This is a genomic window from Actinospineispora eucalypti, from assembly GCF_039543365.1.
Classification (GTDB): Bacteria; Actinomycetota; Actinomycetes; order Mycobacteriales; family Pseudonocardiaceae; genus Pseudonocardia; species Pseudonocardia eucalypti.
Window position 1 is genome coordinate 110,874 of sequence record NZ_BAABJP010000008.1, and the last position, 110,479, is coordinate 221,352.

General features: G+C 71.8%; 110 protein-coding genes and 1 pseudogene (2 of these 111 only partly in view). 45 read left to right on the plus strand and 66 right to left on the minus strand.

The features are described 5' to 3' along the window. Positions 1 to 37: the final stretch of a glutamate synthase small subunit gene (locus tag ABEB12_RS11455; protein ID WP_185061890.1), read on the plus strand. It extends 1,415 nt beyond the left edge of the window; only the last 37 of its 1,452 coding nucleotides appear in the window; its start codon lies beyond the left edge, outside the window; the stop codon is at positions 35 to 37. A gap of 63 nt (positions 38 to 100) precedes the next feature. On the opposite strand, the gene ABEB12_RS11460 is transcribed toward ABEB12_RS11455, so the two are convergent. Then, complete coding sequence (locus ABEB12_RS11460) at positions 101 to 1,000, minus strand: dienelactone hydrolase family protein (RefSeq protein ID WP_185063014.1); 900 nt, start codon at positions 998 to 1,000, stop codon at positions 101 to 103. Between the two features lie 132 nt (positions 1,001 to 1,132). Continuing rightward, the gene (locus tag ABEB12_RS11465) at positions 1,133 to 2,491 is read right to left on the minus strand and encodes a Rieske 2Fe-2S domain-containing protein (RefSeq protein WP_185061888.1); all 1,359 of its coding nucleotides are present in this window, start codon (positions 2,489 to 2,491) and stop codon (positions 1,133 to 1,135) included. Between the two features lie 84 nt (positions 2,492 to 2,575). On the opposite strand from ABEB12_RS11465, the gene ABEB12_RS11470 reads away from it, so the two are divergent. The 4 genes from ABEB12_RS11470 to nagA all read left to right on the plus strand — a co-directional run bounded on the left by ABEB12_RS11470 (position 2,576) and on the right by nagA (position 6,629). Continuing rightward, entirely contained in the window at positions 2,576 to 3,418 is an 843-nt protein-coding gene (locus ABEB12_RS11470; RefSeq protein WP_185061886.1) for a metallophosphoesterase, read from the plus strand. Positions 3,419 to 3,527: 109 nt separating this feature from the next. Continuing rightward, positions 3,528 to 4,487: a BadF/BadG/BcrA/BcrD ATPase family protein gene (locus tag ABEB12_RS11475; protein ID WP_185061885.1), complete on the plus strand. Its 960-nt coding sequence runs from the start codon at positions 3,528 to 3,530 to the stop codon at positions 4,485 to 4,487. Between the two features lie 7 nt (positions 4,488 to 4,494). Further along, complete coding sequence (gene murQ, locus ABEB12_RS11480) at positions 4,495 to 5,499, plus strand: N-acetylmuramic acid 6-phosphate etherase (protein WP_185061884.1); 1,005 nt, start codon at positions 4,495 to 4,497, stop codon at positions 5,497 to 5,499. Then, positions 5,496 to 6,629 (plus strand): N-acetylglucosamine-6-phosphate deacetylase, encoded by a 1,134-nt coding sequence (gene nagA / locus ABEB12_RS11485; protein WP_185061882.1) that lies wholly within the window; start codon positions 5,496 to 5,498, stop codon positions 6,627 to 6,629. The genes murQ and nagA overlap by 4 nt, the downstream gene beginning before the upstream one ends. Here nagA and ABEB12_RS11490 read toward each other — a convergent pair. Next, entirely contained in the window at positions 6,539 to 8,119 is a 1,581-nt protein-coding gene (locus ABEB12_RS11490) for a sodium:solute symporter family transporter (RefSeq protein ID WP_221498170.1), read from the minus strand. The two genes, nagA and ABEB12_RS11490, sit on opposite strands and share 91 nt — an antisense overlap. A 26-nt stretch (positions 8,120 to 8,145) precedes the next feature. Next, positions 8,146 to 8,877 carry a UTRA domain-containing protein gene (locus tag ABEB12_RS11495; RefSeq protein WP_185061880.1) on the minus strand — a complete coding sequence of 244 codons (732 nt, stop codon included), beginning with the start codon at positions 8,875 to 8,877 and terminating at the stop codon, positions 8,146 to 8,148. Between the two features lie 97 nt (positions 8,878 to 8,974). Between ABEB12_RS11495 and ABEB12_RS11500 the strand changes: the two genes are divergently transcribed. Continuing rightward, positions 8,975 to 10,003, plus strand: a complete 1,029-nt coding sequence (locus ABEB12_RS11500; RefSeq protein ID WP_185061878.1) for an SIS domain-containing protein — start codon at positions 8,975 to 8,977, stop codon at positions 10,001 to 10,003. Here the strand turns inward: ABEB12_RS11500 and ABEB12_RS11505 are convergent. Then, positions 9,987 to 11,213, minus strand: coding sequence for a saccharopine dehydrogenase NADP-binding domain-containing protein (locus tag ABEB12_RS11505; protein ID WP_185061876.1), 1,227 nt, complete (start codon positions 11,211 to 11,213; stop codon positions 9,987 to 9,989). The genes ABEB12_RS11500 and ABEB12_RS11505 overlap by 17 nt on opposite strands. 30 nt (positions 11,214 to 11,243) lie before the next feature. Here ABEB12_RS11505 and ABEB12_RS11510 point away from each other — a divergent pair, with 30 nt between their 5' ends. Beyond that, positions 11,244 to 11,834 (plus strand): TetR family transcriptional regulator, encoded by a 591-nt coding sequence (locus ABEB12_RS11510; RefSeq protein WP_185061874.1) that lies wholly within the window; start codon positions 11,244 to 11,246, stop codon positions 11,832 to 11,834. Between the two features lie 21 nt (positions 11,835 to 11,855). Here the strand turns inward: ABEB12_RS11510 and ABEB12_RS11515 are convergent, their stop codons facing one another. From ABEB12_RS11515 to ABEB12_RS11525, 3 genes are all read right to left on the minus strand, one after another. Then, positions 11,856 to 12,986, minus strand: coding sequence for an alcohol dehydrogenase catalytic domain-containing protein (locus tag ABEB12_RS11515; protein WP_221498169.1), 1,131 nt, complete (start codon positions 12,984 to 12,986; stop codon positions 11,856 to 11,858). Between the two features lie 208 nt (positions 12,987 to 13,194). Continuing rightward, positions 13,195 to 13,419 carry a translation initiation factor IF-1 gene (gene infA / locus ABEB12_RS11520; RefSeq protein ID WP_185061872.1) on the minus strand — a complete coding sequence of 75 codons (225 nt, stop codon included), beginning with the start codon at positions 13,417 to 13,419 and terminating at the stop codon, positions 13,195 to 13,197. Beyond that, on the minus strand, positions 13,416 to 14,189 hold the full coding sequence (locus ABEB12_RS11525) for a GNAT family N-acetyltransferase (protein WP_185061870.1): 774 nt from the start codon (positions 14,187 to 14,189) through the stop codon (positions 13,416 to 13,418). The genes infA and ABEB12_RS11525 overlap by 4 nt, the downstream gene beginning before the upstream one ends. A gap of 331 nt (positions 14,190 to 14,520) precedes the next feature. On the opposite strand from ABEB12_RS11525, the gene ABEB12_RS11530 reads away from it, so the two are divergent. Further along, positions 14,521 to 15,960 (plus strand): aldehyde dehydrogenase family protein, encoded by a 1,440-nt coding sequence (locus ABEB12_RS11530; protein ID WP_185061868.1) that lies wholly within the window; start codon positions 14,521 to 14,523, stop codon positions 15,958 to 15,960. Here the strand turns inward: ABEB12_RS11530 and ABEB12_RS11535 are convergent. Then, positions 15,953 to 16,759 carry a hypothetical protein gene (locus ABEB12_RS11535; protein WP_185061866.1) on the minus strand — a complete coding sequence of 269 codons (807 nt, stop codon included), beginning with the start codon at positions 16,757 to 16,759 and terminating at the stop codon, positions 15,953 to 15,955. The genes ABEB12_RS11530 and ABEB12_RS11535 overlap by 8 nt on opposite strands. Further along, positions 16,750 to 18,090: an FAD-dependent oxidoreductase gene (locus tag ABEB12_RS11540; protein WP_185061864.1), complete on the minus strand. Its 1,341-nt coding sequence runs from the start codon at positions 18,088 to 18,090 to the stop codon at positions 16,750 to 16,752. The genes ABEB12_RS11535 and ABEB12_RS11540 overlap by 10 nt, the downstream gene beginning before the upstream one ends. 85 nt (positions 18,091 to 18,175) lie before the next feature. Here ABEB12_RS11540 and ABEB12_RS11545 point away from each other — a divergent pair, with 85 nt between their 5' ends. Continuing rightward, complete coding sequence (locus tag ABEB12_RS11545; protein WP_185061862.1) at positions 18,176 to 19,546, plus strand: FAD-binding protein; 1,371 nt, start codon at positions 18,176 to 18,178, stop codon at positions 19,544 to 19,546. Positions 19,547 to 19,915: 369 nt separating this feature from the next. Here ABEB12_RS11545 and ABEB12_RS11550 read toward each other — a convergent pair whose 3' ends face one another. Further along, positions 19,916 to 21,151, minus strand: coding sequence for a hypothetical protein (locus tag ABEB12_RS11550; protein ID WP_345702751.1), 1,236 nt, complete (start codon positions 21,149 to 21,151; stop codon positions 19,916 to 19,918). 143 nt (positions 21,152 to 21,294) lie between these two features. Beyond that, entirely contained in the window at positions 21,295 to 21,783 is a 489-nt protein-coding gene (locus ABEB12_RS11555) for a hypothetical protein (RefSeq protein ID WP_185061858.1), read from the minus strand. A 2,302-nt stretch (positions 21,784 to 24,085) separates the two neighbouring features. On the opposite strand from ABEB12_RS11555, the gene ABEB12_RS11560 reads away from it, so the two are divergent. Both ABEB12_RS11560 and ABEB12_RS11565 read left to right on the plus strand, forming a co-directional pair. Further along, positions 24,086 to 24,490, plus strand: a complete 405-nt coding sequence (locus ABEB12_RS11560; RefSeq protein ID WP_185061855.1) for a hypothetical protein — start codon at positions 24,086 to 24,088, stop codon at positions 24,488 to 24,490. Between the two features lie 129 nt (positions 24,491 to 24,619). Then, positions 24,620 to 24,748: a hypothetical protein gene (locus ABEB12_RS11565; RefSeq protein ID WP_345702752.1), complete on the plus strand. Its 129-nt coding sequence runs from the start codon at positions 24,620 to 24,622 to the stop codon at positions 24,746 to 24,748. A 1-nt stretch (position 24,749) separates the two neighbouring features. Here ABEB12_RS11565 and ABEB12_RS11570 read toward each other — a convergent pair whose 3' ends face one another. Next, a complete protein-coding gene (locus ABEB12_RS11570) occupies positions 24,750 to 25,907 on the minus strand; it encodes an acyl-CoA dehydrogenase family protein (protein ID WP_185061853.1) in 1,158 nt (385 codons plus the stop codon). A gap of 65 nt (positions 25,908 to 25,972) precedes the next feature. Further along, positions 25,973 to 26,827 carry a 3-hydroxybutyryl-CoA dehydrogenase gene (locus tag ABEB12_RS11575; RefSeq protein ID WP_345702753.1) on the minus strand — a complete coding sequence of 285 codons (855 nt, stop codon included), beginning with the start codon at positions 26,825 to 26,827 and terminating at the stop codon, positions 25,973 to 25,975. A gap of 70 nt (positions 26,828 to 26,897) precedes the next feature. Here ABEB12_RS11575 and ABEB12_RS11580 point away from each other — a divergent pair, with 70 nt between their 5' ends. Beyond that, positions 26,898 to 27,554, plus strand: a complete 657-nt coding sequence (locus ABEB12_RS11580; RefSeq protein ID WP_185061849.1) for a TetR family transcriptional regulator — start codon at positions 26,898 to 26,900, stop codon at positions 27,552 to 27,554. A 4-nt stretch (positions 27,555 to 27,558) separates the two neighbouring features. Here the strand turns inward: ABEB12_RS11580 and ABEB12_RS11585 are convergent, their stop codons facing one another. Further along, entirely contained in the window at positions 27,559 to 27,954 is a 396-nt protein-coding gene (locus ABEB12_RS11585; protein WP_185061847.1) for a nuclear transport factor 2 family protein, read from the minus strand. A gap of 120 nt (positions 27,955 to 28,074) precedes the next feature. On the opposite strand from ABEB12_RS11585, the gene ABEB12_RS11590 reads away from it, so the two are divergent. Both ABEB12_RS11590 and ABEB12_RS11595 read left to right on the plus strand, forming a co-directional pair. After that, positions 28,075 to 28,827 (plus strand): SDR family oxidoreductase, encoded by a 753-nt coding sequence (locus tag ABEB12_RS11590; RefSeq protein ID WP_185061845.1) that lies wholly within the window; start codon positions 28,075 to 28,077, stop codon positions 28,825 to 28,827. A 5-nt stretch (positions 28,828 to 28,832) separates the two neighbouring features. Beyond that, a complete protein-coding gene (locus ABEB12_RS11595; protein WP_345702754.1) occupies positions 28,833 to 29,174 on the plus strand; it encodes an ArsR/SmtB family transcription factor in 342 nt (113 codons plus the stop codon). 4 nt (positions 29,175 to 29,178) lie between these two features. Here ABEB12_RS11595 and ABEB12_RS11600 read toward each other — a convergent pair whose 3' ends face one another. From ABEB12_RS11600 to ABEB12_RS11610, 3 genes are read right to left on the minus strand one after another with little or no spacing between them, the layout of a single operon-like run. Then, positions 29,179 to 29,502, minus strand: coding sequence for an SMR family transporter (locus ABEB12_RS11600; RefSeq protein WP_185061841.1), 324 nt, complete (start codon positions 29,500 to 29,502; stop codon positions 29,179 to 29,181). A gap of 1 nt (position 29,503) precedes the next feature. Beyond that, entirely contained in the window at positions 29,504 to 29,848 is a 345-nt protein-coding gene (locus tag ABEB12_RS11605) for an SMR family transporter (RefSeq protein WP_185061839.1), read from the minus strand. Further along, positions 29,845 to 30,375 carry a TetR family transcriptional regulator gene (locus ABEB12_RS11610; protein WP_185061837.1) on the minus strand — a complete coding sequence of 177 codons (531 nt, stop codon included), beginning with the start codon at positions 30,373 to 30,375 and terminating at the stop codon, positions 29,845 to 29,847. The genes ABEB12_RS11605 and ABEB12_RS11610 overlap by 4 nt, the downstream gene beginning before the upstream one ends. A gap of 57 nt (positions 30,376 to 30,432) precedes the next feature. On the opposite strand from ABEB12_RS11610, the gene ABEB12_RS11615 reads away from it, so the two are divergent. Next, positions 30,433 to 30,969, plus strand: coding sequence for a DUF6578 domain-containing protein (locus ABEB12_RS11615; RefSeq protein WP_185061835.1), 537 nt, complete (start codon positions 30,433 to 30,435; stop codon positions 30,967 to 30,969). Here the strand turns inward: ABEB12_RS11615 and ABEB12_RS11620 are convergent. Continuing rightward, positions 30,922 to 31,419, minus strand: a complete 498-nt coding sequence (locus ABEB12_RS11620) for a carboxymuconolactone decarboxylase family protein (RefSeq protein ID WP_185061833.1) — start codon at positions 31,417 to 31,419, stop codon at positions 30,922 to 30,924. The two genes, ABEB12_RS11615 and ABEB12_RS11620, sit on opposite strands and share 48 nt — an antisense overlap. 46 nt (positions 31,420 to 31,465) lie before the next feature. Here ABEB12_RS11620 and pdxR point away from each other — a divergent pair, with 46 nt between their 5' ends. Beyond that, complete coding sequence (pdxR, locus tag ABEB12_RS11625; RefSeq protein ID WP_185061831.1) at positions 31,466 to 32,863, plus strand: MocR-like pyridoxine biosynthesis transcription factor PdxR; 1,398 nt, start codon at positions 31,466 to 31,468, stop codon at positions 32,861 to 32,863. A 63-nt stretch (positions 32,864 to 32,926) separates the two neighbouring features. Here the strand turns inward: pdxR and ABEB12_RS11630 are convergent, their stop codons facing one another. From ABEB12_RS11630 to ABEB12_RS11640, 3 genes are read right to left on the minus strand one after another with little or no spacing between them, the layout of a single operon-like run. Next, positions 32,927 to 34,138: a carboxylesterase family protein gene (locus tag ABEB12_RS11630; protein ID WP_345702755.1), complete on the minus strand. Its 1,212-nt coding sequence runs from the start codon at positions 34,136 to 34,138 to the stop codon at positions 32,927 to 32,929. Then, positions 34,135 to 35,037 (minus strand): MBL fold metallo-hydrolase, encoded by a 903-nt coding sequence (locus ABEB12_RS11635; RefSeq protein WP_185061829.1) that lies wholly within the window; start codon positions 35,035 to 35,037, stop codon positions 34,135 to 34,137. Before ABEB12_RS11635 ends, ABEB12_RS11630 begins: the two co-directional genes overlap by 4 nt. 12 nt (positions 35,038 to 35,049) lie before the next feature. Next, positions 35,050 to 35,637 carry a helix-turn-helix domain-containing protein gene (locus ABEB12_RS11640; protein WP_185061827.1) on the minus strand — a complete coding sequence of 196 codons (588 nt, stop codon included), beginning with the start codon at positions 35,635 to 35,637 and terminating at the stop codon, positions 35,050 to 35,052. A 38-nt stretch (positions 35,638 to 35,675) separates the two neighbouring features. On the opposite strand from ABEB12_RS11640, the gene ABEB12_RS11645 reads away from it, so the two are divergent. Next, on the plus strand, positions 35,676 to 36,725 hold the full coding sequence (locus ABEB12_RS11645; protein ID WP_185061825.1) for an FAD-dependent oxidoreductase: 1,050 nt from the start codon (positions 35,676 to 35,678) through the stop codon (positions 36,723 to 36,725). Between the two features lie 333 nt (positions 36,726 to 37,058). Here ABEB12_RS11645 and ABEB12_RS11650 read toward each other — a convergent pair whose 3' ends face one another. Both ABEB12_RS11650 and ABEB12_RS11655 read right to left on the minus strand, forming a co-directional pair. Beyond that, complete coding sequence (locus ABEB12_RS11650; protein WP_345702756.1) at positions 37,059 to 37,661, minus strand: maleylpyruvate isomerase family mycothiol-dependent enzyme; 603 nt, start codon at positions 37,659 to 37,661, stop codon at positions 37,059 to 37,061. A gap of 26 nt (positions 37,662 to 37,687) precedes the next feature. Further along, positions 37,688 to 38,317 (minus strand): TetR family transcriptional regulator C-terminal domain-containing protein, encoded by a 630-nt coding sequence (locus ABEB12_RS11655; protein ID WP_185061823.1) that lies wholly within the window; start codon positions 38,315 to 38,317, stop codon positions 37,688 to 37,690. Positions 38,318 to 38,384: 67 nt separating this feature from the next. On the opposite strand from ABEB12_RS11655, the gene ABEB12_RS11660 reads away from it, so the two are divergent. Continuing rightward, positions 38,385 to 39,782, plus strand: coding sequence for a cytosine permease (locus tag ABEB12_RS11660; RefSeq protein ID WP_185061821.1), 1,398 nt, complete (start codon positions 38,385 to 38,387; stop codon positions 39,780 to 39,782). Next, entirely contained in the window at positions 39,779 to 40,540 is a 762-nt protein-coding gene (locus ABEB12_RS11665; RefSeq protein ID WP_221498167.1) for an MBL fold metallo-hydrolase, read from the plus strand. Before ABEB12_RS11660 ends, ABEB12_RS11665 begins: the two co-directional genes overlap by 4 nt. Positions 40,541 to 40,544: 4 nt before the next feature. Here the strand turns inward: ABEB12_RS11665 and ABEB12_RS11670 are convergent, their stop codons facing one another. Next, positions 40,545 to 42,140, minus strand: a complete 1,596-nt coding sequence (locus tag ABEB12_RS11670; RefSeq protein WP_185061820.1) for an NAD(P)-binding domain-containing protein — start codon at positions 42,138 to 42,140, stop codon at positions 40,545 to 40,547. Positions 42,141 to 42,258: 118 nt separating this feature from the next. Between ABEB12_RS11670 and ABEB12_RS11675 the strand changes: the two genes are divergently transcribed. The 4 genes from ABEB12_RS11675 to ABEB12_RS11690 all read left to right on the plus strand — a co-directional run bounded on the left by ABEB12_RS11675 (position 42,259) and on the right by ABEB12_RS11690 (position 46,457). Then, entirely contained in the window at positions 42,259 to 43,569 is a 1,311-nt protein-coding gene (locus ABEB12_RS11675; RefSeq protein WP_185061818.1) for an FAD-dependent oxidoreductase, read from the plus strand. A gap of 21 nt (positions 43,570 to 43,590) precedes the next feature. After that, complete coding sequence (locus ABEB12_RS11680) at positions 43,591 to 44,058, plus strand: TIGR03618 family F420-dependent PPOX class oxidoreductase (RefSeq protein ID WP_185061816.1); 468 nt, start codon at positions 43,591 to 43,593, stop codon at positions 44,056 to 44,058. Between the two features lie 61 nt (positions 44,059 to 44,119). Further along, positions 44,120 to 44,893, plus strand: a complete 774-nt coding sequence (locus tag ABEB12_RS11685) for a DUF6319 family protein (RefSeq protein ID WP_185061815.1) — start codon at positions 44,120 to 44,122, stop codon at positions 44,891 to 44,893. 70 nt (positions 44,894 to 44,963) lie between these two features. After that, a complete protein-coding gene (locus tag ABEB12_RS11690) occupies positions 44,964 to 46,457 on the plus strand; it encodes a CHAD domain-containing protein (RefSeq protein WP_185061814.1) in 1,494 nt (497 codons plus the stop codon). A gap of 78 nt (positions 46,458 to 46,535) precedes the next feature. On the opposite strand, the gene ABEB12_RS11695 is transcribed toward ABEB12_RS11690, so the two are convergent. Then, positions 46,536 to 47,381, minus strand: coding sequence for an enoyl-CoA hydratase-related protein (locus tag ABEB12_RS11695; protein ID WP_185061813.1), 846 nt, complete (start codon positions 47,379 to 47,381; stop codon positions 46,536 to 46,538). A 141-nt stretch (positions 47,382 to 47,522) separates the two neighbouring features. On the opposite strand from ABEB12_RS11695, the gene ABEB12_RS11700 reads away from it, so the two are divergent. Together ABEB12_RS11700 and ABEB12_RS11705 are read left to right on the plus strand one after the other, a co-directional pair. After that, positions 47,523 to 48,302 carry an SDR family NAD(P)-dependent oxidoreductase gene (locus ABEB12_RS11700; protein WP_185061812.1) on the plus strand — a complete coding sequence of 260 codons (780 nt, stop codon included), beginning with the start codon at positions 47,523 to 47,525 and terminating at the stop codon, positions 48,300 to 48,302. A 61-nt stretch (positions 48,303 to 48,363) separates the two neighbouring features. Then, a complete protein-coding gene (locus ABEB12_RS11705) occupies positions 48,364 to 49,128 on the plus strand; it encodes an FCD domain-containing protein (protein ID WP_185061811.1) in 765 nt (254 codons plus the stop codon). A gap of 264 nt (positions 49,129 to 49,392) precedes the next feature. Here ABEB12_RS11705 and ABEB12_RS11710 read toward each other — a convergent pair whose 3' ends face one another. The 13 genes from ABEB12_RS11710 to ABEB12_RS11770 all read right to left on the minus strand — a co-directional run bounded on the left by ABEB12_RS11710 (position 49,393) and on the right by ABEB12_RS11770 (position 65,654). After that, a complete protein-coding gene (locus tag ABEB12_RS11710; RefSeq protein ID WP_185061810.1) occupies positions 49,393 to 50,991 on the minus strand; it encodes an AMP-binding protein in 1,599 nt (532 codons plus the stop codon). Positions 50,992 to 51,029: 38 nt separating this feature from the next. Beyond that, positions 51,030 to 52,634 (minus strand): AMP-binding protein, encoded by a 1,605-nt coding sequence (locus tag ABEB12_RS11715; RefSeq protein ID WP_185061809.1) that lies wholly within the window; start codon positions 52,632 to 52,634, stop codon positions 51,030 to 51,032. Between the two features lie 9 nt (positions 52,635 to 52,643). Then, the gene (locus ABEB12_RS11720; protein WP_221498166.1) at positions 52,644 to 54,134 is read right to left on the minus strand and encodes an aldehyde dehydrogenase family protein; all 1,491 of its coding nucleotides are present in this window, start codon (positions 54,132 to 54,134) and stop codon (positions 52,644 to 52,646) included. Further along, positions 54,131 to 55,399 (minus strand): FAS1-like dehydratase domain-containing protein, encoded by a 1,269-nt coding sequence (locus ABEB12_RS11725; protein ID WP_221498165.1) that lies wholly within the window; start codon positions 55,397 to 55,399, stop codon positions 54,131 to 54,133. Before ABEB12_RS11725 ends, ABEB12_RS11720 begins: the two co-directional genes overlap by 4 nt. A 13-nt stretch (positions 55,400 to 55,412) precedes the next feature. After that, positions 55,413 to 57,065, minus strand: a complete 1,653-nt coding sequence (locus tag ABEB12_RS11730) for a PEP-utilizing enzyme (RefSeq protein WP_185061807.1) — start codon at positions 57,063 to 57,065, stop codon at positions 55,413 to 55,415. A gap of 19 nt (positions 57,066 to 57,084) precedes the next feature. Further along, the gene (locus ABEB12_RS11735; RefSeq protein WP_185061806.1) at positions 57,085 to 57,861 is read right to left on the minus strand and encodes an enoyl-CoA hydratase-related protein; all 777 of its coding nucleotides are present in this window, start codon (positions 57,859 to 57,861) and stop codon (positions 57,085 to 57,087) included. Next, positions 57,858 to 59,024 carry an acyl-CoA dehydrogenase family protein gene (locus ABEB12_RS11740; protein WP_221498164.1) on the minus strand — a complete coding sequence of 389 codons (1,167 nt, stop codon included), beginning with the start codon at positions 59,022 to 59,024 and terminating at the stop codon, positions 57,858 to 57,860. Before ABEB12_RS11740 ends, ABEB12_RS11735 begins: the two co-directional genes overlap by 4 nt. A gap of 47 nt (positions 59,025 to 59,071) precedes the next feature. Continuing rightward, entirely contained in the window at positions 59,072 to 60,553 is a 1,482-nt protein-coding gene (locus tag ABEB12_RS11745) for an aldehyde dehydrogenase family protein (protein ID WP_221498163.1), read from the minus strand. A gap of 14 nt (positions 60,554 to 60,567) precedes the next feature. Then, on the minus strand, positions 60,568 to 61,767 hold the full coding sequence (locus ABEB12_RS11750; protein ID WP_185061804.1) for an acyl-CoA dehydrogenase family protein: 1,200 nt from the start codon (positions 61,765 to 61,767) through the stop codon (positions 60,568 to 60,570). Further along, positions 61,764 to 62,942 (minus strand): acyl-CoA dehydrogenase family protein, encoded by a 1,179-nt coding sequence (locus ABEB12_RS11755; RefSeq protein WP_345702757.1) that lies wholly within the window; start codon positions 62,940 to 62,942, stop codon positions 61,764 to 61,766. Before ABEB12_RS11755 ends, ABEB12_RS11750 begins: the two co-directional genes overlap by 4 nt. Then, a complete protein-coding gene (locus ABEB12_RS11760; protein WP_185061803.1) occupies positions 62,930 to 64,144 on the minus strand; it encodes a cytochrome P450 in 1,215 nt (404 codons plus the stop codon). Before ABEB12_RS11760 ends, ABEB12_RS11755 begins: the two co-directional genes overlap by 13 nt. Positions 64,145 to 64,238: 94 nt before the next feature. Next, positions 64,239 to 64,496, minus strand: coding sequence for a hypothetical protein (locus tag ABEB12_RS11765; protein WP_185061802.1), 258 nt, complete (start codon positions 64,494 to 64,496; stop codon positions 64,239 to 64,241). A gap of 3 nt (positions 64,497 to 64,499) precedes the next feature. Beyond that, positions 64,500 to 65,654: an amidohydrolase family protein gene (locus ABEB12_RS11770; protein ID WP_185061801.1), complete on the minus strand. Its 1,155-nt coding sequence runs from the start codon at positions 65,652 to 65,654 to the stop codon at positions 64,500 to 64,502. Positions 65,655 to 65,729: 75 nt separating this feature from the next. Between ABEB12_RS11770 and ABEB12_RS11775 the strand changes: the two genes are divergently transcribed. Genes ABEB12_RS11775 through ABEB12_RS11790 form a run of 4 tightly spaced genes read left to right on the plus strand, consistent with a single transcriptional unit; the run spans position 65,730 to position 68,625 of the window. Continuing rightward, the gene (locus tag ABEB12_RS11775; protein WP_185061800.1) at positions 65,730 to 66,488 is read left to right on the plus strand and encodes a glucose 1-dehydrogenase; all 759 of its coding nucleotides are present in this window, start codon (positions 65,730 to 65,732) and stop codon (positions 66,486 to 66,488) included. 28 nt (positions 66,489 to 66,516) lie between these two features. Next, positions 66,517 to 67,272 (plus strand): GntR family transcriptional regulator, encoded by a 756-nt coding sequence (locus tag ABEB12_RS11780; protein WP_185061799.1) that lies wholly within the window; start codon positions 66,517 to 66,519, stop codon positions 67,270 to 67,272. Between the two features lie 31 nt (positions 67,273 to 67,303). Then, positions 67,304 to 68,158, plus strand: a complete 855-nt coding sequence (locus tag ABEB12_RS11785) for a mycofactocin-coupled SDR family oxidoreductase (protein WP_185061798.1) — start codon at positions 67,304 to 67,306, stop codon at positions 68,156 to 68,158. Beyond that, complete coding sequence (locus tag ABEB12_RS11790) at positions 68,143 to 68,625, plus strand: pyridoxamine 5'-phosphate oxidase family protein (RefSeq protein ID WP_185061797.1); 483 nt, start codon at positions 68,143 to 68,145, stop codon at positions 68,623 to 68,625. The genes ABEB12_RS11785 and ABEB12_RS11790 overlap by 16 nt, the downstream gene beginning before the upstream one ends. Before the next feature lie 209 nt (positions 68,626 to 68,834). Here the strand turns inward: ABEB12_RS11790 and ABEB12_RS11795 are convergent, their stop codons facing one another. The 3 genes from ABEB12_RS11795 to ABEB12_RS11805 are packed head-to-tail and all read right to left on the minus strand — an operon-like array spanning position 68,835 to position 72,092. Beyond that, the gene (locus tag ABEB12_RS11795; protein ID WP_185061796.1) at positions 68,835 to 69,329 is read right to left on the minus strand and encodes an OB-fold domain-containing protein; all 495 of its coding nucleotides are present in this window, start codon (positions 69,327 to 69,329) and stop codon (positions 68,835 to 68,837) included. Further along, a complete protein-coding gene (locus tag ABEB12_RS11800; protein ID WP_185061795.1) occupies positions 69,307 to 70,881 on the minus strand; it encodes an AMP-binding protein in 1,575 nt (524 codons plus the stop codon). The genes ABEB12_RS11795 and ABEB12_RS11800 overlap by 23 nt, the downstream gene beginning before the upstream one ends. 11 nt (positions 70,882 to 70,892) lie before the next feature. After that, positions 70,893 to 72,092, minus strand: a complete 1,200-nt coding sequence (locus ABEB12_RS11805; protein WP_221498162.1) for a thiolase C-terminal domain-containing protein — start codon at positions 72,090 to 72,092, stop codon at positions 70,893 to 70,895. A gap of 93 nt (positions 72,093 to 72,185) precedes the next feature. On the opposite strand from ABEB12_RS11805, the gene ABEB12_RS11810 reads away from it, so the two are divergent. After that, a complete protein-coding gene (locus tag ABEB12_RS11810) occupies positions 72,186 to 72,797 on the plus strand; it encodes a DUF4232 domain-containing protein (RefSeq protein WP_185061794.1) in 612 nt (203 codons plus the stop codon). Between the two features lie 12 nt (positions 72,798 to 72,809). Here the strand turns inward: ABEB12_RS11810 and ABEB12_RS11815 are convergent, their stop codons facing one another. Next, positions 72,810 to 73,286, minus strand: a complete 477-nt coding sequence (locus ABEB12_RS11815; RefSeq protein WP_185061793.1) for a cupin domain-containing protein — start codon at positions 73,284 to 73,286, stop codon at positions 72,810 to 72,812. 105 nt (positions 73,287 to 73,391) lie between these two features. On the opposite strand from ABEB12_RS11815, the gene ABEB12_RS11820 reads away from it, so the two are divergent. Then, positions 73,392 to 73,733, plus strand: a complete 342-nt coding sequence (locus tag ABEB12_RS11820) for a hypothetical protein (RefSeq protein ID WP_185061792.1) — start codon at positions 73,392 to 73,394, stop codon at positions 73,731 to 73,733. A 56-nt stretch (positions 73,734 to 73,789) separates the two neighbouring features. Then, positions 73,790 to 75,664, plus strand: coding sequence for an AAA family ATPase (locus ABEB12_RS11825; RefSeq protein ID WP_185061791.1), 1,875 nt, complete (start codon positions 73,790 to 73,792; stop codon positions 75,662 to 75,664). Positions 75,665 to 75,925: 261 nt separating this feature from the next. Here ABEB12_RS11825 and ABEB12_RS11830 read toward each other — a convergent pair whose 3' ends face one another. From ABEB12_RS11830 to ABEB12_RS11845, 4 genes are read right to left on the minus strand one after another with little or no spacing between them, the layout of a single operon-like run. Further along, complete coding sequence (locus ABEB12_RS11830; RefSeq protein WP_185061790.1) at positions 75,926 to 77,416, minus strand: tripartite tricarboxylate transporter permease; 1,491 nt, start codon at positions 77,414 to 77,416, stop codon at positions 75,926 to 75,928. A 13-nt stretch (positions 77,417 to 77,429) separates the two neighbouring features. Further along, complete coding sequence (locus ABEB12_RS11835) at positions 77,430 to 77,906, minus strand: tripartite tricarboxylate transporter TctB family protein (protein ID WP_185061789.1); 477 nt, start codon at positions 77,904 to 77,906, stop codon at positions 77,430 to 77,432. Next, the gene (locus ABEB12_RS11840) at positions 77,903 to 78,871 is read right to left on the minus strand and encodes a tripartite tricarboxylate transporter substrate-binding protein (protein WP_185061788.1); all 969 of its coding nucleotides are present in this window, start codon (positions 78,869 to 78,871) and stop codon (positions 77,903 to 77,905) included. The genes ABEB12_RS11835 and ABEB12_RS11840 overlap by 4 nt, the downstream gene beginning before the upstream one ends. A 28-nt stretch (positions 78,872 to 78,899) precedes the next feature. Beyond that, complete coding sequence (locus tag ABEB12_RS11845; protein ID WP_185061787.1) at positions 78,900 to 80,189, minus strand: enolase C-terminal domain-like protein; 1,290 nt, start codon at positions 80,187 to 80,189, stop codon at positions 78,900 to 78,902. 107 nt (positions 80,190 to 80,296) lie between these two features. On the opposite strand from ABEB12_RS11845, the gene ABEB12_RS11850 reads away from it, so the two are divergent. The 3 genes from ABEB12_RS11850 (at position 80,297) to ABEB12_RS11860 (ending at position 83,326) form a co-directional block, all read left to right on the plus strand. After that, positions 80,297 to 81,106, plus strand: a complete 810-nt coding sequence (locus ABEB12_RS11850) for an IclR family transcriptional regulator domain-containing protein (protein ID WP_185061786.1) — start codon at positions 80,297 to 80,299, stop codon at positions 81,104 to 81,106. 436 nt (positions 81,107 to 81,542) lie between these two features. Further along, positions 81,543 to 82,667, plus strand: coding sequence for an L-talarate/galactarate dehydratase (locus ABEB12_RS11855; RefSeq protein ID WP_185061785.1), 1,125 nt, complete (start codon positions 81,543 to 81,545; stop codon positions 82,665 to 82,667). After that, positions 82,664 to 83,326, plus strand: a complete 663-nt coding sequence (locus tag ABEB12_RS11860) for a FadR/GntR family transcriptional regulator (RefSeq protein WP_345702758.1) — start codon at positions 82,664 to 82,666, stop codon at positions 83,324 to 83,326. The genes ABEB12_RS11855 and ABEB12_RS11860 overlap by 4 nt, the downstream gene beginning before the upstream one ends. Here ABEB12_RS11860 and ABEB12_RS11865 read toward each other — a convergent pair. The 7 genes from ABEB12_RS11865 to ABEB12_RS11895 are packed head-to-tail and all read right to left on the minus strand — an operon-like array spanning position 83,312 to position 89,451. Next, on the minus strand, positions 83,312 to 84,043 hold the full coding sequence (locus tag ABEB12_RS11865) for a TSUP family transporter (protein ID WP_185061783.1): 732 nt from the start codon (positions 84,041 to 84,043) through the stop codon (positions 83,312 to 83,314). The genes ABEB12_RS11860 and ABEB12_RS11865 overlap by 15 nt on opposite strands. After that, a complete protein-coding gene (locus ABEB12_RS11870) occupies positions 84,040 to 85,002 on the minus strand; it encodes an oligopeptide/dipeptide ABC transporter ATP-binding protein (RefSeq protein ID WP_185061782.1) in 963 nt (320 codons plus the stop codon). Before ABEB12_RS11870 ends, ABEB12_RS11865 begins: the two co-directional genes overlap by 4 nt. Further along, entirely contained in the window at positions 84,995 to 85,993 is a 999-nt protein-coding gene (locus ABEB12_RS11875) for an oligopeptide/dipeptide ABC transporter ATP-binding protein (protein ID WP_185061781.1), read from the minus strand. The genes ABEB12_RS11870 and ABEB12_RS11875 overlap by 8 nt, the downstream gene beginning before the upstream one ends. Then, positions 85,990 to 86,955 carry an ABC transporter permease subunit gene (locus ABEB12_RS11880; RefSeq protein ID WP_185061780.1) on the minus strand — a complete coding sequence of 322 codons (966 nt, stop codon included), beginning with the start codon at positions 86,953 to 86,955 and terminating at the stop codon, positions 85,990 to 85,992. Before ABEB12_RS11880 ends, ABEB12_RS11875 begins: the two co-directional genes overlap by 4 nt. Before the next feature lie 10 nt (positions 86,956 to 86,965). Further along, a complete protein-coding gene (locus tag ABEB12_RS11885) occupies positions 86,966 to 87,895 on the minus strand; it encodes an ABC transporter permease subunit (RefSeq protein ID WP_185061779.1) in 930 nt (309 codons plus the stop codon). Then, a complete protein-coding gene (locus ABEB12_RS11890) occupies positions 87,889 to 88,209 on the minus strand; it encodes a periplasmic substrate-binding domain-containing protein (protein WP_221498159.1) in 321 nt (106 codons plus the stop codon). The genes ABEB12_RS11885 and ABEB12_RS11890 overlap by 7 nt, the downstream gene beginning before the upstream one ends. Positions 88,210 to 88,245: 36 nt before the next feature. Then, positions 88,246 to 89,451 carry an ABC transporter substrate-binding protein gene (locus ABEB12_RS11895; RefSeq protein ID WP_221498158.1) on the minus strand — a complete coding sequence of 402 codons (1,206 nt, stop codon included), beginning with the start codon at positions 89,449 to 89,451 and terminating at the stop codon, positions 88,246 to 88,248. A 156-nt stretch (positions 89,452 to 89,607) separates the two neighbouring features. Here ABEB12_RS11895 and kdgD point away from each other — a divergent pair, with 156 nt between their 5' ends. Beyond that, positions 89,608 to 90,534 carry a 5-dehydro-4-deoxyglucarate dehydratase gene (kdgD, locus tag ABEB12_RS11900; protein WP_185061778.1) on the plus strand — a complete coding sequence of 309 codons (927 nt, stop codon included), beginning with the start codon at positions 89,608 to 89,610 and terminating at the stop codon, positions 90,532 to 90,534. On the opposite strand, the gene ABEB12_RS11905 is transcribed toward kdgD, so the two are convergent. After that, positions 90,518 to 91,741: a macrolide family glycosyltransferase gene (locus ABEB12_RS11905; RefSeq protein ID WP_345702759.1), complete on the minus strand. Its 1,224-nt coding sequence runs from the start codon at positions 91,739 to 91,741 to the stop codon at positions 90,518 to 90,520. The two genes, kdgD and ABEB12_RS11905, sit on opposite strands and share 17 nt — an antisense overlap. Before the next feature lie 64 nt (positions 91,742 to 91,805). On the opposite strand from ABEB12_RS11905, the gene ABEB12_RS11910 reads away from it, so the two are divergent. Then, complete coding sequence (locus ABEB12_RS11910) at positions 91,806 to 92,414, plus strand: TetR family transcriptional regulator (RefSeq protein WP_185061777.1); 609 nt, start codon at positions 91,806 to 91,808, stop codon at positions 92,412 to 92,414. 53 nt (positions 92,415 to 92,467) lie between these two features. Here the strand turns inward: ABEB12_RS11910 and ABEB12_RS11915 are convergent, their stop codons facing one another. The 5 genes from ABEB12_RS11915 to ABEB12_RS11935 all read right to left on the minus strand — a co-directional run bounded on the left by ABEB12_RS11915 (position 92,468) and on the right by ABEB12_RS11935 (position 96,876). Beyond that, a complete protein-coding gene (locus ABEB12_RS11915; protein ID WP_185061776.1) occupies positions 92,468 to 93,232 on the minus strand; it encodes an aldolase/citrate lyase family protein in 765 nt (254 codons plus the stop codon). A 100-nt stretch (positions 93,233 to 93,332) separates the two neighbouring features. Continuing rightward, on the minus strand, positions 93,333 to 94,511 hold the full coding sequence (locus ABEB12_RS11920) for a DUF3500 domain-containing protein (RefSeq protein WP_345702760.1): 1,179 nt from the start codon (positions 94,509 to 94,511) through the stop codon (positions 93,333 to 93,335). Beyond that, positions 94,501 to 94,728 (minus strand): hypothetical protein, encoded by a 228-nt coding sequence (locus ABEB12_RS11925; protein ID WP_185061775.1) that lies wholly within the window; start codon positions 94,726 to 94,728, stop codon positions 94,501 to 94,503. The genes ABEB12_RS11920 and ABEB12_RS11925 overlap by 11 nt, the downstream gene beginning before the upstream one ends. Further along, positions 94,725 to 95,603, minus strand: a complete 879-nt coding sequence (locus tag ABEB12_RS11930) for a zinc-binding dehydrogenase (protein ID WP_185061774.1) — start codon at positions 95,601 to 95,603, stop codon at positions 94,725 to 94,727. The genes ABEB12_RS11925 and ABEB12_RS11930 overlap by 4 nt, the downstream gene beginning before the upstream one ends. Before the next feature lie 70 nt (positions 95,604 to 95,673). Then, the gene (locus ABEB12_RS11935; RefSeq protein ID WP_185061773.1) at positions 95,674 to 96,876 is read right to left on the minus strand and encodes an acyl-CoA dehydrogenase family protein; all 1,203 of its coding nucleotides are present in this window, start codon (positions 96,874 to 96,876) and stop codon (positions 95,674 to 95,676) included. 86 nt (positions 96,877 to 96,962) lie between these two features. Here ABEB12_RS11935 and ABEB12_RS11940 point away from each other — a divergent pair, with 86 nt between their 5' ends. Genes ABEB12_RS11940 through ABEB12_RS11955 form a run of 4 tightly spaced genes read left to right on the plus strand, consistent with a single transcriptional unit; the run spans position 96,963 to position 101,795 of the window. Beyond that, on the plus strand, positions 96,963 to 97,859 hold the full coding sequence (locus tag ABEB12_RS11940) for an alpha/beta fold hydrolase (RefSeq protein ID WP_221498157.1): 897 nt from the start codon (positions 96,963 to 96,965) through the stop codon (positions 97,857 to 97,859). Continuing rightward, the gene (locus tag ABEB12_RS11945) at positions 97,856 to 98,761 is read left to right on the plus strand and encodes an alpha/beta fold hydrolase (protein ID WP_185061772.1); all 906 of its coding nucleotides are present in this window, start codon (positions 97,856 to 97,858) and stop codon (positions 98,759 to 98,761) included. The genes ABEB12_RS11940 and ABEB12_RS11945 overlap by 4 nt, the downstream gene beginning before the upstream one ends. After that, positions 98,758 to 100,368, plus strand: coding sequence for an FAD-dependent monooxygenase (locus ABEB12_RS11950; RefSeq protein WP_185061771.1), 1,611 nt, complete (start codon positions 98,758 to 98,760; stop codon positions 100,366 to 100,368). The genes ABEB12_RS11945 and ABEB12_RS11950 overlap by 4 nt, the downstream gene beginning before the upstream one ends. A 26-nt stretch (positions 100,369 to 100,394) precedes the next feature. Beyond that, positions 100,395 to 101,795: an amidohydrolase family protein gene (locus ABEB12_RS11955; protein ID WP_185061770.1), complete on the plus strand. Its 1,401-nt coding sequence runs from the start codon at positions 100,395 to 100,397 to the stop codon at positions 101,793 to 101,795. Positions 101,796 to 101,835: 40 nt separating this feature from the next. On the opposite strand, the gene ABEB12_RS11960 is transcribed toward ABEB12_RS11955, so the two are convergent. After that, positions 101,836 to 102,540 carry a TetR/AcrR family transcriptional regulator C-terminal domain-containing protein gene (locus ABEB12_RS11960; protein ID WP_221498156.1) on the minus strand — a complete coding sequence of 235 codons (705 nt, stop codon included), beginning with the start codon at positions 102,538 to 102,540 and terminating at the stop codon, positions 101,836 to 101,838. A gap of 380 nt (positions 102,541 to 102,920) precedes the next feature. Here ABEB12_RS11960 and ABEB12_RS42095 point away from each other — a divergent pair, with 380 nt between their 5' ends. Beyond that, positions 102,921 to 103,304: a nitroreductase family deazaflavin-dependent oxidoreductase gene (locus tag ABEB12_RS42095; protein WP_425572239.1), complete on the plus strand. Its 384-nt coding sequence runs from the start codon at positions 102,921 to 102,923 to the stop codon at positions 103,302 to 103,304. A 49-nt stretch (positions 103,305 to 103,353) separates the two neighbouring features. Here the strand turns inward: ABEB12_RS42095 and ABEB12_RS11965 are convergent. The 3 genes and pseudogenes from ABEB12_RS11965 to ABEB12_RS11975 form a co-directional block, all read right to left on the minus strand. Then, positions 103,354 to 103,491 (minus strand): annotated as a pseudogene (locus ABEB12_RS11965) (histone-like nucleoid-structuring protein Lsr2); the annotation flags it as partial. Between the two features lie 558 nt (positions 103,492 to 104,049). Next, positions 104,050 to 104,694, minus strand: a complete 645-nt coding sequence (locus tag ABEB12_RS11970) for a universal stress protein (RefSeq protein ID WP_185061767.1) — start codon at positions 104,692 to 104,694, stop codon at positions 104,050 to 104,052. A gap of 108 nt (positions 104,695 to 104,802) precedes the next feature. Further along, positions 104,803 to 105,372, minus strand: a complete 570-nt coding sequence (locus tag ABEB12_RS11975; protein WP_185061766.1) for an SbtR family transcriptional regulator — start codon at positions 105,370 to 105,372, stop codon at positions 104,803 to 104,805. Positions 105,373 to 105,506: 134 nt separating this feature from the next. Between ABEB12_RS11975 and ABEB12_RS11980 the strand changes: the two genes are divergently transcribed. Genes ABEB12_RS11980 through ABEB12_RS11990 form a run of 3 tightly spaced genes read left to right on the plus strand, consistent with a single transcriptional unit; the run spans position 105,507 to position 109,073 of the window. Beyond that, on the plus strand, positions 105,507 to 105,959 hold the full coding sequence (locus ABEB12_RS11980) for a 2Fe-2S iron-sulfur cluster-binding protein (RefSeq protein WP_185061765.1): 453 nt from the start codon (positions 105,507 to 105,509) through the stop codon (positions 105,957 to 105,959). After that, complete coding sequence (locus ABEB12_RS11985; protein ID WP_185061764.1) at positions 105,946 to 106,899, plus strand: FAD binding domain-containing protein; 954 nt, start codon at positions 105,946 to 105,948, stop codon at positions 106,897 to 106,899. Before ABEB12_RS11980 ends, ABEB12_RS11985 begins: the two co-directional genes overlap by 14 nt. After that, a complete protein-coding gene (locus ABEB12_RS11990) occupies positions 106,899 to 109,073 on the plus strand; it encodes a molybdopterin cofactor-binding domain-containing protein (RefSeq protein WP_185061763.1) in 2,175 nt (724 codons plus the stop codon). The genes ABEB12_RS11985 and ABEB12_RS11990 overlap by 1 nt, the downstream gene beginning before the upstream one ends. A 1-nt stretch (position 109,074) precedes the next feature. Here the strand turns inward: ABEB12_RS11990 and serA are convergent, their stop codons facing one another. Beyond that, positions 109,075 to 110,274 (minus strand): phosphoglycerate dehydrogenase, encoded by a 1,200-nt coding sequence (gene serA / locus ABEB12_RS11995; protein ID WP_185061762.1) that lies wholly within the window; start codon positions 110,272 to 110,274, stop codon positions 109,075 to 109,077. 9 nt (positions 110,275 to 110,283) lie between these two features. Beyond that, a protein-coding gene (locus tag ABEB12_RS12000) for a nitrilase-related carbon-nitrogen hydrolase (RefSeq protein WP_185061761.1) crosses the window boundary here: on the minus strand, positions 110,284 to 110,479 show its 3' portion. The gene runs 782 nt beyond the window's last position; 196 of the gene's 978 nt are visible here — the last part of the coding sequence; its start codon lies off the right edge, out of view — the gene reads right to left on this strand; its stop codon occupies positions 110,284 to 110,286.

A 110,479-nucleotide genomic window follows, 5' to 3' on the forward strand; every position in this document is an offset into this window, starting at 1 on the left:
GGCTCCGATCGTCCCCACCGATCGGCCTATGGTCTGACGTTCCGTCAGACCCCGTGAGTGGCGAGTGACGCTATAGCGCTACTCGCCACTCACGGGCGCGTCAGCGCAGGTAGCGGCCGAACCAGTCCAGCCAGGCGTCATAGGCCTGCTGGGCGGCGGTGGCGTTGTAGCGGGCGCCGGTGTCGTTGAAGAAGGCGTGGTCGGCGCCGTCGAAGGTGCGCACCTGGTAGGTCAGGCCGGCGGCGCGCAGGGCGTTCTCCGCGCGCTCCCGGCTGGCGTTCACCCGGGCGTCCAGGGCGGCGTAGACGGCCAGCACGGCGGTGGTCTTGGCCCGGCTGAAGTCGGGCTGGTCGGGCGCCGGGCCGTAGCACGGGATCGCGACGGCCAGACGGGTCTCCCCGGCCTGCAGCAGCTGCCAGGTGAGGCCGCCGCCAAAGCAGAACCCGAGGGCGCCGAGCTTGTGTCCCGGCACCCGGCGGGCCAGCTCGTCCAGGCCCGCGCGCAGGTCCCCGACCAGCGCCGGGGCCGGTTTGCCGGCCAGCGTGGCCGGCGCCTGGGCGGGGTCGGTGAGCGCGGCGGTCCCGCCCTGGGCGGAGAGCAGGTCCACGCAGAGCGCGGCGTACCCGGCCCCGGCGAGCCGGCCGACCAGGTCGTAGAAGTGCGCGGTGAGGCCACGGTTCTCGTGCAGCACCAGCACACCGCCGCGGGTCGCACCATCGGCCGGCGCGGCCCACGCGGCGCGCAGCTCGCCGGCCGGGCCGGCGAACCGGACCTCTTCTCCCGGTCGTACCCCGGCACCTCGGCCGGGCGGGGCGGCCGCGCCGGTCGGCGGGGCAGGTGGCGCCGGTGCGGAAGGCGCCGGCTCGGCGCAGGCCGCGAGCAGTGAGCTCGCCGCCGCCACGCTCAGCCCGAGCAGACCGAGTCGCCGTAGCGCCTCCCTGCGGCCGAGCAACCCGTCGGAGAAGTCCTCGGCAATCTCGCCGGCCAGGTAGTCCCGCATCGCCACGCCGCCGAATCTAGCCGCCGGCGGTCGTCCGGCCTACCCCCTCCGTCACCGCCCCGGCCCGCCAAGGCCGTTCAGCTAGCTCCACCGCCGAGTTTCAAGGGGCCGAGCCGTCAAGGGGTGGGTGCGTCAGCCGCCGACGTACTCCTCGAGCAGCTGGTGGAAGTGGCGGATTCGGGACTCCTGGTACACACCGAGGTTGACGCCGGTGCGCTTGGTGGCCCGCAGGCCCTTCCGCAAGGCGATCAGGTTGCTCTCGTCCTGCTCCATCAGCAGGCTGAAACCGGCGAGCTCGGGGGCGTTGGCCCAGGGCTCGTCGGGGGCCAGCTCGCGCAGCGGCGCTTTCGGCGGCCGGGGTGCGCCGGGCGGAATCGGGTACATCATCCGGACGTCGAAGATGCAGCTGTCCGGGTCGTCGCCGTTGGGCCGGAACCGGTACTGCAGCGCGTTGGCCAGCCCGCTCCACGGGCACCAGTTGGGGAACACGAAGTACTGCGCCGCGTCCACCACCTCGGCGACCGACTTGCCCGACCAGTCCAGCCCGAGCATGCCCTTCATCAGGCCACGCGTGTACTCGGCCAGCGCCGCCCGGGCGTCGGCGTCGTCCGGCAGCTCCCGGCTCAGCCCGTCGACCGGCACGTCCGGCACGAACCCCATGGCGGCGTCGAAGATCTGCTCCTGGTCGACCTCGCCCAGGTGCGGGCTGGGCACGCCGAACAGGGTGAACAGCCGGCTGGTGCGCTCCCACACGTCGTACTGGGAGTTCGCGTCGGCGAAGCACTCCATGATCTGCGGGTGGGTGGCCACCTCGTGGTACGCCTCCAGGAAGGCCTCCATGCAGACCTTCCAGTTGGCCGGCATCACCTTCTGCACGTGCGCGGCGGTGTACTTGTCGTCCAGCGGGTAGTGCGCGAAATGCTCGGGCAGCACGTCCAGCGAGTCGCGCAGCGGCGCCGCGTCGTCGTCGAAGTTCACGAACACGAACTGCGACCAGGTCTCGCAGCGCACCTCGGGCAGCCGGTTCTCCTCGTCGGCGATCTGCGGGAAGTCCCACCGGCAGGGGATGCGGTCCAGCGAACCGTCCAGGTTCCAGGACCAGCCGTGGAACCCGCAGACGAACTTCGCGCAGTTGCCGGATTCGGTCTTCAGCGCCCGCCCCCGGTGCAGGCAGGCGTTGTAGTACGCCTTGATCTGGTCCTCGGCCACCCGCACCACCAGTGCGGACCGGTCACCGATGTCGTAGACGACGTGGTCGCCGACGTTCGGGATGTCCTCCGTGTTGCACGCCCACTGCCACACCCGTGACCACAACCGCTCGTACTCCAGCTTCAGGTACTCGGAGCTGGTGTAACGGGCCACCGGGATCTGACCGGTGCCCAGGTCACGCGGGTGGTGCTCCAGGTACGGCGCGGGTGGTGTGGCGCCGCGGTCGGCGGCGAAGATCTCCTGCACGGTGCGCATGGACTCGCGGCTGAACTCAACCGTCATGGCTGGCCCCCAGGCTGGATAGCGAATGCTATCTTTAGCAGCGCGCGGCCGAGGCGTCAAGGGAACGGCCGCGCATAGGATGGGGTGGTGACCGGCAAATTATTCGCCACCAGTGACCTGCATCTGCGACACGGCGACAATCGGGAAATCGTCGAGCGAATTCAGCCGGAATCGGCCTCGGACTGGCTCATTGTGGCCGGCGACGTGGCCGAGCGGGAGGCGGACATCCGGTGGGGGCTGGAACTGCTGGCCGGCCGGTTCGAGCGGGTCATCTGGGTGCCCGGAAACCACGAGCTGTGGACGCAGTCCGCCGACCCGGTACAGCTGCGTGGCGAGAAGCGTTACCGCCATCTGGTGGACCGCTGCCGTGAACTGGGCGTACTCACGCCGGAGGACCCGTTCCCCACCTGGAGCGGGGCGGGCGGACCGGCCGTGGTCGCCCCGTTGTTCCTGCTGTACGACTACACCTTCCGCCCGGAGGGCACCACCACCAAGGAGGAGGCGCTGGCCGTGGCGCGCGACGCCGGGGTGGTCTGCACGGACGAGTACCTGCTGCATCCCGAGCCGTATGGCGGCCTCGACGAATGGTGCCGGGACCGGGTGGCCTATTCGGCCGGACGGTTGGATGAATGCGATCCGGACATTCCGCTGATATTGGTCAACCATTGGCCGCTGGTACGCGAACCTACCCGTGTGCTGCATTATCCGGAATTCGCCCAGTGGTGCGGCACCGAGCTGACCGCCGACTGGCACCGCCGGTACCGGACCGCGGCCGTCATCTACGGCCACCTGCACATCCCCCGGCTCACCCACTACGACGGGGTGCCGTTCGTCGAGGTGTCGCTGGGCTATCCGAGGGAGTGGAAGTCGCGCAAGCGGGAGCCGGTGGTGCCCCGGCAGATCCTGCCCTGGCCGGAAGCGAGCTGACGACGGCGCGGAACGCGCCTGCCGAGCGTGCGCCCAGTTCGGCGTACGCGGAAGATACTTGCGCCTCGAGCGGCCAAGTTGTACCAATGGTCCAACTTGAGGGAGGGCCGTGACCGCATCGACCCAGTCATCCATGATCGCCATCGATCTGGGCAAGACCAGCTGCCGGCTGGCCCGCTACACCGACGGCCGCCGGGCGGCGCTGGCCGTCGGCGCCGGCGCGGTGGGCCTGGCCGACGCCGCCGGGGTGGCCCTGGCGTTGGCCGCGATCGACGCCGCCAACGCGCAACTGCCCGACCCCGGCCCGGTGAGTGCGGTGGTGGCCGGGCTCGCCGGGCTCGGCCAGTCCGGCGACTCGGTGAACGCGCTGCGGGACGGGCTGATCAGCCGGTTCGGCACGGAGCGGGTGTTGCTGGCCAACGACATGGCGATCGCGCACGCCGGTGCGCTGGCCGGTGAGCCCGGCGTGGCGCTGGTGGCGGGCACCGGCGCGGTCGCCATGGCACTGGCCCCGGACGGCCGAAGCCACACCGTGGACGGCTGGGGCTACCTGGTCGGCGACGACGGCAGCGGGCACTGGATCGGGCGGGCCGGCCTGCGCGCGGCCCTGCGCGCGCACGACGGGCGGGGCGAGCCAACCGTGCTGCACGAGTTGGCGACCGCCCGGTTCGGCCCGCTGGATACGCTGCCGGCCGTGCTGCACGGGTCGTCCAGCCCCGGGCAGGCGGTCGCGGTGTTCGCCCGGGACGTGGCGGCCGCGGCCGAGGCGGGCGACGCCCAGGCGATGGCGATCTGGACGGACGCCGGCCGCGAGCTGGCCCGGACCGCCGCCGCCGCGCTGGCCGCTCTGCCCGGCGTGGACGGCGCGCTGGCCGGTCTGGGCGGGCTGTTCCAGGCCGGTGGGCTGTTCACCGAGGCGTTCGACCGGGAGCTGGCCGTGCTGGCGCCGGGGGTGAAACGGGAGGAGCCGCGCGGCGATGCGCTGGACGGGGCGCACCTGTTGTTCGCCCGCCCCGACCTGCCGCACCACCGGTTGACCGTGCGCCCCGGGGAACGGGCGCGCCGGTGAGTGCGACATGACCGACGCTGGCGCCGGGCGGCGGGGCCGCCCATCGGACGAACCGAGCGGGCCGGCCCCGCTGGCCAGCCTGGCCACGGAGCGTTCCCGGCCGGAGCTGGCCGACCTGGACACCCGCTCCGTCCCGGCCCTCGTCGCGCTGCTGACCAGCGAGGACGCCCGTGCTGTGGACGCGGTCCGGGCGGTCGCGGACCGGTTGGCGCGGGCGGTCGAGGTGATCGTCGGGCGGCTCCGGAAGGGCGGCCGGCTGATCTACGTCGGCGCCGGCACGGCCGGCCGGCTGGCGGTACTGGACGCCACCGAGCTGGACCCCACCTACGGCGCCGGGCCGGAGTCGGTGCGGGCGCTGCTGGCCGGTGGCGAGCGGGCGATGACGGTCGCGGTGGAGGGCGCCGAGGACGACGAGGAAGCGGCCCGCGCCGATCTGGCCGCGCTGGACCCTGGGACACGCGACGTGGTGGTCGGCATCAGCGCCTCCGGGCGAACCCCCTACGTCCTGGCCGCCGTGGCGGCGGCGCGCGCGGTCGGCGCGGCGACCATCGGCATCGCCAACAACCCGGGCAGCCGGCTGGGCGCGCTCGCCGAGCTGGCCATCGAGCTGGACACCGGGCCGGAGGTGGTCGCCGGCTCCACCCGGATGAAGGCGGGCACCAGCCAGAAACTGGTGCTCAACACCCTCTCCACGGCCAGCATGATCAGGTTGGGCAAGGTGTACCGGAACCTCATGGTGGACGTGCGGGTGACCAACGAGAAGCTGCGCGCGCGGGCTACCCGGATCGTGCTGGAGGCCACCGGCGCCGAGGAGCACCGGGTCCGGGCGGCCCTGGCCGAGGCCGGCGGGCACGCCAAGACCGCGATCGTCATGCTGCTCGCCGATCTGGACGCGGAGAAGGCCGCCGAGCTGCTCACCCGCGCCGGTGGCGGGGTGCGGGAGGCCCTGCGCGCGGCCGGCGACATGGACCGGCGAGACCTGCGACATGGGCCGGGGGAACCCGCGATATGAGCTTGGGGTTGGTGGGTGGGGACGTGGTCACCTCGCGCGGTGTGCTCCCCGGGGGGTGGGTGCACGTGCGGGGGGACCGGATCGTCGGGGTGGGGTCCGTTGACGAACCGCCGCCGGCGAGCGGGACGCGGGTGGACTGCGCGGGGTTCACGTTGGTGCCGGGGTTCGTGGAGATCCACGCGCACGGCGGGGGCGGCGGCGGCTACGAGGAGGGGCCGGCTTCCGTGGCCACGGCGCTGGCCACCCAGCGGGCGCACGGGACCACCACGTCAATCGCCTCGCTGGTCTCCCTGCCCCTCCCCCGGCTGCGCCGCGCGCTGGGCGAACTGGCCGAGTTCGTGCGGTCCGGGGAGCTGGCCGGGGTGCACCTGGAAGGCCCGTGGCTGGCCGGGACGAGGTGCGGCGCGCACAACCCGGCGTGGTTGCGCCCGCCCGAGCCCGGCGAGGTGCGGGAGGTGCTCGAGGCCGGCGCGGGGACGATCAGGATGGTCACCCTGGCCCCCGAACTGGAGGGCGGGCTGGCCGCAATCAGCACGCTCGCCGGAGCGGGCGTGGTCGCGGCGGTCGGGCACACCGAGGCCGACTTCGCGCTGACCAACGCGGCCGTGGACGCCGGCGCCACCGTGGCCACCCACCTGTTCAACGCCATGCCGGCCGCGCTCTCCCGCGAGCCCGGGCCGGTGCTCGCGCTGCTGGCCGACCCGAGGGTCACCGTGGAGCTGATCGCCGACGGGGTGCACCTGCACGCCGCCTGGGTGCGCCAGGTGCTGGCCGCCGCCGGACCGGGCCGGGTGGCCATGGTGACCGACGCGATCGCCGCCGCCGGCATGCCGGACGGCGCGTACACGCTGGGCGGCGGCCACGTTCGGGTGGCCGGCGGCGTGGCCCGGATGCTGTCCAACAACGCCCTGGCCGGCGGGGTGACCACCTCGGACGTGCTGTTCCGACGGGCCGTCCAGGAGTACGGGCTGTCGGTTGCCGACGCCGCCCGGGTCACCGCGACCACCCCGGCCGCCGCCCTGGGCCTGTCCGACGTCGGTCAGCTGGCGTCCGGGTTGCGCGCCGACGTGGTGCTGCTGGACTCCGCGCTCACCGTCTCCCGCGTGCTGCGCGCCGGCCGCTGGTTGTAGGGCAGGAAGCGACAGAGCCACCCGACCGCCACGGTGATCAGCACGCCGATCGGCACCAGCCACTGCGCGGCGATGGCGGTCGGCTTGGTGCCGCCGGCGGCCAGCGGCACGTCCACCCGCACCACCCGCACGATGAAGGTCATCACCAGCACGGTCACCACGAACCCGGCGACCGCCTCCCGCTGGCCGGCGCGCGGCACCAGGCGGCCGAGCAGGAAGGCGCCGAGCAACGCGCCGTAGGTGTACCCGGCGATGGCCAGGCCGGTCAGGTAGACGTTGCCCGTCTTGTCGCTGAACCAACAGGCGAACGCCGCCATCAGCACGGCCCAGACCAGGGTCATCACCCGGCCCAGGCGCAGAATCACCTCGTCCGGCGGCCGGTTGGTCCGGTAGACCGAGATCAGGTCGGCCACCGTGGAGTTGGACATCGAGTTGAGCGCCGAGGACAGCGAGCCCATCGCCGCGCCCAGGATGCCCGCGACCAGCAGCCCGGAGATGCCCACCGGCAGCGCGTGCAGAATGAACTGCGGATACAGGTTGTCCGTGCTGCCCAGCCCCAGCTGCGTGTAGGTCTTGCCCTCGTTGTACGCCCAGAGCAGCGCGCCGACCAGCGAGAACGCGGTGAACTGCAGCGCGATGAATATCCCCGAGCCGATCATTGCCAGCTGCCCGTCCCGCACCGAGCGGGTGGACAGGATGCGCTGCACCATCAGCTGGTCCGAGCCGTGCGAGGCCATGGCGAAGATGGCGCCGCCGATGATCGCGGTGGGCAGGGCGAAGGTGCTGGTCAGCACGTGCTCGATGCCGAAGTTGGTGTCGAACACCTGGAACTTCCCGGCGTCCAGCGCGGCGGCGAACCCGGCGCCGCCGACGCTCGCGGACAGCACCCCGATGGCCAGCAGCGCGCCACCGATGTACAGGAACATCTGGATCGCGTCGGTCCAGATCACCGCCTTGATCCCGCCGAGGTAGGTGTAGGCGACGGTGATCACCGACAGGGCGATGATGATCACCGGGTAGTTGGTGGCGATGCCGAACTCGTCCAGCATGAGCTTGATCGGGATGGCCGCCGCGAACAGTCGCACCCCCTCGGCCAGCAGCCGGGTGAACACGAAGGTCACCGAGGCCAGCGACTGCAGGCCCCGGCCGAACCGCTCCCCCAGGTACTGGTACGCGCTGACGAACCCGCCGCGCTTGTACAGCGGGATCAGCAGGGTGGCCACCACAACCCGGCCGATGATGTAGCCGAACGCCAGCTCCAGGTTGCCGAAGCCCTGGTCGGAGTAGGCGCCGCCGGGGATGCTGATCACGGTCAGCACGCTGGTCTCGGTGGCCACCACCGAGAAGCACACCGCCCACCAGGACATCTTGCCCTCGCCGACGAAGTAGTCGTCCGACGAGCGCTGCCGGCCGGACAGCTTCAGCCCGATCGCGGCTATGCCGATCAGATAGACGACCACCACGATCGCGTCCACGTAACGCACAGTCATCGCTTCCCCTCGAAGCTCGAACCGCCCTAGGCCAAACCGGACATCAATCCCGGTGCCACCACCGGAAGCAGCGAAATCTCGGTCTCGATGCGGTACCGGTCACCCCGGTAGACGGCCCGGACGAACTCCAGCACTTGGCCGTCCGCGTCCCGGGACGTGCGCTCGAACAACAGCGCCGGCGAGTGCAGCGGCACGGTGAGCAGCTCCGACTCGTCGTGGTCGGTGACCGTCGGCTCGATGCTCTGCCGGCCGTTCACCACCGGGTGGCCGAACCGTTCGGCCAGCAGTTGGTAGAACGACGCCTCGCCCAGGGTCTCGGCGTCCAGCCCGGGCACCAGCTCGGCCGGCACGTGCAGCATCTCCAGCGCCATCGGCTCGTCGTCGGCCAGCCGCAACCGCAGCGCCCGCACCACCTCGGCCGACGGGGACACCTCCAGCCGCCGGCCCAGCCGGGCGCCGGCCAGCACCACGCCGAACTCGATGACCCGGGTGTCCGGGCGCATGCCCCGCGCGCGCATGTCCTCGGTGAAGGAGGTGGCGGTCAGCGGCTGCACGATCTTCGGGCCGACCGCGAAGATGCCGGCGCCGTGCCGGCGGCGCACCGCACCGGTGGACACCAGGTCGTCCAGCGCCCGGCGCAGGGTTGTCCGGCTCACCCGCAGCTGCCGGGCCAGCTCCCGCTCCGGGGGCAACGGCTCGCCGGGGGCCATCGCGCGCAGCCGCTCGAGCAGCTCGTCACGCAGCCGGAGGTACTTCATCAAGCCTCCTCAGGGATGAACCATTGGTACAGTCCTCACCGGCAACTGCGCAAGCCTTGGAGAACCAGTGGTACAAGAAGCCCGACCGGGTGCGTTGATGTCCGGGGAGATCGCGGAGCAACCCGCCGCGTGGTCACGCCTGCTCGCGCCGGGCAACGAGGCGGCCGAAGCGATCGCCGAGGCGGCGGCGGAGATCCGCCGGCGCCGGCCCCGGTTCGCGCTGCTGGTCGCCCGGGGCACCTCGGACCACGCCGCGCTGTACGCGAAATACCTGATGGAGATCCGCCTGGGCCTCTCGGTCGGGCTGGCGTCCCCGTCCACCATGACCGCCTACGGCACCCGGCCCGACCTGGCCGGCGTGCTCATGATCGGGATCAGCCAGTCCGGCGCCTCCCCCGACCTGGTGGACAGCCTGGCGGTCGGGCGGGCCGGCGGCGCGCTGACCGCAGCGGTGACCAACTCACCCGGCTCGGCGCTGGACCAGGCCGCCGAGTACCGCATCCCGGTGCTGGCCGGGCCGGAGCGCTCGGTGGCCGCGACCAAGAGCTACACCGCCGAGCTGCTCGCACTTTACCTACTGGTCGCGGCGGTACGGGGCGACTCGGCCGCCCCGGCGCGGCGACTGCCCGAGCTGGCCGCCGAGGTACTGAGCGCCGAGCCGGGCGTGGCCGAGGCGGCCACCCGCTACCGGTACGCGGACCGGATGGTGGTCACCGGCCGGGGCTACAGCTACCCGACCGCCCGGGAGGCCGCGCTGAAACTGATGGAGACCTGCGCGCTCTCCGCGCACGCGTTCTCCGCCGCCGACCTGCTGCACGGGCCGTTCCGCATGATCGACTCGCTGGTTCCGGTGTTCACCGTGGCGCCGGCCGGCACCGCCGGCGAGGCCATGCGCCCGGTGCACGCCGAGCTGGCCCGGACCGGTGCGGACGTGCTCACCGTGGGTTCCCCCGAGTTCGCCTCCGCCGCCACGGTGGGCCTAGCGCTGCCGGCCGGTGCGCCGGAGGAGCTGTCCCCGTTGCTGGAGATCCTGCCGTTCCAGCAGCTGGCGCTGCACCTCGCGCTGCTGCGCCGGCTGGACCCGGACCGGCCGCCCGGGCTGCGCAAGGTCACGCGGACGCACTGAGAGCCGCACGGGCCGCGCCGATCGCCGTGCGGTACCGCTCGCCGGCCGACGGCTCCCAGCTGGTGGTGAGCAGGGTCATCGGCCCCGCGCCCGGGCAGTGCTCGGCCAGCTCGGCGAAGAACTCCGCCGGGTCCAGCGCGGCCTCCGGCGGGGACACCCCGGGCCGGTCCAGCCGCCCGGTGACCAGCAGGCGCAGGGCCGCCGCCAGCGGTACCCCGGTGAGTGCTCCCATGGTCATGCCGGGGGCGCGCAGCAGGGTCGCGGCGGCGCGGACCGGACGGCCCTCGTGGCTGCCGGTGACCAGCGCGAACAACGGTGGCAGGCCGTCCGGCGGCAGCAGCGTGTGCGGCGCGGGTGCGGGCAGCCGGCGCTCGGCCAGCGCGATCACCCGCGCGGCCCGTTCCGGGGTGAGCACCCGCCGGTCCACGGCCCAGCGCAGCGCTCGCACGAGCCCGATGAACGCTCCGCCGGCGAACATGGCGTTCACGCTGGTCCGAGCGCCGGGGATAACGCCGGCGAGGGTGACCGCCTCGGGGTGGCCGAAGGTCCACAGCGGTCGGGGACCGACGCCCGGATAGTCCACGGTGAACCGCCGCAGCGGCCGCTCGTCCACCGGCCGGCCGTCCCGGACCACCCGGATCGTGCCGGTCATCTGGCGCACCCCGTGGATCAGCGCCGCACTCACCTCGGCGGCTCCGCCCGCGCCGCCCGCTTCGTCCGGCTGAGCGGCCTCCAGGCTCCACCCGGTGACGATCTCCTCGGGACGCTCCAGCGCGGCGGCCGCCTGGACGGCGAGCAGGTTGGCCACTCCGGGGCTGGCGCCCATGCCGACGACCGCGGTCACCCCGGCCGCCCGGGCCCGCTCGGTCAGCTCGAGCATGTCCAGGGTCGGTTCCCAGTCGTCACAGATGTCCAGGTAATGGCAGCCGGCGTCGATCGCGGCGGTGAGGATCGGCACGCCGAAGCGGAAGTACGGGCCGACCGTGTTGACCACGACGTCGGCCTCGGCGAGCATGGCGGCCAGGGCCGGAGCGTCCCGTACGTCCAGTCCGACGCCGTGGGCCCGCGGGCCCAGCTCGGCGGCGAAGTCCCGCGCGGCGCCGGCCGCGAGGTCGGCCACCACCAGCTCGGTCACCTCGGGCCAGCCGGCGGCGACCCGGCAGGCGTACCGGCCCATCCCACCCGCGCCACCCAGGGCAAGTATTCGCATCCCGCCACCTCTTCACATATATTGATTGTCGTGACAGTCAATAAAGTAGGCCGACCGAGCCTGGCCGGTCAACGCCGGGCGGAGATCCTGGGTGCCATGGCCGGCGTGGTGGCGCGCACAGGCCTGGCGGACGTCACCGCCGCCGAGGTGGCCGCCGCCGCCGAGGTGCCGCGCACCCTGGTCTTCCACTACTTCAAGGACCGCACCGGCCTGGTCACCGCGTTCATCGACGAGTTCGTCGGCTCGTACGGCGACCGCATGTTCCTGGCCGGGGACGAGTCGCCGCGGGAGAAGGTGCACCTCGCGTTCGGGCCGGGCTTCTACCGGAGCGGGCGGGACCTGCTGATCTGGCTGGACCTGGTGGCGCTGGCCGGCCGGGACGACCGGGTGCGGGACCGGTTGCGCGCACTGTGGAACGAGCGGTGGCTGCCGCCGGTGGCCCGGTTGCTGCGCACTGCCCACCCGGCCGCCACGGAGGCCCAGGCGGACGCGGTCGCCTACGGGCTGCTCTGCCTCATCGAGGCGCACTGGGCCTTCCAGGCGCAGGGCGTGGACCAGCCCGAACGAACCGACCAGGCCAGAGCCGCCGCAACCGCCCTGCTCGCCACCCTGCCCAACTGACCAGCCCGTTCAAACGCTCATTCAGCGGGTGTGCGCACGGGCCCGGCGAACCACGACCTTGGTCGTGGGGTCGAGCAACGCCCGCGGCGCATCGGACCAGTCGGCCACCACGCCGGTGACCAATTCCGGTCGGAGCCTGCCGGCCGTGACGGCGTCCAATACCGCCGGGAGTTCGGCTCGCGCGTTGGCCAGGCCGGTGACGAAGCTGGCCTGGTTGACGTACATGGTCCACAACGGCAGTCGTGTTCCGGATTCGAAGTACGGCGCCACCGAGGTGCAGACGCCGCCGGGGGTGAGCGAGCGCAGTGCGTGGCGGAGTGCTCCCCGTTCGCCGCTGGCGTCCACGACGATCGGGTAGCGCGCCGTTGAACCGGGCCGTGGCCAGCCTGGTCGGCCGATCCTGGTCAGGGGTGTGGCGCCGAGAGCGGCGGCGATGCTGAGCCGTTCCCGGCTGGAGTCGAGGTAGTCGACACGTTCGGCGCCGAGGGCGAGCGCGCTTGCGGCGGCGTAGAGGCCGACGCTGCGGGCCCGGCCACCGAGCACCAACACCGGGGCGCCGGGGAAACGCGCAAGCGGAGCCGCGACCGACCGCCAGCCGTCCGGGATGTTGTCGCTCGCGCTGGCGAGCGCCACCGGATCCACACCCTCGGGGACCCGCACCAGCATGTGGTCGGCGTGAGGCACCCGCAGGAGATCGCTCATGGTGCCGCCCCATCCGCCCGTCGCGGTGCCCAGCCCGTACATCGAGATCGGAGTACGCCGGTCGGTGCCGCAGGCCGCCGTCAGTCCCTGTGAGCATGCTGTGCACCGGCCACAGGAGATCTGGAACGGAACGATCACCGCGTCTCCCGGAGTCACCGACCGCACCTCTCCGCCGGTCCGCACCACCTCGGCCACGCACTCGTGCCCGAACGGGAAAGGCCCGGTGAACGGTCGGCGCCCGAGGTCGGTGAGCACTCGCCGATCCAGTACCCGAGCGGCATGTCCAAGCCTCATCGGGCGCCCGAGGTCGTGTCGAAGGAACGCGACATCGAGGTCGCAGCGGGCCACCGCGAAGGGCCGTACCAGTACATCGGTGTCGGCCTCGAGAACGGCGTCGGGGACCTCGCGCCACTCCAGAGTCCGCTTCCGGACGTAGATCAAACTGCGCACCAGCTCAGTAAACACCCAGATCGGCGCCTGGGAAGACACGAAATGACCGCGGTGATTCAGGCCAGTGGCCTGGTGAAGACCTTCGGGCACACCCGGGCGCTGGACGGGCTGGCCGGGTTCGGCCTGGCCGGGTTGCGGCGCCGCGACCTGGGGTGATCGCCGCGCCGCCGGCGGTGGTCACCCCAGGCCGAACGTTCACGTCAGCCGATCAAGTCCGGTAGCGGAACAGGATCCGGCCGCGCGTGAGGTCGTACGGGCTGATCTCCACGAGCACCCGGTCCAGCAGGACGATCTTGATGTAATTCTTCCGGATCTTCCCGCTGATGTGGGCGAGCACCTTGTGCCCGTTCTCCAGCTCCACGTGGAAGGTCGCATTGGGCAGGGCCTCGACCACGGTGCCCTCGACCTCGATACCTCCCGAACCCCGGCTCATCGGATCACCAGTTCCAGCCCGCTGCCCGCGCGCCGCCCGCCGAGGCCCTCGAACAGCGCCATCGCTGCCACATTGGACTCGTCGATATCGGCGGATGCGGTGTCGATCCCGCCGCGGTGCAGCGCGGCGAGCACGTCGGCCAGCAGCGCGCGACCGATCCCCCGGCGGCGCCGGTCGGCCCGGACCGCGACCAGCCCGATCCGGGCGTGCCGGCGCCGCGCCACCACGCGGACCAGCCCCTCGTACCGGTCGGGCCCGGCCGCCACCGCGTACCGCGACGGGTCCATCGGGGCCCCGGCCGGTTGGGCCGGCACCTGGACCGGCATCGCGGCCCAGCCGACGCCCGCCTCGATCTCGGCCCGGATCGCGGCGTACGCCTCCCGCAGCGGGCCCTCATCGGCCGCGCCGGCGGGCAGCAGGGTCACCCCCGCCGGGGGCGGCACTACTTCGGGCCGGGAGGTGGTGGGCAGCTGGTACAGCCACTCACGGCGGCGGACCGCCATCCCGGCCCGTTCCCACCGGGCGGTCGAGTCATGGTCGGTCCCGTCGACCATCGTGTGGAGCGGCCTCGGCAGCTCCGCCAACATGGCCTCGACGAGCCGGTCGAAGGCCACGCCGTGCCAGGCGTCGATGCTGAGGAAGATTCGCCCGTCGGGCCGCCGTGACGCCTCGCCGCGACCGATCTCCCGGTCGTCCGCCACAGCGCGCCAGTGCCCCTCGGCGACCCGGGTGATCACCGCGCGCCGGGCATCGGAATGCACAGATTCCATGGTTGTCGCCTTTCAGAAGTGCCGGTCATGACGGGCACCCCTGGCGACAGCTACATCAGCCGCCCGACCGGGACGAGAGGAGCACCCAGGTGCGTACTGCGTTCATGGGGGCTCACCTCCTCGGGCAGGGTCGCGGTCGGTCATACCGTAGCGGCACGCGCGCCGGCCGCCCACCCGGTTTCGGTCTTCTCTCGAAGGGGGGTGGTAGATCCCTCCTAAGAGAACACTGTTCCGTACTAGGCTGAAGGCCCATGGCCGCGCCGCCGGACGACGCAGTCGCGGCCTTGTGCGCTCCGTCCCGGCGCACCCGCGGACCTTCAAAGGAGAAAGCATGTCGCAGCACGACACCCTGTTCATCGGCGGCGAGTGGGCGTCACCCAGCTCCGGCCAGCGGATCGAGGTGCGCTCGGCCAGCACCGAGGAGATCATCGGCTCCGTGCCCGAGGCCCAGGAGGCCGACGTGGACGCCGCCGTCGCGGCGGCGCGGGCGGCCTTCGAGGACCCGGACGGCTGGGCGCGCTGGGCGCCGACCGACCGGGCGGCCGCGCTGGAGCGGTTCGCCGACGCCCTGGACAAGCGGGGCCAGGAGATCGCCAAGCTGGTCAGCGCGCAGAACGGCATGCCGGTTGCCATCTCCTCGCGTTTCGAAGGGGTCTTCCCCTCGGTGCTGCTGCGCTACTACGCCGGGGTGATCCGGCAGGCCGAGCCGGAGGAACGTCGTCCCGGCCTGCTCGGCGGCACCACCATCGTGCGCCGATACCCGATCGGTGTGGTCGGCGCGATCGTGCCGTGGAACTTCCCGCAGTCGCTGGCCGCGTTCAAGTACGCGCCCGCGCTGGCCGCCGGCTGCACGCTGGTGATCAAGCCGTCGCCGGAGACCGTGCTCGACTCGGTGCCACTGGCCGAGGCGGCCAGCGAGGCCGGCATCCCGGCCGGGGTGATCAACTGGGTGCCCGGCGGCCGGGAGATCGGCGCCTACCTGGTGTCCCACCCGGGCATCGACAAGGTCTCGTTCACCGGCTCCACGGCGGCCGGGCGCAGCATCGGCGAGGTGTGCGGGCGGCTGCTCCGGCCGGTGACCCTGGAGCTGGGCGGCAAGTCGGCCGCGATCGTGCTGGACGACGCCCAGCTGGACCTGGCCGCCATCGGCGAGAAGCTGTTCACCGCGACCCTGCTGAACAACGGGCAGACCTGCTTCCTGGGCACCCGGGTGCTCGCTCCCCGCTCGCGCTACGACGAGGTGGTCGAAGTGTTCGCCGCCCTGGCCGGCTCGCTGGCCGTCGGTGACGCGCTGGACGAGACCACCCAGGTCGGCCCGCTGGCCAGCGACCGGCAGCGGGACCGGGTGGAGGGTTACATCGCCAAGGGCAAGGCCGAGGGCGCCCGGGTGGTGGTCGGCGGCGGCCGCCCGGACCGGGACAAGGGCTGGTTCGTCCAGCCGACGATCTTCGCCGACGTGGACAACAACCACACCATCGCCCAGGAGGAGATCTTCGGCCCGGTGCTGTCGCTGATCCCCTACGCCGACGACGACGATGCCGTGCGGATCGCCAACGACTCCGACTACGGGCTCGGCGGCTCGGTGTGGACCGGGGACGACGAGCGCGGCCTCGCCGTCGCGCGGCGGGTGCAGACCGGCAGCATCGGGCTGAACAACTTCATGCTCGACCCGACCGCTCCGTTCGGCGGGGTGAAGGCCAGCGGCCTCGGGCGTGAGCTCGGCCCCGAGGCCATCGGCCACTACCAGCAGACCCAGTCCATCTTCACCTGACCGACGCGCGCTGTGGGTCATCGGCCGGCACCGCGGGCCGGTGACCCACAGTCGGCGCCACGCCGGTCCGGACCAGCGCGTCCATTGCGACCAGCCCGAGCAGGATGCACAGCACGGCCGCGAAGAGGCGGGCCGGGTCGGACACGTCGGCGTTGTGCGCCAGGAACAGCGGCATGTGCGCCACCCAGGACGCGAAGTAGGTCACGTACGGCACCAGCACCAGCAGAAGCCGGCGGGCGCCAGTGAACCACCAGGGCAGCCGGGCCACCAGCACCGCGGCGAACAGCGAGCCCAGTGAGTTGATGACCAGCCAGTTGAGCGGGAAGCCGCCCACCTCCAGCGGCTGGTAGCCGTAGTACTGGTAGAGCCCGCTGGCCAGGATGGGCATCTCCAGGATCAGGTTCACCACCCACACGCCGCCGATGGCCGCCCACATCCGCCGTCGGGTCGGCCCGGTGGCCAGCAGTTCGGCGGTGAGCCAGGTCAGCCCGCCGAAGAAGCCGACATAGGCGGTCACCACCCACCATGGCACCGCGTAGCCGAAGGCCGAGTAGGCGATCGCGCCGTCCGGGGGAAACCAGCAGTGGCCGAGCTGGTCGACCAACGCCTCGTTCATCGAACAGCCGAGCCCGCCGACCAGCAGGAGCACCCCGGTCGGCTGCCCGGTGCGGTACCAGCGCCAGAGGGCGCCGAGCACCATCGCGGCGACCACGGCACCGATGGCCAGCTGGGCGGTGGTCTGCGCGCCCACCGGCGTGGTCATGCCGACCGGTGGCACGTCGACGGCGGTCAGGAACATGTCGGCCTCCTCGGTTGCCGGTCAAGATCCAGGAGCGCGGTTGCGGCCCGCTCGCCCCACCGCACGGCGGACTCCATCGAGCCGGCGCCGAACAGGTCGCCGGCCAGCCGCACCCGGCCGTCGGCGGGCAGCGCGTCGAGCAGGCCGGCCGCCCGGCGCCAGAACCCGGGGGTGGCCAGGTAGCCGGCCTTGGGCCAGCGGGTCACCACGGCCAGGTCGCGCCTCCCGGCCAGCTCGGGGCACAGGGCCTCGACGGTGCCGGCCGCCCAGTCCACGATCTGTTCGTCGGTGCGGCCCAGGTAGCGGTCGGTGACGGTGGTGTCGGTGTAGAGGGTGATCAGGCTGTGCCCGTCCGGGGCGCGGTCGGGGGCCTTGTTGTGCTGCAGGAAGATGAGCAGCACGTCGGCCAGCTCGGCGGTGGGTACCTGCACGATGTACGCGGCGCTGCGGGTGCGCGCCCGGTAGCCCAGCGAGACGCTCACCAGCTTCACGTCGGCCAGCCGGTCGGCGAACTCCGGCGAGTAGCCCTTCAACGACGGCCAGATCTCCACCGCCGTGTGGTACATCGCGCCGATCACGCAGCCGTCCGCGTCGACGGTGTGGGCCTCGCCCCCGGCATCCAGGTAGCGCACCCGCACCCCGTCGTCGCTTTCGTCCACGCCGGTGACCGTGGCGCCGTAGGTCACCGGTACCTCGGCGGCTAGGGCGGCCGGTAGCCGGTCCAACCCGCCCCGCACGTTCACCACCGGTGCGGTCCAGGCCCGCAGGGCGCCGAGCAGGTTCAGCGCCGAGGCGGTGCGCGCCCCGCTGCCCGTGGTCAGCCGCATGACCGGGTCGACCAGGTACTCGGCCACCTCGGTGCCGAACGTGCGCAGCGCGAGGTCGTGCGCGCTGACGTCCGGGTCGTCCAGGTCGGCCCGGTTGACCAGTTCGTAGGAGTCCACGTCCCGGGCGGCCTTGCGCAGGCGCAGCCAACCGGTGAGCAGCCGCCCGGCCGCGGCCGGGCCGAGGGCCCGCCGGGTGAGCGCCCGCCACGGCCGGCGCGGATCGATGTCGATCAGCCGGCCGTCCCGCACCAGGCCGACCACCGGGCTGCTCGGCGCCACGCGGTCGGCCAGGCCCAGTTCGTCGACCAGTGCGAGATAGCTGGAGTAGCTGCCGGTCAGCGCGTCCGGCCCGGTGTCCACCAGGTAATCGCCGTGGCGCTCGCTGCGGGCCCGCCCGCCGGGCAGCTCGTCGCGCTCCAGCACCAGGACCTCCGTCCCGGCCCGGCGCAGCCGGTGCGCGGCCGCCAGTCCGGACAGCCCGGCGCCCACCACCACAACCCGCATGCTCAAACCTCCCTGATTGACATACAGCGATAAGTGTCACATAGTCATGAGAGCTGTGTCACGCCCTTCCTCTAAGGAGCGCACGATGCCGAAGCTCGATGCCGACGTGGTGGTGGTCGGAGCCGGAGTCGCGGGCCTGTGCTGTGCGGCCCAGTTGGTGGCCGAGGGGGTGAGCGCGGCCGTGGTCTGCGAGACCCCCGAGGTGGGCTGGGCGCTGCGCTCGGCCCAGCTCGGCACCCGCAGCAAGGGGTTCGTGCAGCACCCGATCTTCCAGCCGGGACTGAACGGCGGCTCCTGGTTCAGCGCCGCACGGATCGTCAACGCGCCGGTGTCGTTCCACGTCAGCCCGCCGATGCACATCCTGAACAAGGCCACCGGGGCCCGCGCGGAGCTGCGCGCCGCACCGTCGGCGAGCGCCATCCTGGACGTGCTGGCGCCGCTGGTGCCGTTCCCGCTGGACGAGCTGCGCGCCGACCTGGAGCGGGTGCTGAACGTCGCGCTGCGCATGTCCTGGGAGGACCTGGCCGCGCTGCAGCGCACCCCGCTCACCCACTGGGTGGCCGAGCAGGGCGGCGACCAGACGCTGACCATGATCATGTGTGTGCTCGCGGCCAACCTCACCGAGACCACGCCACAGGTGGCGGCCGAGCACGTCTCGGTCTACGGGATGATGGGCATGCTGCGCGGCCTGGTCAGCGGCGAGGCGTTCGTCACCGCGCCCAGCCCGGACCCGTGGGAGGGGCTGCTGGTGCCGTTGGGCCGGGGCCTGGACGCCGCCGGGTGCCCGGTGCGCCGGGGTGCCCGGGTGGAGCAGCTGATCGTGGAGGACGGCCGGGCGGCCGGGGTCGCGCTGCGCGGCGGCGACGAGGTGCGCGGGCGCGCGGTGGCGCTGGCGGTGGGCAACCCGCGGATACCCGGGCTGCTCGGCCCGCTGGCTTCCGAGGTGGCCGCCCCGCTGGACTACGCGAACCAGCTGCTGGGGCACGACGCGTGCACGTACTCGCTGCTGGACAAGCCCGTGGTGCCGCTACAGAACATGACCATGGTCGCCGACGCGGCGGGCAGCAACCTCGCCTACCTGTTCCCCATGCAGGCGATCGCCCCGGACTCCACCGAGGAGGGCCGCTGGCTGCTCGCCGCCCAGGCGCAGTTCTCCAAGGAAGCCTACGCGGAGATCGGCGGCCACGACGGCGCGGTGAAACACCTGCTCGACCTGCAGGAGGACATGTTCCCGGGCTTCCACGACGCCACTGTGGACCGCACCGAGATGACCCACAAACACCACTGGCTGAACCCGCTCACCCACGGCCCCAAGCTGCCGCCGCAGAGCTCCGAGGTGCCCGGGCTGTACTTCGCCGGGGACGGCTCGACGCCGATCCTGGGCATCGGGGTGGAAGGAGCAGGCCAGGCCGGCGCGATCCGCGCCCGCCAGATCGCCGCCGACTTGCGCGGCTAGGGTGCGGTGCCGATTCCAAGACGGCTTGGGCGGCGCGGCGTGGCCGGTCTTCCGTGGCGTCGACTGGCCCGTGGCGGTGAGGTAGGGGCGCCACCCAATTGGCGTGGCCAGCGTTTCTCCGGGTGTCGCTCGGCTCTCAGCTGTCACTCTGATTGCACGACATTCACGCCATGGGGATTTGATCTTGTTACTAAGTACAGAGTTACAAAGATCTTGGACCCCTCGCCGTGACGGCTAGTCACAGCTTCGCAAAGCGGGCACGATCACCATCTGTGCACTGAGCGATTCGCTACTGGCACAGGTCGTTGACCAGCTCATCGCCGATGGACCCGCAACACCACTCCGACCGGCTGGAATCGGTTCCCCCGGTCATCTCGCAAGCAAAGTCGCATGGATGTGGTCATCCAAGTCCGCCACGAACGACTCCGTACGCCACTTACGTAGCTCTAGGCGTGCTTGCCGAATACGTTGCGACGCCACGCGACCACCTGTGCCGGCGGCGATATCCACGGACTCATGTAGGAGCGCTACCGAGGCACGCGGGTCTCCCAACCGTTGCCTGGCGATTGCTAGATCTGTCGTGTTGATTCCGAGCTGGACCTTGCTCCGTGGGTCTTGAAGGCTCGTGATGCACCGCTCGATTCTCTCGCTAGCCACCTCGGCGCGTCCGATGTGAAGCTGGCAGACTCCTTCAAATCCGTTCAGACGGTCATGGTTGAAGTCGCCGCTTGGATCGTCGACCGTGTCGCGGTCCACAGTCTTCCAAGCCCTCAGCAGCGCTACCTCGGTTTCTCGATGGAGTCCGGCGCGCGCGGACATCTCGGCTTGCACAGCCAAAGCGCGCGCCCGAACGCTGATGCTTGAGCCGACTTCGGCGGCTTTTACTGCCGCATGCGCGATCTCGCGAGCGGAGTTGGGAACTCCTGAAATGTAGTGAGTTACCATCGCGTGACTCGTGTACACCGCTGCTAAGTGCCGCGAGTCAGTAACCTTGCTCGCCGCATCAGTTGCGGCACCATACAACTGAGATGACGCGTCATCATCCCGCGTTTCAAACGCAAGCCGACCTGCAAGCGTGAATGCATCCGAGGCGACGACTAGTAGGTCTTCTCGCAAAGACCCCGGGGTGTCCGTCGCGGCGATGAGACGACGGCAGGAGTCGACCGTCGGCGCAAGCTGTAGTTGAAGCCGCACAAACGGAACGGTGCCCACTCGATTATTTACATCTGTTACTACTTCGCGCAGTTCTACGAGCGTGCCGTGGCTCAGTTTACTGGGGTCGTGCAGCGCACGCGCGAGGTCAGGCGAGTAGCCGTTCCTTGAGAACGCAGAGAGCCCGCCGTATTGACGGGCTGCGTTCTCCGCGACTGCGGCTTGAAGCTCACGCAGACGGTCTTCATCAATGCCAAAATGGTGCAAGGCCGAAAGCAAGGCTTCAAAGTCAGAGCCTCCACCGATTGAGATCTCACCCGCGGGCGTCCGGGCGTAAAGGTGTGCGAGCAATAGCTGATTCCGCTCACCCATGCTTCCGTTGACACCGGCGCTCTCCCAGCGTGCGATATTTCGTTTGAGGCTAGCGACTTGAACGCCGGCCAGCGACGACATGCCGAGTTCTCCTGCAAGATCTCGAATCGCGCGGGCCATGTCAGCCCAAGACCAACCCCGTGCTTCTCGAAGTCGCCGCAATACCTCGGCACCGACGCTGCGATTGCGTCCACTCATATCGAGAGTCCATCAGGTGAGGTGGGCTAGATTGGCACAATCATACGAGGCTTTCTTTGCTCAGCTGCGTAGCCGAGAGTGTACCATGTGCCGCTCCCGGGATCGTCGTTACGCGGGAAACCAATAACGAACTGAGTGCGGTCCACCATCCAACGATTACGGACATGATAGGCCGGCGTCCCAAGTGCTGGCGCGTTGAGTTCGACGATATCCGCCAAGCGACCCGCCCGTGCCCAAGACCTGATGGCATCCGCCGCCTCGTGTGGCTGGTCGTTCACGCTGCACGGTACGGCAATGGTGATGGCCGAGGGGGTGTTGTTCGCTAGCCAGTTCAGGGTAAGAGTGTCTATCCCCAGTGCCCCACCGATATGAAAGTGTGCGTTCTGCTGCGCGAACGGCTCCAAATAGGCCTCGAAGATTCGACCGTAGAACTCGGCCGACCGATGCTCGGTCGAACGCGATCCGGTGATCGTGATCCCGTGTTCCACTGCGCTGTCCGCCTCCGTCCATGTCATCGGATGTCATCTACCGCCTCCACCATGATCAGGATTCCATGAGTCCGTGAACACGACCCGTAGCGCCCGTGACCTGGCGCTTCGCGTAGCACCGACGGACAAGAGGTGGCGGCGTCGGATGCGCTGGCGGCTCCGGTGGGCGCACGACAACGCCATAACGGACCTGCGGCATTTTCTTGCCACCCGTCGGGGAAATCAGACTCTCCGGGAGGCGCACCGTGGCTGATGGGAGTGAACAAGATCAAGGCTCCGTTGCTGGTGAAGAGTTCGAGCCCGTACGTTTCGTCGCCGCTGGCACAGGGGTGACGATGGCTGAACCTCCTGAAACACCGCGGCCGTGGCGTGCGGTTGTGTACTTCGTCGACAAGGACGACAACCGCACAGGCCGAGCGACGTTCTTGTGCGCGGATGCAGGCGAGGCGACTGAGCGCGCCAAAGTCGAGTTGGAAGAACGACGCCGGGACCATGGCCGTTGGCTGGGGGGACCCACAGGGTTGAGTGCTGAGGCAAAGATCGTTGCTCCAGATCGCCGGATAATTGGGCGGTTCTACCTGTTCAGCGAGCACGAGCCCCTGACTTGGGATCCGGAGGACCCGGACAACGACGAGTGGCAGCCTGCTTGTCGTGCATAGGCCCTATGCGGCCGGGTTCCCCCGGGGGCGGCACGTTATGGGCGTGTCCGACCGCCACCGACCGCATGGCCCTGTCAGCCCCCGGCGTGGTTCCTCCCGCGATACCGAGTCCTCGTTCGAGCGTTTTGTATCGCTGTATCGCGGCGTCGCGCCGGCCAAGCTTGATCAAAAGCTTGATGAGGTGCCGATAACCGGTTCGTGCAGCGGGTCAAAAGCGACGGCTTGTGTTAGGTATCGCCCGTAGTCTCACCGGTCGTGTGACGACAGGCGCGACCAGGCCGAAGAAGGACTCGGAGGGCGCCCACGCCTTGCGGGTCCGGCGTACGAGCCAGATGGCGCTCACGACCAGTAGCAGGACCGTTGACACCGCAGCCTGCGCGATGGGGCTGTTGAAGGTGAGCGCGCGCGGCCACATAGAGGGCACCGGCGGCGCCACCGGCATACTGGCGAATCCTCGGGGTCGGCTGCCCGCGGGCACCGGGTGCGCTGTCGCCGGGGTCACCGTTGAGGGCTTCGGGACAACCTTCGGAGGCAAAATGCGACGTGACGCCTCCCGGGCGGGGGCCGCCACAGGACCAGGGGTGGGCGCCTGTCTCGACCGACTTGGGCGTGCCAACCGCGCTTCACGCAAGGCCAAGAATGAGACCAGCACCCCTACTACGCCGGTCGCGACCTGGATGACGTCTGTCGCCGCGGACACGCCACCGGTTTGTACGACGGTCGCACCGAATGTCACCAGCGCCGCGACGTTCTCGCCTGTGCCTCGCCCCACCTGGTCCCAGCAGCCGCTCGTCGATCCGGTGACAACTGTCCGGCAGTCCAGCGCGGATTGGGTCATCGTCCCGGTGAGGAACTCCAGGTGGATCAGCTCGCCGACCGATAGGCCAGGCGTGTAAGTGTTGCCTGTGGGGCTTGTGAGACAGAAGGCGTCGGTGATCCTATTGCGACGGCACCCATTCGGGTCGCTCCGTCCGACATGGAGAGGCGATCATGCTCACGACGAGGTACACGATCGGGCAACTACTTGCCGCGCTGGCCGTCTCCGCCACAGTCCTCCTCGGCGCGGGTGTCACCGTGGCCGGACCAGGATCTCAAGGCTCGGTCATCGCATCGCCGACACCGCACGAGCTTCACGGTTCGCAAGGCCCAGGTGTTCCTTACCCTCCTTGCCTCGTATGCTGAACCCCGTCGACCGACTTGCCGATCTTGGTGACAGAGATGGTCTGCAAGTGACAACTATCGTCCGCAGTCGCACCCGGTCGCTCGATTGCGGGGGCGTGCCGGACTCGTTGTTATATCGAACGTGCGTTCCGGCCTCGCTTCAAGCTACGGCCCTGCACGGGGAGGTTCTCCGGATGAACACCACCAGAGACACCGCGCTCGGCGATGAGGCACAAATCCGGTTCGTTCACCGCAGTGGGGCTGGTTGACCCCACGAGCGGTTGATCGAGGCGATCACCTGGCGGACCCCCGGCGACCACCAGGACCACTACGAACTGACACTCGCGCTCACCGCCTGGCGAACCATCGACGAACCAGCGGCCCCCTGAGGTTGCCCGACTCTGAGAATGAAGATCACGGCGTCCTCCACTGTGGGGATGTCCGCGCTGGGGTCATGCTCACGGTGTAGGCCCTCTTTGCGAGTAGACGCACCTCATAAGATCACTCACGTGTCTGTGTTCCATCGACCCCTGAAGATCGGCGTTGTGCTGCTAATGGTTGCCGGCGTCGCCCTGGCATTGATCGGAGCGACGGCCGCGTTCTCGCACCTACAGGAAAGTGACGCGGTGGCCTTCATCGCTGTCGCCGTAGTGCTTGCGGCCGCGGCGGTACTGGTCGCCCGGGAGGTGCGCTGGGTCGTCGCTGTCTGCTTCGTGGTTCTGGCCGGCCAGCTCGCTGCCATTATCGGGACCATCTGGGAGCTAACCCACGGGATCGCTGAGTTCAAGGAGAAACAGCTACAGGCTCTGGGCTTCGACCCAACTACCTCGGTCGCAATCAACCTCGCCTACTCCAGCATCGGGTTCGCACTATTTTGCTGGCTGGCATTGCGCTGGTGGTTTCAGCCTCGATAACGCGCACGGAAATCAGCGTGCCATCAAGGGTCGAGCCTGCAATATCAACAGTTCCAAACCGGCGAGAGAAGCCTCACCTGCCGACTCAACGGCGCACACCGCGGCCAGCAGCTCACGCACCTGGGCGGCGTGGGTAGCGGGTCCGTTCCCCGGCGTCGCCTATGTGGCAACCTCCGGCGGCTGCTGCACGTGGTCGAGCCCGAGGAGCTGCGCGGGGTGTTGCGCCGGGGGCTGGCCGAGCTGAGCGACCAGGTGTGAGCTACTTGAGCAGGTGCCGGGCCACCACCAGGCGCTGTACCTGGTTGGTGCCTTCGTAAATCTGGGTGATCTTGGCGTCCCGCATCATCCGCTCCACCGGGAAATCCCTGGTGTACCCGGCACCGCCCAGCGCCTGCACCGCGTCCGTGGTCACCTTCATCGCCACGTCGGAGGCGTAGCACTTGGCGGCGGCGCCGAAGAACGGCAGGTCGGCGTCCCCGCGCTCGGACTTCGCGGCGGCCAGGTAGACCATCTGTCGGGCCGTCTCCACGGCCATCGCCATGTCGGCCAGCATGAACTGCATGCCCTGGAACTCGGCGATGGCCTTGCCGAACTGCTTGCGCTCCTTGACGTACTCGACCGCCGCGTCCAGTGCGCCCTGGGCCACGCCGACCGCCTGCGCGCCGATGGTCACCCGGGTGTGGTCCAGGGTACGCAGGGCGATCTTGAGGCCCTCCCCCGGCGCACCCACCATCCGGTCGCCCGGGATGCGCACGTTGTCGAAGTGCAGCTCGCGGGTGGGCGAGCCCTTGATGCCGAGCTTGCGCTCCGGGGCGCCGAAGCTGAAGCCGGGGTCGGAGCGCTCCACCACGAACGCGCTCACGTTCGCGCCGCGCTTGCCGTCCGGGTCGGTCACCGCCAGCACCGTGTAGTACTCGGAGAAGCCGGCGTTCGTGATCCACGCCTTGTGCCCGTTCAGCACCCACTCGTCCCCGTCGGCAACCGCGCGGCACTTCATGGAGGCGGTGTCCGAGCCGGCCTCCCGCTCGGAGAGCGCATAGGAGAACCCGGCCTCGCCCCGCGCCAGCGGGGGCAGGTACTTGGCCTTGACCTCCTCCGAGGCGCCCAGGATCAGCGGCAGGCTGCCCAGCTTGTTCACCGCCGGGATGAGCGAGGAGGACACGCAGGCCCTGGCCACCTCCTCGATCACGATGCAGGTGGCCAGCGCGTCCGCGCCCGCCCCGCCGTACTGCTCGGGCACGTGCGGGGCGTGGAAGTCGGACGCGACCAGCGCGTCGTAGGCGGCCTGCGGGAACTCCGCCTTTTCGTCCACCTCGGCCGCGTACGGCGCGATCTTGTCGGTGGCCACCGCGCGCACGGCTTCCCGGATGGCCTCGTGGTCCTCGGACAGGCGGAAGTGGTCGAACTCCTGGTTCATCGGGTCCCCTGTGTTGTCCCGCGCGCCTAACTGGGCGCGCGCTCGGCGAGCGCGTTCCGCGCTGTTCAGGTGTAGGTGTAGAAACCGCGGCCGGTCTTGCGGCCGAGCAGGCCGGCGTCGACCATCCGGGCCAGCAGCGGCGGCGGCGCGTACAGCGGCTCCTTGAACTCCTCGTACAGCGACTCGGCCACCGCCTTGGTGGTGTCCAGGCCGATCAGGTCGGCCAGCGCCAGCGGCCCCTGCGGGTGGGCTGCACCCCGGACCAGCCCCTGGTCGATGTCCTCGGCGGTGGCGAAGCCGGACTCGAACATCCGGATCGCCGACAGCACGAACGGGATGAGCAGCGCGTTCACGATGAACCCGGCCCGGTCCTGGCAGTCGATGGTGTGCTTGCCCAGGTCGTCCTGCACGAAGGCGCGCACCCGTTCGGTGGTCTTCGGCGAGGTGAGCAGGCTGGGCACCAGCTCGACCAGCGACAGCACCGGCACCGGGTTGAAGAAGTGCACGCCCAGCACCTGGGCCGGGCGCCGGGTGGCCACGGCCAGCTTCATGATCGGGATGGACGAGGTGTTGGACGAGAGCACCGCGTCGTCCGACTCGACGATCATGTCCAGCCGGGAGAACAGCTCGACCTTGGCCCGCTCGTCCTCGGCGATGGCCTCGATCACCAGCTCGCGGTCGGCCAGCTCCTCCAGGTCGGTGAGCACCCGGATCCGGTCCAGCACCTCGGCCGCACTGGTGATCTTGCCCTTGCTCTCCGCGCGGGCGAGGGACTTGGCCACCCGTTCCCGCCCGGCCGTGGCGAAGGCCTGGTTGGCCTCCACGACCACCACGTCACAACCGGCGCGGGCGGACACCTCCGCGATTCCCGCGCCCATGAGACCGCATCCAACCACGCCAACGCGCTGCATCGAGTCCACCGTTCCATTGAAGGTACTCAGTACCATGTGTACGGTACTCAGTACCGCACCGGAGTGCAAGGAGTGGCGGATGGCGAAGGAAAGCACCAAGGAACGCCTCATCGAGGCGGCTTTCGCGCTGTTCGACGAGCGCGGCTACGAGGCGACCACGGTGGACGACATCGTGGAGCGCGCCGGGGTCGGCCGCACCACGTTCTTCCGCACGTTCCGGTCCAAGGAGGAGGTGATCTTCCCGGACCACGAGGCCGTGCTCGACGCCATCCGGTCCCGATTGGCCGGGTCCACCCAGCAGACCGCACTGGTAGCGGTGCGCGAAAGCGCCCGGCTGGTGCTGTCGCACTATCTCGGCGAGGGGCAGTTGGCGCTGGCCCGGTACCGGCTGACCAGCTCCGTTCCGGCGCTGCGCGAGCGGGAGACGGCGAGCACGCCGCGGTACCAGCGGGTGTTCCGGGAGTACATCCACGAGTGGATGGGCGGCCAGGAGGCGACCGCGCTGCGCGCCGAGCTGATGGCGGCCTCGGTGGTGACCGCGCACAACTACGTGCTGCGGCGGTGGCTGCGCGGGCTCACCGCCCGACCCGAGGCGGAGTTCGACGAGGCCATGGCCGCGACCCTCGAGCTGTTCGAGTCGGGCGGCGAGGCGGGCAGCATCGTCGCCTTCCGCACCACCAAGAGCCTGGACGCGGTGCTGCCCGGGTTGCGCGCCGTGCTGGGCGAGCCGGAGTGACCGCTCAGGACACGGCGGCCGCCGGGCGCAACGCGGCCCGCATCGCCACGCCGTCCACGTAGGAGTGCTTCTCGGCGACCAGGCCGTCCCTGACCAGCACGACATCGGCCAGGTCGATCCGGAACGGGTCACCGTGGGGCGAGGTCCCGGTCATCACGAACCGCACCGCCCAGAAACCGTCCCCGACGTTCAGGGAGACCAGCTCGAAGTCGAGGTCGGGCACCTGGGCGAAGTTGGCGGCGGCGGCCGCCCGGATCTCCTCCCGCCCGCGCGCCGGCGGCAGGCCGGAGTGCAGGTGGAAAACCGAGTCGGTGGTGTGCATCGCGGCGATCCGTTCCGGATCCCGGGCGGCCCAGCAGGCGTGGTAGCGCTCGTAGACGGCGTGCGTGGCGGCGGTCATGCAAGGCCTCCTTTGTGACAAACAGACAGTCGGTATGTAACTCGGTCGGCGGCCCGGCGGTCAAGAGCGACGGGCGAGTATATTGTTCGATAGTTGACGAACATCGAACAGGAGGATCGGATGACCACAGGTTTGGCTGGACTGGTCGCGCTGGTCACCGGGGCCGGGTCGGGCATCGGCCGCGCGGTTGCCGTGCAGTTCGCCGAGGCGGGTGCGTCCGTGCTCGGCGTCGGACGTCGCGCGGACCGGCTGGCCGCGACGGCCGCGCTGCACCCGGGGATCGCGACGCTGGTGGCCGACGTGCGCGAGCCCGGGGCGCCCGAGGAGATCGTCCGGACCGCAACCGAACGCTGGGGCCGGCTGGATGTGCTGGTGAACAACGCCGGGGTGTTCGTCGGGATGCCGCTGGAACGGGTCGAGGCCGCGGCCGTGACCGACCTGCTGGCCACCAACGTGACCGCGCCGAGCCTGCTGGCCGGTGCCGCCCTCGCTCCCCTACGCGCCGCCAAGGGTGCCATCGTGAACGTGTCCAGCACCTTCGGCCACCGCCCGGCGCCGGGCGCCGCGCACTACGCGGCCTCGAAGGCGGCACTGGAGTCGTTGACCCGGAGCTGGGCGCTGGAGCTGGCGCCGGACGGCGTGCGGGTGAACGCGGTCGCGCCGGGGCCGACCGAGTCGGAGGCACTGCTCGCCGCCGGCCTGACCGACCAGCAGATCGATCAGGTCAAGGCCGACGAGGCGGCCCGGATCCCGCTGGGCCGGCGCGGCGAGCCGGCCGAGGTCGCCCGGTGGATCGTGCAACTGGCCGACCCGGCCGGCGCCTGGGTGACCGGCCAGGTGCTCGCCGTGGACGGCGGCCTCGCACTAACGTGACCGCGGTGCGCAACGCCGACCACCCGGACGTCGACCAGCTGCGGCTGACCGACGTGATGTCCGCGCTGAGCGACCCGCTGCGGGTGGGCATCGTGCGGCTGCTGGCCGACGGCCGGGAGCACGCCTGGGGCGAGCTGCGGGTGCCGGTGGGCAAGTCCACGTTGAGCCACCACCTCAAGGTCCTGCGCGCGGCCGGCATCACCCGGACCCGCGAGGAGGGCACCCGCTGCTACGTGCGGCTGCGCACCGACGACGTGGAGGGCCGGTTCCCCGGTCTGCTCGCCTCGGTGTTGCACGCCGCCGACCGCGACGACGTGGGCGCCCAGGTGCGGCTGGCCGAGGCCTGAGCCGTCAGTGGGCGGCCCCCAGCTCGATCATCAGCACCCCGGCGATGATCAGCGCGACCCCGGAGGCCATCGCCCAGCCGAACGGTTCGCGGAACAACAGCCGGCCGAAGATCGCGGTGAGCGCGACGCCGGCCGCCGCCCACACGCCGTAGGCCACGCCGACCGCGACACCGCCGGCCAGCACCGCGCCCAACAGCGCGAAGGCGCCGGCGTAGCCGAGCACCACCGGGATGATCCAGATCTTCCGGGTGAAGCCGTGCGAGGCCTTCATGGCCAGCGTGGCCGCGGTCTCCATGGCGATCGCGCCGGACAGCAGCAACCAGGGCATGTCAGCCTCCCCCCGACACCCGGGTCCGAGCCCCGAACTCGACCACCAGCACGCCGGCGACCACCAGGCCGATACCGGCGACCACCGGCGGGGTCAGCCGGTCACCGAACAGCAGCGCGCCGCCCACCGAGGCCAGCGCCACGCCGCACGCGGCCCAGATCCCGTAGGCCACGCCGACCGGCATGCCCAGCTGGAGGACCCGCGCCACGCCGACGAACGCACCCGCGTACCCGGCTACCACCCCGACCAGCCACCACGGCTGGGCAAGGCCGTCCATGGCTCGCAGCGAGAGGGTGCCGAGCACCTCCAACAGGATGGCCACCGCGAGCAGCGAGAACCGGCTCACGCCAGCCGCTCGATACGCGCCAGCACGGCCGCGCGGACCTCGGCGGAAAGGCCGGTGGTCCCGGTCGCCTCGGCGAACCACAGGCCGTCGGCGGCCAGCCGGGCCACCTGCCGGTCGATGTCCGTGGGATCGGCGGTCGGCGGCGGGCTGGCCGTCCAGCGGGAGATCAACGCTCGCCACGGCGCGAGCAGCGCCTCGTCGTGGATCGAGTCGATCACGATGGCCAGGTCGGCGCGGCTGGCGCGGTGGCTGGCCGCCACGGCGGTGTAGGCGCGCAGCCGCGCACCCGGGGTGGCGTTCTCGTAGGTCGTACCCAGCTCCCGGGTGAGCGCGGACTCCCAGGCCTCGCTGATGTACTCCACGACCGCGAGCATCAGCTGTTCCTTGCTGGCGAAGTGGTAGATCAGGCCGCCCTTGCTGACCCCGGCCCGTTTGGCGGCGGCGTCCAGGGTCAGGCTGCCGATGCCGTTGCGTTCGGCGATCTGCACGGCCGCGTCCAGGATGGCGTGCCTCGAGCTCGGTCTCATAACTTAACTATACCGACTAGTCGGTTCAGTTACAAAGTCGGCGGTATGTTTTGCCGGATGCCCGACCAGGTAATCGAGATCGTGATCGCCGACTGGGAGATCGAGTGCTGCGCTCCCCCGCCGGCGATCGGGCAACGGGCCAGCTGGCGGCTGCGATTCGTGCCCACAGGGGACGACGAGTTCGCCACCGAGCGGTCGTGGATGGTGCTGCGGCACGAGGACGGCGGCATCCGCCTGCGCGGCGACGGTATCGAGGCGGCCTACGACCCGCACCGGGTGCCGCCGCCCGAACCCGGGCGCCACACGCTGCGCGGCTACCTCTCCGGCACCGTGCATGCCACCGAGGGCGACCTGCCGCCGGCCCACGGCTGGGTGCGCCGGGTCCGGGTGGTCACCCGGGAGCTGGCCTGGGAGGACGAGCGGGAGCGGGTGCTGCGCTGGGTGCCCGGCACCGCGCGCACCCGCGACGTCCGGGAGAGCCCCCGCTGGTTCACCCGGAGCCTCGGGCCGGGGCGGGTCGACGCGGGCGTGCTGATCGACCTGCAGCTAGTCCAGGGGCTTGCCCGGGGTGTAGTGACCGGCCACGGCCCGTGAGGTGACGCCGAACCGGTTCCAGGCGTTGATCGTGGTGATGCCGGCGATCAGGTAGGCGAGCTCGGCCTCGTCGAAGTGCTCGGCCGCCCGCTCGTACACCTCGTCTGGGACGAAACCGTCGGTGAGCACGGTGATCGCCTCGGTCAGCTCGAGCGCGGCCACCTCGCGCGCGGTGTAGAAGTGGCGCGACTCCTCCCACGCGGACAGCTGGACGATGCGCTCCACCGACTCGCCGGCGGCCAGCGCGTCCTTGGTGTGGATGTCGATGCAGAAGGCGCAGTGGTTGATCTGCGACGCCCGGATCTTCACCAGCTCGTACACGGTGGAGTCGATGCCCTGGCGCACGGCGGTCTCCAGCCGGAACATCGCCTTGTAGACATCGGGGGCCAGCTTCGCCATGTCCAGCCGGGGAGTGTGCTCCGCGACCCGGGGTTCCTGGGTGGTTGTCATGCCTGAACGGTAGGCCGGAACTGGCGCAGGGCTATGGTCCACTTCTGTGACGGATGAGTGCGCCACTTCGCCCGGCGCCGACCTGCACCTGGATCTGGCCCCGGGCGACGAGGGCGGGTTGCGCGCCGGCCTGATGGAGGCGCTGCGCGAGGCGGTGCGCACCGGGCGGCTGGCGCGGGGCGCGAGGCTGCCGTCCTCTCGCTCGTTGGCCACCGACCTGGGCATCGCCCGGAACACCGTGGTCGACGCCTACAGCGAGCTGGTCGCCGAAGGCTGGCTGACCGCGCACCAGGGCTCCGGGACCAGGGTGGCCAACTGGACCGCTCCCCAGCCGGCGGCGCCGCCGGCCCGGCCACGGCCGAACGTGCCGCCCCCGGTGCACGACCTGCAGCCCGGTCGGCCGGACGTGTCCTCGTTCCCGCGCACCCAGTGGAGCCGCTCGGCCCGGCGAGCGCTGATGAACGCACCGGACGAGGCCCTCGGCTACGCCGACCCCCGGGGCCGGATCGAGCTGCGCACCTCGCTCGCCGGGTACCTGGCCCGGGCGCGTGGCGTGCGGGCCGACCCGGACCGGATCGTCGTCTGCTCCGGCGCGATCCACGGGTTGATGCTGCTCGGCGCGGTGCTGCGGGCGCGCGGTTGGCGCGCGGTGGCGGTGGAGTCCTACGGGCTCGGGTTACACCGGAACCTGTTCGTCGAGGCGGGACTGCGCACGCCCGCGATCGGGCTGGACGAGGGCGGCGCGCGGGTCGAGGAGCTGGCCGATGTAGGCGCCGTGCTGCTGACCCCGGCCCACCAGTTCCCCACCGGCGTCGCGCTGCACCCGCGGCGCCGCGCGGCCGTGTTGAGCTGGGCCCGTTCCACCGGTGGGTTCGTCATCGAGGACGACTACGACGGCGAGTTCCGCTACGACCGCCAACCGGTCGGCGCGCTGCAGGGCATGGACCCGGAACGGGTGGTCTACCTGGGCACCACCAGCAAGACGCTGGCTCCCGGGCTGCGACTGGGCTGGATGGTGCTGCCCGAGGAGCTGCGGCCGGAGGTGGAACGGGCGAAGGGCGAGTTCGAGCTGATGTGCGGCTTCCTCGACCAGCTCACCCTGGCCGACCTCATCGACCGGGGCGCCTACGACCAGCACATCCGGACCATGCGCCTGGCCTATCGCCGCCGGCGGGACCAGCTGGTGGAAGCCCTGGCCGCCCGCGCCGACGTACGGGTCACCGGGCTGGCGGCGGGCCTGCACGCCATCCTGCGGCTGCCCGAGGGCGGTGAACGGGCCGCGTTGCACGCGGCGGCGTGGCGGCGCCTGGAGCTGGTCGGCCTGGACAGCTTCCGGCACCCGGACGCGGCCCGGCTCGCCGACGGGCTGGTCGTCGGCTACGCCACGCCGTCCCGCAGCGCCTGGTCGGGCGCGCTCCAGGCACTGCGTGACGTGCTGCCCTGACCGAATTGGCCCAGCGATCTCGGCCGCGATTGGACCAGGTCCCCAAGGCGACCGCCGGGCAGCTCATGCGGTGAACCGGTGCTCGCCGGTCCAGCCCGGGTCACCGTCGCGCACGAAGCCGACCCAGGCGTCGTGCACGCGGCGGACCAGGCCGTCCGGAACGGCCGGTCCCAGCAGTCCGGCGGGCTCACGCAGCTCGGGCAGTCCGGTCGTCTCGAAGACGAACGGCAGCTCCACCGCGTGGCAGGCCCCGTACGGGCCGCCCCGCCAGTCGAACCGGTAGCGCAGCGCCCGCCCCCCGGCGGCGGCGTGCTCCTCCGCCAGCCGCTCGCTCGCGGACCGGAACAGCTCGTCGATGGCCGCCTCCTGGGCCGGGTTCTGGTACAGCCGCGCCTCCTGGGTGGTGTTGCCGAGCATCAGCTCCACCCCGGGCCGCACCTTCGCGCCCCGCCGCACCACGGCCACCGGGGTGAGCCCGCCCTGCCCGTTCGCCGTGACCTCGGTCAGCGCGGCGACCAGCCGCTCGTCGGGTATCTCGGAGAACGAGGCCACCTCGTGCGGCACACCGAGCTGCTGGGCCACCCGCACGCCGACGTCGGTCGCACGGTCCGGGTCCAGCCCGTGCAGCCCGCCGCTCTGGCTGATCGCCCGCCGGAACAGCCCGTCCGCGCCCGGCTCGGTGAGCAGTGCGCTGACGATCATCCCGCCGGCCGACTGGCCGCACACCGTGACCCGCTCCGGGTCGCCGCCGAGGGCCGCGATGTTCTCCCGCACCCACCGCAGCGCGGCGATCACGTCGAGCAGCCCCCGGTTCTCCGGGGCGCCGGGGATGGACAGCCAGCCGGGCACCCCGAGCCGGTAGTTGCAGGTCACCAGCACGACCCCGTCGCGGGCAAAGGCGGCACCGTCGTAAACCCGCGCCGCGCCGGTGCCGGCGAGGAACGCCCCGCCGTGCACGAACACCAGCACCGGCGCCCGGCCGGACGGGTCCGGCGTCCAGACGTTGACCGTCCGGTAGTCGGCGCCCGTGACCCAGTGGTGCACCACCGGTTCCATGTCCATGTCGCCGAACCGCCGGCGGTCGGGCATCGGCGCGGTCGGGCCGAACGCGGTGGCGTCCCGCTCCCCCGACCAGGCCGCCACCGGCTCGGGCGCGGCGAACCGCGCGGCGCCGGCGGCCGGCGCGGCGTACGGCACCGCCCGGAACACCGCTCCGAACCGCTCCGCGCAACCGCGCACCGCTCCGGCCCGGGTCCGCGCCACCGGGCCGGTCACGCGAACGCCGCCCACTCGGTGATGGCGAACCGGTCGCCGTCCCGGCGCAGCTCCACCGCGCCGGCTGAGGGGAAGTGCGCCGGCAGGAGCAGCGCCCCCTCGTCGGCCACCGAGCCGAGCACCCGGCGCCGGCTGGCCAGGCCCTGCGCCTCGTCCTCGTCGAAGCACGGGCAGACGTCCGGCTCGGCCACCTGCAGCGGACTGTGCAACAGGTCGCCGACGAAGGCGGCCCGGTCGGTCCCGGAGCGCAGCCACAGCACGGCGGACCCCGGGGTGTGGCCGGGCGCGGGCTCCAGGCTCAGGTTGGTGTCGGCCTGGTGGCGGCCTTCCCAGGAGTCGACCAGTCCGGCGGCCAGAACCGGGGCGACGCTGTCCTCGAAGACCCCGGCCATCCGCTCGCCGGACCGGGTCGGGTGGCCGTTCCCGGGGTCCCAGTACTCCAGGTCGTCCCGGGCGAACAGGTAACGCGCGTTGGGGAATGTGGGCACCCACTCGCCGTCCACCAGGCGGGTGTTCCACCCCACGTGGTCGCTGTGCAGGTGGGTGATCACCACCAGGTCGACGTCCTCGGGGCGGGTACCGGCGGCGGCCAGGTTGTCCAGGTAGCCGGTCTGGAGCCCATCGAAAATGGGCATGCCGGGCCGGGGCTTGTCGTTGCCCACCCCGGTGTCGACCAGGATGGTGGCCCCGTCGCTGCGCAGCAGCCAACTCTGCAGGCTGGCCACCAGCATGTCCGAGTCGGCGTTCCAGAAGCCCGGGTCCAGCCAGTCCCGCTGGCGGCGCCAGATCGCCTCGTCCACGTCCGGGAAGATCGCCAGCCGGGGCATGTCGAACCGGCGTTCCTCGAATACCCGGGTGATCTCCACCCCGCCCAGGGTGATCGTGTCGGTGCGCGTCATGCCCCGAGTCTGTCAATCCGGGGCGGAGGCTGCCGGGCGAGCTCGCAGGTGCGCACGTTCGCCCTGCTTGCCGAACAGGATGAGGAACTCCACCGCCTCGTGGTCGGCCGCGCCGAACCAGTGCGGCAGCCGGGTGTCGAACTCGGCCGCCTCACCCGGCTTCATCACGATGTCGTGCTCCCCGAGGACCACCCGCAGCCGGCCGTTCATGACGTAGAGCCACTCGTAGCCCTCGTGGGTCTTGGGGTCGGGGTCGCGCCGGTCCGAACCGGCCGGAATGATCAGCTTGTAGGCCTGGATGCCGCCGGCGCGGCGGGTCAGCGGCAGCATGGTCATGCCGTTGCGCCGCACCGGCCGCAGGTGGATGCGCGGGTCGCCGGTGGGCGGGGCGTCCACCAGCTCGTCCAGGGTGACCCCGTGCGCCCGGGCCAGCGGCAGCAGCAGCTCCAGGGTGGGCCGGCGGTCGCCGGACTCCAGCCGCGACAGCGTGCTCACCGAGATCCCGGTGGCCGAGGAGAGCTCGGCCAGCGTCGTCTCCCGCTGCCGGCGCAGCGCGCGCAGCCGGGGCCCCACCGCGTCGAGGGTCTGCCCGTCGGTCATGCCGACCATTTTGCCATTCCGGCAAGGTTCTTTGCCACATGTGGCGTCGGGAGTGCAGGTTGGCCGTGGAGGTGGTCAGGGTGACCGAGGACAGTTACGACGTGGTGGTGGTCGGTGGCGGGGCGGCCGGCCTGAACGGGGCGCTGATGCTGGCGAGGTCGCGCCGGTCGGTGCTGGTGGTGGACGCCGGCGAGCCCCGCAACGCCCCGGCCGACGGCGTGCACGGGCTGCTGGCCCTCGACGGCACGCCACCGGCCGAGCTGCTGGCGCGGGGGCGGGCCGAGGTCGCGCGGTACGGCGGCGAGCTGGTGACCGGGGAGGTCGCCGCGGTGACCAGGGCCGGCGAGCGGTTCGCGGTCACCCTGGCCGACGGCCGGACCGTCCGCGCGCGCCGGGTGCTGGTGGCCACCGGGCTGGTGGACCGGCTGCCGGACGTGCCGGGGTTGCGCGAGCGGTGGGGGCGGGACGTGCTGCACTGCCCGTACTGCCACGGCTGGGAGGTGCGGGACCAGGCCATCGGGGTCCTGGCCAGTGGGCCGATGTCGGTGCACCAGACGCTGCTCTTCCGCCAGTTGAGCCGGGACGTCACGTACTTCGCGCACACCCGGCCGCCCACCGGCGAACAGGCGGAGCAACTGGCCGCCCTGGGCATTCCGGTGGTGACCGGCGAGGTGACCGGGCTCGAGGTGGTCGCGGACCGCCTGGTCGGGGTGCGGCTGGCCGGCGGTTCGGTGGTACCCAGGCAGGCGGTGGCGGTGGCCACCCGGATGGAGGCGCGGGCCGGCTTCCTCGCCCCGCTGGGCCTGCGGGCGGTGGAGCACACCGCCGGGGTCGGCGAGCAACTGCCGGCCGACCCGGTCGGCCGCACCGAGGTCCCCGGGGTGTGGGTGGCCGGCAACGTCACCGACCTGTCCGCGCAGGTCGGCGCGTCCGCGGCGGCGGGGGCGACGGCCGGCGCCCAGATCAATGCCGACCTGGTCGCCGAGGACGCCCGGCTGGCCCTGGAGGCTCACCGCAACCCGTTCGGCGCCGGAATGGAGGCGCGGGTGTCCGAGCGGATGCTCGCCGGTCGCCAGCACGGCTTCTGAGCTCAGCCGGATCGGCCGGTGTACCGGTTCCCGCGGCTCGTCGGCGGTCGATCCGTGCCGAGCCGGAGACTACGTTGGGTAACGGTCGTATTGGCTTCGGCCCCGCCTCAGTTCATCGAGATCGACGTGAGTCTTGTTCGATCTTGGCGGGTCCAGACTGGTGTCGATGTCGACGAACCGCACCCCGGGCTCGGCCCCCGCCGCCGCCCAAACCGTCACGGTGCGTAACGAGACGCGGGGCCTGGCCGGGCGGGCGGCACCTGAGCCGCGGCAGACCGGCCACGCCGGCCGGTCCGAGCGTTCTTTGAAGCCGACCACGGCTGAACCGGAAGGTCAGAGCCGGGAGCGCAGCAGTTCGACGCCGTCGCCGTCTAGTTCGTCCATGGCCACGGCCCGGCCGGCCATTGCCAGGGCCAGGGCCTCCCCCGGGCCGCGCACCTCCGGCCCGGCACCCTTGGACCAGGAGACATCCGTGGCCACCAGGCGCAGCCCCCGGATCCGGCGCCCGGGCCGGGCGAACGGGTCCGGGCGCTCCAACACCGAAACCAGCCGCGGCGCCGGCACGGTGCGCGGGCGGCCCAGCGGCCGCCGGATGTCCTGGTGGTGCACGACCGTGTCGGCCAGCATGATCGACGGGATCAACCGTGTGTCCCAGCCGCCGTCGGCGGCCGAGGCGATCCGGTCGACCAGCTCGCCGGGGGAAAGGGTGCGCAGCTCGTCCACCAGGCGGTCGTTGAGTCGGTCCGCCGACCCGGCGAGCACGGCTTTCCGGGCGTACGAGCCGAGCGGGAGGGTGATGCCGACCATGTGCGCGACCACGTCCCGGACCCGCCAGCCGGCGCACAGCGACGGCGCCTCCCAGTCCGAGTCGGTCAGCGTGCGCAGCAGCGCGACCAGGTCGCGCCGCTCGTCGGACAGCATGCCCCGGGTGTCCACGCCGGCAGCCTAGTGTCCCGCGGACACTAGTCCCCGCCCAGCGCGCCCTCGGGCAGGCCCAGCTCGCGTTCGGCGACGGTGAAGACCAGCTCGCGGACCGCCCGGTAGTCGACGGTGCTGCGCATGACCGCCTGGATGCTCAGGCCGTCGGTGACCGCCAGGATCCGGATCGCGCTGGCGTCCGGGTCGTCGGTGTGGAGCGCGCCGCCGGCGCGGCCGCGTTCGATCAGGGCGCTGAGCCGCTCGATGTCGCGACCCATCTCGGCGGTGACCTCGGCGTGCAGCACCGGCCGCTTGCGGCCGGCGTACCAGGCGCCGAGCCACAGGGTGCTGATCCGGTCGCGCTCCTCGGAGATGGTCAGCCGCAGCATGGTACGCAGGCCGGCCACCGGGTCGCCGGCCTGTTCGACCTGGGCGTAGGTCTGGGCCGAGTCGGCCTGGGCGGCGGTGCGGAAGGCCTCCACCAGCAGGTCGTCCACCGCCGGGAAGTAGTGGCTGACCAGGCTGCTCACCACCCCGAGCCGGTCGGCCACGGCGCGCAGGGTCAGCTGGTCGATGCCGTCGGCCAGGGCCAGCCGGGTGGCCTCGGCGACGATTTCGGCGCGCCGGTCCGGTGCCGACTTCCGGCGGGCCGCCCGCGCCACCCTTGACGTCATGACAGCCACCGTATTGACTACGCGAGCAACAAGCAATTGAACGTCTGCTCAATAAGGTGGAGGCCACATGCCGGACACCACGGAGACCGACGCGTTCGGCCGAGTGGAGGGCCGGGGCATCGACTACGTGCCACCCGCCGAACGGCACGGCCGCCCGCGCGAGCTGTTCGCCATCTGGGCCTCGTCCAACGTGAACTACCTGTATCTGGTGCTCGGCGGGCTGCTCACCCTGATGGGCCTGACCGTGTGGCAGGGAATCGCCGTGGTCGTGGCGGGCAACCTGTTCTGGTTGTCGATCGGCCTGATCGCGGTGAGCGGAACCTCCTCCGGCACGCCGACCAACGTGATCACCCGGGCCATGTTCGGGGTACGCGGGAACCCGGCCGCCGTCGCGCTGACCAGCTGGACGGTCGGCGTCGGGTACGTGGCGATCAACCTGGCCTTCGGCTCGCTGGCCGGGTTCGCGGTGCTGGAGCGGACCGGCCAGCCCCCGGGGCAGGCGGCGCGGCTGGCCGTGGTCGGGGTGTGCGCGGCGGTCACCCTGGCGCTGTGCGTGTACGGGCACGCCACCATCACCCGGCTCAGCGGCTGGTTCACCGCCGGGCTGAGCCTGGCGATGCTGGTGCTCGCCGGGTTCGTGCTGGCCCACGCGGACTGGGGGCACGCGGCCGCGCCGGCCGGCGGGGCGCCGGTGTGGGCGGTCGTGCTCACCGGCGTGGGGGTGATCGCGGCGGCCCCGCTGTCCTGGGGCATCAGCGCGGACTACGCGCGCTACCTGCCCACCGACTCCTCCCCCGTGGCCGTCACCCTGTGGACCACGCTGGGCGGGTTCATCCCGTCGGTGCTGCTCGGCTCGCTGGGCGTGCTGGCCGGCACCGCCGTGGACATGACCGACCCGGCGAAGTCACTCGCGGCGATCCTGCCCGGCTGGTTCTACCCGTTGTTCCTGCTGGTCATCGTGGTCGGCTCGGTGGCCAACAACGTGATCACCCTCTACAGCAACGGGCTGGCCCTGCAGGCGATGGGCGTGCCGCTGGGCCGGGTGGCCTCGGTGCTGGTCAACGGGCTGCTCGGGATGGGGCTGGCCGGGTACGCCCTGTTCGTCACCGACTTCACCAGCACGCTGAGCAACGTGCTGCAGCTGTCGGTGGCCTTCCTCGGCCCCCGGTGCGCGATCTACGTGCTGGACATCTGGCTGCGGCGCAACCGCTACAGCGGCCTGGCCCTGCACGACACCAGCCCCGGCGGGCCGATCTGGTACGCGGGCGGCATCAACTGGGCGGGCATTCTGGCGCTGGCCCTCGGCACCCTGGCCAGCACGTTGTGCCTGCACCTGACCCTCTACACCGGCCCGGTGGCCGGGCTGCTCGCCGGCGCGGACACCTCCGTGCTGGTCGGGCCGCTGGTCGCCGGCGCGCTCTACCTGGGCCTGATGAAGGCGCTGTACCCGGTAGGGGCCCGGTGACCCTGCCGGTCGTGGACCGCTGGTTCACCGCCACCCCGGTGGACGAGGCGATCACCCTGATCACCGAGCCGCACGTGCACCCGTTGCTTCGCGCCAACTGCTGGCACATCCGGGGTACCGAGCGGGACCTGCTGGTGGACGCCGGGCTGGGCGTCGCCTCGCTGCGCGCGGTGCTGCCCGAGCTGGTCGGCGAGCGGGAGCCGGTGCTGGTGCTGACCCACGCCCACCTGGACCACATGGGCTCGGCGCACGAGTTCACCGAGCGCTGGGCGCACCCGGCCGAGCCGGTGGGCGTCGCCAGCCGGGGTTCACTGCTCGGCCCACCCCTGGGCCGGCTGCTCGGCATGCACCCGGCCGAGTCGGCCGCCCTTCCGCCGCTGCTCCTGGACGCGTTGCCCGAGGCGGGCTACCGACCCGAGGAGTACCGGCTGCGCCCGGTCCGGCCGACCCGTGAGCTGCGCGAAGGCGACCTGGTCGAACTCGGCGATCGCGCGCTGCACGTGCTGCACCTGCCCGGCCACAGCCCGGGCAGCATCGGCCTCTACGACCGGGCCAACCGGACCCTGTTCGCCGGTGACGTGATCTACGACGAGCAGTTGCTGGACCAGCTGGACGGCAGCGACATCGGCCAGTACCGCGACACCATGCGGCGCCTGCTCGGCCTGGAGATCGACACCGTGCACGCCGGGCACGAGGCCAGCTTCGACGGCGCCCGCCTGGCCGAGATCGCCGAGGGGTACCTGGCGACCCGGCGCTGACCGGTCAGGCGGGCGTGAGGTGGAAGCCCGCGTAGCCCTTGGCCGCCACCTCGGCGCACTCCTCGCGGTACACCGGCACGCCGCCGATGTACGGCATGAAGACCCGGGGCTTGCCGGGCACGTTGGCGCCCACGTACCAGGAGTTGGCCCGGGGGAAGAGGGTGGTGTCGCCCACCTCGCGCACGTGCTCCACCCACTGGTCCTGCGCCTGCTCGGTGGCCTCGATCCGGCCCATGCCCTGCTCGTCCACGTACCGCACGCAGTCGGTGATCCAGTCCACGTGCTGCTCGATGGACACCCGCATGTTGCTCAGCACCCCGGGGCTGCCCGGCCCGGCCGCCACCGCGAACAGGTTGGGGAACCCGGCCACACACAGGCCCAAATAGGTGCGCGGGCCGTGCTCCCAGGCCTCGGTGAGGCGCAGCCCGTCCTTCCCCCGGATGTCGATCGCGGTGAGCGCCCCGGTGAGCGCGTCGAACCCGGTGGCCAGCACCAGGTCGTCCACCGGTATCTCGGTGCCGCCCACTTGGATGCCGGCCGGGGTCACCCGCTCGATCGGGGTGGCCCTCAGGTCGACCAGCTTCACGTTGTCCCGGTTGAACGCCTCGTAGTAGTCGATGTCCACGCACAGCCGTTTGGCGCCGACCGGGAACCCGGACGGGATGAGGGCCGCGGCCACCTCGGGGTCGTGCACCCGCCGGCGGATCTTCTCGGCGATGAACTCGGCCACCATCCGGTTGGCCCGCTCGTCCACCAGCAGGTCGGCGAAGCCCAGCATCATGGGCAGGCCGCCCCGGTTCCACAGCCGCTCGAACTCGGCGGTGCGCTCGGCCTCCGGCAGGTCCACCGCGTTCTTCAGGTTGGTCTCGGTGAACTCGAAGGCCAGGCCCAGCGGGCAGGCCATGCCGCTCGCGCGGCGCGCGGCGAGCGTGTCCGGGTCGTGGTCGTCCTCGGTCAGCTCGTGGTTGCCCGCCGGCACGATGAAGTTGGCGGTGCGCTGGAAGACGTGCAGCCGCGCGGCCTGCTCGGCGATGCGCGGGATGGCCTGCACGCCCGAGGAGCCGGTGCCGATCACGGCCACCCGCCGCCCGGTGAAGTCCACCCCCTCGTGCGGCCAGGTGGAGGTGAAGTAGGTCGGCCCGGCGAACGACTCGATCCCCGGGATGTCGGGCTTCTTGGGCTTGGACAGGCAGCCCGTGGCCATCACCACGAACCGGGCGGTCAGCTCGTCGCCGCCCTCGGTGCGCACCGTCCAGCGCGCGGCGCCCTCGTCCCAGGTCGCCCCGGCCACCCGGGTGCCGAAGGTGATGTCCCGGCGCAGGTCGTAGGTGTCCGCCACGTGGTCGAGGTACTCCAGGATCCGCTCCTGGGTGGCGTAGCGCTCGTCCCACCGCCAGGTCCGGTCCAGCTCCGGGGAGAAGGAGAAGCCGTACTCGACCGCGTCCACGTCGCAGCGCGCCCCCGGGTACCGGTTCCAGTACCAGGTGCCGCCGACGCCGTCCGCCGCCTCCAGCACCCGCACCGAAAGCCCCTGCTCACGCAGCCGGTGCAGCAGGTACAGGCCGGAGAAACCGGCCCCGACGACCACGACGTCGAACATGCAAGCCAGCGTCAAGCCTCGGGTACGGGTTGTCAAACCGAGCATCGCTCGGAGGAGGGGCGAAAACCCTCCCGCGGGGAGATCCACCGCGACCGCCCGATTCGTAGGGTCGTACCCCATGACCCAGGGCAACGCCGCCGTGGATGTCGTGGTCGTCGGGGCCGGCATCGCCGGGCTGGTGGCCGCCAGGGAACTCGCCGCGCGGGGCCTGTCCACCGTGGTGCTGGAGCGGGACGGGCACGTCGGCGGCCGGATCCGGACCGACCGTCGGCCGGGGTTCTACCTCGAGCACGGCGGGATCTTCCACACCCACCAGTACCGGCAGATGCGCCGCCTGCTCGGCGAGCTGGGCCTCGCCGATGACGTGGTGGCCACCGGGGGCGGCTTCCACGCGGGCGTGCGGCACGGCGGTGGCTGGGAACACGTCGACTACGGCTCGCTGGCCGGTCCGCTGCGCTTCGGCGCACTGGACTGGCGGGACCGCTGGTCGGTGCTGCGCGCGGCCCTGCCGGCGCTGCTCGCCCGGCCCGCCGACCCCGGTGACCTGACCACGCTGCGCCGGCTGGACACCCGATCCGCCGCCGTCGGGCTCACCGAGCGGGCCGCCGGCTACTTCACCGCCGGGCCGCACGAGTTCCTCTGGGGCACGCCGACCGAGTGGCTGTCCTACGCCATGCTGGCCATGCAGCTGCGCGTGTTCCGGGGCGAGCTGCGCGAGGTCAAGGGCGGGGTCGGACGGTTGACCGACGCCATCGCCGAACGCCTGGACGTGCGCACCGGGGCACCGGTGGCCCGCATCCGGACAACGGCCGACGGGGTGCTCGTGTACCTGGCCGGTGGCGGGTCGGTGGCCGCCGGCGCGGTGGTGCTGGCGACCCCGGCCGACGTGGCGGTCCAGCTCTGGCCGGACGCCCCGCCGGAGGTGCGCCGGCGCCTGACCTCGGTGAACTACTCCCGCATCGACTACGCCTACCTGCGCACCCGCCGCCCGCTCCGGGCGGCCGCCGGCGGCCGCGCCGTCGGCATGGAGGTGATCACCACGCCCGAGGTGCACGGCATGACCATGGGCGGGATCTACTTCGCCGACGGCTGGGCCGAGGACGGCGGGCTGCTCCTGGTCACCGCCGCGCCCTGCGCGCGGGTGGAGCACCTGGACGACACGGAGCTGGCCGACCGCCTGCAGGCCGATGTGGAGAAGCTGCACCCGGAGGTGGTCGGCCAGGTCACCGAGCGGGTGGTCATCCGGCACGACCCGTACACCCCGATCGTGCGGCCCGGCCTGGTCCAGGAGCTGGCCGAGCTGCGCGCCCGGTTGCCGGTCCAGCGGGTCGACCTGGCCGGTGACTACCTGGCCGCGCCGTGGGTGGAGGGCGCAATCCGGTCCGGCCAGCTGGCCGCCGAGCGGATCTCCACCCGGCTGGCCGGATAGCCAACCCGTAGCCTGCAGCGCATGGCGCCGAACATCGCACGCGCGGACCGGGTGGGCCGCGCCGAGCTGACCGAGTTCCTGTCCAGCCGAAACCGCGCGTTGCTGATCACCGACCGATCCGACGGCGGCGTACAGACCTCGCCGGTCACCTACGGAGTGGACCGCGAGGGGCGGATCGTGGTCTCCACCTACCCGTCCCGGGCGAAGGTGCGCAACGTCCGGCGCACCGGGCGGGCCACCGCCTGCGTGATCTCCGAGGAGTGGAACGGGCCGTGGACCCAGGTGGAGGGGGCCGCCGAGGTGCTCGACCTGCCGGAGGCGATGGAGGAGCTGGTCGAGTACTACCGTCGCATTTCCGGCGAGCACCCGGACTGGGCGGAGTACCGCGAGGCGATGACCCGGCAGGGCAAGTGCCTGATCCGGATCGCCGTCGACCGCTGGGGGCCGGTGGCCACCGGGGGCTTCCCACCGGACCTGATTCGCGACTGAGACGGGCGGCCGGGCACAATATCAACAAACGGTGACGGGCCGACGAGGGGAAACACCGACGATGGGGGCACCGGAACCACTGTCGGAGCAGGATTTGGCGGCGGTACGCGAGGAGTTGGCGGCCGGTAAACCGGCCATGGTCTGGTTCACGCCGGAGGCGGTCGGGGTGCCGGTCAACGGCTCGGCCAAGGTGGTCGGGGTCGACGCCGTGGCCGAGGGCGAGTTCATCCAGGTCCGGCCGGCCGGGTCCAAGGACACCATGTTCTGCTCCCCCGGCGAGCTGACCAGGACCCGCCCGCCGCGCCGCCGCAAGGCCGCCGAGCCGGAAGCCCAGGCCGGGGCCGCGACGCCGGCCAAGTCCGCCGCCTCGCCGGCCAAGTCGGCCGCCGGCGCCAGTTCGCCGGCCGGGGCGGCCGAGCCGAGGCCGGCCGCCGAGGTGCCGGCGCGCAAGCCGGCGCCCCGAGCGGCGGAGCGCAAGCCGGCCGCGGTCCCGGAGGAGGTCCCCGAGGTGCAGGCACCCCCAGCGGCGAAGGCGGCCGCGGAGAAGCGGCGCCCGCCGGGCGGCCAGCGCTCCGCCGACGTCACGGTCACCCTGGTCTCCTCGCCGGACGGCGAGTGGACGGTTGAGGTGATGGTCGGGAAGAAGCGTGCGGTGCGGCCGACGCCGGTGCAGGCGGCGGACGTGGCCAAGGCGGCGCGCTCCCTGCCCGGGCCGGTGACCGAGGCGATCGAGGCATCCCTGGAAGCGGCCCGGCGGCGGCAGCAGGAGCGGGTGGAACAGCTGCGGTCCGAGCTCGAGGCCGCGCAGCGGGCGTTACAGGAGCTCAGCGGCTGACCGGAATCTGGCGCCGCAATCGGGTGAGCGCGGTTTGTCCACTCCCGCTCCGGTCCGGTATCTGTAGGCGATGGCGACCAGAGTGCGGGAGATCGAGCGCAAGTACGAGGCACCCGACGCCGGGGAACTGCCGGATCCGGCGGAGTCGCTGGGCTTCGCCGGTGAGCTGGCCGAGCAGCGGCTCACCGCCGTGTACTTCGACACCGAGGACCTGCGGCTGCTCCGCGCGGGGGTGACGCTGCGCCGCCGGGAGGGCGGCAGCGATGCGGGCTGGCACCTGAAGATCCCGGCGGGCAAGGACACCCGGGAGGAGCTGCGCCTGCCGCTGGGCCGGGCCCGGCGGCCACCGGCCAAGTTGCTGAGCCTGGCCCGGGTGCACAGCCGGGGCGCCGAGGTGGCCCCGGTGGCCGAGCTGGTCACCCACCGGAAACGCTGGCGGCTGGCCGACGCCGACCGGGAGGTGGCCGAGCTGGTCGACGACCAGGTCGTGGCGCGGACCATGGGCGAGCAGACCACCACCCAGAGCTGGCGGGAGGTGGAGGTCGAGCTGGCCGAGCACGGCGACGTGGATGTGCTGGACCGGGTGGAGGCGTGGCTGCGCACGCTCGGCCTGGACCGCTCGGCGTCGTCGTCCAAGCTGGGCCGGCTGCTCGCCGACCGGCTGCCCGGCACCGACCGCCCGGCCGGCCGGGCCAAGCCGGGTTCGGCCGGGCACGGGGTGCTGGGCTACCTGCGCACGCAGGCCGACCAGCTCCGCCGGCACGACCCGCTGGTCCGCCAGGACGCCCCGGACGCGGTGCACCAGATGCGCGTCGCGGCCCGGCGGATGCGCAGCGCGCTGCGCGGCTTCGGCCGGGTCCTGGACCCCGAGCGCACCCGCCCGATCTCCGACGAGCTGCGCTGGATGGCCGGTGAGCTGGCCGACGCGCGGGACAGCGAGGTCATGGCCGAGCGGTTCGGCGAGCTGCTCGACGGGCTGCCCGACGAGCTGAAGCTCGGGCCGGTCAAGGCCCAGTTGGAGCGCGAGTTCGGTTCCCGCCAGGCGGACGCCCGGACCCGCGCCATCGCCGCACTGGACAGCCGGCGCTACCTGGACCTGCACCACGCCATCGACGAGCTGCTCGCCGACCCGCCGCTGACCGGCAAGGCCCGCCGCCCGGCGGCGAAGGAGCTGCCCGAGGGCGTGGACAAGGCCTTCCGCCGCCTGAAGTCCCGGATGGACCAGCTGGTCGACCTCGGCCCCGGCCTCGAGCGTGACGAGGCGCTGCACGAGGCGCGCAAGGCGGCCAAGCGGCTCCGCTACGCCACCGAGGTGGCCGGCTCCTCCCTCGGCGGCCGGGCCGACCGGCTGCGCCAGCGGCTCAAGGAGGTGCAGGAGCTGCTCGGCGACCACCAGGACACCGTGGTGGCCCGGCCGGTGCTGCGCGAGCTGGCGGTCAAGGCACAGGTCTCGGGTGGGAACGGCTTCGCGTTCGGCGTGCTCTACGGCGCCGAGGCGGCCCGCGCGGAGCGGCTGGAGGCGCGGCTGCCGGCCGCCTGGCGCCGCTTGCGCAAGCTGAGGTAGCCGGTTAGACCGCATAGCGGCGCAGCGCCCGGTCCGGCAGCTCCAGCGCGGCGGTGCGCAGGATGCGGGCGAGGTGGGCTAGGAGCCCGGCCCCGGACGGGCCAGGAAGTCGGTGGGCCGGCGCTCGCGCAGCGCGGCCAGTCCCTCGCGCATGTCGGGGTGGCGCAGTGCGGCGTTCATGTCCGCCACCGAGCGGGCGTACGCGCTGTCGAAGTCCCCGGCGGCGTCCTGGAAGAGCTGGCGCTTCATCGTCCGCAGCGACTCCGCCGAGCTGCCCCGGGCCAGCGCCCGGGCGAACGCCACCGATTCGGCGAGCACCTCCCCCGGTTCGTGGCGGCGCTGGGCCCAGCCCAGCCGGACCGCCGCCGCACCGTCCAGCACCTCCGCCGTGTACAGCAGTTCCAGCGCGGCGGGCAGCCCGACCATCCGGGGCAGCAGCCAGCCGATCCCGTACTCGGCGGGCAGGCCCATCCGGGCGAACGACGTGGTGATCCGGCAGTCACCGGCGACGAACCGCAGGTCGGCATAGGTGGCCAGGACGAACCCGGCCCCGGCGCAGGCGCCGGTGAGCGCGGCAATCACCGGTGTGGCGATGGTGAGCGGATAGGCGTGGTTGTGCCGCAGCCCTTCGGCGGTGCCGTCCGGGTAGGGCGGCAGGGGCAGCCGCTCAGCGCTGTACCGGCCGCCGTCGGACGAGATGGCGTCCAGCGCCCGTGCGTCCGCGCCGACGCAGAAGTCCCCGCCGGCCCCCGTGAGCACGACCACACGGACGTCCGGCCGGGTGTGCGCGTGGTGCAGCGCCCAGCGGTACTCCACCGCCATCCGCCCGTTCCAGGCGTTGCGCCGGTCCGGGCGGTTGAGGGTCACCACCGCTACGCCGGCATCCACCTCGACGGCGATCTCGGTGAGCTCGTCGAGCTCCATCGGTTGGCCCTCCCGTCGCCCAGATATCGCTACAGGATACAGTGATATATTTCTTCGTGAACACCGGTTCCGGCGTACGAACCCAGTGATGATCCGGACAAATCGTTCTATATTTTACGGGTTGCTCCAGCGGAGGTTGCCATGAAGCTGCGCGGCCGACATGCCCTGATCACCGGAGCGTCGCACGGCATCGGCGTGCGCCTCGCCGAGGAGTTCCACGCCCGGGGGGCGCGGCTGACCCTGCTCGGCCGGGACCGGCGCCGGCTGACCGAGGTGACCGACCGGCTCGGCGCCGCCCCGGTGGTCGCCGACCTGGCCGACCAGCGGGCGGTCGGTGAGGTGGTGGACCGGGTGGAGCGGACCCAGGGGCCGCTGGATGTGCTGGTGAACAACGCGGCGCTCACCCTGGTGGCGGCGACCAGGGTGACGCCGGCCGGCGAGGCCGGGACGTTGATGGCGGTCAACGCGGTGGCCCCGATGGAGCTGTGCCGGCAGGTGCTGCCCGGCATGCTGGCCCGGGGCCGGGGGCAGGTGGTGAACGTGTCCTCCCTGGCCGGGGTGAGCGCGGTGCCGGACATGGCGCTGTACGGAGCGAGCAAGGCCGCGCTGCACCACTACACCTCCATCGTGCAGCGCGAGCTGCGCGGCACCGGCGTGACGATGAGCCTGGTGATCCTGGGCGAGGTGGCCGGCACCCGGATGATGGAGCAGGCCAGGCAGTCGGCGGTGATCGACGCGGTGTCCCGGCGGCTGTCCAGGCTGCTGCCGGTGCTCACCCCAGAGGTGGCGGCCAGGGCCATCGCGGACGCGGTCGAGCGGGATGCCCTGGTGGCCACCATCCCCCGGCGGCTGGCCCCGGCCGTGGCGCTGCGGAACCTGCCGAACACGCTGCAGGACCTGGTGTTCACCGGACTCCGTTAAATCGCTCGTAGAATGACCGCTACCCCCGGTGAGGGGTGGCCCAAGCCGCGGAGGGGAGTACATGTCGGAGCCGGCAGCCACCGAGGCGCCTGAGGAACTCCCGACGCCCAAGGCGGCCGAGCAGGTCGCCGCGCTGCTGCGTCGCCAGATCGTCGCGGGCGAGCGCGCCGAGGGGGAGCTGCTGCCGCCCGAGCTGCGCCTGATGACCGAGCTCGGGGTGTCCCGCCCGACGCTGCGCCAGGCGCTGCGCATCCTGGAGAACGAGCGGCTGGTGCGCATCCACCGGGGCCGCAACGGCGGCGCCAGGGTCAGCCGGCCATCGGTGCGCACCGCCGAGCGCCACCTGAACAACCTGCTGCTCTACCAGGGCGCCACCCTGGACGACGTGCACACCGCCCGGCTGCTGCTGGAGCCGGCGGCGGTGGCCCGGCTGGCCGGGACGGTGTCCGCCGAGGGCATCGCGTCGCTGCGCGAGTCGGTGGCGGCGAACCTGGCTACCACCGATGCCGGGGAGACCCGCCGGATCGGATCGGAGTTTCACATCCGGCTGGTCGAGCTGACCGGCAACCGGTCGCTGGTGCTGTTCGCCCGGCTGATCTCCGGCCTGCTGGACGGCGCGCTGGCCCGGCACGAGTCGGAACGGCTGAAACAGCGCGAGCCGTCCCGCTCCGGCGAGCTGATCGCCGACCACTCCCGGATCATCGACCTCATCGAGGCCGGCGCCGCCCGCGAAGCCGCCCGCCACTGGCGCGAGCACCTGGAAGCCGTGCACCGCCAACTGCGCAAGACCATCAACACCGACCTCGTACTGGACCTCGAAGCCTGACCCTCGCGCCGCTCTTGCTCTGCGCGCAAATATGCAACGGTCCAGGCTCGGCGACAGACCAGCGGCGGGGTCGCGCGATCCGGTTGCCGCTTCCGGCACGGAAACGCCGTTACCTATGCCGGAAACGGCAACTCACTTTCCGGACAGACGAGAGGAGACCGGCCCCCGCAGGCTCGAGGGGCGGCCCCGGCCACGACATCCACGCCATGGGGGTTCTCGCAAGATCCAACCCCCACCTTGTGGATGTCGTATCGGGGCCAGGCGCTAACTCTCGAGCAGGTCTCGTTTGCGGATCTTGCCGGTGGGCGTGCGGGGCAGCGCGTCGAGTACCCGCCAGACCACCGGGTGTTTCTGCCGGGCCAGCTGGTGACGCTCCAGGTGGGCCAGCAACGCCGCCTCCCCCGGCCAGGTCCGCCCGGCCGGGATGGTGACGAACGCGCCGACCCGCTCGCCCAGCCGATCGTCCGGCAGGCCGACCACGGCCACCGAGTCGATGTCCGGATGACTGCCGATCAGCGACTCGATCTCGGCGGCGGAGAACTTCTCGCCGCCCCGGTTGATCACGTCCTTCACCCGGCCCCGGATGGTCACCCAGCCGTCCTCGTCGACGGTCCCGGTGTCACCCGTGTAGAACCACCCCTCGGCGTCCACGGCCTCGGACTGATGAACCGGGTCCAGGTACCCGAGCATCAGCTTCGGGCTGCGCACCCGCAGCTCCCCGATTCGCCCCGCCGGTAACGGGCGGCGCCGTTCGTCCACGGCTTCGACCTCGGAGCCGGCGGCGATCCGCCCGTCCGTGCCGGCCCGCCGCTCCACCGGCCAGTCCGGGCCGCCGCGGGTCAGGGTGGGCGCCTCGGTCATCCCCCAGGCCCGCCACGCGGTCACCCCGAGCCGCTCCGCGCGGAGCACCACCGAGTCCCGCGTCGGCGCCGCGCCGGTGTGGAACATGCGGATGCGGTGCACGGCCGGTTCCCGGTCGTACCGGTCCAGCAGCTCGGTCAGGAACACCGGCGCGCCGATGGCCAGCGCGACCCGTTCCTCGGCGCAGGCACGGGCGGCCACCTCGGGGTCCCAGGCGGCGAGCAGCACGGTGTGGGCGGCGGTCAGGCAGGGCAGCAGCGTGGTGGCGACCACCGCGCCGATGTGGGCGACCGGGGCAGGTATCAGCACCGGATCGGCCGCGCCGAGCAGCGCGGCGTCCCGGTAGTCCCGCGCCTCGGCCAGCAGCGTCCGCGAGGAGTGCCGCACGCCCTTCGGCTCCGAGGTGGTGCCCGAGGTGAAGAGCAGCAGGCAGCAGTCGTCCGGCGCCGCCGGCCGGTGCGGTGCGGGTTCGGCGGGTGGGTCCGCCGGCAGGGCCGACCAACCGGCCACCGTTCCGCCGACCGCGTACCGGGCGAGGGGCGTCTGACCCAGTTCGGCGAGCGCCTCGGCGAGTTCTTCGGCCGGACGGCGGCTGCCCCGGACCGCGTCCGCCGCGACCGCCGCCGGCCGGGTGGCCCGCAGGATGTACCCCATCTCCCGGCCCCGGTACATCGGCACCACCGGCACCGCCACCGCGCCGATGTGCCAGGCCGCCCACACCAGTACCAGCAGCTCGACGCGGTTGGACAGCTGGGCCACCACCCGGTCCCCGGGGCGCACCCCGCGCGCGGACAGATCGGCGGCGGCCGCCGCCACCCGGTCGAGCAGGCCGGCGAAGGTGTGCCGCTCCGGCGGGTGGTCGGCCGAGGCGATGGTCACCGCCGTCCGGTCCGGCCAGCGGGCCGCCGCCGTCGGTAGCGACCAGCCAACCGAGGCCGAGCACCAGAAGCCACGGGCCAGGTAGTCCTCGGCGATCGGGTGCGGGGTGTTGCATTTTTCCACGCAGAGCCAAGGGTCCACGCAGAGCCAAGGGGAGGCGTTCATGGGGTTTCGACCGGGTCGGCGGCGTGCAGCGAGCGGGCCAGCTCGGCGGCCCGGGGGCGGTCGACCTTGCCGTTCGGCACCCGGGGCAGCCCGTCGACCAGGAAGATGCGTTCCGGGCGTTTGTACGGAGCCAGGCGGGGTCGGACCCTGGTCAGCAGCTCTTCCTCGTTCACCGACGTCCCGGGGTCGGCGACCACCAGGGCCACCGGCAGCTCGCCCAGCCGCTCGTCCGGCACCCCGAACACGGCGGCCTCGCGCACCGCCGGGTCCTCGGCCAGCGCGGACTCCACCTCCTCCGGCACCACGTTGAACCCGCCCCGGATGATGATGTTCTTCAGCCGACCGGTGAGGTACAGGTAGCCGTCCTCGTCCAGCCGCCCGAGGTCGCCGGTGCGCAGCCAGCCCTGCTCGTCCAGCAGCCCGTCCGCCTCGGCGCCGCCGAGGTAGCCGGAGGTGGCGGACCGGGTGCGGACCCGGATCTCCCCCTCCTCCCCGGTGGCCGCCTCCGCGCCGGCCGGGGTGACCAGGCGAAGCTGTACGCCGGGCAGCGGGCGGCCCACCGAACCGGGCCGGCGCCAGCCGGCCAGCACGTCCCGGGCGCTCTCGATGCAGATGCCGCCGAAGGCCTCGGTCTGCCCGTAGGCCTGCAGCACCGGCACGCCGAACCGGGCCTCGAACTCCTCCCGCAGCGCCGGGCTGAGCGGCGCGGTGCCGGAGGACACGTAGCGCACGGCGCCCAGGTCCTCCCCCGGCCCCAGGGTGTCCAGCAGGATGCGCAGCATGGCCGGGTTGATGGTCAGGTTGTCGATGCCGTGCCGGTCCAGCAGCCGCTTGGCCGCCCGGCCGTCGAACTTGCGCAGCAGCGCCACCGACCGGCCCACGTACAGGGCGAACAGCATCCGGACCACGCCGGCGGTGTGGGACAGCGGGTTGGCGATCAGGTTGGGCGGCTTGCCCGGGTCGGCCAGCGGGCCGGGGCCGGTGTCCCGGCGGAACGCGGAGACCGTGTCCCGCAGGTTCGACCAGGCGTTGTCGTGGCTGAGCGGCACGCCCTTCGGCTCGCCGGTGGAGCCGGAGGTGAGCAGCACCAGCGCCGGATCCCCGCCGACGTCCGCCCTCGGCGAGGTGTACGGACCGGCCGGGTCGGGCGCCGAGTCGGGGGCGAACCGGCCCATCGGCACGACCCGCACGCCGGCATCCCCGTCGGGCGCCAAACCGGGCGCCCGCCCCAGACCGGCCGCGCCGGTGCCCGCGGCGGGATCGGCCGGGTCGCACACCAGGGCCGTCGCCCCCATCCGGGCGACCACCTTGGCCACGTCGGCGGCCGGCGCGGCCGGGTGCATCACCACGGCGGCCGCCCGCCGGCACCACACCGCGCACACCGCCGGCAGGAACCGCTCGTCGTTGCCCACCCGCACGACCACCCGCTCCCCCGGCCCCACCCCGGCCAGCCGCTCGGTGAGCGATGCCGACTCGGCGGCCAGCCGGGCGAAGGTCCACGGGCCCTCGTCCTCCACGTGGAGGAACCCCCGGTCCGGCTGCTCGGCCAGCCGCCAGGCCAGCAGGTGCGCCAGTGATCCCCCCGGGATCCGGTCCGCCATGCCTGTCCCCTAACCGCCGTGGAACTTGATCGTCTTGAGCTGCGTGTACTCGTCCAGGCCCTCGGCGCCGTTCTCCCGGCCCAGCCCGGACCGGCCCCGGCCTCCGAACGGGACGTCGGGGTTCGTGTAGCCGGGGCCGCCGTTGATGTCCACCGTGCCCGTGCGCAGGCGGCCGGCCAGCTGGAACGCCCGGCCGGCGTCCCGGGACACCACGTGCCCGGCCAGCCCGTAGGCGCTGTCGTTGGCCAGCGCGACCGCCTCGTCCTCCGAGCCGAAGCCGATCACCACGCCGACCGGCCCGAAGATCTCCTCGCGGGCCACCGGCCAGTCGTTGCCCACCCCGGTGAGCACGGTGGGCCGGTAGTAGAAGCCACCGGTGGGCTCGGTGGGCGCCGACCCGCCGGTGAGCACGCCGGCGCCGTCCCGCACCGCGCCGGCCACGTACCCGGCCACTCGTTCCACGGCGGCGGGCCGGATCAGCGGCCCCATGCCGGTCGCCGGGTCACGGGGCGGGCCGACCCGGACCGCCGTCACCGCGGCGGCCAGCCGGTCCAGGTACTCGGGCAGCACCGAGGCGTGCACCAGGTGCCGGGTGGCCAGCACGCAGCCCTGGCCGGCGTGCGTGGTGATGTTCCGCGCACCGATCCGCGCGGCCAGCTCCAGGTCCGCGTCCGCGCACACCAGCAGCGCCGACTTGCCGCCCAGCTCCAGCAGCACCTTGGTCAGCCGGGGCGCGGCGGCGGCCAGGATGTGGGCGCCCACCGCGTCGGAGCCGGTGAAGCTGACCAGGTCCACCCGGGCGTCCCGGGTGAGTGCGGCGCCCACCTCCGCGCCGCCGGTGACCACGTTCAGCACCCCGGCCGGAAGCCCGGCGCGCTCGGCCGCCTCGGCCAGCAGCAGCGCCGAGTAGGGGGTGTACGGGGACGGCTTGAGCACCACGGTGTTCCCGGCGGCCAGCGCCGGGCCCAGCTTCATCACGTTCTCCAGCAGCGGGAAGTTGTACGGGGTGATCGCGGCGACCACGCCGTACGGCTCCCGCCGGACCGCCCATGCACCGAGGGTGGCCGGGCCACCCGGGCGGGGCGTGACCACCGGGGCGCGGCCGGTCAGCTCCGGGCGGCGGGCCGCCTCCGCCCAGTACTCCAGGTGCCGCAGCGGCAGTTCGACCTGCTGCGACCGGGCCAGGCGCACCGGGCAGCCGGTCTCCGCGACCACCACGTCCAGCAACCGGGCGACCATCCCGGACAGCTCGTCGGCCAGCCGGTACAGCGCCTCGCTTCGGGCGCGCGGGGTCGCCTCCGCCCAGCCGCCGGCGTCCGACGCGGCCCGGGCGGCGGCGACGGCGGCGGCCACGTCGGCCGGGCCGGCGTTCGGCACGGCGCCGAGCGGCGCACCGGTGGCCGGGTCCAGCACGGTCTCCTGGCCGGCCCCGGAGGCGTTTCGCCACTCCCCGCCCACGTACTGCCCCGGCCTCGGCAGCGCACTCGGGGCGAGGCTCACCGCCGGGACCACGGTCCGCTCTCCGGCTCGGGCATGCCGGGCAGCAGCCCGTGATCCGCCGGCGGCTCCGGGAACTCGGGCAGCCCGCGCTCCCGCGAGGGCAGCCGCACCCGCAGCGTGCCCCGCGCGGTGCGTTCGTCCAACTGGTTGGTGCACTCCACCGTGCACACCACCTCGGGCCATTCGCCGGTGGTGTCCAGCTCGGTGACCGAGCCGGTGATCCGGGTCAGGTCGCCGAGCACGTTGAAGCCGGTGATCCGGTCGTCCACCGCGACCAGCACCGCGTCGTCGCCCATCCAGTCGGTGACCACCTGCATCATCCAGGCGTTGCGCAGCATGCCGTAGTCGTAGGCCCGCCGGGCCCCGACCGAGCGGGCGTACTCGTCGTCCCAGTGCACCCGCATCGCGGAGTCCCAGGCGCCGTCGGAGTTGCGCGAGTAGAACCCGCCCATGCGCCGCCGGTTCTGGTAGTTCAGCCGGTACGGGTAGATCTCGCTGCGCCCGTTGCCCTGCAGCCAGGCGATGATGTCCCCGGTGACCAGCGGGCCCCGGCAACGGGCCGGGAACTCCTCACCGACTCCGACGTCCTCCACGTACCGGGGTTCGGCTCCGCGCACGGTCTCCCGCGCGTAGTGCCGGTCCACCTCGAGCAGCTCCTCCTCGGTGTACACGTGCTGTTCGGGCACGGTGTGCAGGGTGCGGTTGCGCTTGGCCGCCGTGTCCCGCTCGGTGTGCACGAAGTCGGCGTCCCAGATGGCGATCAGCTGGCCGCGGTCGTTCCAGTACACCCGCCGGCGCACCGACACCGCCGAGCGCCCGCCGAACCGGGAGCGCTCCTTCTCCTTGATCTCCACGTAGAACCGGCGCACCCAGATCCGGTCGCCTTCGCGGACCGGGGCGAAGTAGCGGATGTGGTCGCCGGCCCAGAACATGTGCACCCCGGACAGCGCACCCTTGCCCCGCCCCTTGTCCTCGGGGCGTCGCGGCAGCTCGGGGGTCAGACCGGCGCCCTCCAGGAACCCGGGCGGCGCGATCACCCCGCCCCAGCGGCTGGTCGACGCGTGCTCGGGGTCGGCCCAGAGCGGGTTGTCGTCGCCGAAGCCGTAGGCGTAGTGCCGGACGCCGTCCCGGGTGGCTTCCTCGTTCCAGGTGTTCCACCGGTTGTACGGCCAGTCCAGGCCGATCTTCTCCCGGAACTTCTGGATGCCGGCGCTGGTCAGCCGGCCGAACTCCTCCGGCTCCGGCTCGACGGGTGCGGTACTCATTGTTCAGCTCCTATCAGTGCAGCTGGACCGTGCCGGCGGAGCCGTCCACGGTCAGCCGCTGGCCCTCGGCGATACGTTCGGTGCCGGTCTTGACGTTCACCACGCACGGGATGCCGATCTCCCTGGCCGCGATCGCGGAGTGGGACATCACCCCGCCCACGTCGATCACCACGGCGGCGGCCTCGAAGAACAGCGGGGTCCAGGCCGAGTCGGTGCCCCGCGCGACGATCACGTCGCCGTCGTCCAGCTCGACCTCGTTGGGGTCGTGAACGATGCGCGCCCGGCCGCTGGCCGTCCCCGGGGAGCCGCCGACGCCGCGCAGCGTGGCCTCGGCCCGGGCGACCGGCGGGGGCAGTACCCCCATCGACCTCCACCGGGCCGGGCCGATCTCGGCCAGCCGGCCGGGCTCGACGTCCAGCATCTCCGGCATGCGCAGCCGCGCCGACAACCCCAGCGTGTGCCGCCGGCGGGCGACGGCCTCCCGCCGGTCCGGACCGCCGTCCGGCTCGAGCGCCGCGAGCAGCTCCTTCAGGCGCAGGTAGTGCACGTCCTCGGGGCGGTCCAGCCGTCCGCGCGCGGCCAGCCGCCGGCCCGCCTCGGCCGTGATCAGGCGGATGGAGTGGGTGGCCATGGCCATCGGCACCTTGCCGTTCTCCCGCCAGCGCATGTGGGTCTCCAGCAGGCCCAGCCGCCAGCGCAGCGCCGGCCACCGGGTGCCGGCCGCCGCGCGCAGCCGGGCCCGGGCGCCGGCCCGGGCGTCGCCGGCGCACCGGCGGTCCTGGGCCGCGCCGGCGATCAGGCGATCCAGCGTGACCGGGTCGTCCCGCCAGGGGCGGGCGGCCAGCTCGAACTCGTTGGCGCCCCGGAACCCGTACTCGGCCAGGAACGCCGCCCGGTCCAGCCGGCCGGCGGCGACCTCACCCATGGCCCGGGTGGCCTCGCGCAGGTGGATGCCCCCCAGCCCGCTGACCGCCTCCATGACCAGGCTCTCGGCGCCCTCCGGCCGGAGCCGGCGCACCGCCTTGGTCACCTCGCCGAGCAGCGGCGCGGAGATCACGCTGGCCAGCACGTGCGGCACCCGGAAGGCCACCGCCTCCGGCCCGTGCGCGCGCAGCCGGGCGAGCAGTGCCGCGTCGGGCTCGGCGGTCCAGTCCCGGCGCAGGTCGGCGGCCAGGCGGCGCCCGGCCAGCGCGGTCATCCGGTCGGCCCGGCGGGGGTAGGACCACATCGCGCGCAGGAAGCCGGCGCCGATCCGGGCCACCGCGAACGGGTTGGTCCGGCCGGCCGCGCCGACCGGCACCTCCGGGTCCTGCTCGACCCCGAAGTAGTCCTGGTACACCGCCACCCGGGAGTACCCGGGCAGCCGGTCGGCCATCTCGGCCGCCGGCCCGACGCCGTAGGTGAACCAGCCGTAGAACACGCCGTTCCAGGTCCACGGACCACCGACCGGCGCCACCCCCAGCTCGCGGCCGAACGCCTGTCCCAGGCCGCGCTCCTGGGGCAGCGCGATCAGGTCCTGGGTCAGCGGAGTGATCGGCTTCGGCCACTGGTCCACCGCGTTCGCCCTGGTGTACAGGGCCGGGGCGCTCGGCCAGGTGCACAGCTCGTCGTCCAAACCGTCCTGGGCGGCGAGCAGCGACGCTGCTGGCTCCACCGCATCGCGCATGGCGGGTGCTCCCATCGGGTCAACGGATCTCGGGGTCGATCCGGGGGCCGGGCGTGAACGGGGTCTGCGAACCCGGGTTGCTCAGCTGTGGGTAGACCAGGGGGACCTCCCTGGCGGCCTGCGGACTCATGGACAGCGAGTCCCAGATGGCCTTCACGCTCCCCTGCACGGCCAGCGGCGGCTTGGCGGCCAGCCGCTCGGCCAGCACCTGGGCGCGCGCCCACACCTCGGCCCGCGAGCCCGCAACCACCTCGCTGACCAGGCCGATGGTGTGCGCCCGGTCGGCGCCGACCCGCTCGTCCAGTCCGAACAGCGCGATCCGCATCGCCTCACCGAACGGGATGCGCCGGGCCAGCGCGGCCGGTTCCAGGGCGGAGAGCATGCCGTAGGTCGTGTGCGGGTCGAAGAAGGTGGCGTCCGAGGAGCAGATCACCACGTCGGCCTCGTTCACCCAGTAGAACGCGCCGCCCGCGCACATGCCGTGGATGGCGCAGATCAGTGGCTTCCACACCCGGTTCTGTTTGGCGCCGAGGAAGAAGCCGGGGTCGTCGGCGCTCCACGGGTTGGAGTGCCGGTCCCGGCCGGCCTTGCGGTCCACCCCGGTGGAGAAGGCCCGCTCGCCGGCGGCGCGCAGCACCACCACCCGCACGTCGTCGTCGCGGCGGCAGCGCCGCCACAGGTCGGCGAAGTCGTCCAGCATCCGCTGGTCGAAGGCGTTGAGCACGTCCGGACGGTTCAGCGTCACCGTCGCCACGCCGTCGGCCAGCTCGAACCGCACCGTCTGGTAGTCGGTCACCGGGGCTCCTTCGGCAGGCCGAGCACCCGCTCGGCGAGCATGGTCTTGAGGATCTCCTCGGTGCCGCCGGCGATCCGGTAGCCCAGCGCGCCCATCAGCCAGCGGTTCCAGCCGTAGTGACCCCACTCGCCGGTGTCGGCGGTGAACGCCGGCCCGGCCAGCTCGGCCGCCAGCTCGCCGACCAGGCGCAGGTTGGTGCTCAGCAGCAGCTTGTCCACCGCCCGCTCAGCGCCGCCGAGCGCTACCTGCTGCATGCGTTCTTGCTGGAACCGGGCGATGCGCAGCCGCGAGTAGAGGCGGGCCCACTCCTGCCGGGCCAGCGGGTCCTCCCACCGGCCCGTCCGCTCGGCCAGCCCGCGCAGCAGCTCCAGCGCCCGGGCGTTCCGCTCGTGCCAGCGGTCGCCCACCGCGCGGCGCTCCCCGGCCAGCGCACCGGTGGCCACCCGCCAGCCCTCGCCGGGCGCGCCGATCCGGTGCTCGTCGGATACCCGCACGTCGGTCAGGAACACCTCGGTGAAGCTGGTGCCGCCGGTGAGCTGGCGCAGCGGGACCACCCGCACGCCCGGGGCATCCATCGGTACCACGAACATGGTCAGGCCCCGGTGTTTCGGGGCGTCCGGATCGGTGCGCACCAGGGCGAGGCCGAGGTCGGCGAAGGTCGCGTTGGAGGTCCACACCTTCTGCCCGGTGATCACCCAGTCCGCACCCTCGCGCACGGCCCGCGTGCGCACGCCGGCCAGGTCGGATCCGGCGTCCGGCTCGGAGAACAGCTGGCAGGCGACCCGTTCGCCCCGGTAGAGCCCGACCGCGAAGCGGTCCACCTGCTCCGGCGTACCGTACGCCGCGATGGCCGGCCCGACGGTGCCCAGCCCGATGCGCAGCGGGTTCATGTCCGGCACCTCGAACCGGTCCTCCAGCTGCCGGTAGAGCCGGTCGTACCCGGCCGGCAGCCCGGCGCCGCCGTGCGCCAGCGGCCCGGTCAGCCAGCCGAACCCGGCGGCCCAGCGCTCCCGCTGCCAGGCCAGGGCCGCCGCGCATTCCTGGCGCTCCTCCTCCCCGGACGTCTCGTGGAACAGCGCCAGGTCCTCGGTGCCAACGCCCCACTCCCCGGCCCGCGCGGCACGCCGAGGCAACCGGGCCGCCAGGAACTCGAGCGCCCGCAACTCGAATACCCGTGAGTGAGAAGTATCGCTATAGCCACACTCGCCACTCACGGGCGCGCACCGCCAGGTGCGCGCAGCTGTACGTGGACGTTCTTGGTGTGCAGATACTCGCGCAGGCCGTCCAGGCCGCCCTCGGTGCCCCGGCCGCTGGCCTTCCAGCCGCCGAACGGCGCGCCCGGGGGGAGCCCGGCCATGCCGTTCACCGAGACGTAGCCGGCGTCCAGCCGGTCGGCCACCCGGTGCGCTGTGGCCAGGTCGGCCGTCCACACGTAGCCGGCCAGGCCGTAGCGGGTGCCGTTGGCCAGCGCCACGGCGTGGTCCTCGTCCTGGAACGGCGTCAGCGCCAGGACTGGCCCGAACACCTCCTCCTGGGCCAGCGGGCTGGCCGGGTCCACGTCGGCGAACACGGCCGGCGTGAGGTAGCTGCCCGGCCGGTCCACCCGGGCGCCCCCGGCCACCAGCCGCCCGTCCCCCCGGCTGGCCGCCGCCGACACCACGCCGAGGATCCGCTCGGCGGCCGCCTCGGAGACCACCGGACCCATCGCGGTGCCCTGGTCGAACGGGTCGCCGATGCGCACCTCCCCGGCCGCCGCGACCACTGCGTCCAGCACCGCCGGGTAGATGTCCCGGTGCACCAGCAACCGGGTGGGCAGGAAGCAGCCCTGGCCGCTGTTCTGCACCGCGCCCAGGACCAGTCCGAGCTTGCCGGCGCGCGCCGGGTCCACGTCCGGGAACACCAGCGAGGCGGACTTCCCGCCCAGCTCCAGCACCGTTGGGACATGCCGGTCGGCGGCGGCCCGCCCGACCACCCGGCCGGCCCGGTCCCCGCCGGTGAAGCTGATCATGTCGACGCCCGGGTGGCCGACCAGCCGCTCACCCACGTCCGGGCCGCTGCCGACCACCGAGAGCACGCCCTCCGGCAGGCCGGCGGACGCGAGTAGCGCGGCCAGCCGCACGCTGGAGAACGGGGCCAGCTCGGACGGCTTGAGCACCACGCAGTTGCCCGCCGCCAGCGCCGGCGCCACCTTCAACGCCAGCGCGATGACCGGCCCGTTCCACGGGATGATCGCCGCCACCACGCCCCTCGGGCCGGGCACGGTGTAGTCGTGCACCGCCCCCGGCGCCACCGGCACGGTGCCGCCGGTGATCTTGTCCGCCCAGCCGGCGTAGTGCGCGAACCACTCCGCCGCCTGGGTCACCCCGGCCACCGAAGCCCGCACCGGCATGCCCATCTCCAGGCTGACCAGGCCGGCCAGCTCCCCGGAGTGCTCACGCAGTACCCCAGCCAGTCGGTGCAACAGGTCGCGGCGGGCGGCGGGGTTGAGGGCGCGCCAGGCCGGGAACGCGTCCCGGGCCGCCGCCACGGCGGCGTCCACCTCAGCCGGCCCGGCCAGCGGTAGCTCGGCGTACACCAGCCCGTCACCGGGGTGCACGAACGCGAGGGGCTCCCCCGCGCCCGGCACCTCGTCCTGGCCGATGAAGCTGGTCGCCTTCGGCGCCACGGCCTCGGCCTCCCGGCGGTTCGTCACGGTCGGATGCCTCCTCAGATGCCGAGCCGGGTGGCCAGCAGTTCGCGGTGGTAGCCGGGCGAGCCGAGCAGCTGCTCGGCGCTGGTGGCGCGCTTGTAGTAGAGGTGCGCGGGGTGCTCCCAGGTGAAGCCGATGCCGCCATGCACCTGGATGTTCTCCGCCGCGCAGTGGTAGTACGCCTCGGAGCAGTAGGCCTTGGCCAGGCTGGCCAGCACGCCCACCTCGGTGGACCCGGTGTCCAGCGACCACCCGATCGCGTAGGCGGCGGAGGTGGCCGACTCCACCTCGAGCAGCATGTCGGCGCACTTGTGCTTGATCGCCTGGAAGGACCCGATCGGCCGGCCGAACTGGTGGCGGACCTTGGCGTACTCCACCGCCATCTCCAGTACCCGGCGGGCCCCGCCGGCCTGTTCGGCGGCCAGGGCCGCCGCCGCGATGTCCAGCGCGTCGGCCACGCTGGCCGCCACGTCGCCGGGCGCCCCGACCAGGGCCGCCGGAGTGTCATCGAAGGTCACCCTGGCCTGCTTGCGGGTGGCGTCCAGCGTGGTCAGCGGCTCGCGGGTGAGCCCGGGTGCGTCGGCGGTGACGGCGAACAACCCGTCCCGGGTGACCACGAGCAGCAGGTCGGCCAGTGCGCCGTCCAGCACGAACAGCTTCTCGCCGGTCAGCGTGTGGCCACCGGCGCCGTCCGGCTCGGCCCGGGTGGCCACGTCCTGGACCCGCCAGGAGCCGGAGGCCTCGGTCAGCGCGAGCGTCCCGATCAGTGAGCCGTCGGCCAGCCCGGGCAGGTACCGCGCTTGGCTGTCCTCGTCGCCGGCGGCCAGCAGCACCGAGGTGGCCAGCACGGCCGAGGACAGGTAGGGCCCGCAGAACAGCGCCCGGCCCATCTCCTCGCAGACCACCTGCAGCGCCACGGCGCCCGCCCCGGCCCCGCCGAGCCGTTCCGGCACCAGCAGTCCGGTCAGCCCGAGCGAGGCCAGCTCGCGCCAGACGGCCGGGTCGTGCCCGGTGTCGGTCTCCATCAGCCGGCGCACCTCGGTCTCCGGTGACCGGTCGGCCAGGAACCGGCGCACGGTGGCGCGCAGCTGGTCGTGCTCGGAGCCGAACGCGAACGGCTCGCTGGGTTGCTCGGTTGTGCCGAACGCGTCGACTCGGCGGGCCGAAACTGTCGACTCGGTGTACTGGGAACGCCGACTCGCGTTGAGCGTGGTCATGGTTGCTCCCGGTCGGTGGGGAGGCCGAGGACTTTCTCGGCGATGGTGTTGCGCTGGATCTCCGAGGTGCCGGCGCCGATGGTGGAGGCCCTCGTGCGCAGGTAGCCACGTACCCAGCGGGCGTCTTCGGCCAGGCGGGGGTCGGTGGGGGCGAGCATGGCGTCGGCGCCGAGCAGGCGCAGGGCCAGTTCGTGCAGGTGCTGTTCGAACTCGGCGTGCTGCAGCCGGTTCAGGGAGGAGACGGGGCCGGGGTCCTGGCCGGCGAGTACGCGGCTGAGCACGCGGGCTCCGTTCAGCTCCAGCAGCCGGGCGGCGGTGATGGTGCGGGCCAGTTCCTGGCGCACCGAGGGCTCCCCGGTCCGGCCCCGCTCGCGGGCCAGGCGCACCAGATCGGTGACCACCCGCTGGTAGCGCAGCGCGGCGGCGGTGAGCGAGGTGGACCGCTCGTTGCCCAGGGTGACGCGGGCGCTGCGCCAGCCGTCGTCGTGCTCGCCGATCCGGTCGCCCACCGGCACCACCACGTCGTCCAGCTCGATCTCGGCGAACATGGCGGAGCCGGCCATGTCCCGCAGCGGGTGCACGCGTACGCCGGGCGCGGTCATGTCCACGACCAGGCAGGTGATGCCGCGCGCCCGCGACTCCGCTGTGCCGGTGCGGGCGAGCAGCAGCATGCGGCGGGCCACCGGCGCGTTGGTGGACCAGATCTTGCGCCCGGTCACCCGGTACTCGCCGTCCACGAGTAACGCCCGGGTGCGCAGCGCGGCCAGGTCGGAGCCGGCGTCCGGCTCGGAGAAGCCCTGGCACCACAGCTCGTCGGCGCGCAGCATCGGGCGCAGGTAGCGCTCCCGCTGGGCGTCGGTACCGTCGCGGAGCAGGGTGGGGCCGACGATGCCGACCGCGTTGGTCGGCGGCACGGGCGTGCGGGCCAGCGCCATCTCCCGGTGGTACACGGCCCGCAGCGGGGCCGGTAGATCCATGCCGCCCCAGCGCCTCGGCCAGGCCGGGGCGATCCAGCCGTGGTCGAACAACGTGGCCTGCCAGGCCCGCAGGAACGCGAGCCGGGCCGTGCGCTCGCGCGGTGCCCGCCCCGGGTGGTGCTCCTCCAGGAACGCCCGCAGCTCGGCGCCGAACTCGGCGGGGGTCGACCCGACCCGGTCCGGGATCACCCGGCCCACACCAGCTCCAGCCGGTCGATGCCCATCGCGCCGCCCGCGTGCACGGTGACCTCCTGGCCGTCGGGCACCGCGTAGTCCGGGATGCGCCGGTGCCACTCGCGCACGGCGGTGGCCATCTCGTCGCGGGCCAGGTGGGAGCCGGCGCACCGGTGCGGGCCGGCCCCGAACGCCAGGTGACGGTTCCCGGAGCGGTCCAGCCGGACCTCCAGCGGGTCCTCGAACTCCGCCGGGTCGTTGCTGGCCAGCGCGGTGGACACCAGCACCCGGTCGCCGGCCCGCATGCGCACCCCGGCGAACTCCAGGTCGGCGGTCACCGTGCGGGCCGGGTTGATGAACGCGTGCACCCGCAGCAGCTCCTCCACCGCGCTCGGCACCAACCCGGGGTCGGCGACCAGCCGGGCCCGGTCCGCCGGGTGCTCGGCCAGGTAGCGGAAGCAGAACGAGAGGGCGGCGGTGACCGTGTCCAGGCCGGCCACGAACAGCATGAAGGTGATGTTCTGCACCTCGTCCGGGCGCAGTGGCCGGCCGTCCACCTCGCAGTCCAGCAGGGCCGAGGTGAGGTCGTCCCTCGGCTCGGCGCGCCGCTGTTCGATCAGCTCGCGCAGGTAGCCGTTGATCTCGTCGCCGGCCCGGCGGCGGGCGTCCGGGTCGGCGTGCGAGTGCAGCAGCACGTTGTTCCAGCCCACGAACCGGTCCGACTCCTCGGCGGGCAACCCGAGCATGTTGGTGAAGATGGTGGTCGGGAACGGCTGGGCGAACTCGGCGATGAAGTCGCACCGGCCCTTGGGCGCCAGCGCGTCGATCAGCTGCTCGCACGTGTCCCCGATCGCGGCGTTCCGGGCGGCCACCGCCTTGGGGGCGAACATCGGCGCCAGCACCCGCCGGTAGGCGGTATGGTCCGGCGGGTCCAGCTCCAGCGGGACCATCCGCTCCCGGCGGCTGACGTGCGCCGGGATGCCGGTCGGCCAGTTGGAGAAGTCGGCGGGCCGCTGCAGGGCCTCCCGGATGTCGGCCAGCGTGGTCAGCACCCAGTAGCCGCCGTGGTGCGGACTCCAGAACACCCGGTCGCCCCGGCACGCCCGGAAGGCGGCGAACGGGTCACGCCCGAACTCGGCGCCGAACACGTGATCGAAGTCCCGGACCAGCCCAGGAGGAACGTGGTCCGGCCGAGCCTGGGACGCCTGGGACACTGCCACCTCCATGTGTCGAATAATTCGTTACAACAATAAGCGATACTGGGTGACCCAGCAAGCTGGCGCGGGCACGAATCCGGCCGGTTGCTCGAAAATTCGCTCTCTATTTTTCCGTGCGCCGGGACGGCGGGAGGCCGGGGATGGCGCCGCGCGGGCGCAGTGCCCGGTCCATCGCGCGTTCCAGCAGGTCCTCGCGGCGCCGGTAGGCGGCCAGCTCGTCCCCGGCGCCGGGCTCACCGGTGAGCCCGGCGATCCGAGCCCGCACCTCGGCCAGCTCGTCGGTGAGCCGCTCGGTGGCCTCGGTGACGGTGAGCAGGTCCAGGTCGGACCAGTCCGAGGCGTTCGGGTCCGGCCGGGGCACCGCCTACGCCCCGGCGCGCGGGAAGTCGAACAGCTCGCGGCTGTTCCACTCGACGATCCGGTGCACCTCGTCGTCCGGCACGTCGGCGAACACCTCCACCGCGCGCTTTCGGCTGTTCGGCCAGTTGGAGTCGGAGTGCGGGTAGTCGCACTCCCAGGTGATCCGGTCGATGCCGATCTCGTGCCGGCTGGCCAGCCCGTGCTCGTCGTCGATGAAGCAGCCCCAGATGTTCCGCCGGAAGATCTCCGAGGGCTTCATCTCCTGGTTCACGTTCTGGTAGAAGCGGTGCCGGTTCCACACGTAGTCGGCGCGTTCCAGCAGGTAGGGCATCCAGCCGACGCCGCCCTCGGCCAGCGCCACCTTCAGTCGCGGGTGCCGGTGAAACACCGGGGAGAACATCAGGTCGGCGGCGGCGAACATGGAGTTGCAGCCGAACAGCGTGATGGTCACCGCGAACGGGGCGTCCGGGGCGGTGGTCGGCGCCTGGCCGGACGTGCCGAAGTGCATGCACAGCGGCAGCCCGGCCTCCTCGACGGCGTCGAACAGCGGGTCCCAGTGGTCGGTGTGGAAGGAAGGCAGGCCCAGCGGCACCGGGTTCTCGGTGAAGGAGATCGCCTTGGCGCCCAGCGCGGCGGTGCGGTGCACCTCGGCGATGCAGGCCTGGACGTCCCACAGCGGCAGGATCACGATCGGGATGAACCGCTCGGGCGCGGCCGCGCACCACTCGTCCAGCATGAAGTCGTTGAACGCCCGCACGCACAGCCCGGCGAGCTCCTTGTCCTCCCCCTGCAGGAACACCGTGCCGGCGAACCGGGGGAAGGAGGGGAAGCAGATCGCCGCCCGCACCCCGTCCAGGTCCATGTCGATCACCCGGGCCTCCGGGTCGTAACAGCCCGGCAGCATGTCGGTGTAGCGCAGCGGCTCGGTGCCGAACTCCTCGGGCCGCTTGCCGGCCACCGCGTTCAGCCCGATCTGCGGGTAGCGCCGGCCCTCGTAGTACCAGACGTGAGCCGGCGGGCCGCCGTCCGAGGCCGGCTCCTCGACGATCTTCGGGCCGGCTTCCAGCCACCTGGCCGGCAGCCGGGACTGCCACAGGTGGGGCGGCTCCACGAGATGGTCGTCCACGGAGATCAGTTGCATGTCGTCCCGGAGCGGCATGAGAATCACTCTAACTTAGAACGAATTATTCGGATAGACTTCCGGTGACGCCGATCGAACGGAAGGTGGGACGCGGTGACGGCACTGCTGAACAAGGTCGCCATGGTCACCGGGGCCGGCACCGGCATCGGCCGGGCCTCGGCGCTGGCCTTCGCCCGGGCCGGGGCCAGCGTGGTGGTCTCGGACATCGACCCGGACGGTGGCAAGGCCACCGTCGAGGAGATCCTCGCGGCCGGTGGGACGGCCAGCTTCCAACCGGCCGACGTGACCGACCCGGCGCAGGTGGGGGCGCTGGTCGCGCACGCGGTGGACACCTACGGCGGGCTGCACTGCGCGCACAACAACGCGGGGGTGCTCGGCTCCTCCGCCAAGCTGGTGGACGTGCCCGAGGCCGAATGGGCCGCGGTGCTCTCGGTCAACCTGACCGGCGTGTTCCTGTGCATGAAGCACCAGATCCCGGCCATGCTGGCGGCCGGCGGCGGGTCGATCGTGAACACCTCGTCGTTCTCCGGGCTGGTCGCGGTGCCGTTCGCGGCCGCGTACGTGGCGTCGAAACACGGCGTCGTCGGGCTCACCAAGGCCGCCGCCGTCGAGTACGGTCGCAAGGGCGTCCGGGTGAACGCCGTCTGCCCGGGGACCACGAAGACCCAGATGAACATCCAGCGGGCCGAGTCCAGCCCGGACATGGCGAAGGCGATGACCGACATCACGCCGATGCGCCGGCTGGCCGAGCCGGAGGAGATCGCCGATTCGGTGGTGTGGCTCTGCTCGGACGCCGCGTCCTTCGTGAACGGACACGCGCTGCCGGTCGACGGCGGCGCGGTGGCTCAGTAAACCCGCGGCGCGGTAGGAGAATCCCCGAATGGTCACCAAGCTCGACGCGGTCCAGGTCCCCAAGGCCGCCGAGATCGTCGCGCACACGCTGCGGCGCAAGATCGTCACCCGGGAGCTGCGGGAGGACGACCCGCTGCCGCCCGAGGACCAGCTGATGGCCGAGATGGCCGTCGCCCGGACCACGGTGCGCGAGGCGCTGCGCATCCTGGAGTCGGAGGGGCTGGTGGTGGTGCGCCGGGGCGCCGGCGGCGGGGCGCGCATGCGGACCCCGGCGGTGCCCATGGTGGCCCGGTACATCGGGCTGCTGCTGCAGTACGAGGGCGCCACCCTGGAGGACGTGCACAACGCGCGGGTGATGCTGGAGGCGCCGGCCGCCGCGCTGCTGGCCGAGCGGGCCACGCCGGAGATCGTGGACCGGTTGCGCTCGGCGCTGGCCGACGAGGCCGACGCGATGGACGACCCGCCCCGCCTGGCCCGGGCGCACGGCCGCTTCCACCAGCTGGTCGTGCAGCTCACCGGCTGCCACACGTTCGAGGCGCTCAGCTCGGTGGCCAACCGGATCATCCAGGCCCAGGCCGACCGGTTCGTCGCCGCGCACGGCGCGGAGGTGGCTACCCAGGACGGCATGGCCACCGCGCACCGGGCGCACGCCCGGCTGGTCGACCTGGTGGCCGCCGGCGCCGCGCAGGACGCCGAGGACCTGTGGCGCCGTCACCTGGAGGCCGGCGACGCGCACATCATGTCGGTGCCGGGCGCCGACTCGGTGCTGGACCTGCTCTCGTGACCGTCGAGCGAGCGTGCGAGCGAGGCCGGTCATGACCGGCCGGGTGGCCGGCAAGGTCGCCCTGATCACCGGCGCGGCCCGGGGCCAGGGCCGCAGCCACGCCGTGCGTCTGGCCGCCGAGGGCGCGGACATCGTCGCCGTGGACCGGTGCGCGGACATCGGCTCGGTGCCCTACCCGCTGGCCACCGAGGCCGACCTGGCGGAGACCGAACGCCTGGTGGAGGCGCTGGACCGGCGGATACTGAGCATCCGGGCCGACGTGCGGGACCCGGCGGCCATGCGGGAGGCCGTCCGCCGCGCCCGCACCGAGTTCGGCCGGCTGGACGTGGTCGTGGCGCAGGCCGGCATCGCGCCGATGGGCGCGGCCGAGCCGGTGTCCGCGATGCTGGACACCGTCGACGTGAACCTGGGCGGCGTGCTGAACACGCTGCACGCCGCGATCCCCGAGCTGGAGGCCGGAGCCTCGGTGATCGCCACCGGGTCACTGGCCGCGATGCGCCCCCGCTCCGGCGCCGCCGACCCGGCCGCCGCCGGCTACAAGTTCGCCAAGCAGGCGCTGTCCCACTACGTGCACGAGCTGGCCACCGCGCTGGCCCCGAAGAGCATCCGGGTCAACGCCGTCCACCCGACCAACACCGACACCCCGATGCTGCACCACCCGGGCATGTACCGGATCTTCCGCCCGGACCTGGACGCGCCCACCCGGGAGCAGGCCGAGCAGGCCTTCCCCGCGATGAACCTGATGCCGGTGCCCTACGTGGCGCCCGAGGACATCAGCCACGCCGTGCTGTTCCTGGCCTCGGACGAGTCCCGGTTCGTCACCGGCATGCAGCTGCGGGTGGACGCCGGCGGCTACCTGAAGGTGCATCCATGGGTATCAGGCTGACCGAGGACGAGGCGTGGGAGTTCGTCAGGGGCGCACTCACCGGGATCGTCAGCACGCTGGACCGGGACGGGTACCCCATCTCCCTGCCGGTCTGGTTCGTCGCCCTGGACCGGCGGATCTACTTCCGCACTCCGGCGACCAGCAAGAAGGTCGCGCGCATCGCCCGAGACGGCCGAGTCGGGTTCCTCGCCGAAGACGGCGACCGCTGGGCTGAGCTGACCGCGGTGTCCTTCCGGGCGCACGCCGAACTGATCACCGACGAGGCCACCGCCACCCAGGTGTTCGAGGCACGCGCACAGAAGTACCGGGGCCGCGGCCCGGGCGAGCGGCAGGCACTTCCCGAGGCCACCGTGCGGCACTACGCCGCCGACTCGGCCATCGTCCGCCTAACCCCGGTCGGCGCCCTGATCACCTGGGACAACCGCAAAATCCGCCGCCCCCGCTCCCCCGCCTGGCTGGTGCAGTGACGAGTTCGAAGAACGGCCCGTTGCGCCGGTTCCGGGCGCCGGCGGCCCTTCGCCACGAACCGTGAGGACCGGGAAGGCGGCCGCCCCCGGCCACTCGCGGCCCGACCACGTCCGTGACCAGGGCACGAAAGACTTGGGACGCAACGCAACGGGCAGCGATAGACGCTTCCGCCGTTGAGCCTCGAGAAGGCCGCCCACTTCGCCGAGATCTACCTGTATGGGCTCCGCCAAAGATCAAAGCCCGTTGAGGTAGATCTCGACTGGATCGGGCAGGCCGGGGTGAACACGGGGTAGTACCGGCCGCCGCGGGCCACAAACGCCACCCGCACCGGCTGGTCGATGTGCACTTCGGAGACCGGGCAGCCCACGATGTTGGTGGTGAGCCGCAGCCCGTCCTGTTCGGGTAGCTCCACCACGGCGATGACGTAGGGGTCCTGGCCGGGCCGCCACTGCTGCACGTTGACCGTGAACGAGTGCACCACCGCCCGCCCGCTGACCGGTTCCGGGTGGACCGCCCGGCCCAGGCAGCGCGGGCAGGGCAGGCTCGGCGGGTGCACCCAGAACCCGCAGTCCCGGCAGCGGGCGATGCGCAGCATCCCGTCCCGGCCGGATTGCCAGAAGAAGTCGGCCAGCGGGTCCGGCGCCGGGACCGGCCGCTCGGCCAGCACGTCCGGCACGGTCTCACCGCTTGGTGAGCTGGACATCCGACTCCTCGCGGTCCCAGGTGCCGGCGGTGCGGCCGTCCTCGCGCAGCTGGTACTTCAGCACCCGGCCGACCGGGTTCTTCGGCAGCTGCTCGCGGAACTCCACGTAGCGCGGCACGGCGAAGTAGGGCACCCGCTCGACCGCCCACAGGCAGAGCTCCCGCTCGCTCAGCGCTGAGCCGGGCGTGCGCACGGCGGTCACCTTCACGTCATCCTCGCTGACCTCGCTGGGCACCGCGTGCACGGCCACCTCCACCAGGTCCGGATGGCGCAGGAAGGTCGCCTCCAGCTCGTAGCTGGAGATGTTCTCCCCCCGCCGGCGCAGGTAGTCCTTCTTCCGGTCGACGAAGTAGAAGTTGCCGTCCGCGTCGAACTTGCCCAGGTCACCGGTGTGGAGCCACAGGTTGCGCAGGATGCCCAGCGTGGCCTCCGGGCGCTTCCAGTAGCCGGAGAACATCACGTGCGGGCGCAGCGGCCGGCAGATGATCTCGCCGACCTCGCCCGGCGGCAGCTCCTCGTCCCGGTCGTCCACGATGCGCACGTCGAAGTCCTCGTTGCGCTTCCCGCTGGCGTCCGGCACCGGGTCGGGCCGCAGCGGCGCGGTGACGATCATGCTGGCCTCGGAGAGCCCGTAACCGGGCGCGCCGGCCCGCTCCACGCCGAACCGCTCCCGCCAGATCCGGGCCATCTCCCCGGGGAACGGCGCCCCGTAGGCGATCCGCAGCTGGCCCCGGCAGCGCAGCGTCTCCGGCGTCTCCGGCGCCAGCGCGATCAGTGAGATCGCCGACCCCAGCAGGCTCACCATGCGCGCCCCGCTGCGCTCCACGTCGCCCCAGAACCGGGACACCGAGAACCGGGGGAAGACGCTGATCGCGCTGTTCAGCAGCGCGCTGGTGAGCACCCCGGTGGCGGTGGCGTTGAGGTGGAACAGCGGCTGCGGGGTCCACACGGTCTCCCCCGGCCGCCGGGTGGCCAGGTCGTTGGACTGGCGGGCCAGGTTGCACGCGTAGTTGTGGCTGATCATGCAGCCCTTGGAGGGGCCGGTGGTGCCGGCGGTGTAGATCAGCATGGTCAGGTCGCCGGGGTCGGGTTGCCGCCCGGGGTCCCGGTCGTCGTCCACGTAGAGGCCGCCCAGGGTGGCGTCCCGGAGGAACACCGGCGGGCGTTCCCGCAGGTCGCCGGCGACGTCCTCGACCCGTCCGGCGTAGTCCGGCTCGGCGATCACCAGCCGGGGCCCGGCGTCGTCGATCTGGTGGCGCAGGAACTCGCCCTTGTAGGCGGTGTTCACCGGCACGCTGATCGCCCCGGCGGCGTTGATGCCGAACCACGCGGCCACCGCGTCCACGTGGTTGTCCATCAGCGTGACCACCCGGTCGCCCGGGGCCACGCCGTGCGCGCGCAGCCCGTTGGCCAGCCGCATGGCCCGCCGGTAGAGCTGCCCGTAGCTGGTCAGGTCCCCGCCGAAGTCCAGGAACACCGCGTCGGGATCCGCTTCCACGGCCCGGCGCAGCACCCCCAGCACGGTGTCCTGCTCACCACGGCTCCAGCCCATCCCCGGCCTCCTCAAGGACGTTCGCTCGTCAACACCATGCAGCCGGCCACCGGGCCGCCGCCGTTGGACACCACGGCCACGCCCGGGTTCCCCGGGACCTGCCGGGCGCCCGCCGCTCCGCGCAGCTGGACGCAGGCCTCGTGCAGATGCCCGTACCCGTGCAACCGGCCGCCGGAGAGCTGCCCGCCGGCGGTGTTCACCGGCAGCTCGCCGGTCAGCGCGATCCGGCTGCCGTCCCCGATGAACGCGCCTCCCTCCCCCGGCCCGCAGAAGCCCAGCGCCTCCAGCCAGACCAGCGCGAGGATGGAGAAGCCGTCGTAGAGCTGGGCCAGGCGCACATCCGCCGGCTTCAGCTCGCTGCGCCGCCACAGGTGCTCGGCCGCCCCGGCCGCCGCCATCGAGGTCAGGTCGGCGTACTGGTCGAACGAGGGCCGGCCGCGCAGCGCCGTGCCCACCGCCTCCACGTAGACCGACGGCCCGGGGGTGTCCGCCGCCCGGTCCACGTGCGACACGACGAGGGCCGTCGAGCCGTCCACCGGCAGGTCGCAGTCCAGCAGGCACAGCGGGGTGGAGATCATCCGGGCGGCCAGGTAGTCCGGCATGCCGATCGGCTCGCGCAGCGGTGCGGCCGGGTTCAGTGCGGCGTTGGCCCGCTGGTTGATGGCCAGCGCGCCCAGCTGTTCCCGCGTCGTGCCGTGCACGTGGAAGTGCCGCGCGGCCAGCTGGGCCAGCCAGTTCACCGCCGAGACGGCCCCGTAGGGCGCGGTCCAGTAGTTGATCCCGGCCACCGGCCGGTCGCCGCCGGGCAGCACCCGGGCCCGGCCGGCGGCCCCCTGCGCCGTCGACTCGGTCACCGTCCGGTAGACCAGCACGTTGCGCGCCAGCCCGCCGGAGACGGCCAGGCAGGCGGCCACCAGCGCGCCCAGCTGCCCGGGTAGGTGGGCCGCGCCCTCGTACCAGTTCAGGTCCAGCCGCAGCGCGTCCTGCACGGCCTCCGGGGGCGGGCCGCCGTAGCCGAGGGTGAGCGCGGCATCGCCGCCGGGATAGGTGACGAGGCCGTCGACGTCCGTCCGGCCCAGCCCGGCGTCAGCGATCGCGGCCAGGCAGGCCTCGGTGGTCAGGTCGATGGCCGCCCGGCCCAGTCGCCGGCCGATCGCCGACTGCCCGATCCCGGTGATGCACGCGTCCCGTTCGAACCGGCGCATCAGCATGCGGCGACTCTACCTTAAATCGGTATATGTTTACTCGAATTTTTCGAAGTCTAAAGTCCGGGGCGTTCCCCAAACGCGACCGGGAGGTCGAAAGTGCGCGTGTTGCCGGCACTGTCCGCGCTGCTCATCGCCGTGCTGGCCGGGTGCTCCGAGCCCGCGCCGCCGCTGAACACCCCCGCCCCGAGCACGGCCGCCCCGAGCGAGTCGGCCCCGAGCGGGTCGGCCGCTGCGTCGAGTGCGCCGGCGGCCGCGGCGGGTGCGCCCGAGGCGCGCTGCCACACCGACCAGCTGTCCGCGCGGCTGGACGCTCCCGCGGGCCGGGGCGACTCCCAGGTCCCGGTCAAGCTGGTGTACACCAACAAGTCCCAGCGCCCCTGCCTGCTGCGCGGGGTGCCCGGCGCCGACCTGCACGGCCCGGCCGACCCGAACGGCCCGGTCTACACGCTGACCAGGCAGACCAACGGGGTCAAGGACATCCACCTGCGTCCCGGGGCCAGCGCCTCGGCCCGGCTGGTGGTGCTGCCGTACTCCGACGGCTCGGTCGGAAGCATGGGCTCCACCCGATGGGTGCCGACCCGACTGGAGACCATCCCGCCCGGGGAGACCACGCCGCTCACCGCGCAGTGGCCGGCCGGGCTGACCGTGCTGCGCCAGGACTCCGCCACCCACCCGGGTTCCTGGATCGAGCCGTTCGCGGCCGGCTGACCGCGGCCCGGCTCAGGCGCCCTCCACCGCGCCGGCGGGCAGGAAGTCGACGCCGCACTCGGCGGACAGCTTCACCACCTCGGCGGGATCCTCCAGGTTGTGCAGCTTGTCGAACAGCTCGGCCAGCCGGCCGGCCGGGCTGACCCAGAACAACGCCCGGCTGTTCTGTTCCGAGCGGTTGTAGTAGGCGTGCGGCAGGCCCATCGGCATGAGCACGGTGTCGCCGGGGCCGGCGGTCTCCCACCGGCCGTCCAGATAGAGGGTGAACACGCCCTCCAGCACATAGATGTGCTCGTCCTGCCGGGGGTGCACGTGCGGCGGAACGCCGGTGCCGGGCGGGTCGAGGGTCTCGAAGGCGAAGCTGGTGTCGCTGGCCGCCTTCATGTAGTAGGTGTGCCCGAGCACGTTCCACACCCGCTTGCGCATGCCCTCTTTGGCCCGGGTGATGCCCTTGGGCAGCGGTCCGAGCACGATCTCGTCGTCGGTCACGCGCCGCAACGTATGGCTCCACCGGGTCGGCGTCAACGGTCGATGTTTCACCCGGCCGTCGGTGGGTAAACCTCCGGCACAGTTTCCAAAGGAAGAGGCTCCCCGATGCCACTTCACCGCGCCCCGACGCCCACATCCCGCACGCTCAGCGCGCTGACCGCGACCGCCGCCTTCGGCGCCTGGCTGCTCGCCCCGGCCACCGCCGCCGCGGCACCCGATCACGACGAGGACTGCACCCACCACGACGCCGAACCCGGCGAGTACCTGTGCACGGATGACGCCGCCAGATCCGGCCACCGCTCGTCCGCCCGGCAGAAGCGGATGCGCCCGATGACCAGCGGGGAACGCCAGTACCGCGTCGGCTGCCGGCGCGGCTACATCGTGCGGGACTGCCGCGAGTTCAGCGTGGGGAACCTGCTGCGGCACGGAATCAATCCCTCCGACTGACGACCGCCCGCCAGTTCGGGCACCATGGAGGCCTCGCGGCTGGCAGGAGGCCGACCATGCCCGACAGGCCGTTCGACCCGGGCTTCAACCCGTTCGAAGAGCTGGTCAAGACCCTCGTCGGAGGGCTGGAGCAGACCCTGGGCGGGACCGAACCCGGCCCGGCGCGCACGACGGCGACACCCCGGCTGAACCGCCACGGCCGCGACCTCACCGAAGCCGCCAAGGACGGCCGGCTGGACCCGGTGATCGGCCGGGACGCCGAGGTGGAGCAGGTGCTCGAGGTGCTCTGCCGACGGACCAAGAACAACCCGGTGCTGATCGGCGACCCCGGTGTGGGCAAGACGGCCATCGTCGAAGGCATCGCGGCCCGTCTGGCCAGCGGCGACGTCCCGGCCGGGTTGCGGGACCGGCGGATGGTCGCGCTGGACCTGGCCGGCATGGTGGCCGGCACGAAGTACCGCGGCGAGTTCGAGGAACGGCTCACCGACGTGATCGACGAGGTGGTCGCGGCCGACCGGTCGGTGCTGCTGTTCCTGGACGAACTGCACACCGTGGTCGGCGCCGGCGCGGCCGAGGGCGGCGCGATGGACGCAGGCAGCATGCTGAAGCCCGCGCTGGCCCGGGGCGGGCTTCAGCTCATCGGCGCCACCACGGTCGACGAGTACCGCCGGCACATCGAACGGGACCCGGCCCTGGAGCGCCGGTTCCAGCCGATCCTGGTCGGCGAACCCGGCGTCGCGGACACCGTGGCCATCCTGCGCGGCCTGCGCGAGCGCTACCAGGAGCACCACGGGGTGCGGATCTCCGACGAGGCCACCGAGGCGGCCGCCCGGCTGGCCGAGCGGTACCTCACCGACCGCTACCTGCCCGACAAGGCGATCGACCTGATGGACCGGGCCAGCGCCCGGGTCGCCCTGCGCGGAGCATCCGAGGTGGACGCGGCCGACATCGCCGAGGTGGTCGCCCGCACCACCGGCATCCCGGTGGCCCGCCTGACCGAGGCCGACCGGCAGCGGCTGCTGCACCTGGAGGACGTGCTGCGCGAGCGGGTGGTCGGCCAGGACGACGCCGTGCTCGCGGTGGCCGACGCGGTGCGGGCCGGCCGGGCGGGCCTGACCCACCCGGGCCGCCCGGTGGGCTCGTTCCTGTTCCTCGGCCCGACCGGGGTGGGCAAGACCGAGCTGGCCCGCGCGCTGGCCGAGGCCCTGTTCGGCGGCGCGGACCGGATGATCCGGTTCGACATGAGCGAGTTCCAGGACCGGCACACGGTGTCCCGGCTGGTCGGCGCTCCACCCGGATACGTCGGCCACGACGAGCCGGGCCAGCTGACCGAGGTAGTCCGGCGCAGCCCCTACTCGGTGCTGCTGCTGGACGAGATCGAGAAGGCCCACCCCGACGTCACCGGGCTGCTGCTTCAGGTGCTGGACGCGGGCCGGCTCACCGACGCCCGGGGCCGCACGGTCAACTTCACCAACACCGTGATCATCATGACCAGCAACGTCGCGGCCGAGGCGATGCTGGCCGCCGGGGCGGTGCCGAACTGGTCGGACGAGATGCGGGAGACCCTGCTGGCCGGCCTGCGCACCCGGTTCCGCCCGGAGTTCCTGAACCGGATCGACGAGGTCGTGCCGTTCCGCCCGCTCGGCCGCTCCGAGTTGCGCGCCATCACCGAGTTGTTGCTGGCCGAGACCCGGGAGCAGTTGGCGGCGCAGGACGTGGGGCTGTCGCTGGACACGGCCGCCGTGGACTGGCTGGTCGACCGGGGCCACCGCCCGGAGTCCGGGGCTCGCCCGTTGAGGCGGACCATCGGCCGGGAACTGGACCGGCGGTTGTCCCGGATGCTGCTGGCTGGGGAGTTGCGGGCGGGACAGGTGGTACGAGCGACGGTGGTCGAGGATCGGCTCGAGTTGGGCGTCAACGACGACGCTTGAAGCCGCCGGTTTCGGCCGTGGTCGGGTTTTAAAGACAGCCTGGACGGCGGGACTGGGCAGGCTCCCGTGGCTTTTGGGGCGCCTGTTGCGTTCGGCTGGGGCGGGCCAAGATCCACATCAACCTCAGTGCCCTTTCTCGGCGTCAGAAGGGCCATGAGGTTGATGTGGATCTCCAGCGAGCCGTCCGGACGACGAACCGAGACGCAACGGGCGCAGCCCGAGCCACGGCAGACCCACCCAACCGCGCCGTCCAGGCCGTCTTTAGACCCGCCCCGAACCCTCCCGCACCCGACGGGACAGGCCCCACAGCCCCAACAGCACGATCGCCCCCAGCAACGTCGCCGCGATCGGCTGCGTCAGGAACCCCGTCAACTGGCCGTCGAACGTGCGCATGGACCGCCGGAAGGCGGCCTCCAGGATCTCCCCCAGCACGAAAGCGAGCACCAGCGGGCCGGGTTCGAAGCCGACCTTGCGCATCAGGTAGCCCATCACCCCGAGCCCGACCACGAGCAGCATGTCGAATGCGTTCATCCGCACCGTGTAGACGCCGATCATGGTGATCAGGATCGTGAGCGGCGCCAGGATGGCCGGCCGGATGCGCAGGATGCGGACGAACAGGCCGATCAGCGGCAGGCTCATCACCAGCAACAACACGTTCCCGACGTACATCGAGTTGATGACGCCCCAGAAGAGTTCGGGGCGTTCGGTGGCCAGCAGCGGGCCGGGGGTGATGTTCTGCAGCAGCAGCGCGCCGAACATCACCGCCATGGTGGCGTTGGCCGGGATGCCCAGGGACAGCAGCGGCACGAAGGACGAGGTGGCCGCCGCGTTGTTCGCGGTCTCCGGCCCGGCGACGGCCTGGATGGCCCCCTTGCCGAAGGTCTCCGGGTGCTTGGACGCCTTCCGCTCCACCGCGTAGGCGACCATCGAGGACATGGTGGCGCCGCCGCCGGGCAGCACGCCGAGCAGGAAGCCGACCAGCGAGCCCCGGCCGATCGCGCCCCGGGAGTCCCGGATGTCCCGCCGCGACGGGTAGACCGAGCCGACCGTGACCGGCGGCGGGGCCGGCGAGCGCAGCGACTCCAGGTTGTAGAGGATCTCCCCCACGCCGAATACGCCCATGGCCAGGATGACGAAGTCGATGCCGTCAAGCAGCTGGTCGCTGCCGAACGCCAGGCGGGGCGTGCCCAGCAGCGGGTCCTGGCCGATGGTGGCCAGCAGCAGCCCGAGGCAGGCCATGAGCAGGCTCTTCGCCGCCGATCCGGCGCCCAGGGTGGTGACCATGAGGATGCCGAGTACGGCGAGCATCGTGTACTCGGCCGGGCCGAAGTCCACCGCGAACCGGGCCAGCAGCGGCGCCACCAGGGACACCGCCACGATCGCCACCGTGCCGCCGATGAACGAACCGATGGCCGAGATGCCCAACGCGGCGCCGGCCCGGCCCTGTTTGGCCATCTCGTGGCCGTCGATCGCGGTGACCACGCTGGACGCCTCGCCGGGCAGCCGCAGCAGCACCGAGGTGATGGTGCCGCCGTACTGCGCGCCGTAGAAGATCCCGGCCAGCATGATGATCGCTGAGGTGGGCGGCATGCTGTAGGTGACCGGCAGCAGGATGGCGATGGTGGCCGCCGGCCCCAGGCCGGGCAGCACCCCGACCAGCATGCCCAGGGTCACCCCGAGCAGGCAGTACAGCAGGTTGGCCGGCTGGAACACGACGCCGAAGCCGTCGATCACCGGGGTCAGAAAGCCCATCAGCTACGTCCCGTCAGGTGTGCACGATGTGCGGCAGGGACACGCCCAGGCCGGTGATGAACAGCAGGTACACCGCGGCGGTCGCCCCCACCGCGACCGCCGAGGTCGTCCGCCAGGACTCCCGCCCGAGCACCCGGCACCACAGCACCAGCAGGGCCACGGTGGGGACCTCGAAGCCGACCCGCTCGAACAGCAGCGCATAACCGATCAGGGACGCCACGGCGATCGCCACGGTCACCGCGCCCCGGCCGAAGCGTTCCTCGGACGCGGCGGGCCGGGACGCCAGCACCACCAGAGCGGTGACCACCATCGCCACGCTCACCATGAGCGGCCACATGCCGGGCCCCGGGTCGGCCAGCGAGCCGAGGCCGAGGCGCCAGGACAGCCCGGCCGCGACGACTCCGAGCAGCAGGGGGACGCCGGCGGCCACGGTGTGGCGCAGGCGGTGGTCGGCGGTCTCGGTCTCCTCCGGGCGGGTCGGCGCGCTCATCCGGTCAGGTTCACGCCGAGCCGCTGGGTCATCCCGCGGAACTTCTCCAGGCTGTCGGTGAGCTGCTGGCGCACCTGGTCACCGTTCGCGTCCCACCGGGCGATGTAGTTGGTGCGCAGCGTCTGGTTGTACTCGGGGCTGGCCACCGCCTGGTCGATCGCCCCGGCCAGCTTGTTCCGCACGTCCGGCGGCAGGCCGGCCGGCGCCGCCACGAACCGGCGCTGGTCGACGACGATCTGGAAGCCGAGCTCGGTCGCGGTGGGCACGTTGGGCAGCGCCTCGACCCGCTTCTCCCCGAAAACCATCAGCGGGCGGATCGTGCCGGCCTCGATCTGCTTGTACGCCTCGGCGATCTGCAGCGAGCCGGCGTTCACCTTCCCGCCCAGCAGCGCGTTCAGCAGCGGGCCGCCGCCGTCGAACGGCACCGGCGCGGAGGGCACCTTGGCCAGGCCGAACAGCAGCGCCTGGGACAGTTGGCTGCCGGTGCCCGCACCGGTGGTGCCGTAGGCGATCCGGCCGGCCGCCGCCAGGTCGGCCACCCCGCGCACCGGCGAGTTGGCCGGCACCACCAGCACGTAGTCCTCGACCGTCAGACCCTTCACGAAGGTCATCTCGTCCAGCTTGATGGCGTCCGGGTCCGCCACCATGAGCGGGCCGATGGAGAACAGGGACTGCGGCATCACCGCGACCCGGTAGCCGTCCGGCGCGCCGCCGAACACGTCCCGGCCGGCGATCTTGCCGTTCGCGCCCGGCTTGTTCACCACCACCGCCTGCTCCCCCAGCGGCTGTTCCAGGCTGCGGCCCAGGGCGCGGGTGATCAGGTCGGTGCTGCCGCCGGCCTGGGTGGGCACGGTGAACTCCACCGGGTGGCTGGGATAGGCGCCACCGCCCCCGCCCGAGCTGCCGCCCTGTACCGAGCAGGCAGTCAGCGCCAGCACTGCCGCCAGCAGTGCCACGATCCTCATTGATCTCATGGTTCCTCCAGCGGGGCCGCTACCAGCGAGGCAGCGCGGGTTGGGTCCAGGTGGGGTCGGCCTTGACCATCGCGGCCACGTCGTCGCGGTCGCGCACGCCCAGCCGGACCCACCGCTCGTGCAGCGCGGCCAGCGCGTCGCGGTCCAGTTCCACGCCGAGGCCGGGTTCGTCGCCGACGGTCAGTGCGCCGTCCACGAACCGGTGCGACTCGGTGATCACGTCCTCGGTCTGCCACGGGCGGTGGCTGTCGCAGGCGTACTCCAGGTTCGGCACCACGCTGGCCACGTGGGTCATCGCGGCCAGGCTGATGCCCAGGTGGGTGTTCGAGTGCATGGACAGCGACACCCCGTGGGTGCGGCAGATCGCGGCCAGCTCGCGGGTCGCGGTGAGCCCGCCCCAGTAGTGGTGGTCGGAGAGCACCACCTGCACGGCCCGTTTGGCGAACGCCTCGGGGATCTCCGCGAAGGTGGTCACGCACATGTTGGTGGCCATCAGTGCGCCGGTGCGGCGGTGCACCTCGGCCATGCCGTCGATGCCGGTGGTCGGGTCCTCCATGTACTCCAGCAACCCGTGCAGCTCGCCGGCCACCCGCACGCTGGTCTCCACCGACCAGCCGCCGTTCGGGTCCAGCCGCAGCGGGTGGTCCGGGAACGCCTTGGCCAGCGCCTTGATCGCCTCGATCTCCTGGTCCGGGTCGAACACGCCGCCCTTGAGCTTGAACGAGCGGAAGCCGTAGTCATCGGCGAACCGGCGCGCCTGGCGGACCACGCCCTCCGGGTCCAGCGCATCGCCCCAGTCGTCGGTCGGCGCGTCCGGCACCGGGTGCTCGGCCCAGCGGTAGAACAGGTAGCCGCTGTACTCCACCCGGTCCCGGATCTTGCCGCCGAGCAGCGCGTGCACCGGCAGGTCCAGGGTCCGGCCCAGCGCGTCCAGGCTGGCCACCTCGAACGCGGAGACCACGCTGCGCACCAGCTTCTCGTTGGTTCGCCGGCCGCGCAGGCCGGCCGGGTCGAACTCCTTGCCGGTGTCGGTGGTCAGCGCGGCGGACTGGTAGGCCAGGTCGTGCAGGCCGTTCAGCGCGGTGAGCGGCCGTCCCGGCAGGGCGGCGGCCAGCGCGTTGGCCACCTCCAGGTACTCCGAGTCGCCGTAGGTCTCGCCGATGCCGGTGGCGCCGGCGTCGGTCTCCAGCTCCACGATGGCACGCGGGGTGTACGGCTGGTGCACGCCGAGCACGTTGAGCAGCGGGGGGTCGCCGATCAGGATCGGGGTGACCGTGGCACGGACAATTTTCGGCAGCGGACGCGACAACGTCGTCTCCTCACTCGGGCCGCATACGTGACGGGAAGCTTGTCTCCGTATGTAGACACTCGCCCTGTGTGGAGCAGTCTTTCTTGCTGATTGGTAAGCTGTCAACCGTGGAGAGCGAACGCGAGAGCGGTGTCCGAGGCGTCAAGTCCGCCGCCCGCGCGGTGGACCTGTTGGAGCTCCTCGCCTCCCGGCAGAACCGGCCGGCCCGGCTCCGCGAGCTGAGCGAGGCCCTCGGCGCGCCCCGCAGCAGCGTCTACGCGTTGATCCGCACCCTGGTCGAGCGCGGCTGGGTGCGCGCCGACCCCACCGGCACCCAGTACAGCATCGGCATCCGGGCGCTGCTGGCCGGCACGACCTACCTGGACACCGACCCGTACCTGCGCATCGTGCAGCCGCACATCAACGAGCTGAGCGCCGAGCTGAACGAGACCATCCACTTCGGCCGGATCGACCGGGGCGACATCGTCTACCTGGCCACCAAGGAGTCCACCAAGTACATCCGGCCGTTCAGCCGGGTGGGCCGCCGCCTGCCGGCGTTCAGCACGGCAATGGGCAAGTCGCTGTTGGCCGAGCGCCTGGACACGGGCATCGAGGCGCACATCCCCGAGGAGTGGACGCCGCTGACGCCGAACACCTTGGTCGACCCGGAGGCCCTGGTCCGTGACCTGGAGCTGACCCGCGAGCGTGGGTACGCGGTGGACAACGAGGAGAACTACGCCGGAGTGAAATGCTTCGGGTTCGCGCTGCGGTACACCAGTCCCGCGATGGACGCGATCAGCTGCTCGGTTCCGGCGGCGAGCCTCGACGATGGGCGGGTGGAGGTGCTGGTGGCGGCGTTGCGGCGGACGCGGTTGGAGATCGAGCGGATGGCTCCGGTGGATCTCACCTCGCCCAGCGATGCGATGCTCGGCTTTTGAGCGTGGCCGGGTTTTAAGGACGGCTTGGACGGGCGCGGTTGGGCGGTCTTCCGTGGCTTGAGTGTCGCCTGTTGCGTGTGACCCGGCGCGATTCGCGCGCCCGTTACTCTCCGTAGCGATTCGGCTCTGGAGTCGGGCGGTTCGCGCTCACGAGATCCACGTCAGCGGGGTTTGATCAAGGTCGACACCCCGCTGGTGTGGATGTCGACGCACATCGCCGGGAATGCGGCCCCGCTACAGACGCTCGGCGTCACGGAGCGTGAGAGGCACGGCCTCGCACCCTCGTCGGAAGATGTGGATCTTAGGCGGCGCCAACGCAACGCAACAGGCGCCAGTCAAGCCACGGAAGACCGCGCAACCCCGCCGTCCAGGCCGTCTTTGAAACTCGACCACAACCCAAGTTGTACGATAACTCACCGACTCATACGATGACTGGATGCCGACCGACCGCATAGCCAGGATCCGCATCGACTCGGTGCGTCTCCCGCTCGACACCCCGATCAGCGACGCCAAGGTGCTGACCGGTCGCCAGCGGCCGATGACCGAGGTGGCCATGCTGTTCGCCCGGATCGACACCGAAGCGGGCTACGCGGGGCTCGGGTTCGGGTACTCCAAGCGGGCCGGCGGGCCCGGCCAGTACGCCCACGCCCGGGAGATCGCGCCGGAACTACTCGGCGAGGACCCGAACGACATCTCCCGGCTTTGGGACAAGCTGGTCTGGGCCGGCGCCTCGGTCGGGCGGAGCGGCCTGGCCACCCAGGCCATTGCCGCGCTGGACGTGGCGCTGTGGGACCTGAAGGCCAAGCGCGCCGGCCTACCGCTGGCCAAGTTGCTGGGCGCCCACCGCGAGGAGGTGCGCTGCTACAACACCTCCGGCGGGTTCCTGCACACGCCGATCGAGCAGGTGCTGGAGAACGCCGATGAGGCGAGGGAGCGCGGCATCGGGGGCATCAAGCTGAAGGTGGGACACCCGGACGCGGCGGTGGACCTGAAGCGGGTGGCGGCGGTCCGTGAGCACCTGGGCGACGGGTTTCCGCTGATGGCGGACGCCAACCAGCAGTGGGACCGGCCCACCGCGCGGCGCCTCGGCCGGGCGCTGGACCGGTTCGGCCTGGTGTGGATCGAGGAGCCGCTGGACGCGTACGACCACGCCGGCCACGCGGCGCTGGCCAGGGCACTGGACACCCCGGTCGCCACCGGCGAGATGCTCACCAGCGTGGCCGAGCACGCGGCCCTGATCGACGCGGGCGGGCCCGACGTGCTGCAGCCGGACGCGCCGAGGATCGGCGGGATCACCCAGTTCCTCAAGCTCGCCGCGCTGGCCGAGCACCACCGGCTGGCACTGGCCCCGCACTTCGCCATGGAGCTGCACCTGCACCTCGCCGCCGCGTACCCGGGCGAGCCGTGGGTGGAGCACTTCGAGTGGCTGGAGCCGCTGTTCAACGAGCGCCTGGAGATCGCCGGCGGGTGGATGCGGGTGCCCGACCGGCCGGGGCTGGGCCTCACGTTGAGCGACCGGGTGGCGGGGTGGACCACGGACAGCTACGAGGTCACCGGGTGAGCCGCACCCAGGAGCTGGTGGAGCGGCTCACCGCGCGGATCAGGGAAGGCGTGATCCGGCCGGGCGAGAAACTGCCCACCGAGGGCAGCCTGGTGGAGGCCTACGGGGTCAGCCGGACCGTGGTGCGCGAGGCGATCTCCCGGCTGCAGGCGTCCGGCCTGGTGCAGACCCGGCACGGCGCGGGCTCCTTCGTGCTGGCCCAACCCAGCTCCACCCGGTTCGAGGTGGCCGGCGAGCTGAGCCTGGAGGCGGTGCTGGAGCTGATCGAGCTGCGCATCGGCTGTGAGACCGAGGCGGCCGCGCTGGCCGCCGTGCGCCGCACCGAGGCCCAGCTGGCCGACCTGCGGGAGGCACTGGACGAGTTCACCGCCGCCGCCGGCAACCCGGGTGCGGCCGTGCAGGCCGACCTGAGGTTCCACCGGCGCGTGGCCCTGGCCAGCGGCAACCGGTACTTCGTGGACCTGCTGGCCTCGTTCGGCCCGGGGCTGATCGTGGTGCCCGGGTACCGCTTGGATCCGGGGCCGGAGCGGTTCGCCCGGGTGGCGGCCGAGCACCGGGACGTCTACGCGGCCGTCGAACGGCGGGACCCGGAGGGGGCCAGGGCGGCCATGCGGGTGCACCTGGGCAACAGCCGGGCCCGGCTGTCAGAGGTCGAGTAGCTGCTTGCCGATCAGCAGCACCGCGCCGAACGAGGACACGGTGATCGCGGTCAGGCGCAGCCGGCGGGCGTCCAGCAACCGGTTCACCGCGCGGGACAGCGCGTAGCCCAGGAGTACGGCCGGCAGCAGCCAGGCGGTGCCCACCAGGGTGTGCCGGTCGACGGCGCCGGCCAAGGAGAGCCCGGCAACGGAGAGCACCGAGCCGACCAGGAAGAAGCCGCTCATCGTGCCGCGCAGCCTCGCCCCCACCGAGCGCTGCCAGACCAGCGCCATCGGCGGCCCGCCGATCGCCGTCGCGGTGCCCAGGAGGCCCGAGGTGGCCCCGGCCAGCACCAGTGCTGGGCGACGCGGCTCCGGGGCCCACCCCAGCGAGGTGAGTACCACGCCGACCAGCACCACCCCGGCCAACATGAGTGCCAGCCCTCGCTCCGGCAGCACGGCCACCAGCAGGCTGCCGGCGGCGGTGCCGGGCAGCCGGCCGAGCAGCGCCCAACCGGTGCCGCGAAGGTCCACGTGGGCGCGCTCGCGCACGGTGACCAGCAGGGTCACCGAGGCGGCCAGCATGATCATCGCGCCGGGCACCAAACCGGGGTCGATCAGCGCGACCACCGGCGCGGCCAGCATGCCCATGCCGAAGCCGATGCACGCCTGCAGGCAGGCCGCCAGCAGCACGGCCAGCGCGATCACCAGGAAGCCGAGCGTGCTGACCCCGGTCACGAAACGCCGGTCAGCTCGGTGCGCAGCGGGTGGTAGCACTCCGCACCGTGAACCTCCGGCGGTGCCTTCTCCGCGCACTCGTCGGTGGCCCGCCAGCACCGGGTACGGAAGCCACAGCCGGACGGCGGGCGCAGTGGTGACGGCAGCTCCCCGTCGAGCACGATCCGCTCCGCGCGGGCGGTCCGGTCCAGGGTCGGCGCGGCGGACACCAGTGCGGCCGTGTACGGGTGGCGCGGGCGTTCCAGCACCTGGTCCACCGTCCCGCGTTCCACGATCCGGCCCAGGTACATGACCACCACCCGGTCCGCGACGTGCCGCACCACGGACAGGTCGTGGGAGATGAACAGGTAGGAGACGCCCAGCCGGGCCCGCAGCTCGGCCAGCAGGTTCAGCACCTGCGCCTGCACCGACAGGTCCAGGGCGGACACCGGTTCGTCGCACACCACCACATCCGGGTTCAGCGCCAGCGCCCGGGCGATCCCGATGCGCTGGCGTTGGCCGCCGGAGAACTCCTCCGGGTGCCGGTCGGCGTCCCCCGCCCGCAGCCCGACCAGATCCAGCAACTCCCGCACGCGGGCCGCCCGGTCCCGAGCGGTCCGGTGAAGCGAGCGGTGGGTGCGCCAGGGCTCGGCGATGATCTCCCCCGCCGTCATCCGGGCGTTGAGCGAGCCGAACGGATCCTGGAAGACCATCTGCACCCGGCGCCGCCAGTCCAGCAGCTGCTTCCCGGACAGCGCGAACGGGTCGGTGCCGTCGAACCGGACGCTGCCCGAGTCGGGCCGCTCCAGCAGCAACAGCGTGCGGGCCAGCGTGGACTTCCCGCAGCCGGACTCCCCCACCAGGCCGAGCGTCTCGCCCCGGCCCAGCCGGAGGCTCACCCCGTCCAACGCGCGCACCCGGCCACCGCGCACCGGGAAGCTCTTGCGCACGTCCGAGACGTCCAGCAACGGCTCACCCACGGGAAACCTCCTCGGCGAAGAAGCAGGCCGACCGGCGCACCCCGTCGGCGGCCGGCGAAAGCGGCGGGCGTTCGCTCCGGCACCGGTCCCTGACCAGCGGGCAGCGTTCCTGGTAGGCGCAACCGGAAGGCAGCGCGCGGGGGTCCGGGGGAACGCCGCCGATCGAGCGCAGCGGCTCGCCCCGGCGGCCCCGGGACGGCACCGACTCGAGCAGCCCCTTGGTGTACGGGTGGCGGGGCGCCTCGAACACCTCGTCCACCGGCCCGGTCTCCACCACCCGGCCGGCGTACATCACCGCCACCCGGTCCGCCTCCTCGGCGACCAGGGCCAGGTCGTGGGTGATCAGTACGACGGCCATCCGGTGCTCGGCGCGCAGGTCCCGCAGGAGGCGCATGATCTGTGCCTGCACCGTCACGTCCAGGGCCGTGGTCGGCTCGTCGGCCAGCAACACGCTCGGGCGCAGGGCCACCGCCATGGCGATGAGCAACCGCTGCCGCATGCCGCCGGAGAACTGGTGCGGGTAGGCGTCCACCCGCGCCTCCGGCTCCGGGATGCCCACCCGGGCCATCAGCTCCACCGCCGCCCGCCGGGCCTCCCGGCGGGACATGCCCCGGTGGATGCGGAACGGCTCGGCCAGCTGCACTCCCACCGGGTAGACCGGGTTCAGCGCCGTGAGCGCGTCCTGGAACACGATGGCGATCTCCGCCCCCGCCTTGGCCAGCCGGGTCCGCCGGTCGGCGGCCACCAGGTCCACACCGGCCAGCCGGACCTGCCCCTCGGCCACCCTGGCCACCGGGTCCAGCAGCCCGACCACGGCTCGGGCGGTCATCGACTTGCCGCAGCCGGACTCGCCGAGCAGCGCCAGCGTCTCCCCGCGCCGGGCGGTGAAGCTGACCCCGTCCACCGGGCGCACGTCACCGATGTCCACGCTGAGCCCGCTGACCTCGAGCACCGTGTCGGTGCCGGGAGGGGCGGCGGCAGCGGCGGTCACCCGCGCACCTCCGGCTGGACCTCGGCGGTCGCGGTGGCCACCACCGCCGCCCGGGACTGCCCCGGCCTGGTCAGCCGCCAGCGCTGCCCGGGGTCGGTGGCCAGCCGCACCCACGCGGACAGCGCCGTCGCGGCCACCGTGGTCAGCACGATGGCCACGCCGGGGAAGAAGGACAGCCACCATGCGGTGCGGAGATAGGTGCGCCCGTCCGCGACCATCAGGCCCCAGCTCACGTCCGGCGGCTGGATGCCGATACCCAGGAAGCTGAGCGAGGCCTCGGCCAGCGTGATGTAGCAGAAGTCCAGCGTGGCCACGGTAAGCAGGGTGGGCAGGGCGATCGGTACCAGGTGCCGGCGGATGATCGCCCCGCCGCCGGCACCGAAGGTGCGCGCCGCGTCCACGAACCCGCGCCCACGCAGCTCGGCGGCCTCCGCGCGGGCGGTGCGCAGGAACACCGGGATCCGGGTGATGGTCAGCACCAGCACGATCGTGACCACGCTGGGTGCGAACACGTAGAGCACCACCACGGCCAGTAGCAGCGAGGGGAAGCTCATGATCACGTCGGCGGCGCGCATCGCGAAGGTTTCCCGCCTTCCCCGGTGGTAGCCGGCCCACAGCCCGAGGGAAGCGCCGATCAGCATGGCCAGCAGCACGGTCGGGAGGGCGACGGAGAACGTGGTCGCGCTGGCCACCAGCAGCCGGGCCAGCACACTGCGCCCCAGCGCGTCGGTGCCGAGCAGGCCGAACCAGCCCAGCTCCAGGCTCAGCGGCGGACGGCGGGCGATCGCCAGGTCCTGCCGCTGGGCCGCCTCGCCGAGCAGCGGCGGCCCGAGCAGCGCGCACCCGGCGGCGAGCAGCAGGACCAGCGCGGACACCACCGCGACCCGGTCGGCCAGCAGCAGATGGAGCATTCGCGGACGGGTGCTGGTGGTGGTGGGTTCGGGCGTCAGGGTTCGGGTCATGGAGCGCTCCTCACGCCGGCGCCGCGTCACGCACGCGGGCGTCCAGCAGGGCGTAGCCGATGTCGATCGCGATGTTCAGCACGAAGATCGTCACGGCGGTGAGCAGCACCGCCGCCTGGAGCACCGCGAAGTCCCGGTGCAGGATGGCGTCGATCATGAGCTTGCCGATGCCCGGCCAGCCGAACACCGTCTCCACGATCACCGCGCCGTTCACCAGGGAAACCGCCAGGTCGCCGGCCACGGTGAGCGCCGGCGCGGCGGCGTTGCGCAGCGCGTGGTGGGTTACCACCCGGCGGTCGCCGGCCCCCTTGGCCCGGGCCAGGCGCACGTACGGCGCGGCCAGTGCCGACACCATGGCGCCGCGCACCACCTGGGTGAGCACGCCCAGCGGCCGGATCATCAGGGTGGCGATCGGCAGCACCCAGGACAGCACGCCGTTGTCCGTCCCGGAGGTGGGCAGCAGGCCGAACACCACGGCGAAGATCCACACGCCGGTGATGGCGAACCAGAAGTCCGGCACGCTGGCCGCCGTCATGGTGAGGAAGGAAGACGTGCGGTCCGCGCCCGAGTTCGGCCGGTAGGCCGCCCAGCTGCCCAGCGCGACGGCCCCAAGCACCGCCAGCACCATGGTCACGGCGGCCAGCGACAGGGTCACCGGGAACGCGCGCAGGGCCATCTCGGCCGCCGACTCCCCGGTGCGCAGCGAGGTGCCCAGGTCCAGCCGGGACACCCCTCCCAGGTAGTCCAGCAGCTGCCGCCACACCGGCTGGTCGAGCCCGTGGGCGGCGGCGAACCGCTCCCGCTGGGCCGGCGTGGCCGACTCCGGCAGGTACAGCGCCGTCGGGTCGCCGGTGAGCCGGGCCAGCAGGAACACCCCGAGCAGCACCACCAGCAGCGGGATGGCGCCGCTGCGCGCGCGGCGTCCGACCAGGCTCAGCACGGTGCCACCGCCGGGGTCATGGCGGCCAGGTGCATCTCGTCCCCCGTCGCCGAGTTGGGCCGGTAGCACACCCTCGGCGAGCGGGCGAGCATTCCGCGCATGTGCGCGATGTAGGCGTACTGGTCGATCTCCTCCGGCTCGCGGGCGAACACCTGGGCCAGCGCCTCCTGCCGGGCCGGGCCGGAGAGCAGCTCCGCCGCGCTGATCCGCGCGTCCAGGCCGGGCGAGCCGTAGGAGCTCTGGTAGCCCGCCGCGCGCAGGTACTGGTCCACGGTGAACGCCGCGTCCCCGGCCTGGTTGCCGTGCTGCACCATCAGCAGGTACGGGCCGGTGGCCTCCGGGAACGGTCGCTACTGGTACTTCAGCCCCTCGGCCGAGTCCATCATCTGGATCTTCACGTTCAGCCCAGCCCGGCCCAGCTGGTACTGGATGGCCTGGGTGACCTCGGCGACCCGGGGGAACAGCCCGCTGCGCACGATGAACCGGATCGGCACCGACACGTCCACCCCATCCGCCCGAGCCGCCTCGACCAGCGCCCGCGCCCCGGCCGGGTCGAACGGCTCGGCGTGCAGGTCCGGGTTGAAGCCGATGACGCCCTTGGAGACCAGCTGTGCGGCCGGCGTGCCGTCGCCGTCGAGCAGCGCGGAGATGATGCCCGGGCGGTCGATGACCAGGCCGATGGCCTGGCGGACCCGGATGTCGTTCAGCGGCGGCTCGGTGGCCTGGATGCGCAGCGCGGTGGTCTCGTTGTTGGGGAAGGACACGCCCAGCTCGCCCGCGCCGTCCTCCGGGCCGAGCCCGGTGCCGATGTCCGCCTCGCCGTTCACCACCATGGCGGCGCGCACGCTGGAGTCCGACCGCCACCGGTACTCGGCGCGCTCGAACGCCGGGCGCCCGCCCCAGTAGTCCGGGTTGCGGGCCAGGACGATCCGGGCGCCCTCGTCCCAGCCCTCGATCCGGTACGGGCCGGTGCCCACCGGCTCGCGGACCTTCGCGCCGGTCGCGGTGGTTCGCGGCACCATCTCGATGAACGACAGCCGCAGCGGCAGGATCGGGTCGGGCGCAGGCGTGGTCACGGTGAGCGTGCCCGGGTCGGGGGCGGCGGTGACCAGCCGGGTGTCGCCGAACACGTAGCCCTGCACGTTGCAGCCGATGTCCAGGTTCACGGCGCGGTCGATGGAGAAGGCGGCCGAGGCCGCGTCGAACGGGGTGCCGTCGCTGAACCGCACGCCCGGCCGGATGCTGAACGACCAGGTCGTCGGGGTGGTCTGCCGCCAGGAGGTGGCGAGCAGCGGCCGCAGCTCGCCCGAGTCGGGATCCCGTTCCGCGAGCGGTTCGGTGATGTTGGAGCGCACCACCACCCCGGTGCCGGTCAGCGAGGCGTCGCAGGGCTCCAGGGTCGGCGGTTCGCCGGGCAGCACGATGCGCACGGTGTCGGCGGGCGCGGCGCCCGCGCCGGAGCAGGCCGCCGTGGTGAAGGCCAGCAGGACGGCCGAGGCGCAGGCCAGCAGGGCTCTCGGGCGGGGCGGGAAGGCCCGCCCCCGGGCAGGAGTCATCGTCGTCCTCTGCGCACGTCACGGTTCCATCGTCCACATATGTGGACGGCATCTGGATGCGTAGACGTACGGTAAAAGGGTGGCAGGGTCCCGTCAAGCGTCCACATATGAAGACAGCGTCTGCATGTGTGATGAAGGGCTGTTAGTGTTGGGTCCATGACCAGCGCGAAAGCCCGTTACTCGCCCGCCGAGCTGCGCACGGCCCTGGGCAGTGGCCTGTTGTCCTTTCCCGTCACGCACGCCGCCCCGGACCTGTCCTTCGACGAGGCTGGTTTCCGGGACCACATCGAATGGCTGAGCGGGTTCGGTGCCGCCGGGCTGTTCGCCGCCGGTGGCACCGGGGAGTTCTTCTCGCTGACCACCTCGGAGGTGGCGCGGGTGGTGCGGGCCGCCCGGTCGGCCGCGCCGGCCGGGCGGCCCATCGTGGCCCCCACCGGCTACGGCACCGCGACGGCGGTCGCCATGGCCCGGTCGGCCGAGGAGCTGGGCGCGGACGGTCTGCTGCTGCTCCCGCCCTACCTCACCGAGGTCGACCAGGAGGGGCTGTACCGGCACGTCGCCGCGGTGTGCCGGGCCACCACGCTGGGCGTGGTCGTGTACCACCGGGCCAACGCCCGGTTCACCGCCGCGACCGTGGACCGCCTGGTCGCCGAGTTCGACAACCTGATCGGGTTCAAGGACGGAATCTGCGACATCGACCTGCTCGCCCGGCTGTCCGCGACCCACGGCGAGCGCCTGGTCTACGTCGGCGGCCTGCCCACCGCCGAGACGTACGCCCTGCCCTACCTGGAGCTGGGCGTCACCACCTACTCCTCGGCGATCTTCAACTTCGCGCCCCGGTGGGCGGGCGACTTCTACCGGTGCGTGCGGGAGCGGGACCGGGACGGCGTGTACGCCCGGCTGCGCGAGTTCGTGCTGCCCTATCTGGAGATCCGCAACCGCCGGGCCGGCTACGCGGTGTCCATCGTGAAGGCCGGGATGACCGCGGCCGGACGGGACGCGGGACCCGTCCGGCCGCCGCTCACCGACCTCACCGAGGAGGAACGGGCCGAGCTGGCCGACCTGGTCAAGCGGGTCGCGTGACCTCCATGCGGTAGATCGCCTCCACGCCGGCCGCCGGTCCCCCGCCCTCGCCGAAGGTCGCCCCGAACGCCCGGGCGGCGGCCGGCAGGGCCGGGTCGTCCAGCGCCCGGCGGACCGAGGCGCGCAGCTCGGCCGGCGGTACCCGCCGGCCGGACAGGTGCTGCCGCAGCACCGTTCCCGCGCCCCGCTCCGCCACCGCGTTGCCGATGATCAGTTGCTCCACCTGCTGCGGGACCACCACCAGCGGGACGCCGAGGCCCAGCCCCTCGAGCGCGCTGTTCATGCCGCCGTGGGTGACGAACGTGGCCGCGTGCCGCAGCACCGCCAGCTGGGGCACGCTCGCCCGGACCAGCGTGTTGGCCGGCGGCCGGCCCAGCCGGGCCGGGTCGGTGTCCCGGCCGACCGCCATCACCACCCGCGCCGGCAGGTCGCCGAGGGCCTCGAAGCAGTCGCGGAAGAAGGCCTCGCTGCCGGCGTGCAGGGTGCCCAGGGACACCAGCACCACCGGTTCGGGACCGGCCAACCACCCGGCCAGATCGCCGTCCGGCTCGTCGCCTCGGGGCTCGATCGACGGGCCGATGAACCGGCAACGCTCGTCGACCAGCGGGTTCGGCGGTTGCAGCTGGCGCGGGATGGGGAACAACGTGAGGTCCCCGCGCATCGGAAAGGTCGGCGCCGGCGGAAACAACGCCTTGCCGAACCGGCGGACCAGCCTTCGTTTCGCGGACAACACGGCCGGCAGGTCGGGCAGGCCGGGGCCGATGAAACGGGCCCATTCGCGCGCGGTGAGCACCTTCAGGTCTTTCGTGCCGAGCATGAACGTGGTCATGAACGAGACCCTGGGCAGTCCCAGGCTGGCCCCGGCCATCCGGCCCCAGAGCGCGTTCGAGTCGTGCACGAGGGCGGAGGGCGGCCGGTCGCGCAGCTCGTCCAGCAGGAAGGGCAGGAGTGTGTCGGTGGCCCGCAGGATCCGCGCCACCACCGCGAAGCTGCTGCCGCTCTGGGTGGCCTCGGCGATGTCCCGCGAGCCGATCGTGCCCGGCGGGTAGCCACGGAACTCGGCGCCGGTGCGCTCCACCGCGTCCTTGAACTCCTCGCCGGTGTAGTAGGTCACCCGGGTGCCCCGGCGGACCAGCTCCCGGACCAGCGGCAGGCTCGGGTTGAGGTGGCCGGCGGCGGGCATGCCCGCCATGACGATGCGCTCCATGGCCGGGAGCGTACACACCAAAGTTACATCGAGTGTAAGAATACCCTTGATATAGGATTTGCCGGTGGCGGAGCAGTCGCGGCGCGAGCGCAAGAAGCGGCAGACCAGGCAGCTGCTGGTAGAGACCGCGTTTCGGCTGTTCGCCGACCAGGGCTACGAGCAGACCACGGTCGCCCAGATCGCCCGGGCGGCCGACGTGGCGACCAAGACGTTCTTCAACTACTTCCCCAGCAAGGAGGACGTGCTCTTCGCCGAGTCCGGCCGGGGCAACGCGCTGCCCCTGGAGCTGATCGCCGGCCGGCGGCCCGGCGAGACCGTCGCCGAGCTGCTGACCCGGGTCTACGACGAGATGCTCGCCGAGTACCTGACGGAGAACGTCGGCCGCGACCCGGAGCTGATGAGGACCTACGTCCGGCTGGTGACGACCACTCCCGCCCTGCTGGGCAAGACGCTGCAGCTGAGCCTGGAGCTGCAGCGGGAGATGGCGGATGCCCTGGTGAAGGCCTACCCCGACCAGCTGGACCCGGTCAGCGCCGCCGCCGTGATCGGCGGGTTCGCCGGCGCCGCCCAGGGCGCGGCCCTGACCAGCCTGCGCCGCGGCGACTCCGAGGAGCAGTTCTGGGCCGCGCTGCGCCAGGGCATCCACATCGCCCTGCACGGCCCCCCGGCCTAGTCCTGACCTGCCCGGGTCCAAAGACCGGCTTAGGACGGGCCGGGTGGGACTTGTCAGTGGGATTGGTCGAGTGCATGCGCGAGGTGGTTTTTGGCGGTCTGTTCCAGGTGCGCGAGGTCGTTGGCCACGCTGACGAAGTTAAAGCCGTCGGCCAGGCGGCGGGCGGCTGTGGGGCCGTCCGGGCAGTGGATGCCGACGACCTTCCCCGACCGTTTCGCCGCGTTCAGGGTGGTGGCGAGCGCGGCGTCGAACTCGGCGTCGAGTGCGGGATCGGTAGGGGTGGCGCCGCCGAGCGCGAGGCGCAGGTCGGACGGTCCCACGTAGAGCGCGTCGACTCCGGGAACCGAAGCGATCTCGGCGGCGTGGCGAAGCCCGCCGGCGGTCTCGATCATCACCACGCACGCGATCTCGGCGTTGGCCTGGGTCGGCGCCGGCCCGATTCGTAGGCCCGCGCGCAGTGCCCCGTTGCTGCGGCGGCCGGCTGGCGGGAAGCGACAGGCCGCGACCGCGGCTTCGGCCTCGGGCACGGTGTCGACCATGGGCACGATAATGCCGCGTGCCCCGGCGTCGAGTGCCTGGCCGATCCAGAACTGGTCATTGGCCTGCACCCGAACCAGCGCGGCTGTCCCGGCGCCCGCGGCGTCGATCGCGGTGATTCCCGCCAGCAGACCCCGGTACTCGATTAGTCCGTGCTGGGCGTCGAGACATACATAGTCGTAGCCGGCCATGGCGATCCGTTCGGTGGCTACTGGGTTGTCGCAGACCACCCAGTAGCCCACTGTTCGCGTCCCGGACCGCAACCGTTCGGTGAAGCCCATTGCGTCTCTCGTCGGTGCGCTTGTCACGATGCTCTTCTTTCCTGTTCGGTGGCCGGGGCCTTCTCCGCGCTGACTTCGCTTTCTCCGGGTCTGCCCGCGCCTAGTGATCGTGTGCTTGTCGGTGTGCGGCAAGGCTGTCGAGCCCGAAATCCGCGTTGAGGTCCCGCCATACGGAGTGTGCGTGGTTGGCGTGGCGCTGGGTGTTGTCGTATTCGATGAGCAGGTCCTGGCCTTGTATCCGGTAGTAGTGGGGATCGCCGTGAGCGGTGCCACCGGCCCAGGCGAAACAGGTCTGGTTGAGCGCGGGTTCGGTTGCGTAGCGGGCGGCATGTAGGTCCGCGAGTGGGTCTGGAGCGCGGCCGGTATAGAGGGCGATTAGTTGTCGAAGCTTGTCGCGCTGCCCGGAATCGAGGTCCCGCGCGCTGATGCCCTTGGGTGGGAGCGAGATGGCGAGAACTGCGTGATCGGCCTCGGTGTATCCGCTGCTCTCTTCCGCACGTCGGTCGATGTCGTCGATCAGTTGGTCAAGTGCTGGGTCGGCGAATCGGCCCCGCCATAGGTCCCGCATGGGCATCATCGCGTCGCCGTGTCGGACTTGCGCGCGGTTGCCGGACACGATGTCGGAGACAGCGGATTCGTGCAGCAGCGCCTTTTCTCGCTGTTTTGGGTTGAGGGAACGGACCAGCATCCGCGCACGGTCCTCGATCCCGCCGAGCGGCCGCAGCGAGCCACCCAGCAATGAAGTGGTTGCTGGGTCGGCGCCGATGAAGCAGGGTGTCGTCGATGCGACGGCGCCGTCGACCACGAGGTTGTTGAGGGAAATGTGATGGCCGCCGAATCGCCATCCCCAAACAATGTCGCCTGGATCGCCGAATATTCTGAGCCAGTACAGTCCTGGGTCGCGACCCCGTTGCCGACCCCAATGAGCGCGCCAGCCTTCGACATGGTCGAGGACGTTCTCCAGGCCCATTACCGTCGCGACGGTGGTGTACCCGGCAGCGGACAGACCCGATGCCACCAATTGTATGGCGAGGCTTTGCTGACGCGCTGTCTGTTCGCGCAGGGGCAGGCCGCCGTGGTCGGTCGGCGTGTAGTACCACCTCAGCCGCTCGACCTGGACCTCAGGCAGCAGTGGGGATCCAAGTTGCGCACCGATTCGCTGTCGTGGATTCAACGCGTCCAGCCAAGCGGCCGCGGCGCGTTCCATCGCGGTGGCAACCGCGTTTCGCGGCTCATCAGCGACGGCCGGCGCGGCGAGATTCCGGCCCTTAGTCGCCACTGGCCTGCTCTGGGTCCTCGGACACGTCGAGCATCACCTTGATGGCGTTGCCGCGCCGTTCGGCGTAGGTGTCGAATGCCTCGCCGATGTTTTCGAGGGGGAAATGGTGGGTCACGAGCGCGTCGGTCTGCAGTCTTCCTTGGCCGGCGAGGGAAACGGCTCGCGCGACCGAGCCGCTCCCCTCGCCGCGGACCGCCAGCAGCGAGATTTCGTTCATGACGGCGTGGTTGAGATCCGCCGGCACCTGCTGCTGGAAAAGCCGACGAGTACGACCTTGCCGGCGCGTTTGGTCATGTGGAGTGCCTCGTTGACGGCGGACGGCGCACCCGAGCACTCCAGGACGATGTCCGCGCCGCGACCGCCGGTGAGGTCGCGGACCGCGTCGACGGGGTCCTGTTCGCGTGAGTTGAGGACCAGGTCGGCGCCGAACCGTTTGCCTAGTTCCAACCGGCTGTGCCGGGTGCCGATCAGGGCGATCGGATCGGCACCGAGTTGACGCGCGACCTGGACCGCCAGCAGTCCGATGGGGCCGGGGCCGAGCACCGCGATGCTCGCACCGGACAGGAGCGACCCGAGCGCGTCGAAAGCGTGCATGACCGAGCCGACAGTGGTGAGGACTACCGCCGCGTCGAAACCGACCGAATCAGGTAGCCGATACAGTGTGGACACGTGGTTGACCACATATTCGGCGAATCCGCCGTGCACGGTCATTCCTTGTGCCCGGTGGCCCTTGTCTTTCCTGCCGTAGTTCAGGCAGCCCGTATATGTGCCCGCGAGGCAGTTGACGCACCGCATGCACCCGCGATGGGCCTCGGTCACGACCCGGTCGCCGACCGTGAACTCATCGACGCTTTCTCCCACGGCGGCGACCACGCCCGCGTACTCGTGACCGGGGACAAAGATGCCGGGAGGCGGGCCGTCACCGGAAAAGAAGCTACGGTCGCGAATCTTGAGGTCCGAGCCGCACAGCGACGCCCGGCGAACCTGGACGAGCACTTCATCCGGCCCCACCGCGGGTATCGGCAGACGGGTGGTTTCGATGACTCCTGGCCCGCCGAGCACCGCGGCCACCATAGTCTCCGAAGAGAACATTGCGCACCCTTCCATTAATCATCCTTCGCGCTATTGCTCGAGGCACGGCCAAGAACGGGAATTCGGGCACTCAGACGAAAAAAGTATTCGGTTCGAGGCCGCACAGCATGCGGCCGTACAGCTCGTCGGACGTGGTCGGCTGGATCAACGCGTGCAGTCCGAGAGAGTTCACGTCCCGGAAGTAGCGCTGGATGTGCGCGGAGTGCTGGATCTGGGAGGCACCGCTGGCCTCGAACAGTTGGTTCACGCAGGCTCTGGAGTGCTTGGCCACCTGGCCGCACCAGGCACGGGTCTTGATCCGGCTCTCCAACGACACCTCCTTGCCGTGTGTGCTGTTCAGCAGGTCCTCCATCGCCCGCATGTACATCTCGGCGGTCTCGAGGTGGAATTGGGCGCCGGCGACCTGGTGGTGGGTCAACGGCGCCTCGGCGGCCTTTGTGTAATTGGTGTATGTGATGCTCTTGCTAGGTAGCTTTTCCATGAACACATCCATCGCGCCCCTGGCCATGCCGAGCATGGGTGGAGCGGTGACGAGGGACAGGAACTGCACTGCTGGCCGATTGAAATAGGGGTGGTCGCTGTACTTCCGCTGAGGGAAGTTGGTGCCTTCGGCGAGGGAAAGAACAGAAAGAATTCGCCGCTGCGGCACGAAGACGTTTTCCACCGTGAAGGCGTTCGTCGCGGTTCCGGCCATCCCTGATGCGTGCCAGGTGTCGTGCATGGTCGTTTCGTCAGCGCGAATGATGACGGCGATGGGAAACGGGCCGTGCTCGGTCTCCTGCATCGCGTTGAGGCTGATCCAGTGGCTGTGCACGCCGCCGGTATTCCACTGCGCCTGTCCGCTGAGCAGCACTCCACCGTCGACGGCGACGGCCTTGGTGGTCGGGGCGAAGACACTGGTCATGCGCAGGTCCGGGGTGGCGAGGATCTCCTCCGCCGCCTCGTCCGGGAGCAGCCCGGTCCAGAAGTTCGCTGATGCGATGATCGCCGCGATCCAGCTCGTGGACGGGCAGCCCCGCGCGATCTGCGCGAGCACCTCGGTGAGAACTCTCGGTTCGGCCTCGTAACCGCCGGCATCCTTGGGCATGGTCAGCTTGCACACGCCGGCGCTGGTGAGGTCCTCCAGCGTGTCGGGATGCATGCGCCGCAGCTTCTCCGTTGCCTGTGCACGGTCACGCAGCACCGGCACCAGCTCATTGACGCGGGCCAGGACCTCATCGGCGGTCGCGGGATAGGAACGGCTGGTCGACGCCCCCGGCGCCAAAGTGGTCATGATCGATTCCCTCCGGTGGAACATCGGGTCAGCGCACATAACGGCGACAGTGTTGTCGTAATTAATGCATGGCGTCAAGGGGTGCCATGTCGCGCGACGAAGACCGGGCTGTGGCGTCGGGAGGCCGTTTCGGTTACGCTGTAGCCATTATGAGATCCGCATGGACGAACGATCGAGACTCGCGGTCGGTCGAGGTTGACGGGCTCGCCGTGCGGTACAGGCGCGGCGGCCGAGGCCCGGCGGCGCTGTTGCTGCACGGGACGACCTCGTCACTGGAGCACTTCGACGGCGTGGCCGAGCGCTTGGAGGCGTCGTTCGACGTGATCCGCCCGGACCTGCCGGGCTTCGGCGGGACCGGCCCCCGCCGGGATGGCGACTACCGCATCGGTACCTACGCGGCAACGATGGCGGGGTTCATGCGGGAACTCGGCATCGAGACGTATGCGGTGGTGGGCAACTCGCTGGGCGGCAATGTCGCCTGGAACATGGCCCTGGATTTTCCCTCGCGGGTGAGCGCCCTGGTGCTGGTCAACGCGACCGGCTATCCGGAGAAGGAGCTCCCGACGGGGATGCGGTTGGCCCGCAACCCGCTGTTGCGGCCGCTGATGCGGCGCTTCATGCCGCGCCACATGGTGCAACGCGGTCTGCGGCAGGCCGTCGGACCCGGCTCGACCATCGTCGATGACACGATGGTGAGCCGCGTACACGGGTTGTGGAACCGGCCCGGCAACCGCTCGGCCTTCGTCGACTTCGTCAACACCGACCAGGTCGACCGCAGCCGCGAGATCCCCCAGATCAGCGTTCCCACGCTGGTCCTGCGGAGCGCGCACGTGGACGGTCAGGGCTTCGCCGGCGACATCCCGGACAGCCAAGAGGAGATCCACCCCTCGGGCGGTCACCTGTTGCCCGAGGAGCAGCCCGGGTGGGTCGCCGACGCGGTCTCGCGATTCCTGATGGCACAAAGCGACGGGCGGCGCCCATGAAGTACTTCACACTGCGCGACGAGGACCGTCGCCTGGACAGCATTACCCGCGCCGACCTGCGCGGGAGTTTCGTCGAGCTGTCCGACGGCAACACCCACTACGAGCTGATAGGACCGGAAAACGGTCCGGTGGCGGTACTCGTCGGGGGTATGACGATCCCGCTGTTCTACTGGGATGCGTTCGCCTCCCATCTTCACCAGCGGGGTTTCCGCACGCTGGCCTACAGCACCTACGGGCGCGGCTACTCCGACCGGCCGGACACCCGCTACGACGAGGAGCTTTTCGTCCGGCAGCTCGGTGAGATCACCGAGGCGCTGGGCGTCGGCGAGGGTGTCCATCTGGTGGGTACCTCAATGGGCGCCCTGATCGCCGCCGGTTACCTGGACCGGCGCGCATCGACGGTCGCCACCCTCAGCCTCGTCGGGCCGGCCGGCCTGTCGAATACCACCGCCGGACAGCAGAAGTTGCTGCGCGGTGATGCCCTCGCCACGTTCGTCGCCAAGCGGTTCGGCCGGCGCATCCTGCTCGGCCACCTGGGCCGCAACGTCGCCGACCCCGCCCTGGCCGTCCAGCTCACCGAGATGATTGCCCACTGCTACCGGTTCGAAGGCTCGATGTACGCGTTCTTCTCGACGCTGCGGAACGTGCCGCTGTCGGGGCGCGACCAGGTATACCGCCGCGCGGCCAGTCGTGGCATACCCACTCTGCTGGTGTGGGGCGCCCTGGACGAGGTGACTCCCATCAGCGGCCTGGCCGGAGCCCGAGAGCTGCTGCACCCCGAGCGGTGCCACGTGATCGAGCGCTGCGGCCACATGGCCCCTTACGAACGACCCCAGGAGGTCGCCGATCTGCTGGCCGCTTTCGCCGGCGAGCACATGGCTTCAGACGGGAGGCAGTCATGACGCAGGAACACGTCGACGTGCTGATCGTGGGGGCCGGACCGGTCGGGACCGCGCTGGCGATCGATCTCACCCGCCGCGGCCTGGCCGTGCGGCTCGTCGACAAGGCCGCCGAGGCGTTCCCAGGATCGCGCGCCAAGGGCGTGCAACCGCGGACCCTGGAAGTGTTCGACGACCTCGGCGTGCGCGAGGACGTCCTCGCCCGAGGCAGCCGCTACCCCAAACTCGGTATCCATCTCGGGCCGCTGACCGTCCCGAAGGCCATGTACCCCCACCGGCCGCACAGCTCGGCCGTTCCCTACCCCGACACCCTGCTCATCCCGCAGAACCGCACCGACGCCGCGCTGCACGCCCAGCTCCGGCGCCTGGGCGGCCGGGTCGAGTTCGACACCGAACTGATCGAGCTGCGCCAGCACGACTCGGCCGTCACCGCAACCCTGACCGGACCGGCCGGCACTCACACCGTCACGGCCAGCTACCTGGTCGGGGCCGACGGCGCCTCCAGCACGGTCCGCAAACAGTGCGGCATCACGTTCACCGGCACCACCGATGATGCCGACCGGATACTCATCGTTGACGCCGTCACCACCGGCCTGCGCCGCGACCGCTGGCACGTGTGGCCCGCACCGCCCGGCCGGTTCATGGGCGCATGCCCCCTCCCGCACAGCGACCTGTTCCAGTGGATGATCAAACTCCGTTCCGGCGAGGAGCCCCCCGCCGACGCGGCACAGATCAACGCCCGTATCCGCGGCCGGACCGGGTCGAAGAAGATTCAGCTGCGAGACGTCGCCTGGCGATCGGTCTTCCGGCCCAACATCCGGCTCGCCGACCGCTACCGACACGGCCGGGTCTTCCTCGCCGGCGACGCGGCCCACGTCCACACCCCCGCCGGCGCGCAAGGACTCAACACCGGGGTCCAGGACGCCTACAACCTCGCGTGGAAGCTCGCCCAGGTGCACGCCGGCGCCCACGAGCGACTACTCGACACCTACGAAGGCGAACGCCGCCCCATCGCCGCCGCGGTGCTCGGCCTGTCCACCGAGAAGTACCAAGGGATGGCCAAACTGCGCCCTTCCAGCATCAAACGGGGACAGGACGAGAGCCAGCTGAACCTGACCTACCACGGCGGACCGCTCGCGCCACCCACCACTGACCGCACGACGACCCTGCATGTCGGTGACCGCGCACCCGACGCCGAACTACGAGACCGCGAGCGCACGGACGTACGGCTGCACACCCAACTGCGCGGCCCCCACTTCACGGCCATCGCCTACGGCCCGCACGCCGCGCAAGCGCTCTCGGCGCTACCGTGGCCCAACCGCGGCTCCGGGTTGTGCCGACTCGTCATCGACACCGACGCCGACCGCACCGCCGAGCCCCCGGCCGACGCCGTACTCACCGACCCGGGCCACACCTTCCGCGAGGCCTACGGCGTGACCACCGACGTGTTGATCCTGGTCAGACCCGACGGCTACATCGCCCACATCGCGGAACGCGACTTCCTCGCCAGCACACGCGCCGCCGCGGCCGTGATGACGCCCCGGGAGACCGACGAAGCACCCGGGACCACCACCTCGACACCGCCCGCCGGACAAGCGCCCCGGCCCTGAGCCGACGAACAAGGAGACCTCCACTGATGAGCCGCACATTGCTGCGAGGCGGTCAGGTCGTGTCGATGTCCCCGACGCGCCCGGACAGCGAGCGCGCCGAGATCCTCGTCGACGGCCCCCGCATCCTGGCCGTTGGTGAGGACCTGGACCCCGGCGGTGCCGAGGTCGTCGATCTCACCGGGCGTGTGGTCATCCCGGGTCTGGTCAACGCTCATCTGCACACCTGGCAGACCCCGATGCGGTTCGTCGGAGCGGATTGGGCGCTACCGAGGTATCTCGCACTGGCCCACGGCGAGATCGCCCGCCACTACCGACCCGCCGACACACACATCGGCACCCTGGCCGGCGCGCTCAACCAGATCGACTCCGGGGTGACAACGATCGGCGACTGGTCGCACAACTGCACCACCGGCGAACACGCGGACGCCGCCGTCGACGCGCTGACCCAGGCCGGCGTCCGCGCGGTGTTCCTGCACGGCACCCCGCACGGCCTGCTCGACCGTCCCCACGACATCGACGAAATCGACCGCCTACTCGACGGCCCGATCGCCACCAACCCGCTGCTGTCGCTGGGAATGGCGATCAAAGGGCCACAGCTGTCCAAACCCGAGATCGCCATCGCCGACCTACGCGCCGCCGCCGAACGCGGTCTGCTCGCCTCGATGCACCAGAGCGCCGGGCCCCCGGGACCCGGCTGGCACGCGGTGACCGAGGCCGGCCTGTGGAGCCCGTCGGCCAACATCGTGCACGGCACCGGCCTGCCACCGAACCTGGTCGACACGCTGGTCGCCTCCGGTGTCACCTTCACCTGCACGCCGGAGAACGAACTGGGACAGGGCCACACCACCCGGCTTGCCGACAACGTGCTGGCGGCCGGCTCGGCGCCATCGCTGGGCACCGACACCGAGATGGTCACCCCCGGCGAGGTGCTGATCGCCGCGCGCATCCTCCTGGCCATGCAACGCGGCCTCCAGCACGACCAGGCCTTCACCCGCACCGGACTGGGCGCCGGCGAGGTGACGCTGACCGCCAAGGACGCCCTGTCCTGGGCGACGGTCGAAGGGGCACGGGCACTGGGACTTTCCGACCGGGTCGGACGCATCGAGGCCGGCATGGAAGCCGACCTGACCGTCATCGATGCACGAATGCTCAACCTGTGGCCACCGCACGACGCCATCGCCGGCGCGCTCAACGCGAACACCGCCAACATCGAAGCCGTGATGATCGCCGGGCAATGGCGCAAGCGCGACCACAAACTCTTCGGCGTCGACCTCCCCACGATCAAGGGCGAGCTTCAGCGATCCGGCGACGAGTTCGCCCGAAGGGTCCGACGTTCCGGGGCACTGGACAAGATGCGTCGCCGAGTGGTGCGTCGGGTGGTGGACCGGCAGCTTTCCGCGCAGGCCGATCCCGCGCGGCGAACATGACGCGCCACCGCCCCAAGTAGATCGGCCCCTCGGCCCGGGGTCAGGCGTCCGGTGCGCGATCCCGCAACTGGGCCAGCCCGGCAAGCAGCAGGTCAAGCCCGAGCGCGAACTCCTCCTCGAGCGGTACCGGCAACGAGTCGGCCACCGCCGCCGTGGCGGGGAAGCGCGCCGGGTCCAGACCGTGCGCGGCCGCGGCGAACTGTGCCTCCTCGCGCGAGGTCGCCGCCGGATCCGGGCGCAGCTGCATGGCGAACCCGAGAACGTAGCGGGTGAGCAACGCGTAGGCCCGGGCGGCCAGATCCGGCGGAAAGCCGTTGGCCAGCAGCAGCGCCAGAAAGTGTTCGCGGCTGGCCGCCGCGTTCGGTCCGGTCGGGATGTGGTCGCCGAGCAGAGGCGCGACATTGCGGTGCCGACTCAACACCTCGAACATGTTGCAGGCGGCCGCGCGGCACGCCTGCCGCCAGCTGGTCGTCGCGGTCTCCGCCCGGTCGAGCTCCATCTCCCCGATGATCCGGTCGACCACCCGCGCCATCAGGTCAGCCCGGCCGGTGAAGTGCCGATACAGCGTCGCTGTGCTGGACTTCAGCCGCTGCGCCAGCGCCCGCAACGACAACGCCTCCGCGCCCTCCTCGTCCAGGATCTTCAGCGCCGTCCCGACGATCAGGTCCACCGGCAACGGCGGGCGACCGGGCGTACGACGCCCCACCGAACCGCGCGCCTCTGAGACACCCCCTGCGCTGTTCACGCCCTGAGTATGCCGGCCGTCACCGCTCCCGCCCCGCACCACTGGCCAAGACAAAGCGCCGCATCGAGACGGTCCACCCCTTTCCACGTGAGTGCACGCCGGCTGGCAGGCGTCGGCTACAGGCCCGCTTCGCGCATTCACCCGCATAGTAGCTACAGCGTTGCCGATATCGTAGGCTGTGCCGAGGGGTATTGAGGAGCAGACCACTCCGTTGGTCTGAACCCCGCGCCAGGAGGGAGCCGGAGCTCGACAGTCGGGCCGGGGCGTTGCCATCCGTGCCGAACCCCACCTCACAGGGAGTGCTGCACATGCCAAGCGGAATCACAAATACTCTGGCCGCACTCGGCGCACGGATCTCATCGTTACTGGGACCGCGAACCATGCGCGCCATCGCACGGTTCAACAAGCGGGTGAACAATCCACTCCAGCGACTATGGGCGGCGCACCTGCCCTATATGGCGGTAATCGAGCACAAAGGCCGCTACTCAGGCAACATCTACCGGACCCCGGTCCTGGCCTTCATCACCGACGATAAGCTCTCGGTCGTACTGAACTACGGTACCCAATCGGATTGGGTTCGTAACATCCAAGCGGCTGGCTCGGCCGAAGTGGTGCACCGAGGCAAACGCTATCGATTGATCGAACCGCGGGTCCTCCCGCTTGATTCCCTGGATCTCCCTCCCACCGTGCGAGTCCCCCGCGCACCTTCTCACAGCGCCCTACACGCATCTATCCGAACAGACCTGGGTCCAACCGCCGGGTAGGCCAGGCTGACCCGAAACCCTTCGGACCTACACCTGGGTGCCACCGCGACGACTCCCTCAGCTTGCTCGAGTTGGCCTCGGAAAGGTCGATCTCGTAGGACTTTCCGTCAAGCCCGAACGTCACGGTCTCGTTCGCCGTCTGACCGTCCAGGTCATCGATCAACGAGACCAACACTTGCTGCGCCATGGCGCGAACCTCCATACGGGGCGAAACGCATCACGGGTCAACCGCGCGGGAATGATCCCGATTAACGGCACCCTAAGGTCGGCCCCGCAGAATGTCCAATCATCCAGGTCCGTGTCTAGATAGCAATCGGAACCATGCTGCCGCCCCTCTCCACTGCCAGTCAGCCACGCAATTCTCAGGGCGGCGGCATCGCCGATCCATCGACCCTCCTCACGGGCATGACCTGCCGGTCAAATTTGAACTAACAGGCTCGCCTGGCCGCGAGAGTTGCATGCCGCAATTCCCTGGGCCGATCTCGACCTCGCCGGCTGCATGCCGCGCCAAGAGCCCGCGCATCGACAAATCACCCTGGGGGCAGGTGGGTCTCGATCCGCCTGCACGGGGAAATTGACCGACGCTCCGGGCACTTGGGCACGCTCACCGGGCGAAGCGGCCCGCTGTCGCACCCTCGATCTGGTCGGCCAGATCCTGTCGCTGTGGACCCGTTGGCAGATGTCGTGGGCTTCGTGGAGCGTCACGGTCTCTTGCGCGACGTCGGGGTGGGCGGTGCGCGACGTCTCAGGTGGGGACGAAGAGGATCGGGCCGGGGGCGAAGTGGATCGCGCTCATTCCGGCCAGGTGGGGCTCGGGGCGGGTCGGGTGGTGCGCCATGCCGAGCACGAGCAGCTCGTCGTCCGGCACCTCGGTCACCAGCTCGTGGGCCCGCGCCCGGACCAGCCGGGTGGTCACCCTCAGGTCCGGCGCATGGGCCGCCACCTGCCGGGTGGCCGCCTCGAGCAGCCACTCGCCGCGCTCGAGCGCCTGGTCGAGGCCTACGCTGCGCTCGGCGAAGGCCAGCGGTACGCCGTGCACCAGGTCCAGCGGAACCTCCAGTGCCCCGGCGCACGCCGCCGCCTCGGTGAGCACCGCGGCATCACGGGGCAGCCCGCCCAGCGCGACGACCACCCGGCCGGGCCGGGCGGCTTCGGCCGCGCGCGTGAGCAGCACGTGCCGGCCGCCCAGATCGGTGATCGCCCGGAGCAGGCCGCTCGGGGCGCCGTGGGAGCAGTGGACGGTCAGGTTCCGGGTGGTGAGCGGGCGTCCGCCCCGCTCACACCAGGCCATCACCCAGGCCGGCGGTGAAGCCGCCTGGGTGAGCACGACCAGACGCTCCCGCGTCGCCCGCTCCAGGACGGGTGTCCGCTCGCGACCGAGGGATGGCATGGACTCACCTCCGGTGCTTGATGGTGCTCCGCCTCGGCGCGCGGGAAAAGAGCCCTGTTTGGCGTAGTCGTCAACGGAGCGAGCAGCGTACCGCGAGCCGGACCCGCCTCAGTCCGCGCGCATGCCTCGCCAGAGCAGGTCGGTGAGCCGCTCGGTCGCGCCCCGCCAGTCGTCGTCCGGGTCGAGGTACATCAGGCCGCCGAGGCCCCGCAGCAGCGTCTCCGGCTCGAGGTCGGAGCGTACGGTGCCCGCCTCGACATTGGCCTTCAACAGCGTGGAGATCGCGCCGACCATGGACTCGTACGCGCTCGCGGGCAGCGTCCCCGGTGCGGAGGTCGCGGCGCGCAGTGCGTCAACCAGGCCCCGCTTGGTCATCATGTAGCGGGCGAGGTGATCGGTCGTCCACACCCGGAAGGCCCGCTCCGGGGTGTGCGCCTGGAGCAGGGCCGGCACGACCTCCACCAGATGCTGTACCTCGCGCTGGTAGACCGCGAGGATCAGCGCCTCGGGGGTGGGGAAATGCCGGTACACCGTGCCGACGCCCACCTCGGCCCGTTTGGCGATGGCGTTGAACGAGACGTTGCCGCACCGGGTCAGCGACTCCGCCGCCACCTCGAGGATGCGCTCGTGGTTCCGCCTGGTGTCCGCGCGCCGGGGGCTCACCGATCCCGTCGTCATCGTCCCCCTCCCCGCGTAGGCTCTCGTTGCCAAGCGGATTCTAATCCGCTAGCCTCGGCCACGGGCAAGCGGATGAATATCCGGTTCCCCCCGCGCCTCCAATACCACCACGAGCTTCCACGGAAGAAGATTCAGTGGACATCGAACTCACAGTCAATGGCACAACCACCCAACTCAGCGCAGATCCCGGCGTGACCCTGCTGGACGCGTTGCGGGAACGACTCGACATCACCGGCCCCAAGAAGGGCTGCGACCGGGGCCAGTGCGGCGCCTGCACCGTGCACGTCGGCGGCCGGCCGGTCCTCTCCTGCCTCACCCTGGCCGCCACGGTGAAACAGCCGGTGACCACGGTCGAGGGGCTCGCCGACGGGGAGCGACTGCACCCGGTGCAGCAGGCCTTCGTGGACCAGGACGCGCTGCAGTGCGGGTTCTGCACGCCGGGGCAGGTCATGTCGGCGGTCGCCGCCGTCGAGCAGGACGTGGACGATGTCCGGGAGTTCATGTCCGGCAACATCTGCCGCTGCTCGGCCTACCCGAACATCGTCGCGGCGATCGAGCAGGCGAGGCGGGCCGATGCGACCGTTTGAGCTGACCGCACCGGCGACCGTCGAGGACGCCCTCGCCGCCCCCGGCACCTTCCTGGCCGGCGGGACCACCCTGGTCGACCTGATGAAGCTGGACGTGCTCACCCCCGGGCACCTGCTGGACATCAACGAGCTCCCGCTGCGCGGCATCGAGACCGGTGACGGCCTGCGGATCGGCGCGCTGGAGCGGATGAGCGACATCGCGGCGCACCCCGGGGTGTACCCGATGATCTCCCGCGCGCTGCTGCTGAGCGCTTCCCAGCAGCTGCGGAACATGGCCAGCATCGGCGGGAACCTGATGCAGCGCACCCGCTGCGGGTACTTCCGGGACGTCGCCATGCCGTGCAACCGGCGCAACCCGGGCAGCGGCTGCCCGGCGGTCACCGGGGCGAACCGGATGCACGCCGTGCTCGGTACCAGCGACTCGTGCGTGGCCACCCACGCCAGCGACGTCGCGGTCGCCCTGGTCGCGCTGGACGCGGAGATCCGGCTGGCCGGCGCCGACGGCGGGCGCACCGTGAAGCTGGCCGACTTCTACCGGCCGCCGGGTGACTCGCCCGAGGTGGAGCACGACCTGCGCCCCGGTGAGCTGATCACCGAGCTGCGGGTGCCCCGGCTGGACTGGGCCGCGCGGTCGACCTACGTGAAGGTCCGGGACCGGCAGTCCTACGAGTTCGCGCTGTGCTCGGCCGCCGCCGCGCTGGACATCCGGGACGGTCACATCGCCGATGCCCGGGTGGCGGTCGGCGGCGTGGCCACCGTGCCGTGGCGGCTGCCGGCGGTGGAAGAGGCGCTGCGCGGCGCACCGGCGCGGCTCGCGTCCTTCGAGGCGGCCGCCGCCCTGGCCGCCGACGGCGCCCGGCCGCTGTCCGGGAACGGATTCAAGGTGCCCCTGCTGAAGCGGACCATCGTCCGCGCCCTGCTCGAACTGGAGCGTGCCTGATGCCCGATCGGCTGGATGCCCCGCTGAAAGTCACCGGCCGGGCCCGGTACGGGGCCGACCACAACTTCCCCGGCATGGCCTACGGGTACCTCGTGCTCAGCACGATCGCCCACGGCGAGATCGCCGCCATGGACGTCGCCTCGGCGCGGAACTCCCCCGGGGTGATCGGCGTCTACACGCCGTTCGAGCCGCTGGAGCTGCGCACGCCCAACTCCCCCATCTTCGGCGAGACCTGGGTGCCGCTGCAGGACAAGGAGGTCACCTACTACGGCCAGCCGATCGGCTTCGTGGTGGCGGAGACCTTCGAGCAGGCCCGGGACGCGGCGATGCTGGTCCGGGTCGCCTACCACGAACGATTCGCGCCGACCTCGTTGCTGGACAACCTGGACTCCGCCGAGGACGCGGCTCCGGTGGTGTCGGAGGACCCGCCGGCCATCACGGTGCTCGCCGACGGGGTGGAGTCCATCGAGGCGGCACTGGCGACCAGCCCCGTGGTCGTCCAGGCCACGTACCGGACGGCAACGCAGAACCACGCCGCGATGGAGCCGCACTCCGCCGTGGCGGTGTGGGAGTCCGGCGAGGTGACCGTGTACAGCGGCAACCAGGGAGCGCACCTGCAGGCGATGGAGCTGGCCGCCGCGCTGGACATCGACCCGGCGGCCGTCCGCGCGGTGAACCCGTTCGTCGGCGGCGCGTTCGGCGGCAAGGGGCGCACGTCCGCGCCCGCCTTCCTGGCCGCCGCGACCTCCCGGGCGCTCGGAAGGCCGGTGAAAGCCGCGCTGACCAGGGAACAGGTCTTCACCGCCACCGCGGGCCGGGCCTCGACGGTGCAGACCGTCGCCCTAGGTGCGGACCGGGGCGGCTCACTGGTCGCGGTGAGGCACGACTCGGTGTGCAGCACGCCGGCCGACCGGTCGTTCGTGGAGCCGACCTCGCACGGCACCTCGCGGGAGTGGTACGCCACGCCGAACCTGGCGATCAGCCAGAAGATGGTGCCGCTGAACATCCCGCCGACCACGTTCATGCGCGCCCCCGGTGAGGCACCCGGCTCGTTCGCCCTGGAAAGCGCGATGGACGAGCTGGCGGTAGCGCTGGACATGGACCCGATCGAGCTGCGCCTGCGCAACAACTCGATCGCGCCGCCCGGAAACGACCTGCAGTGGTCGAGCAAGCACCTCGACGAGTGCTTCCGCATCGGCGCGGCCCGGTTCGGCTGGGCCGACCGGTCGGCGCACGGCCACACCGACGGCGACTGGCTGGTCGGGATGGGCACCGCCACCGCGATGTTCCCGGCCCTGCGGTTCCCGGCGTCCGTCGAGGTCACCCTGCGGGCCGACGAGACCGCCGTGGTGGCGACCAGCGGGGCGGACCCGGGGACCGGCCTGCTCAGCGTGATGGCGCTGGTGGGGGCCGAGTCGCTGGACATCCCGAGCGGCCGGGTTACGCCTCGGCTGGGCGACTCGGTGCTGCCGCCCGGCGGCCTGTCCGGCGGCTCCACCGCCACGGCCAGCGTCGGTTCGGCGATCATGATCGCGGCGGCCAAGGTCCTCGACGACCTGCAGACCCTGGCGTCCGCGCCGGGCGCACCGTTCGAAGGCCTGGAGGTCACCTACGCCGACGGCCGCGTACTGGCCGGTGGGCGGACGATGACCTTCGGCGAGCTGCTGCGGGCACTGGACCGGGAGTCCGTCTCCGCGACCGGTTCGTCCGCGCCCGGGGAGGAGCTGACCAAGCACTCGTTCAGCTCGTTCGGCGCGCAGTTCTGCGAGGTCCGGGTGCACCGGTGGACCCGCGAGGCCCGAGTCTCCCGGATGCTCGGCGTGTTCGACGCCGGCCGGATCATCAACCAGCGGATGGCCCGTAGCCAGATCATGGGCGGGATGATCTGGGGCGTCTCGGCCGCGCTGCACGAGGGCCTGGAGATCGAGCGGAACGGCCGCATGGCCAACGGCGACTTCGCCGGCTACCTGCTCCCGGTGAACGCCGACATCCCGGACATCGACGTGCGGTTCGTCGAGTACCCGGACACGCTGCACAACCCGGTCGGGGCGAAGGGGATCGGCGAGATCGGAACCGTGGGCATGGCGGCGGCCGTCGCCAACGCCGTCTACAACGCCACCGGTATCCGGGTCCGCCACATCCCCATCGCCATCGAAGACCTCCTGGAGGACTGAGTCAGGGCTGCCAGGTGCGCAGCCAGACGGTGTGGGCCGACCGGCGCAGCGTTGCCAGGGCTTCCTCGGGCAGCGCCGCGTCGGTGTCGGTGAGCACGTAGCCGTGGTCACCGCTGGTGGACAGCGACTGGCCCACCACGTTGACCCCGGTCTCGGCGACCGTCCGGTTGATGTCGGCCAGCACCCCCGGCACGCTGGTGTGCAGGTAGGCCATCCGGAACGTGCCCGGGGGCCGGGGCAGCCCCACCTGGGGCAGGTTGACCGACAGCGCGGTGCTGCCGCCGTTGACGAACCCGAGCAGCTTGTTGGCGACGAAGTAGCCGATCTCCTCCTGCGCCTCCTGCGTCGAACCGCCCACGTGCGGGGTGAGGATCACGTTGTCCAGCCCGCGCAGCGGCGAGTCGAAGGGGTCGCCCTGGGCCTTCGGCTCGATCGGGAACACGTCCATCGCGGCGCCGGCCAGGTGGCCGGACAGGATGTGCTCGCGCAGCGCCAGCTCGTCCACGACCATGCCCCGGGACGCGTTGATGAAGATCGCTCGCGGCTTCATCTTGGCGAACTGCTCCGCGCCGAACAGCCCCGCGTTGCCCGGCCGGCCGTCCACGTGGATGCTCACCACGTCCGACTCGGCCAGCAGCTCGTCCAGCGAGCCGACCCGCTTCGCGTTGCCGTGGGCCAGCCGGTCGGCGGTGTCGTAGAAGATCACCCGCATGCCGAAGGCCTCGGCGACGTTGGACAGCTGGGTGCCGATGTTGCCGTAGCCGAGGATGCCGAGGGTGCGCCCCCGCACCTCGTGGCTGCCCTTGGCCGACTTGTCCCAGATCCCCTCGTGCATGCGCTGCGTCTTCTCCGGCAGCCGCCGGGCCAACGCGATGATCTCGCCGAGCACCAGCTCGACCACGCTGCGGGTGTTGGAGAACGGCGCGTTGAACACGGCCTGTCCCCGCTCCGCCGCGTCGGTCAGGTGGACCTGGTTGGTGCCGATGCAGAAGCATCCCAGCGCCAGCAGATCCTTGCCCGCATCGAGCACCCGAGGGGTCACCCTGGTGTTCGAGCGGATGCCGAGCAGCGTGACCCCCGGCAGCTCCTCGATCAGCTCGTCCTCGCTCAACGAGCCCTTGCGCAGATCGACGTCGCAGCCGGCGCGGCGGAACAGCTCCGTCGCGACCGGGTGGATGCCTTCCGTCAGAAGTACCTTCACACGACCAACTTAGTCGGCGAAGGTGGGCGCGGGCACGTCCTCCACCTCGACCACCCTCGGGGTGGACGCCCGGTTGACGTACAGGCGCAGCACGTCGGGCCGCGAGTAGTGGCCGACCGGGTCGGCCGCCGACTTGGCGATGGCGATCAGCGAGAAGTCCAGGTCGGCGACGACCAGGCCCTCCTCGTCCTCGGCCAGCTCATCC

Coding starts and splice junctions, on each gene's coding strand:
- ABEB12_RS11460 (WP_185063014.1), bottom strand. CDS start 1,000: ATGCGGGACTACCTGGCCGGCGAGATTGCCGAGGACTTCTCCGACGGG.
- ABEB12_RS11465 (WP_185061888.1), bottom strand. CDS start 2,491: ATGACGGTTGAGTTCAGCCGCGAGTCCATGCGCACCGTGCAGGAGATC.
- murQ (WP_185061884.1), top strand. CDS start 4,495: ATGACCGACGCTGGCGCCGGGCGGCGGGGCCGCCCATCGGACGAACCG.
- nagA (WP_185061882.1), top strand. CDS start 5,496: ATGAGCTTGGGGTTGGTGGGTGGGGACGTGGTCACCTCGCGCGGTGTG.
- ABEB12_RS11490 (WP_221498170.1), bottom strand. CDS start 8,119: ATGACTGTGCGTTACGTGGACGCGATCGTGGTGGTCGTCTATCTGATC.
- ABEB12_RS11495 (WP_185061880.1), bottom strand. CDS start 8,877: ATGAAGTACCTCCGGCTGCGTGACGAGCTGCTCGAGCGGCTGCGCGCG.
- ABEB12_RS11500 (WP_185061878.1), top strand. CDS start 8,975: ATGTCCGGGGAGATCGCGGAGCAACCCGCCGCGTGGTCACGCCTGCTC.
- ABEB12_RS11505 (WP_185061876.1), bottom strand. CDS start 11,213: ATGCGAATACTTGCCCTGGGTGGCGCGGGTGGGATGGGCCGGTACGCC.
- infA (WP_185061872.1), bottom strand. CDS start 13,419: ATGAGCCGGGGTTCGGGAGGTATCGAGGTCGAGGGCACCGTGGTCGAG.
- ABEB12_RS11525 (WP_185061870.1), bottom strand. CDS start 14,189: ATGGAATCTGTGCATTCCGATGCCCGGCGCGCGGTGATCACCCGGGTC.
- ABEB12_RS11530 (WP_185061868.1), top strand. CDS start 14,521: ATGTCGCAGCACGACACCCTGTTCATCGGCGGCGAGTGGGCGTCACCC.
- ABEB12_RS11535 (WP_185061866.1), bottom strand. CDS start 16,759: ATGTTCCTGACCGCCGTCGACGTGCCACCGGTCGGCATGACCACGCCG.
- ABEB12_RS11540 (WP_185061864.1), bottom strand. CDS start 18,090: ATGCGGGTTGTGGTGGTGGGCGCCGGGCTGTCCGGACTGGCGGCCGCG.
- ABEB12_RS11545 (WP_185061862.1), top strand. CDS start 18,176: ATGCCGAAGCTCGATGCCGACGTGGTGGTGGTCGGAGCCGGAGTCGCG.
- ABEB12_RS11550 (WP_345702751.1), bottom strand. CDS start 21,151: ATGTCGTCGCTGGCCGGCGTTCAAGTCGCTAGCCTCAAACGAAATATC.
- ABEB12_RS11555 (WP_185061858.1), bottom strand. CDS start 21,783: ATGACATGGACGGAGGCGGACAGCGCAGTGGAACACGGGATCACGATC.
- ABEB12_RS11570 (WP_185061853.1), bottom strand. CDS start 25,907: ATGAACCAGGAGTTCGACCACTTCCGCCTGTCCGAGGACCACGAGGCC.
- ABEB12_RS11580 (WP_185061849.1), top strand. CDS start 26,898: ATGGCGAAGGAAAGCACCAAGGAACGCCTCATCGAGGCGGCTTTCGCG.
- ABEB12_RS11585 (WP_185061847.1), bottom strand. CDS start 27,954: ATGACCGCCGCCACGCACGCCGTCTACGAGCGCTACCACGCCTGCTGG.
- ABEB12_RS11590 (WP_185061845.1), top strand. CDS start 28,075: ATGACCACAGGTTTGGCTGGACTGGTCGCGCTGGTCACCGGGGCCGGG.
- ABEB12_RS11600 (WP_185061841.1), bottom strand. CDS start 29,502: ATGCCCTGGTTGCTGCTGTCCGGCGCGATCGCCATGGAGACCGCGGCC.
- ABEB12_RS11610 (WP_185061837.1), bottom strand. CDS start 30,375: ATGAGACCGAGCTCGAGGCACGCCATCCTGGACGCGGCCGTGCAGATC.
- ABEB12_RS11615 (WP_185061835.1), top strand. CDS start 30,433: ATGCCCGACCAGGTAATCGAGATCGTGATCGCCGACTGGGAGATCGAG.
- ABEB12_RS11620 (WP_185061833.1), bottom strand. CDS start 31,419: ATGACAACCACCCAGGAACCCCGGGTCGCGGAGCACACTCCCCGGCTG.
- ABEB12_RS11635 (WP_185061829.1), bottom strand. CDS start 35,037: ATGACGCGCACCGACACGATCACCCTGGGCGGGGTGGAGATCACCCGG.
- ABEB12_RS11640 (WP_185061827.1), bottom strand. CDS start 35,637: ATGACCGACGGGCAGACCCTCGACGCGGTGGGGCCCCGGCTGCGCGCG.
- ABEB12_RS11645 (WP_185061825.1), top strand. CDS start 35,676: ATGTGGCGTCGGGAGTGCAGGTTGGCCGTGGAGGTGGTCAGGGTGACC.
- ABEB12_RS11655 (WP_185061823.1), bottom strand. CDS start 38,317: ATGACGTCAAGGGTGGCGCGGGCGGCCCGCCGGAAGTCGGCACCGGAC.
- ABEB12_RS11660 (WP_185061821.1), top strand. CDS start 38,385: ATGCCGGACACCACGGAGACCGACGCGTTCGGCCGAGTGGAGGGCCGG.
- ABEB12_RS11670 (WP_185061820.1), bottom strand. CDS start 42,140: ATGTTCGACGTCGTGGTCGTCGGGGCCGGTTTCTCCGGCCTGTACCTG.
- ABEB12_RS11675 (WP_185061818.1), top strand. CDS start 42,259: ATGACCCAGGGCAACGCCGCCGTGGATGTCGTGGTCGTCGGGGCCGGC.
- ABEB12_RS11680 (WP_185061816.1), top strand. CDS start 43,591: ATGGCGCCGAACATCGCACGCGCGGACCGGGTGGGCCGCGCCGAGCTG.
- ABEB12_RS11685 (WP_185061815.1), top strand. CDS start 44,120: ATGGGGGCACCGGAACCACTGTCGGAGCAGGATTTGGCGGCGGTACGC.
- ABEB12_RS11690 (WP_185061814.1), top strand. CDS start 44,964: ATGGCGACCAGAGTGCGGGAGATCGAGCGCAAGTACGAGGCACCCGAC.
- ABEB12_RS11695 (WP_185061813.1), bottom strand. CDS start 47,381: ATGGAGCTCGACGAGCTCACCGAGATCGCCGTCGAGGTGGATGCCGGC.
- ABEB12_RS11700 (WP_185061812.1), top strand. CDS start 47,523: ATGAAGCTGCGCGGCCGACATGCCCTGATCACCGGAGCGTCGCACGGC.
- ABEB12_RS11705 (WP_185061811.1), top strand. CDS start 48,364: ATGTCGGAGCCGGCAGCCACCGAGGCGCCTGAGGAACTCCCGACGCCC.
- ABEB12_RS11715 (WP_185061809.1), bottom strand. CDS start 52,634: ATGGCGGACCGGATCCCGGGGGGATCACTGGCGCACCTGCTGGCCTGG.
- ABEB12_RS11725 (WP_221498165.1), bottom strand. CDS start 55,399: ATGAGTACCGCACCCGTCGAGCCGGAGCCGGAGGAGTTCGGCCGGCTG.
- ABEB12_RS11730 (WP_185061807.1), bottom strand. CDS start 57,065: ATGCGCGATGCGGTGGAGCCAGCAGCGTCGCTGCTCGCCGCCCAGGAC.
- ABEB12_RS11750 (WP_185061804.1), bottom strand. CDS start 61,767: ATGACCACGCTCAACGCGAGTCGGCGTTCCCAGTACACCGAGTCGACA.
- ABEB12_RS11760 (WP_185061803.1), bottom strand. CDS start 64,144: ATGGAGGTGGCAGTGTCCCAGGCGTCCCAGGCTCGGCCGGACCACGTT.
- ABEB12_RS11770 (WP_185061801.1), bottom strand. CDS start 65,654: ATGCCGCTCCGGGACGACATGCAACTGATCTCCGTGGACGACCATCTC.
- ABEB12_RS11780 (WP_185061799.1), top strand. CDS start 66,517: ATGGTCACCAAGCTCGACGCGGTCCAGGTCCCCAAGGCCGCCGAGATC.
- ABEB12_RS11785 (WP_185061798.1), top strand. CDS start 67,304: ATGACCGGCCGGGTGGCCGGCAAGGTCGCCCTGATCACCGGCGCGGCC.
- ABEB12_RS11790 (WP_185061797.1), top strand. CDS start 68,143: ATGGGTATCAGGCTGACCGAGGACGAGGCGTGGGAGTTCGTCAGGGGC.
- ABEB12_RS11795 (WP_185061796.1), bottom strand. CDS start 69,329: ATGTCCAGCTCACCAAGCGGTGAGACCGTGCCGGACGTGCTGGCCGAG.
- ABEB12_RS11800 (WP_185061795.1), bottom strand. CDS start 70,881: ATGGGCTGGAGCCGTGGTGAGCAGGACACCGTGCTGGGGGTGCTGCGC.
- ABEB12_RS11805 (WP_221498162.1), bottom strand. CDS start 72,092: ATGCTGATGCGCCGGTTCGAACGGGACGCGTGCATCACCGGGATCGGG.
- ABEB12_RS11820 (WP_185061792.1), top strand. CDS start 73,392: ATGCCACTTCACCGCGCCCCGACGCCCACATCCCGCACGCTCAGCGCG.
- ABEB12_RS11825 (WP_185061791.1), top strand. CDS start 73,790: ATGCCCGACAGGCCGTTCGACCCGGGCTTCAACCCGTTCGAAGAGCTG.
- ABEB12_RS11830 (WP_185061790.1), bottom strand. CDS start 77,416: ATGGGCTTTCTGACCCCGGTGATCGACGGCTTCGGCGTCGTGTTCCAG.
- ABEB12_RS11835 (WP_185061789.1), bottom strand. CDS start 77,906: ATGAGCGCGCCGACCCGCCCGGAGGAGACCGAGACCGCCGACCACCGC.
- ABEB12_RS11840 (WP_185061788.1), bottom strand. CDS start 78,871: ATGAGGATCGTGGCACTGCTGGCGGCAGTGCTGGCGCTGACTGCCTGC.
- ABEB12_RS11855 (WP_185061785.1), top strand. CDS start 81,543: ATGCCGACCGACCGCATAGCCAGGATCCGCATCGACTCGGTGCGTCTC.
- ABEB12_RS11880 (WP_185061780.1), bottom strand. CDS start 86,955: ATGACCCGAACCCTGACGCCCGAACCCACCACCACCAGCACCCGTCCG.
- ABEB12_RS11890 (WP_221498159.1), bottom strand. CDS start 88,209: ATGGTGCAGCACGGCAACCAGGCCGGGGACGCGGCGTTCACCGTGGAC.
- ABEB12_RS11895 (WP_221498158.1), bottom strand. CDS start 89,451: ATGACTCCTGCCCGGGGGCGGGCCTTCCCGCCCCGCCCGAGAGCCCTG.
- kdgD (WP_185061778.1), top strand. CDS start 89,608: ATGACCAGCGCGAAAGCCCGTTACTCGCCCGCCGAGCTGCGCACGGCC.
- ABEB12_RS11905 (WP_345702759.1), bottom strand. CDS start 91,741: ATGGAGCGCATCGTCATGGCGGGCATGCCCGCCGCCGGCCACCTCAAC.
- ABEB12_RS11915 (WP_185061776.1), bottom strand. CDS start 93,232: ATGGGCTTCACCGAACGGTTGCGGTCCGGGACGCGAACAGTGGGCTAC.
- ABEB12_RS11925 (WP_185061775.1), bottom strand. CDS start 94,728: ATGAACGAAATCTCGCTGCTGGCGGTCCGCGGCGAGGGGAGCGGCTCG.
- ABEB12_RS11930 (WP_185061774.1), bottom strand. CDS start 95,603: ATGTTCTCTTCGGAGACTATGGTGGCCGCGGTGCTCGGCGGGCCAGGA.
- ABEB12_RS11935 (WP_185061773.1), bottom strand. CDS start 96,876: ATGACCACTTTGGCGCCGGGGGCGTCGACCAGCCGTTCCTATCCCGCG.
- ABEB12_RS11940 (WP_221498157.1), top strand. CDS start 96,963: ATGTCGCGCGACGAAGACCGGGCTGTGGCGTCGGGAGGCCGTTTCGGT.
- ABEB12_RS11945 (WP_185061772.1), top strand. CDS start 97,856: ATGAAGTACTTCACACTGCGCGACGAGGACCGTCGCCTGGACAGCATT.
- ABEB12_RS11950 (WP_185061771.1), top strand. CDS start 98,758: ATGACGCAGGAACACGTCGACGTGCTGATCGTGGGGGCCGGACCGGTC.
- ABEB12_RS11955 (WP_185061770.1), top strand. CDS start 100,395: ATGAGCCGCACATTGCTGCGAGGCGGTCAGGTCGTGTCGATGTCCCCG.
- ABEB12_RS42095 (WP_425572239.1), top strand. CDS start 102,921: ATGCGCGCCATCGCACGGTTCAACAAGCGGGTGAACAATCCACTCCAG.
- ABEB12_RS11970 (WP_185061767.1), bottom strand. CDS start 104,694: ATGCCATCCCTCGGTCGCGAGCGGACACCCGTCCTGGAGCGGGCGACG.
- ABEB12_RS11975 (WP_185061766.1), bottom strand. CDS start 105,372: ATGACGACGGGATCGGTGAGCCCCCGGCGCGCGGACACCAGGCGGAAC.
- ABEB12_RS11985 (WP_185061764.1), top strand. CDS start 105,946: ATGCGACCGTTTGAGCTGACCGCACCGGCGACCGTCGAGGACGCCCTC.
- ABEB12_RS11990 (WP_185061763.1), top strand. CDS start 106,899: ATGCCCGATCGGCTGGATGCCCCGCTGAAAGTCACCGGCCGGGCCCGG.